The sequence below is a fragment of the Aeromonas sp. 601027 genome (assembly GCF_049174455.1).
GTDB lineage: Bacteria > Pseudomonadota > Gammaproteobacteria > Enterobacterales > Aeromonadaceae > Aeromonas > Aeromonas veronii_A.
Genome location: NZ_JAAKTN010000001.1, coordinates 461374 through 576716, shown reverse-complemented (window position 1 = coordinate 576716; position 115343 = coordinate 461374). Strand labels below are relative to the sequence as shown.

The window sequence follows — 115343 nt, the reverse complement described above, 5'->3', positions numbered from 1 at the left end:
CGGGTAGTTGCCACGGGTCTTGGCTTTAACCCCCTTGCTAGCCTGATCGAACAGCACCTTGCGACCCAGTTTGTTGGTCTCCAGCACCTTGCCCTGCAGATCTCGTTTCAACTGATGGCGCGGTTTGCCCTTCTTGGCCAGCTTGATGGCAGCATCCAGCAAGATTGACGGCGGCACCACATCGTCCACCAGCCCCAATTTCTTGGCTTGTTTGGCCCGCACCTGCTTGCCGGTCAGCATCAGATCCAGCGCCTTGGCCACCCCGATGAGGCGCGGCAGACGCTGGGTACCGCCAGAGCCCGGCAGCAGACCGAGCTGCACTTCCGGCAATCCCAGCACGGTTTTACCGTGCTCGGTCACCACCCGACCATGGCAGGCCAGCGCCAGCTCCAACCCGCCACCGAGGCAGGGGCCATGAATGGCGGCGATCACCGGAATGGTCAGCCCCTCGATCTCGGCAAAGATCTCCTGCCCTTCTCGTGACAGGGTCTCGGCATCCTTGGCACTGGTGCAGGCGGCCAGCATGGTAATGTCAGCGCCGGCGATGAAGGAGTCCTTCTTGCCGGAGGTGATCACCAGCCCGATCAAATCCTTGTTGCGTTTTACCTCGTCCAGTACGGAGCGGATCTCCTCGACAAAGGCGGCTTTCAGGGTATTCATGCTCTCGCCCGGCACATCCATGGTGAGGATGCCGATGCCATCTTTGCGAACATCCAGGGAAAAAGTCTTAGCGCTCATCATTCAACCTCCAACACCATAGCCACGCCCAATCCACCCGCCGCACAGGCGGTGTTGAGCCCCAATCCCCCACCGCGACGACGCAGCTCGTGCAGGGTCTGGGTGATCATCCGCGCACCGGTCGCGGCAAAGGGGTGGCCATAGGCCAGCGAACCGCCGAGGACGTTGAACTTCTCCATGTCCACCTCGCCGATGGCCTGATCGCGGCCCAGCTTGTCACGGGCAAACTCGTGGCTGGCAAACATCTTGAGGTTGGCCAGAGTCTGGGCGGCAAAGGCTTCGTGCATGTCGATCAGAGTCAAATCGCTGAGCGTGATGCCGGCTCTGTCCAGCGCCAGCGGCGTGGCGTAGGAGGGCCCCATCAGCATGTCTTGCCACACATCGATGGCCGAGAAAGCGAAGCTGCGGATATAGCCCAGCGGTTTGAGGCCCAGCTCTTTCGCCCGCCCTTCGCGCATCAGCAGCACGGCGGCAGCGCCATCGGTCAGCGGCGTGGCGTTGGCAGCCGTCACTGTGCCATGAACCCGATCAAACACCGGCTTGAGCTTGGCGTAGCTCGCGAGATCCGAGCTTTCACGGATATTGTTGTCCCGCTCCAGCGGCGACTTGTAGGGCGGTACATGGGCGGTAAACACCTCGCCACTGAGCTTGCCATCGGCCCAAGCCTGCGCGGCCAGAGTGTGGGAGCGATGAGCTAACGCATCTTGCGCCTCGCGGCTGATCTGGTGACTCTTGGCCATCTGCTCGGCGGTCTGTCCCATGGAGAGGCCAGTAGAGTATTCCGCCACGGCAGGCGGCACCGGCAGCAGATCCTTGACCCGCAGCTGACGTAGAATATTGAAGCGCTGCTGCAGATTGCGCGCCTTGTTGAGATCCACCAGGGCACGGGCCAGCTTCTTGCTCACTCCGATAGGGAGCACGGAGGAGGAGTCCGCACCGCCAGCGATGGCGATATCCACAGTGCCCGCCATGATGGATTCGGTGACGTTGGCCACCGCCTGAAAACTGGTGGCGCAGGCGCGGGAGACGCTATAGGCATCGGTATTGACGCTCATGCCGGTGCCAAGCACGATTTCACGGGCAATGTTGGGGGCTTCCGGCATCTGAACCACCTGACCAAACACCAGCTGGTCGATAAGCTTGGGATCGAGATTGGTACGGGCGAGCATCTCGCTCACCACCAGTTTGCCGAGATCGACTGCAGGCACGCCATGAAAGGCGGTGGCCTGCTTGGCAAAGGGGGTACGCAGCCCCGCCACGACGGCAATCCGTTCGCCCTGGCGAGTCGTCAGTTTCAATGGCTGTTTCATCCTGGCTCCTTGGTTTAAAAGGCAGAGGTCTGACCTCATTGCGCCACATCTTAACAATCCAATCACAAGTTTCATACAGCTGATTGAAACTAAATTAAGCACGGCAAGGCCCCTTTGCTCGCCCTTGGGGAGCAACTGGAGTATAAAAAGATCAACTTCCATAAAAACAACGGGTTTATCGCATGGCAGCGGCCGAGTTCAGAGCACTTAGGGACTATCTTGGCAGTCAGATCCTGGGGCAGGAGGAGCTAATAGAAGGGCTCCTGATTGCCCTGTTATGTGAAGGACATGTGTTAATCGAAGGGGCCCCCGGCCTTGCTAAAACCCGCGCCGTCAAGGCGCTCGCTGGCGCCGTCGAAGGGCGCTTTGCCCGTATCCAGTTTACCCCCGACCTGCTTCCTGCCGATCTCACCGGCAGCGAGGTGTTTCACCCGCAGGATGCCAGTTTTGTTTTCCAGCCAGGCCCCCTCTTCAACCATCTGGTGCTGGCAGACGAGATCAACCGGGCGCCAGCCAAGGTACAATCAGCGCTGCTGGAAGCCATGGCCGAACACCAGATCACCGTGGGCAAAAAGAGCTGGCGGCTGCCACCGCTCTTTATGGTCGCCGCCACCCAGAATCCTATCGAGCAGGAGGGAACCTATCCCCTGCCGGAGGCGCAGCTCGACCGCTTTCTGCTCAAGTTGATGGTGGATTACCCGAGCCCCACCATGGAGCTCGCCATCTTGCAGCTCAACGCCAGCGGCGAACAGCTTGGCGCGGCACCAGTGACCCTGAGTCAGACCAGCTTGCAGCGTGCCCGCAGCGAAGTGCTGGCGGTAACCATGCAAAGCCGACTGGAGCACTATCTGGTGGAGCTGGTCTGCGCCACCCGCCCGGGCAGTGGCCTTTGCCCTGCCCTTGAGCCATTGATTGCCGTGGGGGCCAGCCCTCGGGCTACGCTGGGGCTGGCTCGCTCCGCCCGCGCCCGAGCCTGGCTCGCCGGACGTGATTATGTGCTGCCGGAAGATATCCAGCTGCAAGCCTATCCGGTGCTGCGCCACCGCCTTATTCCCAGTTATCAGGCGCTGGCCGACAATCTGGATAATGACATCCTGATCGCCCAACTGCTGGATCAGGTGCCATGTCCCTAGCGTCTGACCTCCATCCCGATATCGCACTATCGCTGCCACGGCTGCTCAATATCCGGCTCTGGGCCAAGGCCAGGAAGCCACCTCACGCAGGCAGAAGCAGCAGCGAACGCGGCAAACCGGGCCGCTCTCCCGGACTCACGTTTCGGGAGCTGCGCGCCTATCAGGCTGGTGACGAGGTACGCCATATCGACTGGCGAGTGACGGCGCGCCTCGGTCGTCCCTATACCCGCCTCTATAGCGAGGAGCTGGATCAGGCGCACTGGCTGCTGCTCGATCTCTCTCCCGCCATGTATTTCGGCTCCACGCTGCAGCTCAAGGCGCGTCTGGGGTGCGAGCTGGCAGCAGCCCTGATCTGGCAAGGGGAGAAGCAGCACAACACCCTGATCTGCCACGGGCTTATCCCAAATCACCAGAGCCAGCGCGGCAGCGTGCTGCCCCTGCTCGAATCCCTCTGCCATCACTATCAGCAAGGGCTGGCCCGCCGGGCGCTTTCTCACTCACTGGCCGACACCTTGTCCGGCGTGAAGCTGCCTCACGGTGCCAAGCTGACGATCATCACCGATCACAGACCCTGCGAGTCGGCGCTCTGTCAGCAATTGCAACTGCTCTCCCGCCGCCACGATATTCACTATTGGCAGATCCGTGACCCCCTCGAGGCAGCCCTTCCCCCTGACGGCCAGCTGCCAGTGGCCATCGATCGGCCAGGGCAGCACTATCAGGGCTGGCTGGATGGGACCCATGCCGGTTTCTCCCAGCGCTACCGGCATACCGCCGAGCAGCAGCTGGCCCACGGCAAGCAGTTGCTGTTGCCATTGGTGCAGCGCCTCTATCTGCTCGATAACAGCCAGACGCTGCAACAGCAGTGGCAGGAGGGGCTATGTCATCAGGGATGATCTCGCCCGCCGAACTCGACAGCGCCAGTCCAGCCACCGACGCCATCACTCCGCCGCTGGCCGCCCTGATGCGAGACATCCACCCGGGGCCGGATCTGATTGAACAGAGTCTTGATCCCAGAGTGCTGGCGCTATTGTGGCTACTGATCACCGGCTTATTGCTGCTACTGATCGTCCTGATTGCCCGGAGAGTGATACGTTACCGCCGCTGGTGCCGCCAGCTGGAGGGGGATCCGGCGCTGCTGGTGGCACGTATACAAGAAGCCCTGCGTCATGAAGCGCTACAACGCTGGCCCGAGGCGCGCCAACTGCAAGGAGAGGCGTGGCTCGCCTTTGTCGATCGCCACGGCGGCAGCGATTTCAGCCAGTTCGCCCCTCACTGGAGCGGTTGGCTCTATGGCAGCCAGAACCCGAGCAGCGAGCAGTGCGAACAGTTGCGGCAAGATTATCGGTGCTGGGGTCAAACCCTCTTCTTGCAGCTCTCCCCCCGCTCGGGGCGCAAAGCTGCGCGGAGGCAGCCATGATCCTGGCCTGGCCCTGGTTTGCGCTGGCGCTGGTGCTGCCCTTGCTGGTGCGCTTCGGCTTGCCGCCCCTGCGTCGCGGCTACCTGGCTCACCCCGGGTTTGCGCTGCTGCGTCCCCACGCCGGATTGCCGCTCTGGCGCGCCATGCTGCTCTGGGGTGCCCTTATCCTCGCCCTCTGCCGCCCCCAGTGGTGGGGAGAACCGGTTATTCAATATGAAGGGAGTCGGGATCTGCTGCTGGCGGTGGATCTGTCAGACAGCATGCGCACCCCTGATATGCTCGATAACGGCGAGCAGCAAGCACGGCTGACGGCGGTGCGCCAGCAGATCAAGGCGCTGATCGCCAAACGGGCCGGAGACAGGGTGGGCCTCATCGTATTTGCCGATCACGCCTACCTGCTCTCTCCCCTCACTCAGGAGATCTCGGCGCTGTTGACCTTGAGCGACGAGCTCGACTTTGATCTGGTCGGCCGAACCACCGCCCTTGGCGAAGCCATCCAGCTGGCACGTCAGCATGGGGATCCTGGTCGCCCCACCGCCCTGCTGCTGGTCACTGATGGCCGCAATACCGCAGGCAATGCCGACCCGCTGCAGGAGGCCAAACTCGCCGCGGCACAGGGAATAAGGATCTACACGCTGGGGGTCGGGGCCGATCCCGATACCTTTATCCAACCCTACGATGAGGCGGGCAGCGGTCAGGCCGATCCCAGCAGCGAACTGGACGAGCCGCTCCTGAAAGAGCTGGCACAGACAGGCCAGGGACGTTACTTTCGGGCACGCACCCAAAGCGATCTCGATACCATCAACTCGACTCTCAATGCCCTTGAACCTGCCCCCATGCCGATTGCCCAGTACCAGCCGGTGATCGAGCTCTACCCCTGGCCGTTGGCACTGCTTTGTGGCTTGCTGCTTCTGCCATCAGGGCACGGCAGACTGAAGTTTCGCATGGTGCGTAACTGGCTGGTACGAGGCATGCGCAGATGGAACTGATCTTGCTCCGCCCCCTGTGGCTGATCGCACTCATCCCCTGGCTCTGGCAAGGGTGGCACCGTCGTCGCCAGCCCCCGCTGCTCGCACCTGCGATGCAGGCTTATCTGCTGCCAGCATCCCGTCCTCAACGTCCCTGGCTCTGGCTGGCAACCCTGCCCGTCATTTTGGCCCTGAGTGGACCGGCACTGCGCGGTGAGCTGCAACAGCAGCCTGCAGCACCGCTAGATATCTGGCTACTGGACTTGTCACGCTCGATGACCGCCACCGATCTCAAACCGGATCGGGCAACCCGGGTCAGATGGCAATTACAGCAGCTGCTGAGCCGCGCTCAGGGCGAGCGCATTGCGCTGATCCTCTACGCAGGTGACGCCTACCTCGCCATGCCGCCCACCCGAGATCATCAAGCCCTTTCGCTGCTACTGCCCGACTTGCGCCCCGATATCATGCCGTTGCAGGGCAGCAACCCGGCACGGGCGGTGGAACTTGCCATGAAGCAGCTGGCCCCTGGAGAACAAGCGCGTCTGCTGCTGGTCACCGACGACCTCACCCGGAATCAGATGACCCAAATCGCCGCCCTGTGGCCCTGCCAGCAACGCCTTCTTTGCCGCGACACCCAGTCGGCACGCCTCGATATTCTGCTTGCCAGCAGCGGTCAACCGGCCCCCATGCCCGCCATTCCGGCCAATGAGTTGGGGTTTGCCGCCCGCATGCCCGCGCAGTTGCCCGCCCCCGATAGTCAGGCCATTGCCGCACTGGCCAATCGCCTCGGCGGTGAGCTGCAGTGGCTTGGCAGCAACACACCCCGCTTTGCTTCCCTCCCCACCACGACCTCGGCCCTCACCCCGGCACCACTGGATCTTGGCCCCTGGCTGCTGCTCCCCTTGTTACCACTGGCCTTGCTGGCCAGAGTCGGCGCCCGGTTGATGATAGCGCTGATGGTGGGAGCTCAGCTGCTTGCGCCGCAAGATCTGCAAGCCGCAGAGAGGGGAGATCTGCAAGCGATGCAGGCTTATCAAGAGGGGGATTTTCAGCGGGCTGCCCATACCTTCAACGATCCAGTCTGGCGCGGCAACGCCTGGTATCGGGCCGGAGCCTACCGGCAAGCCATCGCAGCCTATCAGGAAGCGACGAGCGCCACCGCCCACTACAACCGCGGCAATGCCCTGCTGCAACTGGGGGAGTTTGCGGCCGCCAAAGAGGCCTATCTGGCCGCTCTGGCACTTGAACCCGGCCATGAAGATGCGCTCTATAACCTCTCTCTGTTACAGGGCGCAGCGGCGGCTGCTCCCGATACCAGCAACAGCAAGCAGCCCGAACCATCGGCTGCTCAGCAGGCGACGGCAATGCCCCTGCCTCCCTCGCCACCCGTATTGCTGCTGGAACAGCGGCTGCGCAAAGAGGCGCTGCGCCGGGACCTGATCAAAGTGGAGGAACCCTGGTGACGCGAGCAGGATGGGGACTGTTGCTCGCACTCGCGAGTCCACTTTGCTGGGCCTTGCCCCCTCGGGCAGAGCTGCTACCCGGGGCCGAACCCAGCGATTGGCTGCTGATCATCGAAGCGGATGGTGAGCGCCAGAGCAGCGAGCTGGAGATCACCCCCCTACTGCGCCAGTTTGCAGTGGGCAGAGTGACCATGAGCCGGGTCACCACCCCGGTACAACAACTGACTCGCTGGCAGATCCCGCTGCACCAGAGCGACTCACCCGCTAATACAAAGGTGGTGATTGCCCCGCTCAAGCTCGGAAATGAGTTCACTCCCTCGCTCACCCTGCCATTGAGAGAGGTGAAAACAGCGGCGCTGCCGCAACCCGCAGCCCCCTCGCCCCTCGAGATGCAGGCCAGCCTTGATCATCAGGGCCCGCTCTATCCCGGCCAGCCGGTGATCTACCGGCTGACACTGTGGCTGCCCACCAGTATGCAAAACCCGGCGCTGAGCGAACTCAGCTCTGCTAACTTCACCATCCGTCGCCTCGGTAGCGACGAGTGGATCGCCCCCGCTCAGGCTGGTCTACCCGGCCGGCTCACCCGCAGCTGGCTCGTTCAGGCAAAAGCGCCTGGGCTCTGGCACCTCGACTCGCCCCGCTTGCAGGGGCAGCTCACGCAGCAGGGGGGCAAGCCGCAACGGCTCTCGGCCCGTGCGGCACCGCTAGAGGTGAGGGTCGACAAAGCCCCCGCCACGCCGGTGGCCACCCGGCTGACCCTGAGCCAGCGGCTTGAACCGGCCACCATGGGGGAAGTGGGTGAACCGCTGATCCGGATCCTCACCCTGACCATGGAGAATGGTGACAGCGGCCAGATACAGCTTGCCCCCCTGATGGCCCATCAACTGCCAAGCGGCATACAGGCACATCCCGATGGCGAGCAACAGCAGGAGCGTTACCGAGATGGCAAGCTGCTGTTTGAGCGACAGTGGCGCCAGACTCTGGTCGCGGATCAGAGCGGCGACTATCAGCTCCCCCCCATTGATCTGCCCTGGTTTAATACCCAAAGTGGCCGGATTGAGCAGGCCAGCCTGCCTGCCATCACGCTGACGTTTCAGGCAACGACAAATCGGCAACCTGATCAGCAGACATCGCAGATGGCACTGCGAGAGAGCCTTTGGTGGGTCGTGCTGGCCGTGGCGCTGCGTACGCTATGGCGTCACTGGCCCCGCTGGCGCGCCTTCTATCAACTGCAACGTGCCCTTGCCCGACACCAGCCGGATGCCAGTCGCAAGGCACTGATCCGATGGGCGACCTTGCGCTGGCAGGTCTCCTATTATCAATTAGGCCAGTTGCCCGACGCTGGGCATAATCGGCTCGGCAACGCGCTCGCCGCACTCGAGCGAGCCTGTTTTGCACGGCCCTCTTCTGGCCCGCCCATCGAGTGGCGCGCTCTGGCGCGTACCCTCAGGGCTGATGAAACGGCCGGTATTGCGTACCTGATTTACCTGCTGGCGCACGGGAGTTCCCGCTCACGCCGCCACGCCCCCTGACAAGGATTGCCCTATGGCACTGCTGTTTTTTAGAAAAAAACGTGCTCAGCAGCATATTGGTGGAAATGATCCGGCCACTTCGCCGGTCTCTGATCCCATGGCTGACAAACAAACCAAATTTGAAGCACTGGTTCATGCGCTGCATGGCGATCTCTACCGGTATGCCTACTGGCTGACCCGGGATCCCAACGTAGCGGAAGATCTGGTGCAAGAGACCTTCCTGCGTGCCTGGAAGGCTATCGACACCCTGCAGGATGACAAGGCGGCCAAAGGGTGGCTGATCACCATCCTCAGACGGGAGAACGCCCGCCGCTTTGAACGCAAACAGCTGGAGCTGGTGGATCTCGACGATCACCCTCAGCCCCAGCACGATGCGCTGCACAGCGAACAGGAGATGGAGAACGAGTGGTTGCACCGTCACATCGCCCGGTTACCCGAGGAGTACCAGGAGCCACTGCTGCTGCAAGTCGTGGGAGGATTCAGTGGTGAGGAGATTGCCGAGATGCTCGGCCTCAACAAGAACACCGTCATGACCCGCCTGTTTCGCGCCCGCAACCAGATCAAGGAGGCGATGGAGCAGAAGAACCAAGCAAGAGGACACGGACATGGATGAACTCGAATTTCGCCGCAACGCCATGATCCAGCCCAACGATCAACAACCGGACTTTCTCAGAACCGCTGACGCCAGCCAGGCCAATCGGAACTATCTCGACGAGATGAAGCAGTTCGACAGAACCCTCAAGCGCGCCATGCAGGTAGAGGTCCCAGCCGGACTGGCCGAGCGGATCCTGCTCAGGCAAGCCATGCAGCAAGACAGTGACGCGCCAGATGATTTGCCGCCATCCCGTCCCCTTGGCACGGCGCCAGTCAAGCTCCGGACATCGACATCCTGGCGCCAGATCGCCCTGGCTGCATCGGTCGCCTTCCTGCTGGGAATGAGCACCCGCTGGATCACGCTGCCAGAAACGGCTCCTGCGGCCCTCTCCCTCGCACAGGTGGCGATGGCTCATGTCTATGGCGAAGAACCCTTTATTGAAGGTGTCGATGAGCAGGTCAATCTGCATAACATAAATGCCAAGATGGAGAAGTATGGCGCCACCTTAAGCGGGATGGATGGGCTCAAGGTGACCTATGTCAATCACTGCTCGTTTTATCAGGGACCAGCCTTGCACATGGTGATCCAGGGAAAGATGGGGCCAGTCACTCTCTTTTTAGTGCCCAAACATGTGCCATTAACCCTGCAACAGGACACCTTTGATGATGGCACCCTCAAAGGGGAGATAGTCCAGCTCAAAGGCGCCAATATGGTACTGATTGGCGAGATGAAAGAGCCACTTGCCCCTGTTGCCAACGCCCTGCAGTCACGTCTGCAGTGGGACATTTAACATCGCTGGTTAACAACCTCAGAGCCATCCTCAATAGCAGGCGGCGGTCACGAGACGCTGCCTGTTCCCTCCCTGTTTACTCCCCTTTGTCACTCATTTTCCTCAAGATTTCGAAAAATTGACAAAATTATTTTTGTGACGGAGATCGGCAATCCAGGTCAATATTCCGCCTTTAGACCCTGAAAATGATGAATTAAACAGCAAGTTAAAACAAATGATTAACACATCGATCACTTTTATGTATTCTGCTGTCACTGGTCTGATTTCTTACCTCCTACCAGATCCATAGAATCACGCCAGAATTGATTGGGAAGAAGCTGAAATAAAAACGGATTTTGTCGAGGTTTGCATTGAACGTGCAGCCAATATCGGCAAAAAAATCTGCCTACAAGAGAGAACACCATGACGACAACTATTTTCAAGAAGAGCCTGATTGCCGCCACCATCGCGCTGGCCACCGGTCAAGTCCATGCCGCGGCATTCCAGTTGAACGAGCACTCGGCCTCCGGTCTGGGTCGCGCCTATGCCGGTGAAGCAGCTATTGCCGACAACGCCTCCGTGCTGGCCCGTAACCCGGCTGCCATGACCACCTTCGACAAGATGGCGGTTTCTGTCTCCGGCACCTACATCAAGCCGGATGTCGATGTGAATGGCAGCGTTGCTACGCCTCTGGGTACAGTTCCTGCCAGCGAATCAGGTATTGCTCCGTCAGCATTCGTTCCTGCCGCTTATTTTATTCAGCCGCTGAATGACCAGTGGGCTTGGGGTATCGGCCTCTTCTCAAATTACGGGCTATCTACCGAGTACTCCAAAACCTTCCCGGCTGGTGCCGGTGCCGGTGATACTGAACTGATGACTCTCAATATCAACCCGAACATCGCCTATCGCATCAATGAGCACTTCAGTGTGGGTGCCGGTATCAACGCCGTTTACGGTGCTGCCGAACTCAACCGCTATGCTGGTCTGCTGGGTCCGCTGAACCCACCGAGCCAGGGTGGCCCGCTGGCAACAGATACTCGCTTGGCTCACCTGAAAGGCGATACCTGGGGCTTTGGCTGGAACGTTGGCACTCTGTACGAAGTCAATGAGAACCATCGCTTTGCTCTGACCTACCGTTCACAGGTCGATATGAGCTTTGATGGTGACTTCCAGGGGCTCACTTCAGGGAACCGCACTGTTGACGGCAATCTGAAACTGGATCTCCCTGCTCAGGCCGAGTTTGCCGGTTATCACCGTTTGAATCAGCAATTCGCCGTTCACTACTCTGTCAACTGGACTGACTGGAGTGCCTTCCAGGAGCTGAAAGCAACCAGCGGCCAATGCGCTGGCGGCGTATGTCTGCAAAAGGATGAGAAGTTTAAAGACTCTACTCGTTACTCAATCGGCGGTACCTGGTATATCAACCCGGCTTGGGAAGCGCGTATTGGCTTTGCTTATGACAACAGCCCAATCGAGCCCGAATACCGCAGCCTGAGCATCCCGGATTCTGACCGTGTCTGGTATAGCGCTGGCGCGACCTACCATATCAATACTGATATGAGCATTGACTTTGGTATGGCCTATCTGGACGGTAAAGAGGTTGATGTCAACGAAGGTCTGCGTAACCACTCAGACCCTCTGCGTTGGAAAGGCTCCTCCCACGGCAATGCCTTCCTGGCCTCTGCCCAGTTCAATATGAAGTTCTGATTAGAACGCCACCGAAAAGAGCGCCGACAGGCGCTCTTTTTTTATCCGAAAAAACAGTTTCAGCGCACAGCTGTAGCACACACGTGTTTATTTTTCTTTTTCAATCAAGCTATTAGACTACATCATCCCAGCATTAAATCTTGTTTTCTCCGGATAACCACCATGAGCGTTGCCTTACTGGTCATACCATATAAAATCCTGCCTCCATCCATATGACCTATTGAAACCTCGGGTAACAGCAAGGATTTTCCCATGCATTCCATCATCAAACCGTCCGCCATCGCCCTGCTGGTGATCGCGGGTCAAACCCATGCCGCCGGGTTCCAGCTGGCTGAACAATCCGCCACGGGCCTGGGACGCGCTTTTGCCGGTGAAGCCGCCATTGCGGATAACGCCAGCGTACTCTCCCGCAATGCCGCAGCCATGACCCGTTTCGATCAGATGGCGCTGTCTGGCGGAGCTATCTATGTCAGCCCTGACGTCAATATCGAAGGCCACACACGTTTGCCGACGCAAGCCGGCATCGTCACCTCCGATGCGAGTGCACACGATATCGCGGCCTCGGCCTGGGTGCCCAACGCCTATCTCATCATCCCGCTGAATGAGCAGTGGCGCCTCGGCTTCTCGGCCACCTCTTACTATGGTCTTGGCATCAAGATGCCGGATAACTACAGTGCCGGCCACTTTGGCAATGTTTCCGATATCAAGACCATGGATTTGGGAACCTCTCTTGCCTATCGCATCAATGAGATGTGGTCAATTGGCGCAGGGATCTCTGCTATTCAGGGCGAGGGCGAAGTCGGTGGCACCTTCCCCTCTCGCAATCTGATAGCAAAACATCTGCAAGGGGATGGCTGGGCATGGGGCTGGAATGTCGGCACCTTGCTGGAGTTGTCGGAGCAAACCCGGATTGGGCTCTCATACCGCCACGATGTCAATTTGACACTCTCGGGTGATGCCATTCTTGGCCTGCCCAACGGCAAGGAGCTAAAAGACACAGGTTCTCTGGATCTTCCGCTACCCGCAACGGCAGAGCTTGCTGCATTTCACCAGCTGACCGAAAAACTGGCGATCCATGGCAGCCTGAACTGGACCAACTGGAGCAAATTTGTCCAGCTGGAAGCCGATCTGGATACACTGCCCAACATGCATATCAAGGATGAACACTGGGAAGATAGCTGGCGCTATGCGATCGGGATGACCTATCAACTGACTCCCCAGTGGCAGCTGCGCTCGGGAGTTGCTTACGATGCGAGCCCGGTACCAGCGGATCGCCGTACTATCTCCATTCCTGATGCCGACCGGATCTGGTACAGCCTGGGGATGGGTTATCAGTTCACCCCCAACCTGACCATGGATCTGGGGTTAACCCTGATCGATGGCAAGAAGGTTGATGTTACTGAAAAAATGGAGTTGCAACCGGGCAACCCGCAGAGCACCTCCACCTTCCAGGGCACCTCCGAGGGAGATGCCTGGCTGGCTGGCGCCCAAATGAGTTATCTCTTCTAAGTTCCCTCCCTGCAGAAAAACACTATGCCAATTATTGCCTTACCGAACAGGGTCAAAACTGGCATAGTGTTCTGCAACACCATAAAATCAACCCAGTACCCATACTGGAGCAAGGCATGTATTCCTACGTAGCCAGACAGCCGATCCTCGACAGAGACCTCAATACCCATGCCTATGAGCTGCTCTTTCGCGATAGCCTGAATAATGTCTTCCCGAGCATCTCCTCACAACAAGCCACCTCCCGGTTGGTGGTCGAGCAGTTTCTGCAACAGAATATCGATCAGCTGTTGGGTGGCCGCCCCTGCTTTATCAATTTTCCCCACTCACTGTTACTGGAAGGACTGGCCGAGTGCCTGCCACCCGAAAAGGTGGTGATCGAAATTCTGGAGGATGCCCCTCCGGATGATGCCCTGCTGGAAAAGGTGAAGCAGTTGCACAAACTGGGCTATCAGCTGGCACTCGATGACTTCACCATGTCGCCGGATTGGGAGCGCTTCCTCCCGTTTATCCACATCATCAAGTTTGATCTGCGTGACACGCCCCTGTTGCAGATCAGGGTGTTCATCAAGCGCCATCAGGCGCTGGGACTCACCTATCTGGCAGAAAAAGTTGAGGACAAGGCTGAGTTCGAACGAGTCAAAAAGCTGGGGATCCAGCTGTTTCAGGGCTTTTTCTTCAGCCGCCCCGAGATGGTCAAACAAGCCACTATGGAGCCCGCCCAGGTCGTGGTCATGCAGTTGCTCAATGTGGTCAACGAGACAGAACCCGATATCAACAAGATCGAGCAACTGCTCAGCCAGGATATCTCTCTGTCACTCAAGTTGCTGCGCTATGTCAATCACCTCAAAGGCCATGCCAACCCCATCTCCTCGTTTCGCCAGGCTGCGATATACTTGGGCAATACCCAGCTAAAGCGTTTTGTTTCACTGGTGGCTGCGACCAGTGCAGGCAAGGGGAAAAGTGCCGAGCTCTACCAGATGTCGATGATCCGTGCCCGTTTCTGCGAGTTGCTGGCGCATACCCATGCGCCGACCCTGCAGGCTCAGCAAGCGTTTATCACCGGTCTCTTTTCGCTACTGGATGTGCTTATGGAGCAGCCGATGGACAAGCTGCTGGGGACTATCCCCCTGATCGAGGATATCCGGCTGGCGCTGCTCGAGCGCAAAGGCACTCTCGGTTTCTATCTCGCATTTTGTGAAGACTACGAGAATGCCAACTGGCCCAAAGTCACGGCCCGAACAGCCCGCCTGGGGTTGAATGAAGATAAGGTAAGCCACCTTTATCTCGCGGCAACGACCTGGGTGAACGAGCAACTGCAAGCGATGGATACCGGCGATTAAGGGATCTCTACCGCAATAGCGGTCGCCTCTCCGCCACCGATACAAAGAGACGCAATGCCTCGTCTCCCTCTCCGCAACCTCAATGCCGAGATCAGCGTCACCAGAATACGTGCTCCACTCGCGCCAAGCGGGTGACCCAATGCGCAGGCGCCACCATGAACATTCACCTTGTGATGGGGGATCCCGCACCCGCTCATGGCCAGCATGGTGACCATGGCAAAGGCTTCGTTGACTTCGAACAGGTCAACCTCATCCACTGACCAGTCGAGACGAGCCAGCAGTCTGGATATTGCGCCAACGGGAGCGGAAGTGAACTCGGCCGGCAATGCCGCATGGCTCTGATAACCGACGATCCGCGCCAGTACAGGTACCTGCCAAGCTTGCGCAGTGGCACCATCCATCAATATCAGCGCCGCCGCGCCGTCCGAGATGGAGCTCGAATTGGCCGCCGTAATGGTGCCATCTTTACCAAATGCAGGCTTCAGGGTCGGGATCTTCTCCGGCCTCCCTTTGCCCGGTTGTTCGTCTTCGGCCAGCAACAAGCGATCACCGCGATAGACACTTGCCAGCTCGGATGCAAACGCGCCGTCTTGCTGCGCAGCGCGGGCACGCTGCAACGACGCAAGGGCAAACGCATCCATGGCACTGCGGGTCAAACTGGCATGATCAGCGCTGCGCTGGGCGTGTATTCCCATCAACTGGCCATCATAGGCATCCTGCAATCCGTCGAGGAAAAGGTGATCAAACAGCTGTTGATGGCCCATCCGAAAACCATTGCGGGCATTATCCAGCAGATAGGGGGCCCTGCTCATGCTCTCCATCCCCCCAGCCACCACAACCTTGTTATCGCCCAGACGAAGGGAATCTGCCGCCAGCATCACCGCCTTCATGCCGGAGCCACACACCTTGTTGACCGTGGTAGCAGGCACACTCTCTGGCAATCCCGCTTTTAACATCGCCTGCCTTGCCGGCGCTTGTCCCACACCTGCCGAGAGCACATTGCCCATAAACACTTCATCGATCTGCTCGGGAACAAGCCCGCCCTGTGCCAACGCAGCGGCAATGGCACAGGCCCCCAGCTCCGGGGCCGCCACCTCTGCCAGTGCCCCTTGAAACGCCCCCATTGGCGTACGTTTTGCCGCCACAATTGCAATATCCATTTGCCCGCCTCTTTTAGTTACATGGTCATAACATAGGTTTTCTATGCCATGGGAACAAGAGTTGCAGTGCAGTTTACGTTTAGGTAAGGTGCCAGCAGGATTTAGCTCGCCAAGAAGTTTATATGAACAAAAACAAGGATGAAGCTCGGAGCTACAGCATCAGTGAACTGGCTCGGGAATTTGATATTACGACGCGTAGCATCCGTTTCTATGAGGATCAAGGGTTACTCAATCCCGCCAGAGAAGGGCAGACCCGCATCTACAGCAAGCAGGATCGGGTTCGTCTCAAGTTGACCCTGCGTGGTAAGCGGCTCGGTTTCAGTCTGGCCGAGATCCGGGAGTTGTTTGATCTTTATGATGCCGACAAGAGCAGCCGCACCCAGCTGCAAACCATGCTCGGGCTGGTTACCGAGAAGCGGGAGACGCTGCAGCAGCAGATGGAAGATATCAGGATGGTGCTGCTGGAGCTGGATGCCGCGGAGCGGCGCTGTCAACAGGCATTGCAGCAACTGGGTCGTTAAAGAAGGGGGCCGTGAGATCCCCTTCTCATGCTTCAGATAACAAAAAGCCACTCCTGAGAGTGGCTTTTCTGCTACCTGACGGTTCGTGATTAAACGCGAACGAAGTCCAGGTGAACCAGCTTGTAACGTACCGGGTGACGCTGGATAGCTTTCACTTTCACGTTAACTTCTTCGCCGTTGATAACCAGAGTCAGTACGGACTCATAGAATTCCGGCTTTTCTTGGGCCAGGATGAATTTCTTGTGGTCAACAGTGATGGACTGGGCTTCTTTGCCTGCACCGTAAACGATGGCAGGAACTTGGTCAGCTTGACGCAGGCGGCGGCTCGCACCTTTCCCCAGGTCAGAACGGACTTCAGCTTGGAATACGAAAGACATAGTATGTATCTCTTTTAAAGGAATGTATGGTGCAAACTGCGACCGGTCAGCACCTCGCAAAACGAGCGCGAATACTACCATGGGCCAATAGCGGATACAAGGCTCATCCCGCGCTTTAATGCCCCTGCTCAAGACGAGCAAATTGCTGTTGCCGCTGGGCCGGACTCAACGCATCAAACTGCGCAAGCGTCTCGGCGCGAGGACAGTAGAGCCCCTCCCCGGTTTTGACCCGGATACTGTTACCGAGGCCCGCCCTGTTTTCTGCGGCCAAGGCCAGCAGATAGCTGTAAGTATCTGCCCCCACCCTGCTGGATAGCTGATTGGCGATGCGCCACAGCGTCTCACCCGCCGCGACCCGATGGCACACTGAGCGCCCCTCGCCAACCGCCGGCGCAGAGAGTGTCAGTGTGGTGCTATCAGATGACACGCTGGCCGCCAGCAGACCATCACTGCGACTCCCCCTCTCGCCAACTGCGGCACCAAGCAACGCCAGCAATGGCTCTGCTTCGTAGCGGGGGGCGACCGCCAACTGAACCGGCATGGCACGAGGAACGTTGAACTCGGCGATAAAGGGCGCTATGAGTTGCGATGGCTCAAAAGGTGAAACACTGCCATGCTGCACGGTTGCAGCGACCTGGCCGGGGGCGACCCCGTAAGCCATCTCGTCGATGCGCCGCAGTCTTGCCAGATAGGTTTTGGAGAGCTGCGCCTCCCCCTCGAACAGATCGAAAGGGGGGACCAGCCGAGCGGGAAAGAGGATCTGCCAGCGACCATGCTTCTGCTTTTGGGCCAGCGGCGGAAACTGATTGCCACGCCAGGCCACAAACATCGCTGGTGGCGTGCGCGCCAGCGGGTAATATTCCGGGTTCAACTGCACCCAGGTTTGTTCCGCAATGGGTTGATAACCGCTGATCACCACCTGCGCCACACTCAACCAGACCCCCAGCATCCTTGCCTCCCTGACTTGCGGTTTGAAGGGGCTACCTGACCGGCAACCCCTTCTTATCACGCGCTATCATGCTGTTAAAACAGTTAGATAGCAGCTTAGCACTGAGCGATGGCGTTAAGCACCCGTTTATCGGAGACCGGATAAGGGGTGCCCAGATTCTGGGCGAAGAACGACACCCGCAGCTCCTCGATCATCCAGCGGATATTGGCCACCTCGGTGGGCACCAGCTGGGATTTGGGGATCTTGGCCAGCAGCGCCTTGTACTCCGACTCCACACTGTGCACCTTGAGCATGTAGACCCGATCCCGGTTGGAATCGATGGCCAGCTTCTCCAGACGTCGCTCGATGGCCCGCAGGTAACGCAGCAAGTCAGGCAGCCGCTGCCAGCCGGTCTCGGTGACAAAGCCCTTGTGAATAAGGTTGCCGAGCTGCTGCTGGATATCTGACATGGCAAAGGCGGTGTCGAGCTGCATCTTGCCCTTGAGCCGCTTCTTGATCTCATGGGAGAGCGTCAGCACGGCTTCCACCTGCTTGGCCACCTCCACCACCGCATCGTTGAGCTCGGCGCGAACATACTCCTTGAGCGCCTCGAAACCGGCCTCGTCCCAAGCCAGCCCGCCATGCTGCTCGATCAGCTTGTCGCAGCCACAGGCAATGCAGTCGTCAATCAGCTCCGCCACCTTGCCAAACGGGTTGAAATAGAGCCCGAGCTTGGCCTTGTTGGGCAGCTTCTCCTGCAGATACTTGATGGGCGATGGCACGTTGAGCAGCACCAGCCGGCGCTGACCGGCCCACATCAGCTGCTGTTGCACCACCGGGCTCTCCACCAGCTGGATGGCTACCGAATCCTTCTCGTCTACCAACGCCGGATAGGCTTTCACCTCGAAGCCGCCCCGCTTCTGACTGTACTCTTGCGGCAGCTCGCCAAAGCTCCACAGGGTGAGACCGGATTGTTCGATGTCATCGTCCGCCACTTGCGACAGGGTCTCCTGCACCTTGCCACGCAGCGACTCTTTCAAGGCTTCCAGATCTTTCCCTTCCGCCACCTTCTTGTGCTTGTCGTCCACCACTCGGAAGGTGAGTTTCAGGTGATCGGGTACCGCAGCCCAGTCCCAGGATTCGCGAGGTACGGTGACACCGGTCATGCGGCGAAGCTGACGCTCCATCTCGTCCAGCAGCGGTCCCTGTTCGGGGTTGATGCTGGCAAGCAGCGCATCGGCATAGTTTGGCGCCGGCACGAAGTTCTTGCGCATCGGCTTGGGCATCGACTTGATGAGGGCCACCAACAGCTCATGGCGCAGCCCGGGGATCAGCCACTCGAACCCCTTCACCTCCACCTGATTCAGGAGCGGCAGCGGAATATGCAGGGTCACGCCATCCGCCGCCTCCCCCGGCTCGAACTGATAGGTCAACTTGAGCTTGAGGCGCCCCTGCTGCCAGAAGTTGGGGTAGTCGAGATCGCTGATGTGGGCCGCATCCCCCTTCATCAGCATCTCTTTCTCGAAGTTGAGCAGTTCGGGATCCCGCTTTTGCGCCTCTTTCCACCACTTGTCGAAGTGGCGGGAGGAGATCACCTCCTCCGGCAAACGAGCATCGTAGAAGCGGAACAAGTCCTCGTCATCCACCAGGATGTCGCGCCGACGGGATTTGTGCTCCAGCGCCTCCACCTCGGCCAAGAGCTTGCGGTTATCGCTGAAGAAACGGTGACGGGTCTCGAAATCTCCCTCCACCAGCGCGCGGCGGATAAACAGCTCACGACACAGCGCCGGATCGATGCGGCTGAAGTTGATGGTGCGCTCATTGACCAGAGTCAGACCATAGAGGGTCACCTTCTCCTTGGCCATCACGGCGCCATTTTTCTTCGACCAGTGGGGGTCGCTGTGGTGCAACTTGATGAGATGGCCCGCCAGCGGCTCCACCCACTCGGGCTCAATCTTGGCGTTGATACGGGCGTAGAGGCGCGAGGTTTCCACCAATTCTGCGGCCATCACCCACTTGGGCGGCTTCTTGAACAGACCCGAGGCAGGGAAGAGGTGGAAACGGCCATTGCGAGCACCGAGGAACTCGGGCTTTTCCAAATCCTTGTTGCCGATATGACTCAAAAGGCCGGTCAACAGCGCGCAATGCACCGTCTTGAAATCTGCCGGTTCATGGTTGGCTTTAAAACCAAGCTCTTTCACCGTCTGACGCAGCTGGAAATGGATATCCTGCCATTCGCGCACCCGCAGGTAGGAGAGAAACTCCTTCTGGCACATGCGGCGGAACGGATTGCTGCCAAGGGTATCCTGCTGCTCTTTCAGGTAATTCCACAGATTGACGAAGGCAAGGAAGTCGGAATCCTTGTCCTCAAAGCGTCTGTGCTGCTCGTCGGCGGCCTGCTTCTTCTCCATGGGCCGCTCGCGGGGATCCTGAATGCTGAGGGCCGCGGTGATCACCATCACCTCGCTCAGGCAGCCGGTCTGCGCCGCGCTGATCACCATCTTCGCCAAACGCGGATCAAGGGGGATGCGCGAGAGCTGGCGACCGGTCTCGGTCAGCTGTAACTTGGCTTCGCGCTCGCCGGTGGCGGGCAGCTCGCGCACCGCCTCCAGCTCTTTCAAGAGAGTCAGGCCATCCTTGATATGGCGGGACTCCGGTGGCTCGACGAAGGGGAACGCCTCCATATTGCCAAGGCCGAGCGCCAGCATCTGCAGGATGACCGATGCTAGGTTGGTGCGCAGGATCTCGGGGTCGGTAAAAGCGGGACGGCCGTTGAAATCCTCCTCGGAGTAGAGGCGGATACAGATACCGTCCGCCACCCGGCCGCAACGACCTTTACGCTGGTTGGCACTGGCCTGGGAGACCGGCTCGATGGGCAGGCGCTGCACCTTGGTGCGCCAGGAGTAGCGGCTGATGCGGGCGGTGCCCGGATCGATGACGTAACGAATGCCAGGCACCGTCAGCGAGGTCTCCGCAACGTTGGTGGCGAGCACGATGCGCCGTCCGGCATGTTGCTGGAACACCTTGTTCTGCTCGGCGTTGGAGAGGCGGGCGTAGAGCGGCAGCACCTCGGTATCCCGCAGGTTGAGCTTGCGCAGGGCATCGGCGGTATCGCGGATCTCCCGCTCGCCGTTCATGAAGATAAGGATGTCTCCTAAACCTTCTCTAGCCAGCTCTTCCACCGCATCGAAAATCCCCTGCAGCTCATCGCGCTCTTCCAGCCCTTCACTTTTATCACTGGTGAGCGGGCGGTAGCGCACCTCTACCGGATAGGTGCGGCCAGAGACCTCTATCACCGGCGCCTTGTTGAAATGGCGGGAGAAGCGTTGCGGGTCGATAGTGGCCGAGGTGATGATCACCTTGAGATCCGGGCGCTTGGGCAGCAGTTGCTTGAGATAGCCCAGGATGAAGTCGATATTGAGGCTGCGCTCGTGGGCCTCATCGATGATGATGGTGTCGTACTGGGTGAGCATCCGGTCGTTCTGGATCTCCGCCAGCAGGATACCGTCGGTCATCAGCTTGATATGGGTCTGCTCGCTAACCTGATCGGTAAAGCGCACCTTGTAACCCACGTAGTGACCGAGTTCGGACTCCATCTCCTCGGCAATACGGGCCGCCACAGTGCGGGCCGCCAGACGACGCGGCTGGGTGTGGCCGATGAAGCCCTTCACCCCGCGCCCCAGCGCCAGACAGATCTTGGGGATCTGGGTGGTTTTGCCCGAGCCGGTTTCGCCGGCGATGATCACCACTTGATGCTCTTCAATGGCTTTGGCGATCTCCACCTGCTTCTGACTGACCGGCAAGTTGTCCGGATAGGTGACCTTGGGTACGCCCGCCAAACGGGACTGGTAACGCGCCTGCGCCGCATCCAGATCGGCGGCAATGGTCTCGAGTACCGCAGCCTGTTTGCCCTCGGGCAACTTCTTGGCACCGTGCAGACGGCTGGAGAGACGGCGGACGTCGAGGTTCATGCAGGCAGAGAGACGGCGGCGCAGCGCCTCGATAGAGAGAGACAAGGTACGAATTCCTTAAAAGAGTGCCCGACAAGGGGGCCATATCGATAGCTTGGGGAGATCCTAAAGAGCACAGACAGCAGGTGCAAGCCTTAACATGAGACACTGGAGAGGCAAATTAGCCTCCATACCAGGCTACGGATGGGTGAACGCACCATCTCCCAAAACAATGAAGCAGGCCATTGGCCTGCTTCTGTTGCATGTTGCATCCGGTCAGCCCTTAGCCGTGATTGTGTACAAAACAGGTGGTCAACTGGGCATGGATAGCCTGCATCACATTATGGCGATTGATTACCCCGAGCAGCCTGCCCTCCTCCACCACCGGATAGATCTTGGGTTTCTGTCCCATCATCATCTCCGCCAGGGTGAGGATGCTGGTATCTGGCTCAACCGTCAGTACCTCCTTGCGCATCACATCCTTGACCTGAGCGACCTGCTCACAGTGATAAGCTTCCTTGAGCATCACTGCAATGCAATCCTGCTCGGAGATCCAGCCGATCAAGTGTCCCTGCCCATCCACCACTGGCCCTCCCAACTGATGACTGTTCAAAAATTTCTCGACCGCAGCCTGCACCATCATGTCTGCAGTGAAGGTAATAGGTCTGCTCTGCATATAATCCCTGGCTTTTAGCGATTCCATATCAATTCCCCTATCCATAGTCCAATCAGGCTGGCGTCTTGCGCGTCAGTACCGGCACCACGCACGGCTTGCTCCAAGCATAGCTGGCTCACTGCCGGATGGGTCAGCCTCTCCTCCCCCATCAACCGATTGCATATCTGTTTTCATTGGCCGGCATGGCCGCAGCCATCATCTGTGGCAGATGATCCGCTAACGTCGCCACCACGACAGGATCTACCCGACCCTGAGCCGCCAGTTGTTGCATAAAGGCCAGAGCATCACGAGCAGGCAGCCCACGTCGATAAGGTCTGTCCTGCACCATGGCCTGGAAAATATCGGCTACCCGCAGGATGCGCGCTTCGAGCGCCATGGCGGATGCCGGCAGATGGAACGGATAGCCCTCCCCGTCAGGCTCCTCATGGTGATAGGCCGCCCAGCAGGCTATCTCCTCAAACCCTTCGATATGACGCAGGATCTGGTAGGTTTCGAAACTGTGGGTATTGATGATTGCCCGCTCCTCCGGCGTCAAGCCGGCAGGTTTGTCCAATATTTCATCAGGAACCCTCAACTTGCCGAGATCATGCAACAGCCCTGCAATTTCGAGCATGTCACAATGGACACTACTAACCCCCAGCCGCTCAGCCAGGGCACGCGAAAGACGGCTCACTCCGAGGGAGTGCGTCATAGTGAATGGACTTTTGGCATCAACGATACCCGAGAAGATCCTGGCCAACGCTTTTAGCTCACCATTATCGGTGATGCAGGACTCCCGCTGCCTCAGCATCTCGTGCATGTAATCATTGATGGCTCGCGCCTCCAGTTGCAACCAGAACGCCTCCGAGCGAGAGGCTTGGAGAAAACCATCCAACAGATCGGTGGCAAAGAATTCGTCACGGCAATCCTGCAGGCGAGCACGGATCTCGTGTGTATGCATTAACAATGAGCCATCGCCATAGAATGGGGCAGTCAGCGCATCGCAACGATCCACCAGAAAGATAAGGTTGGCCTGACGAGCAACCTGGGGGTCCACATCGGCCATCTCGCGCAAGAGATGCCAGTGGGTATGATGATAACGGATAGGCAGTGCCAACGGGGCCAGCAAGCGGAAATCCTTGAGCAGCTGATATCCTACCTCGCAGTGACGCTGGGAGGACTCCCAATCGAACTCACTAACCAGATGGTGATGGGTGATGGTCGAGGAGACACCAATATCGTGCAGCACGCCGAGCTCAAACAACAAACAACATTCAGCTGTATCCAGCCCCAATACCCGACCACACTCGGCCGCCATGATCCCGACCCGTTTACCATGGGCCACATCGCCAATTCCTACCAGATCCAGTGACGCAGACAAGGCATAAACGACCTGTCTGAGATCCACCTGAAGCGAGCACGAACCGGCTTCCTGCGCTTTGTTCATGATCCCTGTCCCATGCTGTTTTGTGATGATGCAAGGGTGTCGTTTTACTCCTTGCTACTGATAAATCTAGTCATTAATCCCATGGTTTACCTCATCACGGTTTTGCAAAAAGCAGTGCAAAGAGGCTTATAGAGCCCTTGTATCCCTACTACCGCTCAACCGGGCCTCTTTCACGCGAACAAGACCTGCTGCTCGATGGCATTGCCGGGATACACCCAACCGGCGTAGAAGGATAAAAGCGATCATCGCACAGCATGTGCGAGCAGTCGCGACACCATAAGGTTCCGCACACTGGTGTTAAACAAAGCTCGTTATTGCAGCTAAATGCAGTCGCGCGGTGCTTCGGATGGCTGAAGAGGTTTCAGATATGAAAAACAGGCGAGAGGTTATGCTGTATGGAAATGGTATTCACCTGACAGTTGCCCACAAAAGGGAGTGGTCATACGGCTTCAAACCGGATAACAAAACGGTACCCCTACCGTGTTATCTTGAGTCACCATATGACCACCAACGAGAAAGTAGCACGTCGTAAACTCAGCCTGCTAGAGCTTGCCAAAGAGCTCAATAATGTCAGCAAAGCCTGCAAGCTCATCGGCTACAGCCGTCAGCAGTTCTACGAAATTCGCCGTAATTACCAGACCTATGGCGCCGAGGGATTGCTCGACAAATTGCCCGGCTGTAAAGGGGCTCATCCCAACCGGGTTGCGCCCGAGAGTGAACAGGCCATCCTCGATTACTCCCTCACCAGACCAACTCATGGCCCGCAGCGGGTCGCACAAGAACTGGCTCTGCAAGGCATCAACGTCAGTGCGGGCGGTGTGCGTGGCGTGTGGCAACGGCACGACTTGCTCTCCAAACACGACCGCTTGCTGCGCCTTGAGAAAACGCACCGGGAGCGGACCATTGAGCTCAATGACGAGTAAATTCGCCTGTTCGAGCGTCTCAGCCCAGAGTTTCGAGAACATCAGATTGAGGTCCACTACACCGGAAAACTGGTGGCTGTCGACACCTTCTTCGTCGGCGCGATCCAAGGGGTTGGCAGGTGTATCTGCAAACCGTGCTGGACTGCTACAGCCGCCACGCCTGGGGACGGCTCTACATCAGCAAGCTGCCGGTGACCTCGGTCTATGTGCTCAATGAAACGGTACTGCCGTTTTCCGAGGCCCACGAGGCACGGGTCTATACCATTCTGTCGGATAACGGGCGCGAGTTCTGTGGGCGCCCAGACCATCATCCCTACGAGCTGTTCCTGCAACTGGAGGGGATTGAGCACCGGACAACCAAGGTACGCAGGCCGCAGAGCAACGGCTTTATCGAACGGCTGCATCGCACACTGCTGGATGAACACTTCCGTATCAAGGGGAGGACGACCTGGTATGAGTCGGTAGAGCAGATGCAGACAGACCTGGGTAGCTACCTGGCGCACTACAACACCCAGCGGCCGCATCAGAGCAGGATGATGGAGGGACTGACGCCCTACAGCATGTTCAAGAAGGGTCTGAAATTGATACCGAAGGAAGTGCGCTCTAAAGTAGCGTAAACAAGACACCGGCTTGAGGCCGGTGTCAGGTGATAACTAGATCTGTACACACTTGCGCATGAGGGATACCACCTTTCCCAAACCCATCGACCACCAGCCACTGCGCTGGATAAAGTCACACATCATGGCCTGGATTGACAGCCACAACCGGATCAGTGGCAACGCCTAGCTCCCGCTGGATCACTGTCCACCAGCACTCATAGGCAGCCGCTTGATCCTCAAGCCAGTCATGTTTGTTGTAAACAGCCATCACGCCAGTCAGGGTGTGCCCCAGCATCACTTCGGTGATATGGGGCGACACCCCCAATTCCGATAGCCTGGTCGACAGCGTTCGACGAGCATCATGAATCCGCCAATGGGGGATCCCTAGGCTGCTGCGCAAGCGGCTCACCAACCGATTACATGAGTGGATCTCTAGCGGACCATTCCCCTCCCCCTGACCTGGGAACAGATAGACCGGGTCCACCGACGCCATGGCGGCTCGTTCGAACAATTGCTTGCCCACCGATGTGATGGGGCGGCGGATAGGCCTGCCGGTCTTGCTGATCTCCGCCGGCACGGTCCAGACCATAGACTCGTAATCCAGGTCCTGACGCCTGAGCGTTCTGGCCTCGGAAAGCCTGCCCCCATAGACCAGGCAGAGCAGATGAATCACCTTGTTGCCGGTGCCAGTCCGACTGGCCTCAATGGCCCGCCAGATCTTCGCAACCTCTGGCACCGTCAACACCCGGTGACCGGTCTTAGCGGGAGCGCCAACATCCCTGGCCCGCAGACTCATCTGTTGGGCATGTAGATCGTGCCGCGGCGAGCCTGCCAGTTGAAGCACGCCTTCAATGCCGTGATCACAGCCCGGGTTACCCCTGGTGCCCGCTCACTGATGGTATCGAAATAGCTCAACCACATGTCCATGGTGATCTGGTTGATTGGCCGGTCAGGCAAGCGGTTCTTCACTGACGAGAAGGTATAGCGATAGTATTTCTGGGTGCCTTCTCGGCACTCCCGCATCACGTACTTCTCGAACCACTCATCAAACAAGGCTGCAGGCGTAGGCTCGTCGCCCGAGGCACTGATCCGCGCAACACCGCTTTTGAGCTTATCGGCCTTTATCCGGGCCTCTCGCAAGGTCAGAACCGGGTACCGACCAAGAGAGGTCCGAACCCGCTTCCCGTCGACCACATGCCGAACTTGGAACGCAACTACCCCTTCGGTGAGACCTGGACACTCAACCCATCACCGTCGCTCACTTCGCTCGGGCCAGCATATGGTTTACCATTCACCCCTCGAAGCCAGCTATCTGATAACGCCATTGCTACCCCATTAAAATTTTGTACCACTCTCATGGGGTATTTTGTACCAGATAATGTACCAGCAGGCCATTGAACAACGTCAGGTTTGGGTGAACGATGAAAGTGTCTTCGGAATTTTCACCTCACCAGAACGGCACTAAACCCTGAAAAATCAATCAGAAGCGCGAACACACAAGAACACATGAGCACATCAGCGAAGCAGACCACCCAGCCCACTTACTACTTCCACGACTACGAGACCTTCGGCATCAGCCCCGCCAAGGACAGGCCGTCGCAGTTTGCCGGTATTCGTACCGATGCGGATTTCAACCTCATTGGCGAGCCACTGGTCATCTATTGCAAGCCTCCGGCAGACTACCTGCCGGATCCGGAGGCGTGCCTGATTACCGGTATCACGCCGCAAAAGGCGATGAAGGATGGGCTGTGCGAGGCGGATTTCATTCGCCAGATCCACGAGCAGTTCGCCACGCCGAATACCTGTGTGCTTGGCTACAACAGCATCCGCTTCGATGATGAAGTGACCCGTTATACCCTCTATCGCAACTTCTATGACCCCTATGCCTACAGCTGGCAGAACGGCAACTCCCGCTGGGATATTCTCGACATGCTGCGGGCCTGCTACGCCCTGCGCCCGGAGGGGATCGAGTGGGCGTTTGATGATGAAGGCAAACCGAGTTTCCGGCTGGAGAAGCTGACAGTCGCCAACGGCGTCGCCCATGCCAATGCACACGATGCGCTCTCCGACGTACTGGCCACCATCGAGATGGCCAAGCTGGTGAAAAAGGCCCAACCCAAGCTGTTTGGTTATCTCTTTGACCTTCGCAACAAAAACAAGGTGAAAGCGCTGATTGACGTGGTGACCATGAAGCCACTGGTGCACGTCTCCGGCATGTTCTCTCCTTGGCAAGGTTGTGCAAGCTGGGTCTCGCCACTCGCCTGGCACCCCACCAACCAGAACGCGGTGATCATGGTCGACCTGACCCGCGACCCCACCCCGCTTATAGAGCTCACGAGCGAGGAGATCCGCGAGCGCCTCTATACCAAAAAAGAGGAGCTGGGGGATCTGGCGGGCATTCCGGTGAAACTGGTGCACATCAACAAGTGCCCGGTGCTGGCGCCGGCCGCCACCCTGACGGCGGAGCGCGCCGACGAGCTCGGCATCGATCGGGAGCAGTGCCGCAAGAGCCTGGATCTGCTGCGCGCCCACCCCGAGGTGCGGGAAAAACTGGTGGAAGTATTCAATCAGGAGTTCGCCGGCAGCAATGAGAGCGACCCCGATACCCAGCTCTACGCCGGATTCTTTGGCCATGGCGACAAGTCCACCATGGATCTGGTGCGTACCACCCCCGCGGATCTGCTGGGTGAGCGGGAGTTCGCCTTTACCGACTCCCGGCTGCCGGAGATGCTGTTCCGCTACCGCGCCCGCAACTGGCCGCACACCTTGAGCGAAGCGGAGCAGAAACGCTGGCGCCTGCACTGCAGCGACTACTTCAGCCGCCGTCTGCCGGACTATGTGCCCCGTCTCGAGGCGCTGGCCGAGCAGAACCAGAGTAACGAACGGAACTTTGCGATTCTAAAGAGTCTCTACCACTATCTGGAAGATTTATGAGTTGTGAGTAGTTTCACAATAAATCCTTCCCGCCCGTCCCCTTCTTCAGGTCATAATGACGAAGGGGATTTCCCCAAAAACCAATATCTTGCAACATCCTGAGCGGATGTCTCCCAAGCAAGAGATCTTTTTGGCCGAACGGAAGCCATTTGCTGATGCCTCGTCACCACGCACTGCTCGGATTACTGGCCCTGCTGCCGCTGGCAGCCAACGCCGCATACCGGTTCGATGTGCCGGATTATCTTGCTCGCCTGCCCGAACAGACCTATCGCATCGTAGAACAGAACTTCAACACCCTTTATCAGCAGACTGATTTCACTCCCCTGATCACCAACAGCTACTTCAACGGCTCCCATCTCTACAAGTTTGTCGGGGTACCGCTGGCCATCAGCGCCCAGTCAGGTTTCCAGCTGGAGGTGTTTGGTCAGGTCTATAACCGCGCTTCGCAAGCCTATATGCACCTGAGCGAGGATATGTCCCTTTATCGAGTGATGCGGGTCGATCTGATGGGGAACCCCAATGATCAACTGGCCATCGGTTTTGGTCTGGGGGTGCCCATCACCCCGTTGCTGACCCTCAAGGCGATCGCCTCCGGCAGTGATATCCCGGGCTATGGCTCCGCCAAATACGCTGTCGGTTTTGAGTGGCGTTACTGAAAAACGTGACTGATAACCGCTGATTGAAACAATTCAGGCTCCGTGATGGAGCCTGAATTGTATGTGGTGATGCGGTGATCAGGTGTAGCGGATCACCCGCCCCTCGCCCCCTTGCAGGGTCACGGTTGTGCCGACTGCCTGCCCCTGCCAAAAATCGGTTCCCCCTTCCGGCAGCAGAAACTCCTGTGGTTGCCCCTCCCAGTTGAACAAGCAGAGCAGAGTACCGCCCTCGGGCAGGTTTACTTCGCCGCAGGCAAAGTCCATCGACTCGAAGCGGGCAGAGGGTGCCCGGGCGGCGCAGAGCGCCAGCAACTTGCGCAGTTGTGCCGCTTGCTCCTCATCGAGATCTTGCAGTCGATCACCCGCCAGCATCATGCCGCCACTTGCCACCAGCGCTGCCAGATGGAAACTGTAATCCGCCTTGCTTGCCTGCTGGCTAGGCAGATCACGCAGACAGATGCAGTCGGGGTCGAGGGCCCAGAGCTTGTCATTTTGCCAGGCGCGGCAGAAGGCTTCACGGGCAATCTGGCGATAACGGTGGCCATTGCGCTCTACGTCATCACTCACCCGCATGCCGTGCACCAGCCCAAGGCTGGGCCAGATGGGCGCGTTGCAACCGAGCAGGAAAGCGCCTTCACCAGCACCACGCAGAATGGCAGCCATACCGCGTCGATAGGCTTCAACCCGGGTGGCGGCCGGATCGTGGAAACGGCCACCGTGGATGGCGCCCCAGAAGTTGGCATCGAGTTTGAAGTAGTGGATGCCCCACTGCTCGCGCAGGGTACGAAACACCTGCTCAAGGTGCGCTTGCACCTCGGGGTGTGTACCGTCCAGCACATACCAGGGAGTGCAGCGCCAACCGCCATAGGTGACCCGCTCGGAGGGGAGCGGCAGGCCGTCATCCCCCTTCACAAACCAGTCGGGGTGCTCCTGAAACACCTGTGAACCGGGTTCGGCAATAAAAGGGGCGACCCAGAGAGCGGGCTCGCAGCCAGCCTGTTTGATCTCCGCAGCCAGTGATGCCACCCCCTGCTCGAACTTGGCCGACGGGGTAAGCCAGTCGCCCATTTTGGCCTGATAGCCGTCGTCGATCTGCACATAACGCAGGGCCGGGAAACGCTCGGCACGCACCTGCAGGTTCTCGCGAATATCGGCGGCGCTCACCTCGGCGTAGTAGTGATACCAGGAGCACCAGCCGCTCGGGCGCTCACTTACCTTGCCGATCAGCGAGCCGTGCTCGGCCTCGATCAGCCGTGCCAGCTCAGCCAGCAGATCCTCGCGCTCCGCCCCTTCGAGGCAGATCAGCGCCTCGCTCTGCCAGTGCTCACCGGCTGCAAGTTTTCGCCCTTCGCAGTTCATCAGGATCTGCAAGCGACCATCAGGGTAGAGGCGAAACTCCCCGCCAAAACGGTGACAGCTGGCAAAGGCGAGCAGCAGCCACCCCTTGCCATGCTCCACCAGCAACAGGTTGTGAATGGTGTGATAGTCATTGTCATCAGTGATGCGATAGACGCTGGCATCGGGACAACGGCCGACATGTTGCGGTGATTGCCAGCTACCCATGGTCTGGGCCAGCATCTGGAATCCTTCGCCATAGATGGCGCTCTCCACCGGCAGGCCAAGCTTGCCGTCAAACAGCACCCAGCGCTCAACCGGAGTGGCATCAGCGCCGGTGTTGTCGAGTCGCACCCGACACAGGGGCCCTTCCCACTGACGGGTTTGCAGCAGATGGGGTGGCAACGCATTATCGTTCGCCAGCTGGCGAACGCGGGACAAGAGGGATGTCATCACTACTCCTTGTAGTTCGAAAAGGGTTCTATCAGACAATTTTCAAAAATTGCCAATCAAATCAGCTTCAAATGAACTGATTTCAGTTGTTATTGTTTTAATGCCGCGATCCGCCCTCTCTGGTAAACTGCGATTTTTCTTCCCAGTCGATGAGGTTCACGTGATCGCGCAACGCGCCTTGCTGTACTTTCGTGACTTTATGGTCATCGTCGCCTGCCTGCTGGCAGGCAAATCCGTGGCAGCCATCCTGCCGTTTGCCTTTCCCGGCAGCATCATCGGCATGCTGCTGCTGTTTGTGCTGCTCTCCCTTCAGCTTATAAAGCTGCACTGGGTCGAGCTGGGCGCTGGCCTGCTGCTGCGCCACATGGGCGTTTTGTTCGTTCCGGTCGCGGTCGGACTGGTGGCCTGGCTTGAGCCCTTGCGCCAATCCTTCGGCGTCATCATGCTCTGCATCGTGCTCGGTATCGTGCTGATCCTCGCCACCGTCGGTCGGCTCTACCAGAGGATGAACAAATGATCTTCTGGCTCGCAATTCCCCTGACCCTGGCGCTCTATTTCGCCACCCGCGCCCTCTATCGGCGCCTGCCCTGGCCCATCATCAACCCGGTGCTGGTGCCGACCGGGGTGATCATCGGCCTGCTGCTCTGGTTTGACCTGCCCCTTGAGCAGTACGAGCGCGGAAGCAGCCCCATTACCATGCTGCTGGAGCCCGCCGTGGTGGCGCTGGCGCTGCCGCTCTATCAGCAGGCGCGCCAGATCCAGGCCAAGCTCAAGCCCATCCTAATCTGTACCCTCGCCTCCGTCTTGATCTCGGTGTGCACAACCCTGCTGATCGGTCACTTTATGGGCACAGATCCGGCGCTGCTCGCCTCATTGGCTACCAAATCCATCACCACCCCGCTCGCCATGAGCGTCAGCCAGTCCATCGGCGGCATTCCCGCCATCGCGGCCGCCGTGGTGGTGGTGGTGGGGATTGTCGGTGCCCTGATCGGCTACCCACTGCTCAAACTGCTGAAAGTGACCGATCCGGAAGCGCAAGGGCTCGCCATGGGGGCCTGTGCCCACGCCATCGGCACCGCCACCTCCGCCGAGAAGGGGATCACCCAGGGCGCCTTTGCATCGCTCGCCATGGTGGTATGCGGGATCCTCACCGCAGCCGTTGCGCCCCTCCTTTTTGCCATCTATCACTGGCTCACCTGACCGATGATTAGCCACCCCGACGGCTCTGCAGCGCTGTCGGGGTGCGACCTGCCGCACAATTTGCACAAGACAAACGTTTCCATTACCATCCCCCTCCGTTTGCCCGTCAGGGCGTGAGCCTGCTCACACATTTACCCGAGCTTGCTCCCTACAATGGCCGCCCAATTGGCCTTTGAGGACACACTATGCATCCCCGTTTTGCCAAGCCATTCGATACCCTCTCTGCCCCGCTCAAAGCAGCCGTGCAGCCCATGCTGGATAGTGCCGACTTCAACGCCCGCTTCACGCCGGAGCAAGTCGCCACCCTGAAAGCCGCCACAGGTCTCGATGATCGCGCCCTGCGCCTCGCCCTGTTGCCGCTGGCTGCTGCCTGCTCGGTGGCGCCCATCTCCAAGTTTTATGTCGGTGCCATCGCCTGTGGCCTGAGCGGCACCTGGTACTTCGGTGCCAACATGGAGTTTGCAGGGCAAGGTCTGTTCCACTCGGTCCACGCCGAGCAGTCCGCCATTTCCAACGCCTGGCTGGGTGGCGAGACCGGGATCAGCGAAATCACCGTCAACTACACCCCCTGTGGCCACTGCCGTCAGTTCATGAACGAGCTGAGCACCGCCAAGATCCTGAAAGTCTCTCTGCCCGATGACTTGAGCGCCCTGCAATCCTTCCTGCCCCACTCGTTTGGCCCGGCGGATCTCGACATCACAGATGCGCTGATGAGCCCGCAGGATCACGCAGAGCTTGAGCTTCAAAGCGAAGACCCGCTGTGGCAGGCCGCGCTGGCCGCCGCCCGTCAAAGCTACGCCCCCTACAGTCAGGGCTATGCCGCGGTGGCGCTGCAGTTTGCCGATGGTCGCATCTTCTCTGGCCGCTACGCCGAGAACGCCGCCTTCAACCCCAGCCTGCCGCCGATGCAGATGGCCTGCGCCCATGCGGTGCTTAACGGCGAAGATCTCGCCACCATCCGCCGCGCCGTGCTGCTGGAGAACAAAAACGGCCAGATCAGCCAGCGTGACTCCGCCCAGTCCACCCTCAAGGCGCTGGGCTCCGTCGAGCTGGAGTATCAGGCGGTCTGACCCCGGCTTTGCGTCGATAAACGAAAGCCCCCGCACCTTGGTGCGGGGGCTTTTTTACTGGGCCGTTTAACCGGGAGCGACCGGTGATCTGCACAGTTTGGCGCGGTTGATCACCCAGTCTGACCGGTTGCTGATCAGACAGGTTTCAGCCGCGCGGTGAAGTGGCGCAGCAGCGGCGGCTCGTAGTCAAAGGTGAGCCCGCGAATGTCGCTGGCTCTCGCTTTCACCTCGATCAGGCAGTCGGCCACATAGTCCATGTGATCCCGGGTGTAGACCCGGCGCGGAATGGTGAGACGCAGCAGCTCAAAATCCGCCGCCTCCTGCTTGCCGGTGGCGGGATCGCGCCCCAGCAACAGGGAGCCAATCTCCACCCCGCGCACGCCCCCTTCCAGATAGAGCTCGCAGGCGAGCGCATGGGCGGGGAACTGCTCGGCCGGAATATGGGGCAGCAGCTTTTTGGCATCCACAAACACCGCATGGCCGCCGGTGGGGGTCTGGATGGGGATGCCCGCCTCGGCCAGCCGCTCACCCAGATAAGCCACCTGACTGATGCGATAGGTGAGATACTCCTCATCCATCCCCTCCCTCAGGCCGATGGCGAGCGCCGCCATATCCCGCCCGGCGAGGCCGCCATAGGTGACAAACCCCTCCATCGCCACGCAGCGCACCTGCACGGCGCGAAACAGGTCGAGATCCTCTTTAAAGCAACACAACCCGCCGATATTGACCAACCCGTCCTTTTTGGCCGACATGGTGAAGATGTCCCCCAGCGCAAACATCTGGCTCACTATCTCCTTGATGCTGCACTTTGCATAAGCCGGATCCCGCTCCTTGATAAACCAGGCATTCTCGGCAAAGCGGGCGGCGTCGATCACCACCGGAATCTGGTGACGATGGGCCAGCGCCGAGACCGCCTCCATATTGGCCATGGAGACCGGCTGACCACCGGCGCTGTTGCAGGTCACCGTGATGATGATGCCGGCCACGTTGTCGGCCCCCAGGGTCTCGATGGTGTCGGTCAGGCGGGGAAGATCAAAATCCCCCTTCCAGGCATAAGGGGCCGTGGTGTCGAGGGCTTTCGGGGTGAGCAGGTTGATGGCCCGCGCGCCAGCCAACTCCACGTGGGCCTTGGTGGTGTCGAAGTGGTAGTTGGAGATAAAGACCGGCGCCTTGCCCTTGCAGCGCTTGACCAGCTCGGGGAAGAGGATCTGCTCGGCCCCGCGCCCCTGGTGGGTGGGCATCACATGCTGATAGCCGAAGATATCGCGCACTGCGCGCTCCAGCTCTACGAAGTTGCGGCTGCCCGCATAGGCCTCATCCCCCATCATGATGCTGGCCCACTGACGGTCGGACATGGCGCCGGTGCCGCTGTCGGTCAGCAGGTCGATATAGACATCCTCGGCCAGCAGCAGGAAGGGGTTCCAGCCAGCGGCCTCGAGGGCGGCACGGCGCTCGGCGCCAGTGGTCTGTTTGATGGGCTCGACCATCTTGATACGAAACGGCTCGGGTATACGACGCATATAAGACTCCTCACCGGCGCGGGGCCAGCGTGTTTGAAATCGGGATTGGCAAAGAGGCCGGGGCGATCAGGGTCGTCCGGCTGACAAATTCAAACGGCGGGTGCCGCCAATCAGCGGTGAGGAAAGTCGAAGGTGAGAATGGGATCCCGGGTATACCAGTGGGCGAGCAGGCAAGCGGCCCGGGGCGTAGCTGTCATGATTGGCATCACTCCCCTCCATATCGGTTGTAGACAGTCGGTGGCCAACAAGATCCATTGATGGATGCTGCCAACGGGCAGCCTCGCCACGTTAACGGCTGGTTAATTAGCAAACAAGGGGCGCACCGACGGGCTGTGCGCCCGCTCACAAAGTGGGCATCTGCGCGGCAAACAGGCAGTGAGGTTGATCCGCCCGCCCCCCCTGTTCGTTATTCTCCCTAGCCACACGCCACATACCCCATCAGCCAAGGCCGGAAGCCATCATGCATCGCAAACCCCATCTCCCCGAGAAGATCTGCCCCGTCTGCCAGCGCCCCTTCAGTTGGCGGCGCAAGTGGGCGCGCAATTGGGAGGAGGTTCGCTACTGCAGCGAACGCTGTCGCCACGCTCGTCACAGCAGTCAGCAACCTGAGGGAGATCGAGTCTGATGGAACTTCGCCTTGTTCTCGGCGATCAGCTGAACGCCGGTCACAGCTGGTTTCGCACGCCGGATCCGGCGGTCTGCTATCTGATGGCGGAGCTGCGCCAAGAGACCGATTACTGCCGCCACCATCGTCAGAAGGTGCTGGCCTTCTTTGCCGCCATGCGCGCCTTCGCGGCAGCCCTCACCCAAGCGGGCCACCGCGTCTGTTACCTGACCCTTGATGAGAGTGCCCGCTGGCCCGATTTGCCTAGCTTGCTGGAAGCTCAGCTCGAAGCACATCAGGTCAGCAGCTTTGCCTGGCAGAGCCCGGACGAGTGGCGCCTCGCCAGCCAGTTGAAAAGCTGGGCGGCGGGTATTGCCATCCCTGCCACCGAGGTGGAGAGCGAACATTTTCTCACTCCCCGCGATGGCTGGCAGCGCTACCCCCACAGCCGGATGGAGTTCTTCTACCGCGCCCTGCGCAAGCAATACAGGGTGTTGCTCGATGAGCGCGGCCAACCCCTTGGCGGGCGCTGGAACTTTGATGACGAGAACCGCGCCAAACTGCCGGCGAGCCAACCAATCCCGGCCCCCCTCACCTTTGCCAACAAGGTGAGCGAGATTGACGCCATGCTGACCCGCCACGGGGTCAGCACCATCGGCGAGGCGGATGTCAGCAAGCTGCCGTGGCCCATCACCCGGCGCCAGAGTCGCGATCTGCTGGCCCATTTTCTCACCCACTGCCTGCCTCACTTTGGCCGCTATCAGGATGCCCTGAGCGAGCGGGGCTGGAGCCTGTTTCACAGCCGACTGTCGTTTTCCCTCAACAGCAAGATGCTTCATCCGCTTGAGGTGATCCGCGTCGCCGAGACCCACTGGCAGGCCAATCAGGCCACCATCACGTTGGCGCAGGTGGAAGGTTTTATCCGCCAGATCCTCGGCTGGCGCGAGTTTGTCCGTGCCCTTTACTGGGAGAAGATGCCCGACTACCAGCAGACCAATTTTCTCGTGGCCAACCGGCCGCTGCCCGGTTTCTTCTGGAGCGGCGAAACCAGGATGGCCTGCGTGCGCCACGCCATCAACCAATCCCTTGAGCACGGTTACGCCCACCATATCCAGCGGCTGATGGTGACCGGTAACTTTGCCCTGCTGGCGGGGATCCATCCTGACGAGGTGGATGCCTGGTATCTCGGTATCTATGTGGATGCCATCGAGTGGGTGGAGCTGCCCAACACCCGCGGTATGAGCCAGTTTGCCGACGGTGGCCTGATGGGCAGCAAGCCCTACGCCAGCAGCGGCGCTTATCTCGAGCGAATGGGCCACTACTGCAAGGGGTGCCACTATCAGGTCAAAGCCCGCCACGGCGACGGAAGTTGCCCCTTCAACAGCCTCTATTGGCACTTTCTCTGGCGCAATCGGGACAAACTTGGCGGCAATCCCCGCCTCGCCCTCCCCTATGCCAACTGGGATGGCCAACCGGCAGCGCAGCAGCAGGCCATTCTGGCCACCGCGGAGCAGTACCTGATCAAGCTGGAGCAGTTGTAAGCGGGCCATGTCCCTCACAACATCACAGCGATTTACGCTGGCAATCAGGCTTGTCATCGCACCAAACACCAGCCTGTGGCTGGCAGGCAGACGGAGATCCCAATCCTGCGCAGAGCGGTTGAATATCCTGTGGCGGCTGATTATGGTGGTGGCCACATCAGGAGATCAGTCAAGGAAAGACGATATGGAGATAGTGGTTCTCGGTGGCGGCGTGATTGGAGTAACCAGCGCCTGGTATCTGGCCAAAGCGGGGCACAAGGTGACCCTGCTGGAGCGACAAGGTGGCGTCGCCCTTGAAACCAGCCATGCCAACGCCGGGCAAATATCACCCGGTTATGCGGCCCCCTGGGCGGCTCCCGGCATCCCCCTCAAGGCGGCCAAATGGATGTTGCAAAAGCATGCCCCCTTCACCGTGCGCCCCACTGCTGATCCCTTCCAGCTGCGCTGGATGCTGAAGATGCTCGCCAACTGCACACCGACCGCCTATGCCACCAACAAGGGGCGCATGGTGCGCCTGGCCGAATACAGCCGGGACTGTATGAAGGCACTGCGCGACGAGTTGAGCATCGATTACGAAGGGCGCCAGCTCGGCACCCTGCAGCTGTTTCGCAGCCAATCCCAGCTCGATGCCAGTCAGCGCGATATCGAGGTGCTGGAGGAGTACGGCGTCCCCTACCAATCCCTCGATGCCAGCGGCTGCGAGGCGGCAGAGCCTGCACTGGCGCGGGTACGTGGCAAAATCGTCGGCGGTCTGCGCCTGCCCGGCGACGAGACCGGCGACTGCTTCCGCTTCACCAAGGCCCTGGCCCTTGAAGCCGAGAAGCTCGGGGTCAAGTTCGTCTTCAACTGCGACATCGACGAGATTGAGCAAGCCCGCGGCCGCGCCGTGGCGGTGCGGGCGGGCGAGCAGCGCTATCGCGCCGATGCCATCGTCTGTGCGCTGGGCAGTTATGCCACCGGTTTTCTGCGGCCGCTGCTGCGCCCGCTCGGGCTGGAGCTGCCGGTCTATCCGGTCAAGGGCTACTCCCTCACCCTGCCGATGATCAACGCCGAGGCCGCGCCGCGCAGTACCGTGCTCGACGAGACCTACAAGGTGGCCATCACCCGTTTTGACGAGCGGATCCGGGTCGGCGGCATGGCGGAGCTGTCGGGCTACAACCTCGCCTTGAATCCGAGACGCCACGACACCCTGGCGATGGTGGTCGGCGATCTCTTCCCCGAAGGGGGCGATATCAGCCAAGCCGAGTTCTGGACCGGCCTGCGCCCCATGACGCCGGACGGTACCCCGCTGGTGGGGCCCAGCCCCATTCCCGGTCTCTGGCTCAATACCGGCCACGGCACCCTGGGCTGGACCATGGCGGCCGGTTCGGGTCAGCTTCTGTGCGATCTCATCAGCGGCAGCGAGCCCGCCATCAGCGATGAGGGGCTCACTCTGGCTCGTTACGGCTAAGCACCTAAGCTGTCGGGCTGTTTCACTCGCCAACTACGCCCAGCAGAGGACGTTCTCAACCGCTTTATTGACAGGCCACCGCCAAAAACGGTGGCCTTTTCGTCTGATGTTGACCTTCTCCTTCCCCGTCTACCTGAGCGGTGCTCTGGCTGCCGGTTAATGCAGCAAACGGCACAGAATATTGCGCAATTCGACTTGCGCAAGCCGCCACAATCCGTAATGTGGATAGACGCATTTTTCGCAGCGCATATTTTTTAAATAGCCTGTAAACCGCTTGTAAACAGGCGTCGCCAGACAAGGGGTTACGGGTGTCACCGCGAGTTTCTTTAGCATCAATCCAGGGTAGGACATTATGAAAAAAGTAGGTTTGGTCGGTTGGCGTGGCATGGTGGGATCGGTTCTGATGAGCCGGATGCAGGAAGAGCAGGATTTCGCCCATATTCAACCCACATTCTTCACCACCTCCCAGGCCGGTGAGGCCGCTCCCAACTTCGGTGTCGATGCCGGTACTCTGCAAGACGCCTTCGATATCGAGGCGCTGGTCAAGCAGGATATCATCATCACCGCGCAAGGCGGCGACTACACCAAGGATGTCTATCCGCGCCTGAAAGCCGCTGGCTGGCAGGGTTACTGGATTGACGCCGCCTCCTCCCTGCGGATGGAGAAAGACGCCGTCATCATTCTGGATCCGGTCAACGGCGACGTCATCGAGCAGGCCCTGAACGATGGCATCAAGACCTTCGTTGGCGGCAACTGCACCGTCAGCCTGATGCTGCTGGCCCTCGGCGGCCTGTTCAAGGCCGATCTGGTGGAGTGGGTGAGCGTGGCCACCTATCAGGCTGCCTCCGGTGGCGGTGCCCGTCATATGCGCGAGCTGGTGACACAGATGGGGATGCTGCGCGACGAAGTGGCGGTCGAGCTGGCAGACCCTGCCTCCGCCATCCTCGACATCGAGCGCAAGATCACCGAGAAGACCCGCTCCGGCACCCTGCCGGTGGACAACTTCGGCGTACCGCTGGCCGGTGGCCTTATCCCCTGGATCGACACCAAGCTCGACAACGGCCAGAGCCGTGAAGAGTGGAAGGGTCAGGCCGAGACCAACAAGATTTTGGGTATCGAAAACGCCGTCATTCCGGTGGATGGTTTGTGCGTGCGGATCGGCGCCCTGCGCTGCCACAGCCAGGCGTTCACCATCAAGCTGAAAAAAGATGTGCCGCTGGCGGAGATCGAAGAGCTGCTGGCTGCCCACAACGACTGGGTGAAAGTGATCCCCAACGATCGCGACATCACCGCTCGCGAGCTGACTCCAGCGGCCGTTACCGGCACCCTCAGCATTCCGGTGGGCCGTCTGCGCAAACTCAATATGGGCCCTGAGTATCTGGCCGCCTTTACCGTGGGTGACCAGCTGCTGTGGGGCGCCGCCGAGCCGCTGCGCCGCATGCTGCGTATCCTGCTGGCGCGCTAATCCGCTACAGCAGCAGAGACAACAAGGGCGGGGAGTCACACTCCCCGCCCTTTTTTATTGCCTGTTTTTATGAGCCGTTTAGCGGGTTTGCGGCCTTGCCATTACTTGAGCAGGATACGCTGACAGCCGCTGTAGATCTCGGCCCGCCCGGGGCGGCAAAAACCCACCAGCGTCAGCCCGGTCTGCTCGGCCCGCTCGACCGCAAGCTCAGTGGCGGCCGAAATGGCAAGCAGGATCTCGACCCCGGCGCTGGCGCACTTTTGCACCATCTCGAAGCTGGCGCGGCTGGTTACCAGAATGGCGCCATCCCGCCGACCGCTGCGGCACAGATGGCCCACCAGCTTGTCCAGCGCAATATGGCGCCCCACATCCTCACGGATGGCGAGAATATTGCCCTCACCATCCAGATGCACAGCCGCATGGGTGGCGCCGGTACGCTGACCCAATAGCTGGAGCGGGCGCAGCGCGCTCAGCACCTTGTCGATATGGCCCACCGCTAGGCGCTGGCTGTCGGGCAAGCTTGGCTGGGTGCGGATCACCTGCTCCAAACTCTCGCTGCCGCAGATACCGCAACCGGTGCGGCCCGCCATGGTGCGCCGCTTCTCTTTAAGGCGATGGACGCAGCGGTTGGCCAGGGTGATATGCAGCTCAATCCCCTGACAGCCCTCAATCTGCTCGATGTCGTGGATATCGAGCAGGCTGTCGATGATCCCCTCGGATAGCGAAAACCCGATGGCGAAATCCTCCAGATCGGAGGCCGAACACATCATCACGCTGTGAGCGATGCCGTTGTAGACCAGCGCCACCGGCGTCTCGGAGGGGAGCGCCATTTCGCTGTCGCAGGTCAGTGCATCGGCGCGGTAGTGTACCACCTCGCGGTGGATGGCGCAGCGGGCCAGCTCGTTCTGCGCCTCAAGCTCCAGTGCCTCTCTCATGGTGCGACCCCGTCAATGATCTCGGGATCTCTGGCCGAAATGCCGAGCCGCTTCATTTTCGAAAGCAAGGTGGTGCGCTTCATACCGAGGCGGTTGGCCGCCCCCCGCTCGCCAGCGACGATGCCGTTGCAGTCGCGCAGGGCAGCGATGATCGCCTCGCGCTCATCAATCGGCCCCTCCTCGGCAAAGAGCGGCGTGGCGGGCTCGTCATAAACCAGGGTCTCAATCTTGTGATAACCCTTGAGTGGCATCAGCTCATCGGGCGAGAGGTTGAGCACATGACCGCGGGTCATCACCACGGCGCGCTCGATAACGTTCTCCAGCTCGCGGATATTGCCGTACCAGGGGAGCGACACCAGCATCTTCATGGCATCGGCGGGGATCGAGGTGATGGTGCGACGCATCCGCTTGGCGATCTTCTTGATAAAGAAATTGACCAAGAGCGGAATATCCTCGCGCCGCTCGCGCAGGGGGGGCAGCTCGATGGGAAAGACATTGAGGCGGTAGTAGAGATCGCTTCTGAAACGCTTGTTCTTGACCATGGAGAGCAGATCGCAGTTTGTGGCGGCCACCAGCCGCACATCCACTGCGATGGGGTTGCTGTTGCCGACCCGCTCCAGCTCGTGCTCCTGCAATACCCGCAACAGTTTGGGCTGCAAGTCCAGCGGCATATCCCCCACTTCGTCGAGGAACAGGGTGCCTTTGTGGGCCCGCTCGAAACGGCCGATCCGCTGGGTCAGGGCGCCGGTAAAGGCCCCCTTTTCGTGGCCAAAGAGATCGCTCTCGATAAGGCCGGTGGGAATGGCGGCGCAGTTCACCTTCACCATCTCGTGATCGTGGCGAGCACTCAGGGCGTGAATGGCCTGGGCGATCAGCTCCTTGCCGGTACCGGTCTCGCCGAGGATCAGCACGGTACTGTCGCTCTCGGCCACCAGCCGCACCTTCTCCAGCACACTCTCCATCACCGCGCTCTGGTAGATGATGTGGGGGAACTCCCCCTGCATCTGCGGCTCGTTGATGCGAATGGTCTTCTCTTTGGCGCCGTTGGTGTTGGAGATCTCCTGCTGGGCCTGCACGTTGTTCATGGCAATGGCCGTGCGCGCCGCCACCTGTTCCAGCAAGGAGATATCGATATCGGCAAAGAAGTCGGCGTTGGGATGGGAGAGGATCAACACCCCCAGCAGGTTGCCCCGATAGCGCAGCGGCAAAATGCAGGAGCTGTCGGCATCGGGGGGCAGGATCTGGGAGGTAAAGCGGCAGCGATTACTACAGCCGTGGCCGTGTTCGCGATAGACAAAAAACGGCTCGCTGTGGCCAAGGGCCCCCTGCAGGCACTTCTTTTCAAAACAGGAGTGATCGATGATGCCCGGCTGCTCGCTCTGGTGCTGATTGACCAGATAGCTCTTGAAACTGTCGGAGGTGGCGTTGTACTCCGCCAGACACAAGCTGCTGATGCCGAAATGGTGATGCAGGATGGTAAACAGGCTCTTGGGCAGCTCGGCAATGCGCACCAGTTTGATCACCGCGTTGGTCACATCCACCAGAATTTTGCAGCTGTCGCGCTCAAGACGCAGGGAATTGGCCTGCTCCAGGGTGCGCTCCTTGTCGAGTACGTTCTCCAGCGCAATTGCGATAATGGCCGCCAGCTGGGTCAGCTTGGCGAGTGTCTCCATGGTGAAGCTCTCGAGCTGGGTGTTGATAAACTCGACCCCGCCCAGATGACTGCGGGCGGTGGTAATGGGGAGCTGGCAGTAGGAGCGCAGCCCCCCGTAGACCCCTTCGCGATCCAGCGCCGGGCAGCGATTCTCAAAGCGGGCGGCAGCGAGAATGATGGCCTGTTCCGGGGTCTCTTTGGTAGGACGGGGGGAGAGGTGCAGCTCTGCCTTCGGGCAGACCAGATGCTTTGGGCCGGAATGTCCCATGAAGTAGAAGATGGCCTCCTCGTCCGCACCCATGTTGAGGATCAGGTTGACCCGGGTCACGCCGCCGAAGCTGGCATCTATCTTGTTGAGTTTGTGGATAAAATCATCGAGCGTCACGGCCGACAGGAGGGATTTGGAGAGCAGGAGGAAACCGTCGTCCCAGATGGGAGAGATCTCGTCCAGGGGGATGGCACTCACATTTAGCATTGCGGCCTCACGTTATATCGATTTAGTCACCAGTCAGGCTGTCCATGCCATCGCATCACGACAAGCACCCGTCACCAAAATAAATAGCCGCAGCCCGTAAAAATGGCTGCCAATAAGAAAAGCGGTGACGAAAATTGTCGCATGTTGCAATTCCAGAGTTATTATTAACGAACGACAACAAAAAGTAACATCGTTATCGGGGGATATATTGGAATGGCGACTCATCATAGATGAGCTCAAATTTCATTACAATCCGATTTAATATATCTGATGACCATATTTAACCGGTTATTTCATCAGTTCTTGATCTCAATTAAGGCGCCCGAAAAGTGGGCCGCCGTCAACTGTCAGATCTGCCTCTCCTCTTCGCTGACTGCGGGTTTCGAGATGGCATTTGCTGCCCATCCATCAGCAATTTACGAAGTGATGATCCGGCTGTGGCAGCACTTCAGGCCACCGAAGATAAAGAGGGCCGACAGGCTCTGGAAGGCCATCAGCAACCAGCTGGCGTTGTCGGCAAGCTCGGCGGTGACGCTCTGGTGCGTGAGGTAGATCAGCAGGGTGATCACCCCCAGCAGCAGGCCGTTGATCAAGGTGGTGGAGATAAACCCGATCAGCCAGGCACTGGAAATACTCAAGGCAGAAAATACGCTGCTCATGGCAAGCCGTGCCGCCATAAAACAGCCGAAAAAACCGAAGCCGAGCAGAAATATCATCTCGTCGCGCCAAATATAGCAACCTATTCCCAGCAATATCGCCGCCAGATAGGTGCCAATATAGAAAAGTCCGAATAAGCGACCAATTTCATGTTGCATCATTTACTCCCCTTTTTTTGGGTAATAAAAGGGTGCCCGACTCGATAAATCCGAGTCGGGTTCCCTTATTTGTGCAGAACCTCGTTTTTAGGGCGATCAGCCCTTGGCTGCGCTGCGCAATTTCGCCTTGAGCGCGCTGTATTCAGTCTGGACGTAGACTTCCGCCTCAGGCTGATTGTCGATACGCTCGATCTTCACCGCGCAGTACTTGTACTCCGGCGTGTGGGAGACGGGATCGACGTGCTCGATGGTGAGCTCGTTGCAGGCCCCGATCCACCACTGGTAGGTCATGTAGACCACCCCGGCGTTGACCCGGTCGTTGTAGTTGGCACGGGTGATCACCTTGCCACGGCGCGACGAAATCCAGACCAGCGCCTGATCCTTCACCCCAAGCTTTTTGGCATCGCTCGGGTGGATCTGCACATAGCCAGGCTCATCGGCCAGGGTTTGCAGCGCCGAGCAGTTGCCGGTCATGGAGCGGCAGGAGTAGTGACCCACCTCGCGCACGGTGGAGAGCACCAGCGGGTACTCCGCACAGGGCTGCTCCAGCGGCGGCCGCCACTCGGAGGCGATCAGCTGACCCTTGCCGCTCGGGGTGGTGAACACATTCCCCTCGAACAGAGTGCTGGTGCCCGGGTGATCCTCGGTCGGGCAAGGCCACTGCACGCTCTTGAGATCGGCCATCTTGTCGTAGCTGACCCCGGCGTAGAGTGGGCAGAGCGCACGCATCTCGTCCCAGATCTCTTCGGTGTTGTGGTACTCCATGGGATAACCCATGGCGGTCGCCATCAACGAGAAAATGGCCCAGTCCGGCTTCACGTTCTCAGGGGGCGTCACCGCCTTGTAGAAACGCTGGAAGCCGCGATCTGCCGAGCTGTAGACCCCTTCGTGCTCGCCCCAGCTGGTGGCGGGCAGAATGACGTCGGCCATCTCGGCGGTCTGGGTCATGAAGATATCCTGCACGATCACCAGCTCCATCCCCGCCAGAGTGCGGCGGAACTGACCGAGATCTGCCTCGGTCTGGGCCGGATCTTCACCGAAGATGTAGAAGGCCTTGCACTTGCCCTCCTCCACCTTGTGGCCAAGCTCGGTCAGGCGATAGCCGGGCTTTTGGGAGAGTGACTCCACGCCCCACGCTTTGGCGAACTTGGCGCTGATCTCGGGATCGGCCACAGACTGATAACCCGGGAACTGGTGGGGCAGCATCCCCATGTCACAGGTGCCCTGCACGTTGTTCTGACCGCGAACAGGCCCGCAACCGGTACCGCGGCGACCGAAGTTGCCGGTCAGCAGCGCCAGACCCGCCAGCCCCTTGACCACGTCCACCGCCTGACCGTACTGGGTCACCCCCATGCCCCACAGGATCATGGACGCAGGCGACTCGGCATAGGTGCGAATGGCGGCGCGGATATCGGCGGCTTTGAGGCCAGTGATCCCCTCCACATATTCCGGGGTGTACTTGGCCACCGTTGCCTTGAAGGTCTCGAACCCTTCGGTGTAGTTGGCGACAAAGGCCTTGTTGTAGAGCCCTTCATTGATCAACACGTTGGCGAAGGCGTTAACCAGCGCCATGTTGGAACCGTTTTTGAGCGGCAGCCACTGATCGGCGATACGGGCGGTCTCCACCATACGGGGATCACACACAATCACCTTGGCCCCGTTTGCCTTCGCCTTGAGGATATGGCGGGCCACGATGGGGTGAGAGTCAGCAGCGTTGTAACCAAACACCAGCAGGCACTTGGTCTCTTGAATTTCGGGAATGGCGTTGCTCATGGCGCCGTTACCTACAGTTGTCTCCAGACCGGAGACTGAGGGTGCGTGTCACACCCTCGCGCAGTGGTCGACGTTGTTCGTCCCAATCACCGCACGGGCAAATTTCTGCATCACATAGTTGGCTTCATTGCCGGGGCCACGGGCAGAGCCGGTGGTCATGATGGCGTCCGGGCCATATTTCGCCTTGATGGCAGAGAGACGGCTGCTGGCGAACTCGATCGCCTCATCCCAGGAGACAGCCTCGAATTTGCCACCGCGCTCGCGGCGGATCATCGGGCTCTTGAGACGGGGGGTCAGCAGGTTGGTGTCGTTCAAAAAATCCCAACCGTAATAGCCCTTGAGGCAGAGCTGCCCCTCGTTGGTCCGGCCGTTGGCGCCTTCGGCCCCCACCACCTTGTCGTTTTCAACCAGCAGGTTGATTTTGCAACCGGTGCCGCAATAGGGGCACACGGTAATGACTTTTTTCATGACTCACACTCTTGTTTGTTAACGAAAAACGGCTCGGCAAGCCCGCTCACACCCGCGCCGGCATCGCCAGCAGTGCCTCGGCACTGGCCAGCTGTTTCTGCCGGTTCAGGTTTTCAAGATGCTCCGGCGTGACCAGCCGCAGCGCCTGGGTCGGACACACCTCGACACAGGCCGGGCCCGCCTCGCGGTGACGGCAGAGATCGCACTTGAGCGCCTGCGCCTTGGTCTGCGGACGCTTGAAGAGCGAATCGGCAGCGGGTGCCACCTCTTTGAGCACCACCGCCATGGCGCCGTATGGACAGGCCACCACGCAGGACTTGCAGCCGATGCAGCGCTCCTGCAACACCTTGACGCAACCATCCTCGCTGACGATGGCATTGTTCGGGCAGGCCATGGCGCACGGCTTGTCTTCACACTGGCGGCAGAGCACCGGCGTGGTCACCTTGCTGCCCACGATCACCTTCAGGCGCGGCTGAAAGTAGCTGTCCCTGGAGACCAGATGTCCATCCTCGATGGCAAGATGCAGGCCGCCCTCCCGCTCAAGGGTCCCGCTGCAAGACCCTGACTGGTGTGAAACGGCGCAGGCCACCTCACAAGTACGACACCCAATACAGAGACTGGGATCTGCAATCACGAAGCTGTTCATAGAGAGGGATCCTAAATGGTTCGTTACACCGGGCCGCCCGCCGACAGGCAAAGAGGCGGCCAGCCCCCCACAAAGCATTTATCAGACCAAAACGGGCCAAGGGTGCGATAAAAACTCACAAGCAACTGAAAATAAAGGAGTAATTAGAAAGAATAACGTGCTAATTGCCACCCCTTACGAGGGTGACGACGGGGTGGGAAGTGTGATCGACACGACAAAAGTGACGAGCTCGACACCGGCTGACCAACCCCTGCCCCAGTCGTGTGACGGAACCATTCGAAGGAGTTTGCAGCCAGGATCGGCCGCCCCAAACCGGGCAAGCGGAGGAACGAAATCCCGGGAGAAAAGCCATACCAAGGGCCAAAAATGGGCTGCGCAACACGTAAAAGCCGCTTGGGGCAATGGCAAGTTGTTTGGTTTTGCTATCGAGTTTGCTGGCCATCATCAAGTGAAACCGAACAAAAATGGGCCGCTTATTGACTGATTTGTTGAGCCAGAGCCGGTTTTAGGCCCCTGCCCCTTCAGTTTTCTCTCCCTCCGGTTAATATGTGCCACTTGGCAACCAGATCCGTTGGGGTCGTTTTCATGAAGATAGGAAATAAATAGAACAGATTAAAAAAGAAAAATGAACCTCTAACATCTAGGAAGTAAGTGAGGATAAAATAGACTCCCTAGCCATATAAATAATCTTTGAACCTGACATATTTAAATATGGAGATAATCGGTGAAACTGTATAAGCAGGACGATGGTTTTCTGGAACACATGGTTAAGATATCAACAATCCTAAGTTTAGGCTTTGGTGTCTGGGCATATTTCAGCACTATTCACCCTGTATTTGAGAAAGAAAAAGAGTTACAACAAGCAAAAATTGAAAATCAATCTCTTGTCTCTACAAAAAATGAATTAACCGACCAAATAAAAAACTTAAACGGTAAGATTATCGAGCATCAAAAATCGATTGCTTCGCTGAAAGTTCAAGAATCTAAACTTAGCTTATTGATAAGAGAAAAAGAGAGCGAGTTAAAAACCGTTAACTCTAAGTTAGGTGAAGCAAGAACAATTGCGGTCATAAACAAACTTAATTACTATATGGATAAAATTATAAATGGCTATCTTTTGTCAATAACCACCGGTAAAAGGAACACATTTGACGCTGTTGAGTATGCAGAAAATTTATTAAAAACTCACAAACAGGATGATAGCGACCCATATAATGAAGAGGCATATATTTTCCTAAAACGCTATGTCGCCAGCTACAACGGTAAAAAAGTTTCTGGAGATGATTCAATTGCCTTTGCCGTTACCTTGCCATTCCTGTACAAAAAAGAGCACAATTTATAAATCCTTTAGTAAAAATATATGGTGACTTGTAGATATTGAATGTAAATGATAGAAATCATTATTGATTAGATAGAGATTGTTGATATGAGTGAATACTTATCAATTGGTGCAACCATTATTGCATCTTTGGGTGGTAGTGGGGCAATTATTCTTGGCCTGTCGAATTATTTGGGGAAAATATGGGCCGAACGTCTTATGGCGACAGAAAAGGCCAATCATGAACAAAAATTAGAGCGCCTAAGAGTCCAGCTACAAAAAGAAAACCAGCTTCATTTGGCAGAATTAAATAATGGTTTGGAAATTTATAAACAAACTCACCTTAGAGAACATAGTGATAAGTTGGTTATTTATAGAGCCACTATTGATCTCGTAGCAATAATGCTTGCCAAGGTTGAGATGATTGTATTGCGACATAAAAGAGAATTATCCCCTGAAGAAAAAGAAAGTTTTGAAACAGAAAGACTAAAAATATATGGCTATCTTGCAATGATCGCACCACAAGAAGTCATGGATGCTAATGATGCATTTATAGATCAATTGTTGGCTATCATCTTTGATGGAGAAACAACAAGTTGGGAGGAAATTAGAGCAAAGGCATTATGTTTAACAAATGCAATGAGACGAGATATTGGCATAGATAAATCAGATGTAGCATATAACGGCAATCGATAAAATCTACCAAGTGCCGTAGGGTGTAATAAGCGCGGCGCATTGCACCTCTTGCCTCTTTTAATATTTGGTGCAATTCACTTCGTTCATTGCACCCTACGATTAAATTTTAATGGAGTAATATTTGATGAATATAAAAATCCATAATGAACATCAAGATGACATCTTCAATGTACTTGTTGATAACCTTAGACAATTTAACTTTGATAAAATGGGTGAGGAGCGCTCCCAACCTTTAATTGTTGCCATTCATGATGATAATAACGAAGTTGTCGGTGGCATTGCCGGACGAACTATTTATCATCAACTGTTGATCGAAGTACTTTGGGTACACAATGACAAGAGAGGACAGGGGCTCGGCATTCAATTAATGGAGATTGCTGAACGTGAGGCACAAAAACGCGGATGTATTGCTGCTCAAGTCGACACCCTCTCATTTCAGGCACCCAAATTTTATGAAAAAATGGGATTTAAAATAGTCGGTAAAGTGAGCGGCGTTAAAAATAGTCCTGACCGCTACTTTTTATTGAAGCACTATCATGGAGAGTAATAATTACCGTAGGGTGCAATAAGCGCAGCATTGCACCTCTTGCCTATTTTAATACTTGGTGCAATTCACTTCGTTCATTGCACCCTACATTTTTCCTTCCAAATAAAGACTCTATTGCTACCCGTCGCCATCACCTTTGCCATCCTGCCCGCAATTAATTAGTCACTATTTTATCGTCTGTTTTTCACTCACCTCGGTAAAAAATAGTGGCCAAACCACTTCCCCAGATAAAACAAACGGTTGCCCGCAGAGCGCATGAATATTTCAATCAACGGCCAATTAATAACCTTACTCAAAAGGGCGTTTTGATTATTTATACCTGAGCATGAACCCGCAGAGTGTGTGTCATTATAAGCTTAACGACAGATGAACAGACTGTGTCCCATGAAACGCATCTTTATATCCGATTAGCTCCCTTCCCATCGCAATCCTTTGATTTCCCCCCGATGTTGTATCCACACATACCTGATGTGTTCGGGGCGATCTGCTGTGGCAAACGTGTAAACATCAAACTGACAAGATGAACTCATGAACTGTGATAAACAACAAGCCATGTCCGGCGTCATGCTGGCGGCGATTGGCGTAGTCTATGGCGATATCGGCACCAGCCCGCTCTATACCTTGCGCGAGTGCCTGTCAGGTCAATTCGGGTTCGGCGTCGAGCCGGCCTCCATTCTCGGCTTTCTCTCGCTGATCTTCTGGCTGCTGATCCTGGTGGTGTCGGTCAAGTACCTCTCCTTTGTGATGCGGGCCGACAACGCCGGCGAGGGTGGCATTCTCACCCTGATGTCGCTGGCGACCCGCAACGCCTCCACCCGCTGGACGCCGCTGCTGATCATCCTCGGCCTGATTGGCGGCAGCTTCTTCTATGGTGAGGTGGTGATCACCCCGGCGATGTCGGTGATGTCGGCCATCGAGGGTCTGAGCATTCTCACCCCCGCCCTCGACCCCTATATCGTCACTCTCTCGGTGCTGGTGCTGACCCTGCTGTTTGCCATCCAGAAACATGGCACCGCCATGGTGGGCAAGCTGTTTGCCCCCATCATGCTGATCTGGTTTATGACGCTGGCGGTGCTGGGGCTGCGCGGCATCATCCACAACCCCGAGGTGCTGGGTGCGCTCAACCCCATCTGGGCGGTGCGCTTCTTTATCCAGTACCAGACCACCTCCTTCTTTGCCCTCGGCGCCGTGGTGCTGGCCATCACAGGGGTGGAGGCGCTCTACGCGGATATGGGCCACTTCGGCAAAAATCCCATTCGCCTCGCCTGGTTTATCGTGGTGTTGCCCTCGCTGGTGCTCAACTACTTCGGTCAGGGGGCACTGCTGCTGAGTAACCCCGCCGCCATTGCCAACCCCTTCTTCCTGCTCGCCCCGAAATGGGCGCTGGTACCGCTGCTGCTGCTGGCAACCATGGCGACGGTGATCGCCTCGCAGGCGGTGATCTCCGGGGTCTTTTCGCTGACCCGGCAGGCGGTGCGCCTCGGTTATCTCTCCCCCATTCGCATCGTTCATACCTCCGAGCAGGAGTCCGGCCAGATCTATATTCCGGTCATCAACTGGATGCTCTATATCTCGGTGGTGATCGTCATCATGAGCTTCGAGCACTCCAGCAATCTGGCGGCGGCCTACGGCATCGCGGTGACCGGCACCATGGTGCTCACCTCGATCCTCTCCTGCTCGGTGGCCAAGAACAGCTGGCACTGGAACAAGTATCTGGTGGCCATCCTGTTTGCCGCACTGCTCTGTATCGACGTGCCGCTCTTTGCCGCCAACCTCGCCAAGATCTTCTCCGGCGGCTGGCTGCCGCTCACTCTGGGCGCGGTGATGTTCACCGTGATGACCAGCTGGAAGAGCGAGCGTTTCCAGCTTATTCGCCGCCTGAACGAGCACGGCAACTCCCTTGAGCCGATGATCGCCTCGCTGGAAAAGTCCCCGCCGACCCGGGTGGCGGGCACTGCCGTCTATATGTCGCGGGTGGTCAATGTGATCCCCCATGCGCTGCTGCACAACCTCAAGCACAACAAGGTGCTGCACGAGCGGATCATCCTGCTCACCCTGCGGGTGGAGGATGTGCCCTACGTCCACAATGTGCGCCGGGTCTGCATCGAGCAGCTCTCCCCCACCTTCTGGCGGGTGGTTGCAAGCTATGGCTGGCGCGAGACCCCGAACGTGGAGGAGATCTTCCACCGCTGCAACGCCGAGGGGCTCAGCTGCCGGATGATGGAGACCTCGTTCTTTATGGCCCACGAGTCGCTGATCATGAAAGACCGCCCTTGGTATCTCTATCTGCGCGGCAAGCTCTTTATGCTGCTGCAGCGCAACGCCCTGCGTGCCCCGGATCAGTTCGAGATCCCGCCCAACCGGGTCATCGAGCTGGGTTCGCAGGTGGATATCTGATGGCGTGTTGATGGCCTCTTAAAGGCATAGAAAACCTCAGCAAGTAGAGAGGGAGGCATGGGCCTCCCTCTCTTGTTTCCGTTAACTCAGTTACCGGCCCCCTCATCCCCAACCCTTCTCCCGCGAGGGGAGAAGGGGGCAAACCACATCGCCCCCCACAGACATCCCACCGTAGGGTGCAACAAGCGCAGCGCCGTGCACCGCGAACATATGGCTGACCTCCCCCCTCATCCCCAGCCCTTCTCCCGCGAGGGGAGAAGGGAGCAAAACCACGGCGACCCCCACAGACATCCCACCGTAGGGTGCAACAAGCGCAGCGCCGTGCACCACGAACATATTTTGATAGCGGTGCAATTCACTTCGTTCTTTGCACCCTACTCATGCTGCGTTTTCCAAGGTGACGAACCCTCTTGGGGGCTTCGTCACAAGTGACGAACGTCACAGTTCGACAGCCGTATCAGCGCTTCGCCCCAACCACATCAAGATTTTTATTCATTTAAAAACAGCCACTTAAAACCAATTTCGCTGCAAAAACCAATCTGGCCCGTATCTTGCCAACCTGCCCCTACTTTCTCCGTTCGCGACACGACAAGGTAGGCTATGAACCGCTTCGTTATCGCTGACCCCAAGCTTTGTATCGGCTGTGGCACCTGTATGGCGGCCTGCAGCGAGGTACACAAGGCGCAAGGTTTGCAGCAAGCCCCCCGTTTAACCGTTATGCGACACGAGCAGGCGACCATGCCGGTTCAGTGCCGTCACTGTGACGATGCCCCCTGCATCAAGGTGTGCCCGGTCGAGGCAATTCGCCAGACCGGCGATTGCGTGCAACTCAACGAGTCGCTCTGCATCGGCTGCAATCTCTGCGCTGTGGCCTGCCCCTTTGGCGCCATCCAGAGCGGCGGCAGCCGTCCGGTGGCCGTGGCTACCAGTTACGACACCTATATCCCCTGCTCCATCCGCTCCAGCAACCCCTCCACCTCCGCCGGCCTGCGCTGCTTTGGCGAGGATCTGCTGAGCTGGGAGCCGGGGGTGCGCAGCATCGCGGTCAAGTGCGACCTGTGCGAGTTCCGCACCGACGGTCCGGCCTGTGTCGGTGCCTGCCCCTCCCAGGCACTGAAGCTGGTCAATGACGGCGACACCGAACGCGCCGCCCGTATCCGTCGCCAGCAAGCGGCCGACACCAACCCGCAAGGGGCCTCCGCCTTCTCGGCGCCTGCCACGGCGATCCCTGCCTCCGATTTATCCACCACAGAGGGAGTTCGCTGATGTTGTCCCCCCTTGTTATGGCCACGCTCCTGCTCTTTTTGCTGGGCGCTGCCGCCGGTTTGCTCCTGCAAAAGCTGCCCGCATTGGCCAACCGTCTCAACAGCGGTTTTGCCCTGCTGGGCTCGCTCGCGGGTCTGGTCGCCGCCATCCAGATCTTTGCCCAAGGCGCCCCCGTCGACGGCCAGCTCTGGCTGCTGGGCTCGGTTCATCTCGACATGCTGGCCGCGCTGATGCTGCTGGTGATTAGCACTGTCGGGGTCGCCGTCGCCCTCTACTCCTTTGCCTATATCCGCGAATATCAGGGTAAGGGGGATGTGGCCATCGGCGCACTGATGAACCTCTTCCTCTTTGCCATGGTGGGCATGGTGCTGGCCGACAATGCGCTCGGTTTCTTGCTCTGCTACGAGCTGGTGACCCTCACCACCTATTGGCTGGTCAAAACCAACCCCGAGGCCGCCAAACAGAGCCGTCTCTACTTGGTGATGAACCATATCGGCATGGCGCTGGTGCTGATCGCCTTCTGGCTGCTCTGCCGCGAAAGCGGCTCGCTGGAGTTCGCCGCGCTGCGCGAGCACCATCTGGCGGGCGGATTGGCCTCCCTGGTGTTCCTGCTCAGCTTCTGCGGCTTTGGCCTGCGCGCCGGTTTCGTGCCGCTGCACGGCTGGCTGCCGGTGGCCGAGCCCGTTGCGCCGTCCCATATTTCTGCGCTGATGTCTGGCGTCATGGTAAAACTGGGTCTCTTTGGCATCTTGCGGGTCAGCATCGATTTTCTCGGCGCCAGCCAGCTCTGGTGGGGCTATGTAGTGCTGATCTTCGGCGCCTGCTCGGCAGTGCTCGGGGTGCTGTTTGCGCTGGCCGAGCACGATCTCAAGCGGCTGCTCGCCTACCACACGGTGGAGAACATCGGCATCATCCTGATGGGGATGGGGATCGGCATGATCGGCATCGCCAACCAGCAACCGGCGCTGGTGGTGCTGGGGCTGCTCGGTGCGCTTTATCACCTGCTCAACCACGCCATCTTCAAGAGCCTGCTCTTTATGGGTACCGGCTCTGTGATGTTCCGCCTGCACACCCGCGACATGGACAAGATGGGGGGGCTGGCCAAACTGATGCCCTGGACCGCGCTGGCGTTCCTCATCGGTGCCATGGCCATCTCGGCGCTGCCGCCGCTGAACGGCTTTGTCAGCGAGTGGTTTATCTACCAATCCCTGCTCTCCATGACCAAACTCGGCACCTCTGTCGTCGCCCCGCTCGCGGTAGTGATGCTGGCGGTGACCGGCGCCATGGCGGTGATGTGTTTCGTCAAGGTCTACGGCATCTGCTTCTGCGGCGCACCGCGCAGCGAGAAAGCGAGCCACGCCCGCGAAGTGCCGGGCGCCATGGTGGCAGGCACCCTGCTGCTGGCTGCGGTCTGTCTGGTGCTGGGTCTGGGCGCCCCCTGGATTGCCCCCCATATCGCCAGCTATGGCCAAGCCTTGGTAAGCGACCAAATGAACGTGGCCACCGGCGCCACCCTGCTGCCGCTGGATAGCAGCCAGGCGCTCCTCTCCCCACCCGTTATCGCCATCACCTTGCTGGGGCTGTTCCTCATCCCGCTGCTGGTACTGGCCATCTTCAAGGGGCCCAAGCTAGGTCGTCGTCACGCTGGCACCCCGTGGGCTTGTGGTTACGCCTACGAGGAGCGCATGAGCCTCACCTCCGGCGGTGTCACCCACACCTTGCGCCAACTCTGCGCGCCACTCTATCGCAAGCAGCCGCAGCTCGATCTGGCCAGCGCCCTGCACGGGGTGAGCGATACCAGCGGGACAACCGGCTGGTTGCTGCACGGTGTTGTGCTGGCGCTCTTTATCCTGATGGCTGTAGGAGTCTGATATGCCTGTTCTTGAAATGCCGAGCTGGGGCATGGTTGCCCTCGCCCTGACCCAGGCCATCGCCATGCTGGCGCTGGCGCCGCTCGCCACCGGTTTCAACCGGGTGCTGCGGGCCAAGATGCACTCCCGTCAGGGGCCGGGCCTGCTGCAGGATTACCGGGATATCGCCAAGCTCCTGCGCCGCCAGGAGGTAACCCCCGAGCCTGCCGGCATTATCTTCAACCTGATGCCTGCGCTGCTCATCGCCGCCCTCTTGCTGGTCGCGATGGCGCTGCCAACCCTGACCCACGAGTCCCCCTTCCCCATCGCCGGAGATCTCATCACCGACATCTATCTGTTCGCCATCTTCCGCTTCTTCTTTTCGCTGGCGGGGCTCGACAGCGGCAGCATGTTTGCAGGTATTGGTGCCCGCCGCGAACTGACCCTCGGCATTCTGGTGGAGCCCATTCTGGTGCTCGCCTGCTTCATCATGGCGATGATGGTGGGCAGCTCGGATCTGGGCAATATCAGCAACTATGTGGCGACCCAGCCGCTGGCCGCGCCGATCGCTACCCTCTTGGCGGGCGCCGCCTGCGCCTTCGCGGTGTTTGTCGAGATGGGCAAGCTGCCCTTTGACTGCGCCGAAGCCGAGCAAGAGCTGCAAGAAGGGCCGCTCACCGAGTATTCCGGTGCGGGCCTGGCCCTGCTCAAGCTCTCCATCGGCCTCAAGCAACTGGTGGTGGTGCAGCTCTTTCTGGTGATTTTCCTGCCCTTCGGCAAGGCGGCCAACTGGAGTCTGCCGGCACTCATCGGTGCGGCGCTGATCCTCGCCTGCAAGCTGCTGGTGGCCTTTTTACTGGCTGGCATCATCGAAAACGCCATGGCCCGCACCCAGTTCGTGCGCACCCACAAGCTCACCCGCTACGGCTTGGGGCTGGCCCTGCTGGCGCTGCTCGCCTATCTGGTCGGGATCTGAACCATGCCCGCCAGCACAGCCATTTTTTCGATTTCACCTTTTGTGAATGCTCATTCCCGAACATAAAGTGAGAACTGCATGACCATCGCCATTTCGGATCGCATCGGCTGCGACTACATCCAGCAGGTGCGAGCCCAACTGCCCCACGCCATCATCGACGAGGAGTGGCAAACCGCCGATCAGGCCACCATTACCGTCAAACCCACCAGTCTGGTCGAGACGGCCAGCCTGATCTTCCATCAGCTGGGGGGCTGGCTTCCGCTCTCCTTTGCCAATGACGAGCGCAGCCTAAACGGCCACTTCGCCGTCTACCACGTCTTCTCCATGGAGGGCGACACCAAGTGCTGGATCACCGTCAAGGTGCTGGTGGATGCCGATACCCAGGAGTACCCCTCCATCACCCCGACCATTCCGGCGGCGGTGTGGGGCGAGCGGGAGATCCGCGACATGTATGGCCTGCGCGCCATCGGTCTGCCGGATGAGCGCCGTCTGGTGCTGCCGGACGACTGGCCGGAGGATATCCACCCGCTGCGCAAGGACGCCATGGATTATCGCCAGCGCCCGATGCCCACCACCGACACCGAGACCTACCCCTTCGTCAATGAGCTCGGCTGTGATGCCAACCGCATCGTGCCGGTCGGCCCGCTGCACATCACCTCCGATGAACCGGGGCACTTTCGTCTGTTCGTCGATGGGGAAGACATCATCGATGCCGACTACCGCCTCTTCTATGTCCATCGCGGCATGGAAAAACTGGCGGAAACCCGCATGGGCTACAACGAAGTGGCGTTTCTGACCGACCGGGTCTGCGGCATCTGCGGCTTTACCCACAGCGTCGCCTACACCACCTCGGTGGAGAACGCCATGGGTATTGTGGTACCCGAGCGGGCGAAGATGATCCGCGCCGTGCTGCTGGAGGTGGAGCGCCTGCACAGCCATATCCTCAACATCGGCCTGTCGAGCCACTTCACCGGTTTCGACACCGGCTTTATGCAGTTCTTCCGGGTGCGGGAGAAATCCATGACCCTGGCCGAGCTGCTGACCGGCGCCCGCAAGACCTACGGCCTCAACCTGATTGGCGGGGTACGCCGCGACATCTTCAAGGAAGATCGCATCAAGGGTGCCCAGCTGGTACGGGAGCTGCGTGATGAGCTCAAACCCCTGGTGGCCATGCTGCTGGATACCGCCAACATCTCTTCCCGCCTCATCGGTATCGGCAAGCTCGAGCCGCAAATTGCCCGCGATTTCAGCTGCGTCGGCCCCATGGTGCGGGCGAGCGGCTTCAAGCGTGACGTGCGCCGGGTCCACGACTTTGCCGGCTACCGCGAGCTGCCGATGGAGATCCAGACCAAGGCGGGTTGCGACGTGCAATCCCGGGTGCTGGTGCGCATCCACGAGCTCTACGACTCCCTCGACATGATTGAGTTTGGTCTTGAGCACCTGCCGGAAGGGCCACTTTTGACCGAAGGGTTCACCTACCAGCCGGGCAAGTTTGCGCTGGGCTTTACCGAGGCGCCCCGCGGCGAGAACGTCCACTGGAGCATGACCGGAGATAACCAGAAGCTGTTCCGCTGGCGCTGCCGCGCCGCCACCTACGCCAACTGGCCAGCTCTGCGCTACATGTTGCGCGGCAATACCGTGGCGGATGCACCGCTCATCATCGGCAGTCTGGATCCCTGCTACTCCTGTACCGACCGGGTCACCCTGGTCGACCCCAGGAAGGGCAAATCCACCGTGGTCTCCTACAAGGAGATCGAGCGCTACGGCATCGATCGCAAAAACTCTCCGCTGAAATAAGGGGTCATCATGATCAAGCTGTTCAAGACCATCCTCAAGGCTGGCACCCCGACCGCCAAGTACCCCTTCGCCCCTTACGAGGTGAACCGGGATTTTCGCGGCAAACCCCAATATCAGGCGGATCAGTGCATCGCCTGCGCCGCCTGCACCAAGGCCTGCCCGGCCAATGCGCTGGTGATGGAAGTGGACATGGAGACCGGCGAACGGCGCTGGGAGATCTCCATGGCGCGCTGCATCTTCTGCGGCCGCTGCGAGGAAGTCTGCCCGACCCGCGCCATCGCCCTCTCCCCCGAGTTCGAGCTGGCGGTGACCAACAAGGCGGATCTCTATGAGGAGGCCCGCTTCGCGCTGGCCCCCTGCACCCTGTGCGGCACCTACTTTGCCCCGAGCAAGCTGGTGGCGCTGGTGGAGGACACCCTCAAGCAGGCGGGTACGCCGCTCGCGACCCCGGAGCGGCTGCATCACTGCCCCGACTGCAAACGAAAACAGAGCATGCTGAGCCAGCCTGACTCGGCCCTGATCACACCGATAGCCACACCGATGGCCGCACAAAAGGAGTGGATGTGATGAGCAAGATCAAAGGCATAGAACCGGTTGTCGGCCATGCCCATACCCGCGCCGTGCCGCTGGCACAGGATCCCGAGATCACCAAACTCAAGAAGACCCTGCTCAAGGACATTCGCCGCTCGGCCTATGTCTACCGGGTCGATTGCGGCGGCTGCAACGCCTGCGAGATCGAGATCTTCGCCACCATCACCCCGCTGTTCGATGCCGAGCGTTTCGGCATCAAGGTGGTCGCCTCCCCCCGCCACGCCGACATCCTGCTCTTTACCGGTGCTGTGACCCGGGCGATGCGGGTACCGGCCCTGCGTGCCTACGAGGCGGCGCCCGATCCCAAGATCTGCATCGCCTACGGCGCCTGCGGCTGTGACGGTGGCATCTTCCACGACCTCTACTGCGTATGGGGCGGCACCGACAAGATCGTGCCGGTGGATGTCTATATTCCCGGCTGCCCGCCGACACCGGCGGCAACCATCTACGGCTTTGCGGTGGCGCTCGGCCTGCTTGAGCAAAAACTCAAAGCCACCAGCCACGAGGTGCAACCCGGTGAGCGGGTCGAGCTGCGCTACACCGGCATCCCCAACGAAATCCGGGTGATGATCGAACGCGAGGCGCGCCGCATGGCCGGTTATCGGCAGGGGCGGATCATCGCCGACGAGTTTATGGCCCTGCTCGAAGGGGCGACCCAACAGGATGTGGATCTGCGCATCCACAGCTACCTCGATCAGCACGACGATCCCCGCCTGGCGGAGATAGTCAACAACCTCGCAAACGCCTGCCTCAACCGGGCGGCCGGCAAGGGAGAGGCGGTGCATGGCTGACGAGGTTTTTTTCTACCGCCTCTCGCGCAAGTTCGTCGACGAGCAGTTCGACGTGCCGGAAGAGGCCAGGGAGGTGATGTACTACAGCCTCGCCATCGGCCATCACCTCGGCATTGTCGATTGCCTGCGAGCAGACCTGGTCTGCTCGCTGACCGGTTATCGCGACTGGGTAGCCAAGCTGCCAGAGGGGAGCGAAGCGCGCCGCAAGATGGAGGGGTTTCTCACCTTTGGCGAGATCACCATCTATCGCGAGCACTGCCATATGCTGGCCTGCGCCTTCGACCGACTGCGCAAAGCCGAAGGCGTGCTCGATGAGCAGGAGCTGGGCTGGACCAACACCTTTATGGATCAGCTCACCGCCCTCTTTAACGACCCCCATATGTACCTGATGGTAAGGAGCCGCTGATGGGCTGCAATCTTGTGTTGACCGTGGGCAATGCCATGGTGGGGGACGACGGTGCCGGCCCCTATCTTGCCGACAAACTGCAAGCCGCCCCCCTGCCCGGCTGGATCCATATCGACGGCGGCATCGCGCCGGAAAATGTGGTCTACAAGGTGCGGGAGCTGCAACCGGAGCGGGTGGTGCTGGTGGATGCCGCCGAGATCGGCGAGAAGGCGGGAACCCTGCAGGTGATCCCCCCCGAGACCATCGCCGAGATGTTTATCTTCTCGACCCACAATATGCCGCTCAATTTCCTGATCGACGAGCTCAAGACCTTTGTCCCCGAGGTGATCTTTGTCGGGGTACAACCGGCCATCGTGGCGTTCTCTTTCCCGATGACCGAGATGGTGAGCGAGGCGATGGATTATCTTTATCAGCACCTTGATGCCGCCAAAGATACCGACTTGTTAATAGAGAAACTGGAGCAGTGGAATATTGACAATTCCAAGAGGTGATTATTTATAGAGTTGTTAACGACCGTTATTGACCGACGGTTCCGGCAATGTGATCGAGGCCCGATGTTAAATTAAAAGCATCGGGCTAATTGTGCTGAACTTGATATAAAACAAGGTTCTTTGATTTTTTCAAAAAATCGCTAACTCTCGCTTTTTTATGACAAAAAAAGCGTTGCCAGTCACAGAAATTTGCCACAAAATGGCGACCGTTACGGAAGTTGATGGGGTCTGGTGGCCTCCTCGGTCTTCAAAACCGATGTGAGCCGAGAAGGCTTTGGCAGGTTCGATTCCTGCCTCTTCCGCCAAATTTATCTATTGAACAAATACTCTCTCGCTGAATTTTTCGGCCTGGATGTTATTTCCATTGTTTGTTCAATATGTTTGAAGTAATACCTTAAAAAAAGGTGCTTGCCGCTTGCCAATATAATCCGAACTCAGGTTATCTCGCTGGCCAAAAATTAATTTATCAGCATCGATGCAGCATTAATTTATACCCGCTCATTGATGCCCCCAGTTTGCACTCATCCGCAAATCGCCAGCAGTGCCATAACCCGTCAGCTCGGCCTCTCTATCGGCAAACCGGTGCGCATCCCGAACCCACGCACTGCACTGGTAATCCCATGCCGAACTCGTCTCACGCGCCAGCCATCCCCCACCGCCAGCCCTCATCAGGTCAGGCTGCCGACGATTCACAGCAACAGCCCGGCCAGCAACAAACGCGCCGTTTGCCACAAGTGGAACAGCTGCTGCAGCAACCCTTTCTCGCCGGTTTTATCGAGGCGCTGAGCCGCCCGCTGGTGACCCAGGCGGTGCGCGATACCCTGAGCGAACTGCGCCAGAGTGAGACGTTTCGCCAGCACGGAGTCACCGCTGAACGCCTTGAAGCGCTGATTGCCAAGCGCTGCCAGCAGCAACTGCGCCAGCGTCAGACCCGGGTAATCAACGCCACCGGCACCCTGGTGCATACAAATCTGGGGCGCTCGCCGTTAAGTGCCGATCTGTGGGACGAGGTGCGCGACCTCAACACCGGTTACAACAATCTGGAGCTGGATCTCGCCACCGGCAAGCGCGGCGGGCGCAAGGGGCTGATCGCCCCCCTGCTCCGTTGCCTCACCCAGGCCGAGGATTCGCTGGTGGTCAACAACAACGCCGCCTCCCTCTTCCTGCTGCTGCAAGAGGTGGCCAAGGGGCGCGAGGTGATCGTCTCGCGCGGCGAGCAGATCCAGATTGGCGGCGGTTTTCGCATTCCCGACATTCTGGCGCTCTCCGGCGCCAAACTGGTGGAGGTGGGCACCACCAATATCACCACAGCCCGGGATTACCTCGATGCCATTACCGATCAGACCGCGCTGGTGCTGATGGTGCACAGATCCAATTTCGCCATTCGCGGCTTTACCGAGTCACCCGATATCGGCGAGGTGGCCCGCGCCCTGCCCGAGCACGTGGTGCTGGCGGTGGATCAGGGCTCCGGCTTGACCACCGAAGAGTTTGCGCCGGATGAAACCTCGGTGCGTCAGTACATCAAGGCGGGGGCGGATCTGGTCTGCTACTCAGGCGACAAGCTCTTGGGGGGGCCGCAAGCGGGCATCATCAGTGGCCGCAGCGACCTTATCAAGCGGCTGGAAAAGCACCCCATGATGCGCACCTTCCGCTCAAGCCGCATCATTCACTCCCTGCTCGAACGCCTGCTCATCCACAAGCTCAACAAATCTCCCGTCGGCGAGGGCATAGCCCAGCAAGTTTTAAGCAACCCGGCCGCCATGCAGGCGAGAGCCTCCCAGATGATGGCCGCCCTGCCCGGCTGCTTTGTGCCGGTCCCCGCCCAGCTGGTGGTGGGCGGCGGCACCCTGCCGGACGAGTTCTATCCGGCGCCTGCGCTGGAGTGCACCGACCCGCGTCCGGCCCAGCAGCTGCTCGATGATTTGCGCGAACTGCCGGTGCCGGTCATCGCCACCGTGCGCCAGCAGAAGGTGCTGCTCAATATGGCGACCCTGCTGCCGGCAGAGATGGAACTGCTGATCGCCCAACTCAGGGAGTTGCTGCTGCCCGCCCCGTTCAATGCAACAAATGCGACCGAGGAGCCCTGATCCCATGACTTCCTATCGCGCTGTTATCGGCCTTGCCGGCCACGTGGATCACGGCAAGACCTTGCTGATCAAGGCCCTTACCGGCATCACCACCGCCCGCGCCCACGAGCAGGCCATCGGCATGACTCAGGATCTCGGCTTTGCCCACTTCGACGACGGTCAGGGCAACACCATAGGTGTCATCGACGTGCCCGGCCACGAGCGCTATATCCGCAATATGGTGGCGGGGCTCTGGAGTCTGGATCTGGTGCTGCTGGTCATCGCCGCCGACGAAGGGTGGATGCCGATGACCGGCGATCACCTGCGCCTGCTCAAGGCGATGGGAGTGCCGCGCCTCTTGGTCTGCATAAACAAGTGCGATCTGGTCTCCCCTGACGAGCTTTTGCTATTGGAAGAGAGCCTGCTGGAGCGGGTGATGGACGAGAGCGACATGGTGCCCGACATCGTCAGCGTCAGCGCCAAAACCGGCGCCAATATGGCAGCCCTGCACACTGCCATCGTGGGCCAGCTGGGGGATATGGCCGAGCATCATGCCCCCCGCGAACAGGCCGCCCCGCGCCTCTATGTAGACCGGGTCTTTACCGCCAACGGCACCGGCACAGTGCTCACCGGCACCTTGCAGCAGGGCAACCTCAAGGTGGGGGACAAGCTGCACCTCTACCCCGCCGATCGGGAAGTGCAGGTGCGCTCCCTGCAGGCCTATCACCAGAGCGTCGATGAAATTGGCGCCGTCTGCCGGGTGGCGGTGGGACTTAAAAAAGTGCCCCACAAGGAGGTGGCCCGCGGCCACTGCCTCACCAGCGCCGCTGGCCGGTGCGAGGCGGCCACCCACCTTATCGTACGACTCAATGCCGAGAGCCTGAGCGGCAAGGCACTGCGCACGCAGGAGGTGGAGGTGGCCCTCGGCAGCTGGCATGGCCGAGCCCGTTTCGTGCCCATCAAGGATACCCGGCTGGCGCGGCTGATCTTTACCAGCCCCATCCCCTGCTTCTTCGGCCAGCCGCTCGCCATCATTCGCCACGGCAGCAGCGAACTGCTGCACGGCGCCCGCATCGTCTGGTGCGGCGATATCCATCCCGCCAGACGCAAGGCGCTGCACGCCCTGCTGGGTGAGCTGCCAGATGAGCTCGAGCACTACAACCCCGCAGCCTTGCAGCTGGGCCTCAATGGCTATGTGCTGGCCAGCCGCTTTGACCAGCGGCCCGAGCAGGTTACCCCCCTCGGTGAGTGGCTGCTGGATAGCTGCTGGCTCACCCAGAGCCGCGACCAGCTGCTCGCCACGCTGGCCAGCGAACCGCTGAGCGCCGCCGAGCTGGCGACCCGCTTTGGTATCGCCCTGCCGGTCACTCAGGCCCTGCTCCAGCAGCTCAAGAGCGAGCAGCTCATTCGCCTGCACCATGACAAGTGGCAGCCGGGCAGCGGCGAGTCGGAAGATGATCTGGGAGAAGAGGCACAGCTGGTGCTCAAGGTGGTGCGAGATCAAGGCAAGGAGGGTTACGAGCCCGGTAAACTGGGCCCCGGCGGCGTGGAGCTGGATCCCTTTATCACCCGCAAGCTGCCCGCGGCCCTGCAGCAGGGCTTGCTACAAAAAGGCGCGTTGCAAAAGCAGCTGCGCAATCTGGCGCGACTCAAGTATCTGGTGCAGCTCGATGGCCCCATCTACTACGACGCCGCCCTTTACAACCAGATGGTCGCCGCCGTGCTGGCGGGCCAGCAGGTGGGAGATCTGATCGACATGGCATCCTTCAAGGAGATCACCGGCTTGTCGCGCAAATACGCCATTCCGTTCTGCCTGCGCATGGAGATGGATGGCTGGGTGCGGCGCGAGGAGAACGAGCGCCGGGTGCTGCGTTTGCCAACCACTCAAGATGAGATGGAGCCGGCATGAGCGCTACCATCGCCCCCTCTATCTCTCCGAGTCATGCGGCCAACCGGCTACGCCGCGAATTTCATATGGACGGCATCGTACAGGGGGTCGGCTTTCGCCCCTTCGTCTATGGGCTGGCACTGCGCCACGGCCTAGCCGGTTATGTGTTGAACGATGCCAATGGCGTCACCATCGGCGCCGAAGGATCGCCTGAGCAGCTCGCAGCCTTTGCCCGCGAACTGCGGGAACTGGCGCCGCCCTTAAGCCGTATCGATCATTTCAGCGAACGGGAACTGCCCTTCGCTCATGATCCCGACTACAACGGCGCCTTTCATATCAAAGCCAGCCAGCAGCAAAGCGCCGCCACGGTCGCCATCTCGCCGGATCAGGGGATGTGCGAGGCGTGCGCCAACGATGTGGCCAACCCCAAAGATCGCCACCACCACTACCCCTTTACCAACTGCACCCACTGCGGTCCGCGCTACACCATTATCCGCCGCCTCCCCTACGACCGCCCCCACACCGCCATGGCCGGCTTTGCCATGTGTCCGCGCTGCGCGGCGGCCTATGAAAACCCGCTGGACAGACGCTACCACGCCCAGCCGGTGAGCTGCCCCGAGTGCGGGCCCCATCTGACCTGGCGAAATGGCCGTGGCGATGCCTTGGCCGAGCGCGAGGATGCCCTGCTCGAAGCCGCCCGCGCCCTGCAAGCGGGGGCGCTGATTGCGGTCAAGGGGATGGGGGGTTATCACTTGGTATGTGATGCCCGCAATGAACAGAGTGTGGCCAGATTGCGAACACTCAAGCGGCGCGCGCGCAAGCCGCTGGCGGTGATGATGGGCTCCCTTGCCGAGGCCAAATTGCATGTCACCGGCTGCGATGACGAGTGGAAGCTGCTCGCCTCTCAGGCCAGACCCATTACCTTGCTGCGCAAGCGCAAAAATGATGATCGGCACTCAGAATCTGGACAGTCAGCCGCGCCGCTGGCCGAGGGGATCGCCCCCGGCATCCCCTACCTTGGGGTCATGCTCCCCTACACCCCGCTCCATCAGCTGCTGCTGGATGCCTGCGCCATACCGCTGGTGGCCACCAGTGCCAATGGTCGCGGCAGCCCGATCCTTATCGAGTGCGAGGCGGTGGTCAGGGAACTCGGGCGAGAGATTGACGGCATCCTGGATCACAACCGCCCCATCCTGCACCCGTGCGACGACAGTCTGGTGCAGTGGGCCGGCGGGCGACGCCAGACGTTGCGGCTAGCCCGGGGCTATGCCCCCTGCACTCCCAGCCTGAAAGAGGCGGTCAAGGCGCCGCTGCTGGCGGTCGGGGCGCAGCAGAAGAACCAGCTGGCGCTGGCCTTCGGCCGCCAGCGCATCTACAGCACCTATATCGGCGATCTGCACAGCTTGCCGATGCAGGAGCACTTCGAGCAGACCCTGGCGACCTTTCGCGATCTCTACGATCTCAAGCCGGAGCTGCTGGTATCGGATCGCCACCCGGGCTACCTCAGCCATCAGTGGGCCAAGGACTATTGCCAGGATCAGGGTGCAACCCATCTCGAGGTGCAGCACCATCACGCCCACCTGCTGGGGGTGATGGCCGAGCACGACATCACGGGCCCGGTGCTGGGGGTTGCCTTCGATGGCACCGGCCTTGGCGATGACGGCACTCTCTGGGGTGGCGAGCTGCTGCTGGCCGATGTGAAAGGCTTTACGCGGGTTGCCCACCTCAACCCCTTCAAGCTGATCGGCGGTGAGGCGGCCATCCGCGAGCCGGTGCGCCAGCTGCTGGGGCTGCTGTTTGAATCGCACAGCCCTGAGGAGATCTGCGCCCTCGATATTCCGTTGATCAAGCAACTGCCCCTTAAGCGGATCAGCAACCTGCACCAGCTCTGGCAGCTGGGTCGCAACACCCCCTACACCAGCTCCATCGGCCGGCTGTTCGATGCGGTGGCGGCGCTGTTGGGGGTGATCGATACCCCGGATTACGAGGGCGAAACGGGGCTCCTGCTGGAGGCGGCCGCCTTGCAGCTGGCCCCCGATGAACAGCCCTTCCCCCTCGCCTTTGATCTCAGCCAATCATCAGAGGGGCCACTGCACATAGAGTGGGCAGAGCTCATCAATACCCTTGTCAGCGAGCGGCGCCAAGGCACCTCCACCGCCAGCCTGGCCGCCGGTTTTATCCGCGCCATCAGCGATTTGATCGTTGCCCTGGCCGAGCGTTTCCCCGGCTATCCGGTGGCGCTCGGGGGCGGCGTCTTTCAAAACCGGGTGCTGATGGACCAGCTTGTGCCCGCTCTCGAAGCCGCCGGCCGGCAGGTATTGACCAGCGAAACCCTGCCGCTCAATGACGGTGGCATCGCCGCCGGTCAGCTCTGGTTTGCCATCCACAATCTTGCCACGCACCAGCCTGTCATCACCGGTTGTGCCACCTTGTCGGAGTCCTGAAATCCATGTGTCTATCCATCCCCTCTCAGGTGGTGCAATTGCACCCCGAAGATAACTGCGTCACCGTCGACACCCTGGGGGTGCAGCGACGCGTCAGCTGCATGCTGCTCGAAGAGCCTCTCCAGGTGGGCGACTACGTGCTGCTCCATATCGGCTTTGTGATGAGCAAGATTGACCAGGAGGAAGCGCAGGCAAGCCTCGAGAGCTTCCGCCAGATGGTGGCCCTGATGCCCAACCAGGATATCTTGCCATGCTGACCTTGAATGATCTCTTTCAGGGCTTTCGTCAGCCCGAGGTGATCCGCGCCCTCGCCGCCCAGATCACTGAACTCGCCAAGGATCTGCCCGAACCGCTGCGGGTGATGGAGGTGTGCGGCGGCCATACCCACACCATCATGAAGTACGGCCTGCACCAGCTGTTGCCGGCCAGCATCGAGTTTGTTCACGGCCCCGGCTGCCCGGTCTGCATCATGCCAAAAGAGCGCATCGATCAGGCCATCGAGCTGGCTAGCCAGCCCAGCGTCATTCTGGTCACCCTGGGGGACATGATCCGGGTGCCGGGCTCCAAGGGCACGCTGGCCCAGCAACGGGCCAAGGGGAGCGATATCCGCCCGGTCTATGACCCCCTCGATGCCCTGCGCATCGCCAAAGAGAATCCGGAGAAAACCGTGGTCTTCTTCGCCATCGGTTTCGAGACATCCACCCCCATGACCGCCGCCTTGCTGGCTGCCGCTGAAGAGCAAGGGGTCGAGAACCTGCTGTTTCATATCAACCATGTGCTGGTGCCTCCCGCCATTCATGCGGTGATGGCCGACGGAGTTGCCAAGGTGAACGCCTTTATCGGCCCCTCCCACGTCAGCGTCATTACCGGCGCCGATATCTACCTGCCCATCGTCGATCGCTATCAGGTGCCGGTGGTGGTGAGCGGCTTCGAGCCGGTGGATGTGATGGAGGCGCTCTTGATGATGGTGCGCCAGAAGGTGGAGGGTCGCTACGCCCTGGAGGTGCAGTACAGCCGCGCCGTCACCGCCAGTGGCAATAAAGCCGCCCAGCGGCTGGTCGAGCGCTTTTTCGAGACCCGCGAGCACTTTCGCTGGCGAGGCCTCGGCGATATCAACGCCTCCGCCCTGCGCCTGCGCGATGCTTTTGCCAAGCGCGATGCGGAGCGTCATTTTGCGCTCAATCAGACTCCCATCGATGACCACAAGGCGTGCCAGTGCGCCGATATCCTGCGCGGCCTCGCCAAACCGAACCAGTGCAAAGTCTTTGGCCGGGGCTGCACCCCGACCCAGCCCATGGGCAGCTGCATGGTCAGCTCCGAAGGGGCCTGCAATGCCTACTACCGATATATGGGGATCCAATGAGAGAAATTCAGTCAGGCCACGGTGGTCGGGTGATGGGTGGAGATGAATCAGTCTGTTTCGGCAACCTTGTGGAGATCCAATCACGATGAGAGAAATCCAACTTAGCCACGGTGGCGGCGGCGTCGAGATGAATCAGCTGATCAACCAGCTCTTCTTTCGCCACTTTGGCAACGAGATCCTGCTGCGCGGTGAAGATGCCGCCCTGCTGCCGGTAGAGGGCCCCGTCGCCTTCACCACCGACAGTTTTACCGTCTCGCCGCTGTTCTTCGAGGGGGGCGATATCGGCAAGCTGGCCATCGCCGGCACGGTCAACGATCTCGCCATGATGGGGGCCAAGCCCGAGTATCTGAGCGCAAGCTTTATCATCGAGGAGGGGTTCCCCTACGCCGATCTGGCCCGCATCGTCGAGTCGATGGCCGCCGAGCTTACCAAGAGCGGTGCCCGCATCGTCTGCGGCGACACCAAGGTGGTGCCCAAGGGGGCGGCCGACAAGATCTTTATCAACACCAGCGGGGTCGGCACCTTCCCGCTGCCCGAGCAGAGCCGGGGCATCTCGGTGCGCAACCTCAAGGCCGGTGACGCCATCCTGGTGTCGCGGGATATCGGCAGCCACGGCGCCTGCATCCTGATGGCCCGTGACGCCCTGCAACTGGGATCCGATCTCAAGAGCGACTGCACCACCCTCTGGCCGCTGGTTGAAGCGCTGCTAAAAGCGGGGATTACCCCTCATGCCCTGCGCGATGCCACCCGCGGTGGCCTTGCCGCCGTGCTCAACGAGTGGAGCAGCGCCTCCAGTGTTGCCATTGAGCTGGAGGAGTCCGCCATTCCGGTGTGCGATCCGGTGCGTGGCCTGTGCGAGCTCTACGGTTTCGAGCCCCATGATCTCGCCAACGAGGGAACCATGGTACTGGCCCTGCCTGCCGAACAGGCGCAGGACGCACTGGGCATCTTGCGGCAATTCAACCCAGCAGCCAGCCAGATCGGCGTGGTTCAGGCGAGCGATCGCCACAAGGTGATCCTCAACAACCCCTGGGGTAGCCGCCGTTATCTGGAGCTACCTCAAGGGGAGCTGCTGCCGCGGATCTGTTGATCGGCCATGTCGTTCACCCATATGCCGTTTTCCCAATTAGGGGGAGGAGTCACTGCTCCTCCCCATATCGGTTAAGGAGCCACCATGCACGAAATGTCTCTGGCCATGGCCGCCATCGATCTGGCAGCCGAGCAGGCCACCCAACGGGGCTTTACCAGAGTGACCGCCCTCTGGCTCGAGGTCGGCAGCTTCTCCTGCGTCGACCCGGACACCATTGCCTTCTGTTTCGAGGCGGCCGCCAAGGGCACCGCCGTCGAAGGGGCCCAGCTGCACTTTCAGCACAAGGCGGCAGAGGCCTGGTGTTACGACTGCAACCAGACAGTCACCCTCACCGAGCGCGGGCAGGCCTGTCCCGAGTGTGGCGGATACAAATTACGAGTCGCGCAGGGCGATAGCCTGCGCATCACCGACATCGAGGTAAGTTGATATGTGTAGCGTATGCGGATGCGGCCAGGCGCGGATCGCCGGCCATGATCACGATCATGAGCATCATCACGAACATGAACATCACCATGAACATGGTCATGAGCACGACCATCATCATGCTCATGACGCCCATCACCATCATGACCACGAGCAGAGTGCGCCGCGCACCCTGATCATTCACCACCACTACCACCATCAGGGGGATGTCCATCACCACTACCACGGGATGAGGGCTCCCATAAGCCATGATGGGCATGTTCACCCCCATGAGCACCACCATGATCACCCCCACGACCATCATCATGATCATGCCCACACTCATGACCACGGCCATTCCCACGCGCATCCCCATGATCACAGCCATGACCATGACCATGACCATGACCATGACCATGACCATGACCATGACCATCAGCAGGGTGATCTGCACTACGGCAAAGGGGAAGCGGGGTTGTCGGTGCCCGACATGGGGCAGCGCCAGCTGATCGCCATCGAGATGGATGTGCTGGCCAAGAACAATGCCTTGGCGGCCCATAACCGCGAACACTTCGACGAGGCTGCCCAGCTGGTGCTCAACCTGGTCTCTAGCCCGGGTTCAGGCAAAACCACTTTGCTGTGCGAAACTCTGCGCCAACTGGCCGACAAACGCCCCTGCGCGGTGATCGAAGGGGATCAGCAGACCAGCGCCGATGCGGATCGCATTCGTGCCACCGGTGTCCCTGCCGTGCAGATCAACACCGGCAAGGGCTGCCATCTGGACGCCAAAATGGTTCACGATGCCTGCCACCAGCTGCCCGCCAATCAAGGGGGCATCCTCTTTATCGAGAACGTGGGCAATCTGGTCTGCCCCGCCAGCTTCGATCTCGGCGAGAAGTACAAGGTAGCGATCCTCTCCGTCACCGAGGGGGAAGAGAAGCCGCTGAAATACCCGGACATGTTCGCCGCCGCCCAGCTGATGGTGATCAACAAGATTGATCTGCTGCCCTACGTCAGCTTTGACGTGGCCCGCTGCATCGAGAACGCCAAACGGGTCAACCCCTATATCCAGGTGATCCAGGTCAGCGCCACTACCGGTGAAGGGATGGATGCCTGGCTTAACTGGCTGGCCAGTGCTTGAAATCAACCGGTTAAACGCCGCTGATAACGGTAGATAAAGAGAGGGAGGCTGATGCCTCCCTCTCTTTATCTGCGCACTTTGCCAACGGTTCTCTCTGTACAGAATGGCCAGCGTTTCATACTCGCATCCCCTCACCCTGGCCCTCTCCCCAGGGAGAGGGAACCGGTTTGTGAATGCCGACAGCATGCAGCAACTATACGACTCCCTCAAACGCCTCAAGGGGCACTTCGAGCATAACAACCAGCCATATTTTCAAACCCCGAGATTTTCCAAACCCTAAACCCCGAGCCTGGCGAAATGGCACCTTCTGCTCCCTTCTCCCCTTGCGGGAGAAGGGCTGGGGATGAGGGGGAAGCCAATCCTCAGGCCACGCTTTCGGCCAATACACCCGTCGCAAGAGGCGCCTCACCAAAGCGCAGCACCCGATGGCAGATCTGGCGCAACAGCGCCTGCTGGTGACTGAAGATAACCATACCAAGCCCGCGCTGCTCGCATTCAACCATCAATTCCCGCCAGAGCTGGCGCTGGATTTGCGGATCCAGCTGGGCGGTCACCTCGTCGGCAATCAGCAGACGAGTGCGGGGATCGAGGGCGCGCAACAGCGCGATGCGGGCCAGCTCGCCACCGGATAGCTGACCGGGTTTACGGCCGAGCCACGCAGGTTTGACCATAAAGCGAGCCAGCATGGCGTCATGGGGGCGCCACACATCCCACAGCGCCTGCCCGGTGGTGCGATAGGGATTGAAGGTGAGCTCCGGGTGCTGGGGCACCAGCTGGATGGGGTTATAACCTTTTACCTGTTCAGGTACTGGCTGCCCATCCAGCAGGATCTGCCCACCAGCCCCAACCGGTTGCCAACCCGCCAATACCCGCCCCAGCGTGGTCTTGCCATAACCGCTCGGGGCAGAGATACCGAGTCGCTCGCCCGCTTTCACGGTCAGCGATAATCCCTGCCAGAGGGGGCGTTCCCCCTGGGCGATGGTGAGATTTCGTACTTCCAACATCAGGAGACCTCCGGCACAGAGAAGAGCGCGTTGAACTCCGGCAGCGCCTGCCAGTGGGCTCTGAGCATCTCGCTCCCCTGCCCCTGGCGCAGATGGTGGCAGCTCAAGGTATCGCTCACCTGCCCCTGATGCAGCGCCACAATGCGATCGGCAAAGCGGGCTGCCAGCGCCAGATCGTGGGTCACCCAGAGGATACCGCTGCCCTGATTGGCCAATTCACGCAACTGGCTGAGCAGCTGGCAGGCCAGCCCTTCGTCGAGCCAAGCGGTGATCTCGTCTGCCAGAATGTAGCGGGCACCGCCGAGGGCTGCGGTGCAGGCCAGAATACGCTTGGCCATGCCGCCGGAGAGCTGGCGCGGGAATCTGTCCAAGGTACTCGCGGGCAGCTGGTAGCGCAGCAGCTGCTCGCCGAGCCGCTCACGAGAGCCGCTCTGGCCGCAGAGACGTGCCGCACGGCCCAGCTGGCGCTCCACCGTCAGCAGCGGATTGAGGGCGCTTACCCCCTGCGGCACATAGCAGAGGGTGTGGCCGCGCAAACGGGCCCGGCTGGCGTCGCACAGAGGCGTACCATCGAGGGAGATGCTGCCGCGCATCCGCAGATTGTCCGGCAGTAGAGTCAGAGTGCTTTGCAGCAGCAGGCTCTTGCCCTCGCCGCTCCCCCCCACCAGCGCCACTATCTCCCCCGGCGCCAGTTGCAGGCTGATATCGGTCAGCAATGGCTGCCAGCTGCGCCGTCCCAGCCAAGAGTAGTGGGCCGCCTCGATGGTCACCTGATCAAAACTCAGCATGGTTCACTCCTGTGCCACAGCAGCAGTTGCAGAGCGCGGGTAGCCTGATCAAAGAGCAGCACCAACAGCAGCAACATCAGCCCCGGGAAGAGGGCCAGCCACCAGCCGCCACCGGCCAGATAACGCAGGGCATCGGCCAGCAGCAGGCCCAGCGAGGCCTCGTGGGCCGCCAGACCAAAGCCGAGAAAGCTCAAGGCCGCGCTGTGCAGCACCGCATGGGGAAACATCAGCAAGGTGCCGATAAACCACTGGGGCAACAGCCCCGGCAGCAGGTGGGTGCGCCAGCGACGCAGCGCCCCCATCCCCTGACAGCGGGCCAGCACCACATAGTCGCTGCAGGCGATCCGCCGCGCCTCGGCGCAGAGAATGAGCGCCAGCTTGGGCCAGTGGGTGAGCGCCACCGCCAGGATCACCCCGCGCATGCCGCCCCCCACGGTAAAGCAGATCAAAATCAGCAGCAGCATATGGGGCAGCGCCAGCATGGCGTCGATCACCATTCGCACCGCCGCATCACATCTGGGATGAACGAGCGACACGCTTGCCGCCACCATGGCCAGCAGGCCACTGCAGAGCGCCGTGCTGATGCCAAGCTCCAGACTGGTGAGGGTGCCCTGAAAGGCCCGCAACCAGAGATCCCGCCCCATCTGATCGGTGCCGAACCAGTGGGTCAGCGAGGGGGCTTGCTGGCGCGCCAGCAGATCCATCGGCACATCCTGATGAGAGAGGCTCCAGCCGTAAGTGGCCAGCAGCGCCAATCCGATCAGGGCAAAACCCAGCCGCAGTATCGAGGGAAACGGATTACACAGCATGCTCGCCCTCCCAACCCCGATTGATGCGCGCCAGCAGCAAACTGGCCACCGTGTTGCCAATAAAGACCAGCAGGGTGCAAAAGAGCACGATTCCCATCAGCAGGGGAATATCGCCCCTGAGCCCCGCATCCACGGTGGCCTGGCCGAGCCCCGGGTAGGAGAAGACCTTCTCGGCCAAGAGCGATCCGCCAATCAGTTCGCCAAGGGAGGCAAACTGCAGGCAGAGCGCTGGGGTCAGGGCATGGCGCAGCACATGAAAACGCAGCATGGGCCAGCCGCCATCGCCCTGAGCGCGGGCGTAGCGGATAAAGTCGCTATCCAGCACCTCGGCCACCCGCCCCCGGGTATGCAGGGCAATGTTGCCCACCCCGAGCAGTGCCAGAGTAGTCACCGGCAGCAGCAGATGACGCAGCCGCATGGCCCAGTCCACCTCATCGGCAGCGAGCCCCGGCGTCCAGGCGCAGCAGACTGGTAGTAGTGGCCAGTGCACCGCAAACAGGGCGAGCAGCAACAGGCCGACCCAGAAGGTGGGCAGAGAGGCGAGCAGGTAGGCAAAGCGGCAAATCAGGCGATCGGGCCAGCGGTTGAGATAGCGACCGGCGCAGAGGCCCAGCAAAATCCCGAAAAAGCCGGAGAGCAGCCAGGCACCCGCCAGCAACAGGAAGGAGGCAGCAAAGCGCTGGCCTATGACCTCACCCACAGGCGCGTTGTAGAGCATGGAGTAACCGAGATCCCCCCGCAGCACCTGGGTAAACCAGTGCCAGTAGCGCAGCCAGAGCGGCTGATCCAGCCCCCAACGGGCGGCGATGCGGGCGTATTGCTCTGGCGGCACATGGAGCAGATCGTTGCCGATATAGGCCTTGATGGGGTCGATGGGGGAGTAACTCAGCAGCACAAAGGTGGCGACCGAGACCAGACAAAGCAGCCCTGCCAGACGCAGCAGGGCTTTTAGCAACAGATAACCTGAATGACTCAAGGGCGAACTTAACGGCACGTCCACCGCCAATCCTGCAGGTTGTTGAGGAGTGACCAGCTACCGTGGATTTCCGGCGCCCCCTTGCCAAGATCGATGCAACGGTTGGCGAGATAGGTGTGCTGCACATTGAGCAGCCAGGCCCAGGCGGCATCTCCCTGCACTCCGGCGCCGGTTTTGCCATCCCACTCCACCTGCTGCCAGAACGGCACGGCCGCCTGCCAGTTCGGAGCATCCAGCGCCTGCTTGAGGTGGCCATCCACCACAGGGTTGCTGTAGTAGCCCGGGTTGTAGAACTCCACGCCACCGGAGCCGCTCTGATAGTGGTGATAGAGCTCCATGGGATCCAGACTCCCCCACCCCATTAGCACCGGATTGGCGTGCATCTCCCGCTCCACCTGCTCCCAGCTGCCGGACTTGAGGCTCACCTCAAGACCGATGGGTTTGAGCATGGCCCGCACCGCTTCCGCCAAATCCCGGCGGGTGCTGTCGCCACTGGTGTACCAGAGGGTAAAGGCGGCACTCAGGTCGCCCTTGTGGCGAATACCGTCACTGCCCATCTTCCAACCGGCCTGGTCGAGCAGGGCGTTGGCGTGGGCCGCATCCCCATCCTTGAAGGCGGTGGCTTTGTTTAGCCAAGGCAGGCCTTCTACCGCGCTGTAGGCGGGGATGGCGTGCCCTTCCAGCAGTTGATCGGCCAGCAGCTTGCGGTCGATGGCGTAGTTGATGGCGCGGCGCACCGCCACATCCGAGGTCACATCGTTCCCGATGGGATAGCCCTTAGCATCCTTGCCACCCGCTGGCGGAATGGGGAAGACGATGCCGCGGTTCTCCACGCTCGGCCGCACCCACAGCTTGAGGGAAGCAGGCACGGTTGGCGCAAGCGACGGGGCGATGCGCACCACATCAAGCTGGCTGCTCTGGGCGGCGGCATAGGCGCTCTCTTCGTCGATAAAGACAAACACCAGCCGCTTGAAGTCATTGTTGCCGCCAGCGTAATAGGGGTTCGCCTCTACCACCAGTTGCTGGCCGGGCAGGAAGCTCACCAGCCGGTAGGGGCCGGCACCGACCGGCTTTTGGGCATATGCTTTTGCGTCGTAATCCTTCTTCGACACTATCCCCAAAGATCCCAGCACGTTGACAAAGGTGCTCTGGGGGGCACTCAGGGTGATGGCAACCTCGGTAGGCGAGAGCACCTTGGCCGAGACAAAGTTGCCCATGTCGATCTTGCCGCCGCCCTTGGCGGCGCTGTTGTAGGTAAAGGCCACATCTTCGGCGGTGAGCGGCGCACCGTTGGAGAATTTCAGGTCAGGCTTGAGGGTAATGAGCCATCCTTTGCCATCCTTGCTCGGGGTCACCGCTTGGGTGAGCACATTCTGCCAGCTGAGATCGGCGTTCTGCTTGAGCAGCGGGCTATGCAACAGCAGGTAGCTGCCGTGGCTCCAGCCAAGCAAAGGGTCAAACCCTTCGGTGGGTTCGGCGCCGATGGCGAGCTTGAGCTCGGCAGGCACAGGTTGGGCTGTGGCCAGCGCCGCATGAGAGGCTGTGCCCAGCAGCAGAGTCAACAGGGCGGCAGCACTGGTGCCACAGTAATGGCGAAGGGAATTGCGTGGAACAGTCATGGGGATCCTTCTTGTTTTGTACCACTCACGGATCATCACTCAAAAAAGAGGTGGAATGCGTGTCTGAACATGGGAGTGAGGGGCCAAAATGGCCCCCTATTCTAAACTTGATTTCGCGTGAAACCTAGCGACTATGCCGGTTGACCGCGCCGGGCACCGAATAGCCGTCTGCGACCCAGATCCACGCCGCCAGCCCCTTGCTGCACCGGCAAGGAGAGCAGCATCTTGAGGGTGCTGCTCACCAGTGAGCGCCCCTGCACGGCACCGAGATGGGGATCGAGCGGCGACATCAGGGAGCAGGCCAGCAACTGTCCCGTCTCGGGCAATTCACCCACCATAAAGGTCATGTTGCCGCAGGGGAACTGCAGGGCGAGCCGATCGCTACTGCTGCGCACCGGCCAAAGCTGATCCGGCCCCGGCAGCACCACCACGCTAAGCATCCAGGGGGTGAGCACACAGCCGAGCCACTGATCTTCAAACAGCACGCACTCCGCAACGATTGGCATGGCAGCGTGATAGAAGGGCAACGCCTGCATCTCTTCGCGAGCGATCCGTTCGTACTGGGCTACCAGCAATGGCGCGGGATTACTGGCAAAACCGGCAAACTCCTGCGCCGTCTCCGGTACTACCTCCAGCACTCTCTCAGCCTCGCTTAAATGGGACTGCGCCATAGGCCCTCCCGCGCTTGTTCAGCTTTATCCTGCTCAGAGAGCGCAATGGCGGGCGCACCAACGGCAGCCAACAGGGTCAAGATCCGATCCGTCGCCTCCCCCATGGCAGCCGCCACCACGGGGGTGAGGCCGATGCGGGGTTCGAGGGATTCGGGCTCGACCCCGATCAGGGTGAGCCGCTTGGGGGATTCCCCCGTCATATGCAGCGCCGAGAGCACATCCGCCAGCCCCAGCTGATGGGGGGATATCTTGCGACCAAACAGGGTCGGGATCTCCTCATCCTTCAGAGTCACCACTGTGCCCGGCGGATTACCGCTGCGCACCGCATCCACCAGAATGATGTGATCGCGACTGGCCATCGCTTCGAGCAACTCCATGCCGGCGGTACCGCCGTCGAGCAGCTCGATGCCGGGGGCGAAACGGTATTCGCGCCCCAGCCCCTCAACGATGCGCACGCCGACGGCCTCGTCACTCAAGAGCAGGTTGCCCACGCCCAGGATCAGGGTGTTCATCACAGCACCTTCACCTGAGTCGTTTCACCATTTTGGGTATCCACCACATGCACTGCGCAGGACATGCAGGGGTCGAACGAGTGAACTGTGCGCACCACTTCCAGCGGCTTGGCCGGATCGGCTACCGGGGTGCCCACCAGCGATTGCTCGTAGGGGCCGGGTTCATCGTTGAAGTTGCGCGGGCCCGAGTTCCAGGTCGATGGCACCACCGCCTGATAGTTCTCGATCTTGCCATCCTTGATGACGATCCAGTGGGAGAGCATGCCACGCGGCGCCTCTTCAAAGCCCACCCCGCGAAACTCTTTATCCACCGGGATCTCGGCCTTGATATAGGCGGTAGTGTCCCCCTTGCCGATGTTGTCTACCAGCGCCTTCCATTGATGGGACAGGGTATCTTTGAGCACACAGCAGCGCACCGCGCGACCGATGATGCGGCCCATGGTGGAGTGCAGCTGTTCGGTCTTGATGGCCGAGCCGGTGAGCGCCTTGTAGATGCCGTTCAGCTGCTCGAAATGCGCCACCGTCTCCGGGTGTTTGGCGGCCAGCTTCACCAGCAAGTCGGCAAGCGGCCCCACCTCCACCACCTTGCCGTAGAAGGTGGGGGATTTGACCCAGGAGTATTTGCCATCATCCTGCCAGCCGGTGTAGTTGGGCTCGGTCTTGCCCTCCCACGGCTTGAGAGGCTCGTCATCCTTGTACCAGGCGTGCTTGTTGCTCTCGGCGATGCCGTCCATCAGCCAGCCATCCTGATGGCTCTCGATGGGGCGATATCCCGCCAGATTGCCATTCTCGATGTAGCCTCCCGGCATCAGGAAGCTGCCGCCGTTGGCATCGGTGGGGAGCTCCGGCACGCTCAGGTAGTGTTTGGCACCCTGCCCCAGATTCAGCCACTCGGGGTAGTGGGCGGCGATGATGGCGGCATCCACCTTGTAGACCTGCTCGATGAACTCGCCGAGCCGATCGATAAAGCTCTTCACATAGAGCAACCGCTCCAGGTTGAGCACACTTGGTGCATCCAGGTTAATAGGGTTGGCCACGCCGCCCACCGCCAGGTTCTGGATGTGGGGGGTCTTGCCACCGAGGATGGCGACGATACGGTTGGCATCGCGCTGGCACTCCAGTGCCTGCAGGTAGTGGGCCACGGCGATGAGGTTTACCTCCGGGCTCAGCTTCATCTCCTTGTGACCCCAGTAGCCGTTGGCAAAGATGCCGAGCTGACCGCTCGCCACCAGCGCGCGGATCTTGTCCTGCACCTTGGTCAGTTCATCGGCACTGTTGAGGGACCAGGTTGATACCCCCTTGAGCATGTCCGCCGCTTTCTGCGGATTGGCCTCAAGGGCCGCGGTGATGTCCACCCAGTCCAGCGCGGAGAGCTGGTAGAAGTGGACAATGTGATCGTGGATGTTGTGGGCCGCGATGATGAGGTTGCGGATGTACTGGGCATTGACCGGCACCTTGGCGCCGATGGCGTTCTCCACCGCCCGCACCGAGGCGATGGCGTGGATGGAGGTACATACCCCGCAGATGCGCTGCACGATCATCCAGGCATCGCGCGGGTCGTTTCCCTTGACGATCTCCTCCATCCCGCGCCACATGGTGCCGGACGACCAGGCTTTGGTCACTTTTCCGCCTTCGATTTCGCAGTCGATACGCAGGTGCCCCTCAATGCGGGTGATGGGGTCTATGGTGATACGTTGGCTCATACGTTGGCTTTCCCTCGGGCCTGATAATCTTGGTGAACACGTTCAAGTGATGGCAGTACCGGCAAGAGCCGGATCAACAGCAAATAGGCACACACCTCGATGGCAACAAAGCCCAGCGAGATCAGCACCTCCTCCGCAGAGGGGAAGTAGTGGTAGCCATTGCCGGGGTTGAAGGCGAGCAGGGAGTAATCCAGTCGCCAGAGGGCGGCGCCCAGCAGCATGCTGAGGGCCCCCAGGAACAACATGCGCGAATCCCGGCGGCTCTTGTCCCAGTGGAACACCAGCAGCGGGAAGATCATCAGCGCAATCTCGCTCCAGAACATGATGGAGAAGCGATTGAACTCGGAGAGATACTCCGACTTGTCGTGGGTGACGATCTCGGCAAAGCGCAGCGCCACAAACAGGATCAGGAAGATATCGATCACCTGGGTCAGCTTGTAGAAGAGTGACTTCTCATTGGGGCCACGCCCCGCCAGTCCTGCCTGCACCAAGGAGCCCTCAAATACCACGATGGAGAAGCCCATGATAAATGCGGTCAGCAGCGAAAAGACCGGCAGCAACTCGTAGCTTTGCCAGAGCGGATGGATCTTCTCCCCCGCCACGATCATCAACGAGCCCATGGAGGATTGGTGCATGGTGGGCAGCAAGGCCCCCAGCGCCAGCACGAAGAACATGATCTTGTTGAGGCGAATGAGTGACGCCTTCCAGCCGAACTTCTCCAGCAGCACGGGAGCGAACTCCAGCGCCATCACCCCGATATAGATGGTCATGCAGACCGCCGTCTCGAACAGCACCGAGGAGGTGTTGAAGTGACCGGGCAGGTAGAAGTACGGCAGGTTCCAGTAACGGCCGACGTCGATGGTGATAGAGAGACCGCCCAGCGAGTAGCCGAACAGGCTCGCCAACAGGGCCGGTCGCACCAGCGGGTGATACTCGCCCCGGTTGAAGACGTAAACCGCCCAGGCCAGCGCCCAACCACCGCAGGCGAAACCGGTACCGATCAAGAGGTCAAAGGAGATCCAGAGACCCCAGGGATAACCCCCGTTCAGATCGGTCACCGAGCCCAGCCCGAAGATCAGGCGCTTGAGGATAAGCATGCCGCACAGCACCGCAAAGGGTGCCAGCACCAGCACAGGCCAGCTGACCAGCTTGCCGCCAAGGGGATGTGCCTTGTGGTTACTCATGATCATTGCCCCCCTGTTGTTTCCCTTGATCGACCGACCTCCCCTTGCCCTGATCGTGACCATCGTGATGATCGTGACCGTTCTTGGTGTTGCGGCGAATGAGCACCGAAAGGCCAGTCAGCACCACCATGGGCAGCACCATCCCCTTGTAGAGGGTGTGCTGGATATGCTCGGAGCGGGCACCGGAGGAGAGCTCCGGCAGGTCGGGCATGTCGAGCTTGGTATAGGGCACCCCGGCCAGCACCAGCACCTGGGTGCCGCCCCCCTCCTTCTCGCCATAGACGTAAGGCTGGTAGTTGGGTACTTCGTGCAGGTAGGGGTCGTTGGCAGAGAGGGTCTGGCGAGGATAGGCATATTCGCTGCCCGGAGTCGCCAGCAGACGACGCTTGGCCTCGGCCATCAGCTCCTCGCGGGTGCCGAAAATGACGGCGCCGGTGGGGCACACCTCGACACAGCCGGGCAACTTGCCCTGATCGATCCGCTCAAGCCCCTTCTGGTTGCAGAGCTCGCACTTGTGGATCGCCCCCAGCGGATTGTCGTAGTCATATTTGGGCACATCGAACGGGCAACCCACCATGCAGTAGCGACAGCCGGTGCAGACGCTCGGGTCGTAGTGAACGATGCCGGTCTTGGGGTCTTTTTTAAGAGCCTGCACCGGACAGACAGAGACGCAGTTGGGATCGACGCAGTGCATGCACTGCTTCTTGATGTAGGCGTAGCCATCCGCCAGCTGATCCTTGTGCTCGCCAGTGCCACTCTTCCACACCTGAATGATGTTGTTGGTGTAGGGGGTCAGCTTGTCGTTGTTGGACCAGGTTTGCGCCCCGGCTGGATTGGCCGGGTTGCCGTTGAGGCGCTGACACTCCGCCACACAGGCCTGACAGCCGACGCAGAGGGTAGAGTCGTAGAGCATGCCGAGCGCGCCGGGAATGGGCGGCTTGTTCTCGGCCGCCGCCAATGCGTTGCCGGAGACTGTGGTGCCCGCCGCCAGCGCGCCGACGGAGGCAAATTTGAGGAAGTTGCGTCTGTTCACGGTCACTCCTCCCGTGATGGGGACTGCCCGGCTTCGTGGCGCTTCTGCTGGCGACCGAGTTCACGCACCGTCATCAGACTCACCCCTACCAGCACCCCGAGGGCGCCACCGATAAGGCCGGTTGCGGTGGGCGAGGTATACCCCCCCTCCTGGATCTTCACATCGGGTTTATCCACCCTCGGAGTCGGGTTCTCTACCTTGGCGAGCTGGAAGATCCCCTTGCTGAAACCGACACCCTGCTCGTTGCAGCCATAACAGGGGTGACCGATCCCGACCGGCCAGATGCCGCCGCCCACATCGCAGAACTCCAGGGTCGAGCAGTTGCCATAGGTCTCCGGCCCCTTGCAGCCCAGATGGTAGAGACACCAGCCCTGCCGGTGGCCCTCATCGCCAAACTCCTTGGCAAAACGGCCTGCGTCGAAGTGCGGACGACGCTCGCAGTTCTCGTGGATCAGACGCTCATAGGCAAACAGCGGACGCTTCTTGCTATCCAGCGCCGGCAGCTTGCCGTAGGTGATGTAGTAGGCAACCGTGGTGAGGAAGTTGTGGGGATTGGGTGGGCAACCCGGGATATTGATGATGGGGGTGCCGATATTGCCGAGGGCCTCTTCCAGACTGACGGCACCGGTCGGGTTGCCGCCGCTGGCAGGCACACCGCCCCAGGCAGCGCAGGAGCCGATGGCGATCACCGCAGCCGCGTCGGCGGCAGCACGGCGAATATGGTCGACGATGGGTTCACCGGCCACCATACAGTAGACGCCGCCATCTTTGAGCGGAATGGAGCCATCCACCACCAGCACATACTTGCCTTTATAGCGCTTGATGGCGTTGTGCTTGTTCTCTTCCGCCTGATGACCAAAGGCCGCCGAGAGTACCTCGTGGTACTCCAGCGAAATGGTATTGAGGATCAGGTTTTCGATGGTGGGGTGCGTGGCGCGCAGCAGCGATTCGGTACAACCAGTGCACTCCTGCGCCCCAATCCAGATCACCGGCGGCCGTTCAGGGCTGGTGAGCGCAGTGGCCATCTTGGCGACGGCATGCTGACTTAATCCCAGGGTTGCGGCCATCCCGGCACACAATTTCATAAAATCACGGCGATTAATCCCATGAGCCGATAAAAAATTATCCTCGACCATTCTAGTTATTCCCGTAGTGAGCACTTGTTTGGTAAATGCTTAATAGGAGAAATGCTAAGGACTCACCCACATCACAGTATTGATCTCTATCAACTTCGACCGGCTTCCCCCTATTTACATAGCGAGCCACATCACAAACAGAATTAATTACCCCCAAAGAGATATTTAGCAACTCCGTAAATTTTATGAACTTAATTGGATATTAAATAATTAATCGCCGCATATCCTCTCTTTCACTGTGAGCCAAATTAACATGATTGAAATCTTGGCTATACCGCTCATTTCACAATACTGATGCCCACCAATAAATGATCCATTGAATATATCTTTACTCATCTCATTGCATATTCCATACAGTCATCCACGGAACAACCTCCTGACTTGCCTCCCCATACCAGAACTGTCTCATGGCCAGCTACCACCGGTAGCAAGCACGGCCTGCACGGCACGGTTTACCTGCATGTCGCTTGGTTTCAGTTTGCATTTTACCTGCGCTTCAGTGCGACACGTTCTACTGCAAGCCCACACAGCACAACCCCGCTTGGCCTCCCTGCCCGTTTAACACAGCTTAATGAAAAGATGCCGCCGAGGTATGCATATCAATACGCTCCCCCCACTCTTTATTGTCTTGGATGCTGGTGAGTAAAATATCGCACTCACGGATATGTTTACGCATCATCGTGAATCTGCATTCAAATTAATGGTAAGAGAAAAGGCAAGGTGGAAGGCTGCCTGCAACATAGTGATCATATTTAACTCGTGATGCATTCGCTCATCCGGTTACAGATGTTACCGCCCACCTTCACACTATTTACCTTCACGTCACCCAGCGTAATTAACCAGAGCGTAAATATCCATATCTATCGATATAGATGATAATTGTTCTTGTTCAATGGCAACCCTAAAAAATGAGTTGGGATGACAATGAACATGACAAGCGATAAGGGTGTTAACCATCACCCAAGCAGTGGTGCCAGCAACTGCAGCGCCTTATCGAACTCGAACTCGTTGACCGCCCGGCTCACCTCTTGAAATGCAGCACGCAGCGGCAATGCACTGCCAGCCAGATCAGCCTCAATCTGCTGACAAAGCGCCAACGCCTGGGCATCGCTCTGTGCCAGCAAGGCCCCCAACTGCTGGAGTTGCGCCGCCAGCATCCCGGCATCGATGCCTCGGGAAGCGCCCATCGTCACAGGGGACACTGCCAGCGCGGCTTCCAGCCCAGACAGCAGGGGCTTCAGCTCGGCCATCAGGGATGGCAAGCGGGTTGCGACCCCTGCATCATCCCCCTCTTCACCGGCTTGCTCGAGCAGCGCCGCCTGCTCCGCCACACCGGTCGCCCCTATGGTGCTGGCACTGCCCTTGAGAGTGTGAACCAGACGCCGGGCCGTGACTTTGTCATCCGAGGCCCACGCCGAGTGGAAACTGGCTTCAAACCCCTGCTGCCCGTTACAAAAGCGCTGCAACATATTGCGGTAGAGCACACTGTCGCCCCCCATCACGGCCATGCCCCGCTGCGCGTCAAGGCCGGGCACGCCTTGCCAAGGGGTCGCATCGTCAGTCACCTGCAACTTGCTGGCGGCAGCCAGAGGTCTGGCAGGTGTGATCCAGTGCGAGAGGGTCGCCAGCAACAGCGGCATATTCAAGGGTTTGGCGATATGGTCATTCATGCCTGCCGCCAGCGCCTTCTCTTTATCCCCGACCATGGTGCTGGCTGTCATGGCGATAATGGGGATCCGGGCCAGCGTCGGATCGGCGCGGATCAACCGGGTCGCGGTGTACCCGTCCATCACCGGCATCTGGCAATCCATCAGGATACCGTCAAACCCGCGATCTTGCGCCAGCAGGGCGAGCGCCTGTGCCCCATCGCAAGCACAGACCAGGGAGATCTGCTCCTTGCCCAGCAGGGCCAGCGCCACCTCCCGGTTCATGTCGTTATCATCCACCAACAGCAGACGAGCCCCCGCCAGCCCATGAGCGGGCAGCGCAACCTGATGATAGGGGCTTGCATCCGATAACGCCTCTCGTCCCACGGCATCGCCCCCCTGCGCCTTACACAATGCCTGACACAGTGCCTGCGGGGTAAACGGATGGGCCAGCACATCACACGGCGCCAACCCCAGCGCAACAACATAGCTGGCAAGCGGTGCGGGATCGCCCGAGGTGATCAGCAAGATCGCGGGCGGCGCTGCCAGCGTGCCAACCTCCTGCAGCACCTCTGACAACCAGCTCTCCCCCTCCAGCCAGCCCAGCACAACTCGATCACAGGGTTTGCCCGCCGCGATGCCTTGATGCAGCAGTGCCAGCACTGCGGCGGGCTCGTCCGCGCAGACAAGCTCAACAGGCAGCGCCGCCAGCTGGTGGAGAATGGCCGCTCGCGAAGCAGGACACGACTCCAGCAACAGCAGACGCTGCGGCGCCAGCGGCATGGCCACACGTTGCTCTTTCTCCTTACCCTGATCCGCCAGGGTGGCGAGACAGATACGGAAGTGGAACTCGCTGCCCTGCCCCGGGGCGCTCTCCACCCGGATCTCACCGTCCATCAGTTGCACCAGATTGTTCGTGATGGCCAAACCAAGACCGGTGCCACCATATTTGCGGGTGGTCGAGCTGTCAGCCTGTTCAAAGGAGTGGAAGAGACGCTGGCACTGCTCGGCTGTCATGCCGATACCGCTATCCTGCACACTGCCCTGCAGCCAGATCTTGCCATCTCGCTCGTTACTGCGTGCCAGCCGGACAATCACCTCTCCCTGCTCGGTGAACTTGATGGCATTGCTGGTCAGGTTGAGCAGGATCTGGCCAAGCCGCAGGGGATCGCCGCACAAACGGTCAGGCAGATCAGCGGCCAGATCGAACAGCAGCGCCAGCCCCTTTTCCCGCGCCCGAAACGCCGTAAGATCCGCCAGCCACTCGAACACCTCGTTGAGCTGGAAATCCACCTTCTCCAGTTGCAACTTGCCCGCCTCCATCTTGGAAAAGTCAAGGATGTCGTTGAGGATCCCGAGCAGGTTGTTCGCCGCTCTGTCTATCTTGCTCACATAGTTGTGCTGCTCGGGGGAGAGGTTGGTTTGCAGCACCAGATGGGCCATACCGATGATGGCATTCATTGGCGTGCGGATCTCATGGCTCATGTTGGCCAAAAATTCGCTCTTGGTTCGGGTGGCATCTTCGGCGATCTGCCTAGCTTCTAGCATGGCGGCCTCAGCCTGCTTGCGGTCGCTGAAATCGAAGATGATCCCGTCCAGATAGACGGCCTTACCCTCGGCATCATAGGTGGCGAGTCCGATGGAGTAGACCCAGCGGAGCTGACCCCAGCGATCGAAGATGCGGTACTCGTTGATGTATTGCCGGTGTTCGGCAATGGCCTCGATGGTGTTGCGGTTGCTCAGTTCGAGGTCATCGGGATGGATCAAGTCACCAAAATCGCGGCTGTTATCGACAAAATCGCTGGCGGGATAGCCGGTTAATTTTTCCGCCTCGTCGCTGACGAACAACATGGTCCAGGGATGATGAGGCAAGCAGCGATAGACCATACCCGGTACGTTGCGCACCATGGACTGGATCCGCTGCTCGCTCTCGTGCAGCCGCTGGCGATCTGCCGCTATCCGGTCATGAGCCTCCCGCATGGCCTGCTCGGCGGCACGGATCGGGGTGATGTCGACCAAGCTGCCGACCGCACCGCTTCGCTCGCTCTCGGCAAGCTCGATCCCCGAGAGAAAATAGAGCATGTCCAGAGGACGGCCATCCGGCGAAAACAGGCGCACCTCATGCTGCGTTCTGGCCTGACTGCCCGCCACCCTTTGCAAGGTGTTACCCTCATCCACCGCATCCAGTCCGGCCAGTTGCGGCAACTCCGCCAGCCGCTTGCCTTCGACCGGCCGGGCGCCACCAAATGCGCTGGTAAAGGCGCGATTCACCCCCAGCAGGCGCCCCTGATTGTCGGTATAGAAGAGAGGATGTGGCAGGGTATCGATCAACGCCTGCTGGAAGGCAAACTGCTCGTTGCGCTCGCGAATGCTGCGGCGACGCAACATCCGCCCCTGCCAGAGCAGGGCCGAGCTCAGACATATCAACAGGGCGGTGCCGAACAAGGCCACTCGCCGCCATCCTGACACGGCCTGTTCCACATTGCCCAACAGCAGCAGCGTCCACTGCCCTTTGGCATCGTGCCACTCGATAGGCATGCGGCTCACCAGATAGCTATCTTTCCCTATCCGAACTTCACTGCCATCGAGTGCAGGCAGGATCACCGGTTTGCGATCCGGGGCAAAGTAGTGTCCATATAGGCGAGAGGCAAAGAGCTGCTGTTGCCTGGCGGCAGAGTTCGGTCCCACCACCGCCATTTGCCAATCGCTCTTGTTGCTGGCCATCACCACTCCATCTGGCGAGACCAGCAAACCGATGGTATCGCCCCACCCGGCCAGAAAGGTATCGAGCAGCGCCATCTCGTAACGCGCCACCACCACCCCAGTAATGTCGCTTCCTTGCGCCCGATCGTGAGAGACTGGCGCCGCCACATAGATCATCCGCTTGCCGGTATTGAGGCTAACCCCGGCATCTACTGTTTCCAGCCCCTTGAGCCCTTGCCTGAAGTAGGAGCGAAACGACACATCCTGCCCGACGACATGGCGGCCAAGCGCATCCCAATCACGGACAATCACCCCTGCTTTATTGGTAACAAAGGCATGATTGGCCTTCACCCCCTGCGCCAACACCTGCAGAGCTTCGCTCGGGCTCAGCTCCCCCCGCTCGAGCAGTGACGATTGCTGGATCTCGCGGTTGAGGCGGCCAGCCAGTTGCACCGCCCCCATCCCCTTGCTTGAGAGGGTCAGTTGCTGCAGATTGTCGCCCTCGCGCTGAATGCGGGTATCCAGCGACTGGCGATACTCCTGCCGCTCCAGCTCCAGATAGAAGGCATCGACCAGCGTGGCCAACATCAGGGAGAGCAACAGCACGGCAGTAATGTGCCAGAGACGCGATTTCATGGTTGACAGCATGCTCCATCGTTCTGCCTGACCATCATCAGCACCGCCTCACAGGAGAAGACGTGCAATAAAAGGCACTCACCGAGCAGCGTATTCATCAAATTGTGGCAGCCACTCTTATCATCAACCAGCAGCACCATAGGATGAGCCGCGCTCGGGGCAAGATGTTCCATATCTCGTGATTCTCCCTGCCAAGATGGAGGATAGCGACCCCTGCCAACCTTTCTCACACCATAACGGATCCCCCGACAGGCAGCCATGACAACCCGGTTGAAATGTGCGCACAACCCGACAGGAGCCAGCAACTCACAAGGGATAAATCGGATACAAGAAAAAAGTGGATATGGGGTAATGGCGGTTGTACACCATCAGAAGATGGGTCAGCACCAACGGTATGATGATATCGGATTGCTCTCTTTATCACGTTGGGTGATGAGCCCGCTTGCAGATTTATATTTCCAGCGCAAGGTAGCAGAGGTATCGGTTGACCAGGGTCATGCACCCTATATTATCATGCTCAAAATGAGCTGGCAGGATACAGCGACAGATGGGCACATCAGATAGCCATATGGACATAGCAAAAATAATTTCCGGGCCCACGCTGGTACTGGAAAAAGATAATGTGCACAGCGATGCGCTATGCAATCAGTTACGAGCCATTGGCATAAGCCAGATTACGGTGGTGGAGAGTGTCGAGGCGCTGGAACGTTGCGTGTCTGATGGCCCTGCCGCCATGATCATCTGCAATATCGATCTCGATTCGGCAAACTTGCTCACGCTGCTGAAAAATATTCGCAGTAGGGCACCTCATCACACACTGCCATTTTTGACCCTGACCTCAGGGACAGATCGCCCATTGATCGAACAATTTGTCCAGGCGAAAGTCTCTGACATTATCTTGACCCCGCTCAAGCCCGATACCCTTAAAACCAGGATCACTCGGCTGCTGTTGGCAACCAGCCAATCGCAACCCCCACTCTCGCAATTCGAATTCGGTCGTTTGCACCGTTTTTCCAACAGCGATCTGGTTGCCAGCAATCAGGATAGTCCAACCATTCTGGTGGTTGACGATGTTCCAGATAATTTGATGCTGATCACCTCGGTATTTCGCAAAGAGTTTCATCTCAAGTTGGTCAAAGATGGCGAAAAAGCGATCAGGATCTGCCAATCGGATAATCCACCCGATCTGGTGCTGCTCGATATCATGATGCCCAACCTGAACGGATTCGATGTTGCCAGAATTTTGCGTGAACATCCCCACTCAGAGCACATCCCCATCGTCTTTATGACGGCACTGGATGATATCTATTCCCGTAAACGGGCGATGAAACTGGGGGCCGTCGATTTTATCACCAAGCCGATCGACATCGAGATGCTGCGTTTTCGCATTGCCAATCTGATGCGGCTGGTGCATGCCAGAAGAGATCTGCAAAAAGAGTTCGATCAGATGCTTGAGCTCAATGCGCTCAAAGAGAGCCTCGAGTTCAATATCCGCTATGAAATTCGGGAGCCCCTGCTCAACGCGCTACACCTGCTGGAAGAGCTGGCGGCCGACTCATCGCTCAACATGCTCCAAAAAACCCAGCTATCCATCACCAGAAAATCTGTAGGCGATGCACTGGCATTGACCCGGCTGGCCAGCGAGATTTACCAGATTGAAACCGGCACCTTTGTTTTGAAAGCGGGTAAAGTCCAGCTCTTTAATATTTTCAACCGGCTTTCGGTGCAATTCAAAAATCTCTATGCCGAGAAAAAGCTCGATATCAAGCTGACCAAACCCAAAAATTACCTCTATGATGAGCTATTCATCGCAGGTGACGAATTTCTCTGTTATTCCGCGTTTCAAATATTGACACGGCTCGCTTGTGAGCATGCGGCACCCTCCTCCTGCGTGGAAATTGTCTGTCTGAAATACCCCGAAAGCATTATTTTAAATATTGATAGCTCGACCTTGCTGGATATCAATAATGTCCTCTCTCTGTTCGACAGATTCCCATCCTCTAATAACAACAAAGAAGCACACAGTCACAATGGCTATCATGGCAAAATCATGCTGGAAGCCCATGGCGCCACCGTTACTGTGTCGCTGGATGAAGAAACCAGGCTGCTGAATATCTCGGCGCACTTCCCGCAAAAAGAGGGTTTCAATCCATATCCAGAGTGAAAAGAATCACGATCACAGAACTCTGCGGTAACATCGCCGTGGATCATTTTTGGCTACTGCGATGGGTGAATAAAAAAAGGATTTATCACCCCTTTCCATTTATCGTCATCTGGTGGTTTACGCAACGGGGTCTCTTTAATGCAAGCAGCAAGGGCGAACACCATGAAGCTACCTATTATTCTGTTGGGCTATCTCATTTATACCCCACTCAACAAACCCATCCATTTAAGGAGATAACATGAATCTCATTCGCCGCGTTATCCCCTTGTATGTTCATATTGCCCATCTGTTTCTGGGTTTATTGCTGGTGTTTGCCTTGATCACTCTTGGTCACCAATATCGGCAAACCAAAACCATGCTGATGAAAGAGGCGGAAGACAGATTCACCCTGATTGGCCAAATCACCACTCAGGCTTTAGAAGGGCTGTTCAGCACCTCAGCTTTAAGCGTCAATCTGCTCGCCCAACAGCGCCTGACCGAAGCCAAGACCCTGTCAGAGCGAATGGCCAGCCTTCCCTACATGACAACCCTGCTCAAAGGACAACCTTCTGCCAACGCGGTGTATGCCGGTTACAACAACGGCGATCTATTCTGGCTCATGCGCTGGCCTGCCGACACCGAGGTACAACACCTAACGCCGCCCGCCAATACCCGCTGGATCGTGAAGAGCATCCGGCATCAAGAGGCAACCACTCTTACGGAGACCTTCGCGCTGGCCGACAATCTCACCATCATTGAACGGCAAGAGGAATCAGGACAATTTTTTGATCCAATAGAGCATCCATGGTTTATTCAGGCCAAGCAGAGTGGACAGTTGGTGCAATCCCCTCTCTATATCTCGCACGATACTCAGGAGATGTACCTGAGTTTTGCCGAACCAATGCAAAATGGGGCTGGCGTCATAGGGATGAGCCTGAACCTCCGAGCTATCGAGCGCCTGCTCAAATCCGCCAAGATAACCCCCAATATGCGTCTAGCCATCGTCAATGAGCAGGGCGAGCTAATGACAAGTCATAAAGGTGGGATGCTGATTCATGAACATGGCGCTTATCGACTTGCAAGAGTGACCGAAGCCGACCTGCCTATGATCCAACACTTGATGAATGCCAGTCAGAATCAGAAGGCAGATAGTCTTTCCTTTAAATCAGAGGGCAATGATTGGCAAGGAATGCGTATCACTTTACCGGAAGCCGATGGGTCAAAATTAACCCTCTGGATTGCAGCACCTGTCGATGAGTTGCTGGCCACCGCCTTCACCATTCGCAATCAGACCTTCCTTCTGTCGGGCATCTTCCTGATCTTTGCCCTGTTCGCGGCCATCAAGCTGGCCAGAACCGCCGCCAGGCCCCTTGATGACCTGACTCAAGAAGCAGGAAAAATCGCCCACTTCGACTTCAACGATCCGATCAGAGTCAACTCCTATATTGCTGAAATCATCGATCTCTCCCAGGCCATGGGCGACATGAAATCGACTATCCAGCGCTTTTTACAGCTTTCCACCTCCCTCTCCAGCGAGACCAGTTTCCCCCGCTTGCTGGTGCGGCTGCTCACCGAAATGCAGCAACTGACCGGTGCAACAGGCTGCATGCTCTACCTCTCCGATAGCGGCAACAAGACGCTGGATCTGGCAGGGTTGTGCTGGAATGGCGAGGTGCAGGAGCAAACGCCGATCCACAGTATCGGAACGCTCAATCAGCCAAAACATCCACTGTTCCAGAGCTTGCAAGGAGTAGAACTGGAACCCGTTGCGTTGGTCACCAGCGAATTGCAGATCCTGTTTCCCTACATTGAGGAGAGCGACACGCCGCTGACCTTCTGGCCGATTGCCCTGAAAAACCGTGATGGCCAACTGCTCGGCACCCTGGTGTTTCTGATCGATGAACGGAAGAAGTCCCTGACCCCGCAGCGGATGGCATTTGTCAACGCGCTCTCTTCCACCGCCGCCGTGGCACTCACCACCCAGCGGCTGCTGGAGGAGCAGCGCAATCTGCTGGAGGCCTTTATCCAGCTCATCGCAGGGGCCATCGATGCCAAGAGCCCCTATACCGGTGGCCACTGTCAGCGAGTCCCCGAACTGACCAAGATGCTGGCAGAAGCGGCATGTGAGGCCAAGGAGGGCCCCTTCCAACACTTTTCGCTCGATGAAAAACAGTGGGAAGCAATACATATCGCGGCTTGGCTGCACGACTGCGGCAAAGTCACCACACCGGAGTTTGTGGTCGACAAGGCCACCAAGCTGGAAACCCTGTGCGATCGCATTCACGAGGTCAGGATGCGCTTTGAAGTGCTGAAACGGGATGCCGAGATTGCCTACTGGCAGGCACGTCTCCATGGGGGTGATGAGGCCGCGTTACAGGCCACGCTGCAACAGCAGTGGCAACAGCTGGATGAGGAGTTTGCCTTTATCGCCCGTTGCAACGAAGGGGGCGAATTTATGGCCACAGAGGATATTGCAAGGCTGCAGCAGATCGCGGGCCGCACCTGGCAGCGCACGCTCTCCGATCGGATTGGGATCTCTCAGGATGAACTGGCGCGCAAGCAGCGGGCCGCGGAGTCACCGCTGCCGGTCACCGAACCCTTGTTGGCCGATCGCCCGGATCACCTCTTCACCCGCAGCAACCGCGACCGCCTTGCCCCTGACAACCCTTGGGGATTTCAGGTCAACACCCCTGAATACCTCTATAACCGCGGCGAGCTCTACAACCTCGCCATCCGCCGGGGCACCCTCACAGATGAGGAGCGCTACAAGATCAACGAGCACATGATCCAGACCATCATCATGCTCGAAAAACTCCCCTTCCCCGCCAACCTGAAACAGGTGCCGGAAATCGCAGGGGGACACCATGAGAAGATGGATGGCACTGGTTATCCCAAGCGGCTGAAACGGGACGAGATGAGCATCCCTGCCCGGATGATGGCCATCGCCGATATCTTCGAGGCGCTGACCGCCGGCGATCGCCCCTACAAGAAAGCCAAATCTCTCTCGGAGGCCATCCGCATCATGGGATTCATGCAACAGGATCACCATATCGACCCCGAGCTGTTTGCGCTCTTTCTCCGCTCTGGCGTCTACCTGCGCTATGCCAAGCGTTACATGAGCCCGGAGCTCATTGACGAGGTGGATATCAGCCCCTATCTCGCCAGCCATTGATCGCCGCGAGGCACTCTGGGTTACCTGATGCCTGCAGTCTGGGGATCTGCATGCAGACCCGCTGTCTTGTCACCGGTGGTCACCCCGATGCGTAATAGAGATGGGGAGGATATGCACCGGACAGCCATGCTAATCCTCTCCATGGCGCCTTGTTCTGACTGACCTTACGGACACTTGCCAATAACGGTAATCGAATAAAAAAACGATAAAAATCAAGATAGATAGCCAAATGAAATGACATTATTGACTATAGTTCAATCGAACGTTTGAAAAACGTGACCACTTCTCATGGGCCCAGCGCAATGACCACTGAACGGGAACAGTTGATCCGCTCACTGTTTGATGAGTACATCGAGCTGTATTCATCACGGGATGATCGGCTCACCACGCGGTTTAGCGACAATTTCAGCGGTTTTGCCGGCAGCAGTGATGTTCTGGTTACCGATAGGGATGAGTGGATCCGGATAACCCGCCGCGATTTTGCCCAGATCCCGGGCAGGATCCGCCTGGAAATACTCAATGTGACCCTGCAAGATCTGGCCGCGGATGTGGTGGCGGTCACCGCCTTCTTTCATATCCATCTACCGAAATCAGAACCTATCCTCTCCCGCAGAACCGCCAGACTGGTATTGATTTTTCGACACGAAGCCATGGCGTGGAAAATTGCTCACAGCAGTATCTCCATCCCTTACAGTGCGGCTCGGGAAAGCGAAATTTACCCGATGACCAGTCTGGAGGAGCGCCAACATGAGCTGGAGCTCATTATCGAGCTCAGAACCAGGGAGCTGGCGGAAGCGAACCGGAAACTGGAAGCGCTCAGCAATACCGACGGGCTAACCAATATCGGCAACCGTCGTCTGTTCGACAACTCATTGAACCAGGCCTGGGAGCGCTGTATTCAGACAGAGATGCCGATTGCGCTCATCATGCTCGACATCGATCATTTCAAGCAGTTCAACGACCTCTATGGCCACGTTGCCGGTGACGAGTGCCTTCGATTGCTGGCCCATACCCTGGCGCAATCCGGGCGCCGCTCGGGGGAGTTGGTGGCCCGCTACGGCGGAGAGGAGTTTGTCATCCTGTTGCCACATGTCGAGCGTCAATCCGCCTATGAAATTGCCCAACATATCCAGCGGCTGATTTTTGCACTCGCGCAGCCACACGCACAAAATGCCACCGGTCTGGTGACCGTTAGCATGGGTGTTGCCTGCCTCAGACCATCGAGTCACTGGCAGCCATCTGAACTGGTAAAACTGGCTGATGCTGCGCTCTACACCGCCAAATCATCCGGCCGTAACTGCATCAGAGTGGCGGAGTCACCCAGCCTCCCGCAACCAGTCTGCCCATAAGTCCCTCATACGCCACCATCCTCCCCGTGGGGAACCACTGCGCGCTAACCATGCACGGCAAGGCTCAACGCATCCCATCGCAACATGCCTTCCCACTGATCCAGTGTGCTTTGATAGGTATCTGACGCGTTGTAATGGACCATGGCATGCAGGCGAGCATGATGGCCAAGTCGCTTGACCACGTCGGGCATCGCATTGAGGCTGGCCAGCACCCGCGCCAGATCGCCGGGATCGTTTGGCTGATATTTGCGGCAATTCACGTCATCGGTGAGGTGTCGGTCCCACCAGGCGCCATCGGCCGGGATCACTACACATAATCCTGCCGCCATAGCCTCCAGAATGGAGAGGCCAAACGGTTCCTGATGACTGGTGGAGACAAAAATACCGCATTGAGCTCGGATCTCGTCAAGATTGGCGGGGTTGGCATACCAGTGCGTGTCTGGCAGCTGTGGCTGAGGCTGGCTGCAGGGTTGCAGCGTGCCCTTGGGCTGCAGATAGCACACCATCAGCTCGGGGCGAGCATCAGGGATCATTTGATGGGCGGCCAGCATGGTCTCCAGTCCCTTCCAGCGCAGCAACGAAGCCGCCCACAAAATACGGGGCCCCCCCAGGGTCGCATTGGGCCAATCAATCTCGCTCAAACCGTTGGTAAATGGCTGCCAGTGTGACGGGAACTCGGTCTCGCCAAGCCGGGCCAGCAATGCCGCCAGGGAGCTGCGGGTCGATTCCAGATAAAAGACAAAACTCGCCCGTTGCAAGGCCCTGGCAGAGAGGCCCGAGCATCCCACAGGGCCATGGATCAGCTGAACCACCCGGCACCGCAACCAGCGGGCAGCCCAGTAACAGCAGAGATCCACCCCTGGCCCGGACGCCGCCACCAGGCACTTCACCTGCCCCAGACGCAACACCAGCCAGAGGATGAGCAGGGTCTGCCACCCCTGTTTGAGCAGATAGCCGATGCCGGACTCCCGCCCCTTCAATATGTGGGGCAGCCAAAGAGGATGATGCTGACAACGGGGCCAGGAGTCGGGATCCTGGGTCAGCACATGGCATGTGAGCCCGGGCATCCGCTTGGCCAACTCATCGAGCAGCACTTCGGTCGCAACCTTGGAGCCACCGCGAAACGGGATGGGATCCACGACGATGATCTTTCCAAACACCGGCTCAGTTTGCATGCTCATCTTGCTGCTCCCTTACTCTGGCACCTTGCGGCGGCCAAACCCCATTTGCACTTTTTGCGCCACTTTTGCCATCCCACTCGCCAGCATATTGCGACCTCTGGCAAGGAGTCGTTGCCCCGCCCAGTGAATGAGTGGTCGGAAGGGTGTGGGGGCCGTGGCGTGCCAACGACCAGCCAACGCGGCGTCCCACACCGCCGTGACCCCGTCAACGTAGCGCGCCACCGTGAACAACTGTGCGGCACGCAGCTGAGCGGCCCGCCCCATTTCACATCGGCGTTGAGGATTACTCAATTGCCGCCAGTGATCAGCCATCTCGGCCCAATCCCCCGGGGTTGCCAGCAAGCCGGTCGCCCCCTCCTCCACCACTTCGGGGATGCCGCCCACCCGATAGGCACTGACTGGGAGCCCCAACATGCCCGCTTCCGCCAACGTCAGACCAAACACCTCCTCACGGGCTCCAGAGACCAGCAGATCCACCCCGCCCCGCAAAATAGCGGCACTGTCCGGCCGCTCGCCCAAAAAGTGGACGCGCTCGGCCACCCCGAGTTCGACAGCCAACGCCATCAATGCTTCCCGCTCCGGGCCGCGGCCAATGATCAGCAACTGGGCCTCCTCCCCCGATGCCATCAGGGCAGCCAGCGAGCGGATCAGCAGATCGATCCCCTTACGTTTGATCAATGAGCCGATGGTTGCGATGATCATATCCCCCGGGGGCAAGCCCAGCATGCCGACGACCGGCCAGTGAGCACCGCCATTCAGGCGAGCTGCATCCACCCCGTTAGGTACCCGGATCAACCGATCGGCCGCGCAGCCATCCTGGCGCCAACCGGTCAACACCGGCTCGCTCACCCCGATCAGCACGCTTGCCTGATGAACCCGCAGGCTGAACCTGTCTCTGGGCTGGTAACGGGCATGGAGGTGGCACACCAACGGTACCTGCAACGCCCGACAAACACCCGCCAGCCACTGACAAGGGGCCGCGCTGTTGGCATGTACCAGCCCAATCTGCCGTTCGGTGATGAGCTCTCTGGCTCGCCGGGAGAGGCGCCGATGGGCAGCAAGATCAAAACGGGGCGCCTGCCATCCCATCAGCAGGCTGAACGGCTCGACCATGGTTTCGACCCCGAGGGTGGCCGCCTCTGCCGCCAGAGCCGGGCTATTGCACCAGAGCAACGGCGTAAACCGGCTGCGATCGAGGTGGGCCAGCAGATCCAGCAGGCAGCGTTCGCTGCCGCGGATCCAGTCCTCTCCGTAGTGAACCAGCAAAACAGGGGTTGCGTTCATCCTCTTGCTCCCGTTGGTGGCACTGCCGGCAACCGGGTTGCCTCCTGATGATCCTCAGCGGTGGCCTTCACCTCTGTGGCCGCCTGCTGCACGTACTTGATGACGGCGACGGCCAGCGCCAATTCCAGATAGATGGGCCAGGTAAACCCCTGGGTCAGGAAGGATCCCGAAATCACAAACCCAACCATGCTGGCCATCACACCCTGCATCGCCGTGATCACTGCAGGAGGCATGCCAGCGAGCTGGCAACGCCAGCAACTGCGCAGGGTCACCGCCACCATGCCGATAAACAGCGCCAGCCCGACAAAGCCGGTTTCAGCCAGCACCCCGAACCAGGTGGAGTGCACCGCATGATTGAGTCCATCCCAATGGGGGCTGTAGAAGAAGTAGTTGTAATAGAAATTGGACAAGCCCACCCCCACCAGCGGATGGCCCAACGCCATGCCCCAGGCCGCTTGCCAGGCGTAGATCCGCCCCATGGCCGAGGCATCGACCCCGCTCTCGGCGGCGCCGCCAGATGCCCGATCGCTGATCCCGGCGGCGGCAAACAGCACCACCAGCGCGACCATCCCCAGCGAGATCAACAGGGTTTTCGACTTCACCCGCTGCCAGGCAAACAGGCCACCAACGGCGCAGATACCCAGCAAACCACCCCGGCTCTGGGTGGCGATAATGGCGGCCGCAGTCAGCGCAAAGCCGAGCCCCCCCAGTAAACGCCCTCCCACCCCATTGCCCTGATTGAGCAGCAAGCTCAGCGAAAAGCCGGCAGGAAAGAGCAGCACCAGCGCCAGATCGTTGGGATCCCCCAGCACAGAGCCCAGCTCGCGCCCTATGGTCACCCGGGTACCCTCCACCAGCCCGATCCCGCTCGCCTTGTTGTAGAGGGCCACCAGCGCCACCAGACAGCCCGCCACCACGAAGGTGCGCACCGCCAGCGCAAAATCCCCCGGAGTGCGCACCAGCCAGGCGGTGGCCAGGGTCATCAGATAGATCTTGCTGTAGCTGCCGGTCCAGGTGGCGATCGCCTCGCCCCGGTTGCTGGCAAACAGCACACCGATGGAGACCATCACAAAGAAGGCCGTCAGCCAGCTCAGGGCTGGACTCCAGTAGGGCTTGATCCGACCGGTCAGCAAAATGTGCCAGACCAGCGCACCGATGGCGGCCAGCGAGAAGAGCAGCGGGATCTTGAGGGGATAGAGCTGGGGGAACACCTCATGCAGCCGAAAGAAGGAGAAAGTGACAAACCCCAGCACCATCAAGAAGGGCCAGCGCAGGGCAAACCAGATGGCGGGAATGGCAAGGCCGAGCACCGGCAGCAGCAAGGGATGGGGCAGCCGCCACCAGAGCAGTGCCAGCACCAGACAGATGGCGCTTGCCCAGATGGCTGGCGTTAGACGAGCCATGATCCTGCCCACCATTGGCCGAGCCAGACCATCGCCAGCGCCCCAAGCGAACTGGCCCAGAGGGTCGAGAGGCGATACGGCAGCGGCAGCAACCGCTGGCTCACCAGATAAAAGGCCAGCGCCCGCACCAGATAGACCAGCAGCAGGGTCCAGATCACCCCGGCAACCCCGAAGGGGGGGATGGCGAGCAGAAAGCCTGCGACCCCAAGGGCGCTGCAGCCCAGATTGATCACCATCTGGGCATTGCTCTTCTCGCCGCTAAAGCAGCCGACATTGAGCAAGTCCGAGACATTACGTACCGCCATGCCCAGCACCAGCAGCGGAATATAGGCGATCGCCCCGTGATAGCTCTCCGGGGTCAGCCAGCGAATAAGCAAGGGAGCAGTGAGCCCAACAATCCCCGCGGTGACAAACCCCAGTACCGACCCCATCACGCTGTAGTGGGCATTGAGCCGCAGTCCATCCGGCTCACGCAGCAGCATGAAACGGCGGGGATACCACCAGAGGGCAAAGGGTTGCAGCAACAACCCCACCGCCAGCGCCAGCTTGCCCGCAACGGCGTAGTAGGCAAGCAGCGCCTCCCCCACCACATCGGCCAGCAGCCAGCGATCCAGTCCGCTCAGGGCAAAGCCTGCCAGCCCGCTCACCACCAGGGGTAATCCATAGCGCAGCAGCGGCCGATAGTGCTGCCAGTCAAAGCGGATCCCGCTATCTCGCCACTGCCAGAGGCTCAGCAGCAACGCCAGTGCAACGCAGGTCAGGGTGCCGGAGGCCAGCACCCCGCTCACGCCCCAGCCGAGCCAGAGCCACCAACCGGTCAGCACCGACTGGATCACCGCCTTGCCTGCGGTCGCCACGAAAAAGAGCCGGGCCTGATTGCGCATCCGCAGCCATGCCAGCGGCACGCCGATCACCCCTTCAAACGGCAGGGCGCAGAGCACCCAGCGCACATCCGCAAGGCGGGTTTCCACCGGCAGCCAGGCTTGCACCACAGGTGCCAAGAGCCAGAGCAGCACCAGACTGGCCAGGGCGATCAGCCAGACCAGCCCAAACATGCGGGCCACCACCTGCTGGCGCTCCTGCTCGTCTTTCGCCAATCCGGCAAAGCGGTAGAGGGCATCCACCAGCCCGAAGCCCAAAATAAGGGAACCCAGATTGATGAGGGTCAGCAGCACCTCGAGCTGGCCGTATTCACGAGGCAGCAGCTGATGGGTCAACACCGGCAGCATCAGCAGGGAGATCCCCTTCATCAGGAGCAAGCCGCCGGCGTAATAGAGCATGGCAATCTGGTTCACACCAAGTTTCATAGGGCCTCCCAGCCACCCGAAGCATCCCGCTTCGGGTCAGCTACCGCTAATGCAAAGCCCACGCCACTCACTCCCGCCCAGAGACGATAGCTCCTCTGCGCGGCTTAACCGGCCTGAACAGGCCCAGAATGAGACTGGCATTTGCGTTTTGCACAACGCGGGCTGCAAATTGCACCGACCGGTGCAATCTGACTCTCCTCTTATCCCCATTTGGCCCGATCCCGCTGGGGTCGTCCTGTTGGCCCGATCCCTGCTTTCTGCTTAGCGAGCAACGGACTGCACCAGAGGGAGAGGTCGCCATGAATACCATCAACCTGCACCGGATGAAAAGCTGGGCCAAACGGGGGGAATCGCCACTGGCTCGCCGGGTATGGCGACTGGCCAAAAGTGCCCGCCACTGGTCATTCCCCGTGATCCCTCCCCTGCATCGGCTGCTTTATCGGCTCTATCGGCTGGGCAGCAACGCGCTGGCGACCCTGACCCGCACCCTCTGGTGGACCCCCTTGTTTCAATCTCGCCTCACGGCCCCCGCCCCGCGCCTCTATCTCTATGGCGGCATCCCCTATATCAGCGGTCCGGTCACCATCGAAATTGGTGCCGACTGCCGCCTCAGCGCCGCCATGACCATCAGCGGCCGGGCATCGAGCCAGACACCAAGGCTGGTGATTGGCCGCAATGTCGGGATTGGCTGGCAGACCACCCTGGCGGTGGGCAGCAAGATAGTGCTGGGGGATAACGTCCGGATTGCAGGGCGTGCCTTTCTGGCGGGCTACCCGGGGCACCCGGTCAACGCCCGCGATCGCGCCCGGGGCCTGCCGGATCGCGATGAACAGGTGGGGGCCATTGTGCTGGAGCAGGATGTCTGGCTCGGCACCGGGGTGATGGTGATGGCCGGTGTCACCATAGGCGCCGGCACCATTGTCGCCGCAGGCAGCGTCGTCACTCGGGATCTGCCCGCAGGTGTGCTGGCAGCGGGTGTACCGGCCACAGTACTGCGCCCGTTGCAACCACAGGATCACAGCGACCCCGCACACGCTTCGGAGACCTTTGCATGAAACCACACTCACTGCCGCAACTGGTGGTGCTGGGCGAGGATTGGGGCCAGCACCCCTCCAGCACCCAGCACTTGATCAAGCGTCTGTTGCCTGATTATCAAGTGCTCTGGGTCAACTCCATCGGGATGCGCTGTCCCCGCTTTACCCTGCATGATCTCACCCGCATCGTCCGCAAACTGGGGGCGGTGCTGCGCGGCGCGCGCCATGCTGGCGGCCAGTCGGTTGCGCTAGTCGACGCCAGCAGCCCCCGGGTACTGCCGCCGCTCGCCTTGCCACTGCCGGGCAGTCGTCTGGCGGGCAAAATCAATGGCCACTGGCTGGCGGCGCAGATCCGGCGTCAGTTGCCCGAGCTGGATCGCCCCTTGCTCTGGATCTCCCTGCCCAGCGCCGTCGATCTGATTGGCAAGCTCGAAGAGCGGGCGGTCATCTACTACTGCGGCGATGACTTCTCGGCGCTGGCGGGGGTGGATCATCAAGCCATCGCCCACTGCGAGGCCCGACTGGTGGAAAAAGCGGATCTCATTCTGGCCGCCAGCCCCGCGCTGGCCAGCCGCTTCCCCCCCCATAAAACCCGGCTCCTCAGCCACGGGGTGGATCTCGAGCTGTTTATGCCCCCCAGAGAGCGGCCGGCGGATCTTCCCTCCGGCCGCCCCATTGCCGGATTTTACGGCAGCCTGAGCGACTGGATTGATATCCCCCTGCTGGCAGAGACGGCTGCCGCCCTGCCTCACTGGGATCTGGTGCTGATTGGCCCGGTCCAGACCGATATCTCCCCCCTCAAGGGGCTCCCCAATATCCATCTGCTGGGGCCCCGTCCCCATCACACGCTGGCGGCCTATGCCCAGCACTGGCAGGTGAGTCTGCTGCCCTTTGTCGACAACGCCCAGATCCGTGCCTGCAATCCATTGAAATTGCGCGAGTATCTGGCCGCAGGGCGCCCCATCGTCAGCACCGATTTTCCGGCCCTCGATGGCTATCGGGATCAGATCCAGCTCCCCCACGATGGGGAGAGCCTGGCCCAGGCCATCAACCGGGCCGCCTTTGATCAATCCAATCCAGGATGGTTTCAGGAGAGTGGCTGGGAGGGGCTCACCCGCAGCGAAGGGCGCCACACGCGCCAGCAGCAGGTGGCCCTGCAAAGCTGGGATCACAAGGCTGCCGAGCTGAACAACTGGTTGAAGGGGCTGCCCGGATGAGCAAAGGGCTCTGGCTGGTTATCCTGCTCTGCTGCCATGCAGCAATGGCCGCCACCCGGCTGGAGGGGCAGACCCCGCTGCCCCTGACAAGTAACCAGACACCCCAGCGGCTCGATCTGAGCACCCACAACTGGCCAATAGGCAGCGATGATGAACTGGTGATCGAGGGCCATAACCCCAGCGCCCACCCGCAAACCCTGATCCTGCGTATCGACGATAACGCCTCGGTCAACTACCGCAGCCGGGTCAATCTGGAGCGGATTGTCGCCCCCGGCCCCTTCACCCAGCGCTTTGCCTTGAGCGAGTGGCGCACCAGCCAGCCCAGAGCGCTGGCGTTGGACAAACTCACCAAGCTCTATCTCTTTATGGCCGATAACGCCCCCTCAATGACCATTCACCGCTGGTACTGGGAGCCCGGTCTGACTCTGCCTGAGGGCACCATTGCGCTGGATCTGGGGGCGGCGGCTGCGCCCCGCTTTACCGGCTTTGAGGCCCTGAGCCCGGGGGATCCCCGGCTGATTGGCCACCCCACCCCCATCTTGCGCCCCTCCGGCGATGCCCTTGTTCGCGATGGACTGCGCAATCTGGATGGCGTACGGCTGGAGGTCGCCAAGGGGCGCTACCAGCTCACCCTCTGGCTGGATGACACCGGCGAGTGGGAGTACCTGCCCCACCCCTTCGAGCGCAGCGTGCTGGTCAATGGCGAGCCCATCTGGGCCGAGCAGTGGCAACCGCAGGAGTGGCTAACGCAGCGCTATCTGGCGGGGCAATCTCGCGAGGCGCTGCCAAACCCGGATCCCTGGCAGCTGTTCGGGGCTCGTCAAGGCGGCCCCGTTCATGTCACCCTGAACCACCCCGGCGGCCCGCTCACTATCACACTGGTGGGTCACTCACCGGATGCCAAATACCTGGCGGGGCTGCTGCTTGCCCCCTATCTGGCCCCCACCAGCAAAAAGGCTCTCCCGAGTAGTGGAAAAGATCTCGCCGTATTGGCCGACGCTACCGCAAGCGTGCTGACCAAGCAGCGCCAGCTGTTTTTGGAAAAGTGGACTCTGGCCCCCTATTCCCCAACCCCAGCCCCAGCCCCAGCCCCTGCTTCGCAGCAACTGAGCCTCACGCCGATTACGGATGCCGCCCCAACCCTGCAGATCGCCCCGCTATCTGCGGCCGATGCGTTGCAGCAGGCTGCACAACCCGTGCTGGCCGCCCGTGGCAGCCAGCTGCTGCTGGAGTTTGCCATCCACGCCGCCACCGACGATCCGGCCCCCTTGCTGGTGATCCAGCCCCCCGAGCAGGCAGGATCGCCGCTGGCGCTGACCCCCTATTACGGCAAGTGGCATCTGGTTCGCCCGCAGGCGAGCGGCACCCTGCTGGCCCCCTCGGATCAGGAGCTGGTCGAGGGGATCGCCGGGCTCACCCTGCTGGCAGGGGTACCTCGGCGTCTGGTGCTGCAAATGACCGTCCCACGCGATGCGCCGGCGGGGCGCTATCTGGGCAATATTCAGCTGCTCAGCCATCAACAACTGGTGCAGCTGCCACTGACTATCGAGGTGCTGCCGCTGACCCTGCCCGCGGCCAGCAAGCCGGTCGGCATCTATGTCGAAGCGCCCCCTTATCTGAATTGGCTGAGCCCCAATCCCGAGGCGTTAAAAGAGCAGATCGCCGCGGCCAGTCGCTGCGACCTGCAGCGGCTCGCCAAACTCGGGATCAGCGGCCTCTCGCCCGCCCTGCCACAGGATGAAGCGGGGATGCGGGAGATCATGGGAGAGGCGGTGGGGCTCAGTTTTGTTCCCCCCCTGCTGGCCTATACCCCGCTCAAACGCTGGGGGAACGACCCTGCCAGCCAGCTTGATCAGTGGCAGACGCGGCAACAGGGGCTGACCGCCAGCGGCTTGCCCCCGCTGGCATGGAGCCTGTTTGATGAGCCGGATCTTGCCACTCTGCCCGCCATTACCAGCCTGGCGCGGGAGATGAAACGGCGGGATCCGGCGGTGATCCGCGCGGGCCACTTCAACCACCCGGGTCAGGTTGGTCTGCTGACAGAGGTGGAGATTGCCCTGATCAACGCAGGTTTTGGCGCCGACAAAACCGATGTGGCGCGAGTGCGCCAGCACAAGGTCACCCCCTGGTTTTACAATCTGGGCACCCCGAGAGCCGCCGGGTTCTATCTGTGGCAAAGCGGCGCCGAGGGCTATTTGCAGTGGCATGGTCGCATGCCCACCGCCCTGCCTTATGACCCCACCGACGGGCGGGAGAGCGACTTTATGCTGCTCGGCCCGCAAGCCTGCGAGGCGCATCGCCTCTCCCACGATCTGTTGCTGTTGCAGCAAGCCATCGAAGATCTGCGCTGGCTCGCATGGCTGGAGCAGGAGGCCCGCTATCAGGTGGATGCCGCCCTGCTGCTGGAGCGCCTGCGGGATCAGCTGCCGACCCGCTGGCAGGTGGCAGAGCAACTGCCCTCTGCCGCCTGGATCCAGTGGCGCCGCGAGATTGAACAACTGGCCAAGGGATTGAAAACATTGCAAACTGGTGCCAACTCATCCTCCTGAAGTGACTGCGTATGGCCAACCAGACTCCCCGCTCCACAGCCAAAGACAGCGCCCTGCGCCGCCTGTTGCCCCTGATGCTGCCGCTGCTGATCCTCACCGGTTGCGCCCGTCAGGAGCCGGTCAATGAGACCCTGCCAATCCTCAACCAGTTGCGGGAACAGCAAATGGCCGAACAGCCCCAGCTGCAACTGCAGTACCAGCAAGCAGAGACGCAACTACCGACGGATCAGGAGCAGCAGTTGCATCAGTTTTTGGGACGCAAGGATCCGGCCCGGATTGCGCTGATAAGCGGCCCCGGGCTGCAAACCGACATGCTGGAGAGTGCGCGGATGGCGAGCGTGCGACTGACCGCCCTCACCCGCTTGCTGGGAGCTCGCGCCATTGAACTGGAGCCCCGCTATGACCCAATGCTGGCCCCCAATACCTTGCTGATCCGCATTCTGCCAAACGGTGAATCGGGGTCGGTCACCCCAGCGGCGGCGCAATAAGGCCGAGGCAAGAGGTCGGCAAGGCCACCCGATAGAGGGGATAAGGGGTCAGCCCCCACAATTTGCGCCAACCCTGGGTAAGACGGTACGAGAGCAGCGGCGGGCTCTGGTGCAGCTCGCCTAAAAACATCACCCCCTGACTCATCCCTTCACCCGCCAGCGTCACTGACATCGCCTCGCTATCCGGCGCCACCAGCATGGCCTGCAGCAGACCATCACAGCGGGGATGGGCCAGCTGATAGCTGACATAGGTGCCGCCCAGTACCGGCGTAGCCACCCGCAAGCGCCATCCCAGCTGGACCAGCTCCATCAGCATGGGCTTGGCCCCCTCATTGATCGTCCGGTTCTGATAACGCCAGCCCATGGCGGCAGCACTGCTCAGCGCCACCAGCAACAGCAGCAGATATCCCCTAGATAGACGCATCATGGCGCCCCCTTAGAAACAGGATGGTCATCACCAGCAACATGATGGCCCACTGGTAGAGCTGGGCCAGCGAGCCGGTATGCAGCCAGCCATACCAGCGCAGATCCAGGCTCATCAGCACCAACCGCAGCTGATTGGCCCCGATATAGAGCAGGCAGACCAGCAGCAACATGGGCCACTGCCGGTAGAGGGGGCGCTCCGGCGCCAGCCAGCAGCAGGAGACCAGCCAGGAGAGCACCACCAGATAGAGTTGAGAAAACGAGGAGCACCCCTTGAGCACAATCAGGGCATGGCCCCCCAACCGCTCGATGCGATTGCCATCAAGGCGAGTCTCCCAGCCCAGCAGCTGCAACCACTGGCCTACCCCCCAGGCATCGAGGGCCAGCACAGGGCCAGAGAGCAGGGCAAACACCTGCTGCCCCCACAACACCGCCACGGTAAAGGCGAGCACAATCTGCAACACCGCCCGCTCATCGCCACTCTGATGACGGCGCCATAGCGAGGCCACCAGCAACAGACAGGCCAGCGCCTTGCAACTGGCGCTGGGGATCAGGATCAGCAGGATAAACAGGGCGAGCGCCAGTGGATGCGGGCGCCAGCTCGGCGCAACCCGCGATGCAATTTGCCACCAGATAGCAATCAGCAACACCACCAGCAAGTTGAAGTGGCCCATATTGAGCCACACCATGCCCCACTGATTGGCCAAACCAAGTAGCAGCCAGTTGGGTGCCCACTGCCAGGGACGGATCTCCATCGCAACTCCTGCCGGTTATCAGCGCTTTTGAGTGCTGTCGCAAGTTCCATGCCTGCCCGGCCTCACCCGGATCAAGCCAAGTCAGAGGATGCAACAAAGCTGGCACGCTTTATTCATTCCCCCTGCTGGCACTAGCGCCAGGGAGAAGGAGTGAGCAATGAAACTCAAACCGTTGGTAGGGCTGCTGGGGATGTTGTTGGTAACCTCCCCCGCATACGCCTTGACCGAAGTCGATACCGAACTGCAACTGCTGATGGATGTGTCGGGCAGCGTCAGTTCATCGGAATTCAATTTGCAGTTACAGGGCTATGTGGACGCCTTTTACAGTCAGGATGTACAGAGCGCCATCCTCGACACCAGCGGCGGCAAACTCGGGTCCATCGCCGTACAGATGATCATGTGGAGCAGCAGCAACCAGCAAAGTCTGATGACCGACTGGTTCCACCTCTACGACATGACCTCCATCAACAACTTCGCCGCCACCCTGGATGCCCTGGTGCGTCCCTATGCGGGGATGACGGCCCCCGGTTCGGCCATGGCCTTTGGTGCCCAGCAGTTTGATACCAACAACTTCACCGCTGCCCGCCAGGTGATGGATGTGTCGGGTGACGGCATCCAGAACAACGGGCTGGATACCTCTACCGTGCGGGATCAACTGCTCGCCTCCGGCATCGATACCATCAACGGCATCACCATAGGTCAGGACTATGCCGATGGGGTGCTGCAAGAGTGGTATGTGGAGAACGTGGCGGGCGGTCAGGATGCGTTTGTGATCAATGCCACCACCTTCGCCGACTTTGGCAATGCGCTGGAGCTCAAACTGGCGGCCGAAATTGAGGGGGGCATTATTCCGGAAGGTGCACTGGCCGCCCCCATCGAGGAGATCCCGCTGGCCGCCCAGCTGCTGCTCGGTATGCCGCTACTGCTGGCCTGGCGCTATCAACGCCGTAATCAGGGACGCCTGCAGCCCGCCAACGGGCAACTGGCACCCGCCATCGGCTGATTTATCACCCCGTGTGTCGCGATTAGGGAGCTATGGCTCCCTGATTTTTTGCCGAGGCTAAGGCCTGTCTATCCTAAATGATCAAAACCTGAGTGATCACTATCTGACAACTAAGTTATTGTCGATAAGGTGCCTAAATATCTCCCCCAACACAAGAACCACTTTGGCTACTGTGAATTAGGAACGCTACACGTTGAAATTCCTTTCGAGACATATACTAAGAATTTCCTGTGAGTGCTTTTTTAAGTTTTTCTAACGGCATTGCTGGTACTTCTCTGTGAATCATTGCGTGACAGTTAGGACATAATGGAATTAAATCTTCGATCGGATCGACTGTATGAACCCCATTCTTCAATGCTAAGTCTGATCGATGATGTACATGTATGTATTCTTTACCGATAAATCCATATTTTCTTTCCATGTTAATCCCACAAGCAGCACAGGTATATCCGTAATGCTCGATGCATTTTCGCCTTGCTATTGGGTTACGCTCGATCGCTGTTGATGATACTGAAACTCGTGCACCCTCAACAAGTATCATTTCCCCAGCACTAGTAGATAAATGACAACTTGCTAGTGTCCAACGAATGTTTTGCCCCTTCTGCACATTTGCGCCACATTCTTGCCACAATTTTTCAGCATCGATTTCAGTAAGAATTGCCGAACGTTGATGCATATATCCAAGGATAGGTTCATTCATATTAAAAAAGTAATCCCCTGATATCTCAAACACACAATTACGCCGACTATGAGCATTAACTATAACAAAGTCACCTATCTCCATTTTTCTATAAAGATGCCATAGACTTGGCCCACCTAAATGGGCATTACCTAACTCAGGATATTTCATATTAATTAAATTTGTTATTTCTGCTTGATTGCCTGGGTTAATCTCCGATAGATCTCCAATATCCGACCAACCAATTGCAATACAACCTACATCTTTCATGAGCTCGATTGATTCTAATGCATTTTGGTGATGCGCTATCAGACGCCATATATTCATACACATCCCTCTACACTTATAACCTACAGCCAAGGAGCTAACAATATCAAGAGTTAGCGATTACTCTTAATGTATTTTTGGTGAATCACTCCCCCATAAATACACCACGGCCTGTTTTTTTAAGCTCTTTCAGCCAACTCATTACTGTATCTTTATTGGCTTCGCGAATTGGATATTTTCTGGCCTTGCAAACCTGGCTTGCTCCCGGAGAAAAATATGATGTAGTAACAATCACCCCACTACTTGCATTTTCATCCACAACATCAGCCCATAATGATTTAACAAGAACTTTATCAATTTTAGACTTAGTACGCTTACATTGGACTAAGGTTACAGGAGCGAGACTTTTATTATCGACCTGACCCCAAACCCTAATATCAACGCCCCCATCATTTCTTCCCTCACCAATCTCTACTCTGTAACCAGACCTTTCAAAGTACTCTGCAGTTAGAGCCTCAAATTTTCTCCAATTCATACTAGATAACTTGTCTGGATTCTCTGCCAGATAATTTATATACCTCTGATCCAGAAAACGTCCATACAGTGCGTTGAGAGACTCACTTTCAAACAACTCTTTTAGTTCAATTGGAGATTTCCATTCCATAACTCTTGCACTAAGCCAATCCCAAGGACTAGCTTCCTCACTATCCTTTATCAATTTTACCAATCTTTGGCTAATAGAACATGCCATAACCCCATATTTTTCTTTTATTTTTATAAAAAACTGTTGCTCGTCAAAGTTATCAAATATGGATTTGTGGCCTCTATCGAAGTGGTTTTCACCCAAATGCTGGAGCACTTGTTGAAGTAAAAATTGCTGCTCAGGATTATTGAGAAACTCAAACTTGAGAAGTGTGGGACCATGCCCAACAAATGGTTGTTCTATGCCCCCCAATCGGCACAAGATAATCTGAAAGGAATCTTCAATCTGATCTGTCGGTATACGCACAAGTTTTTCATTATCATTTTTAATAATGTTCAACAAAGGATCACTCTTATCTAAAAGATCGACCATTTCGTCTCTCGAAAGAGCCAATCCAGATTTGTATCCAACGCGGTCACTTAAAAACGAAGTGAACGCTGTATTTGTTGTTACCCATTTACCCATTTTTATTTACCTAGAGAATTGATTAGAAAAACTATAAATATGTAAGCAACCCCTTACATCTAGCCTCACCAAAACAGTGTCTTACCAACATCAATAAATAACTTAAATAACGATTTCAGAGCCAATCAGCTCATAGTTTGTTCATGAGCAAATAAAAGTTGCATTAGCTTTACCACTACCATTAGGTAAGGCTACAGTCAAGAAACTAAAATAGAAAATGCAACATCTATCACCCTTGCCAAGAAATAATAAGATAAGTTGCAGTATGTAATATAAAGCAACACCCATCTGTTATAGGCAAGTAACAATAAATAGTTAGCCATCTGTGAGATATAAAAAAGGCCTTATCACAAGGCCTTTTCAGAAATATCCAGATTCCGGCTGGCAGCCTGCTTTGACGGCAATCACCCCGGCTCTGGTGACAAGGGCAGCACCTGCCCATCCAGCGCCTGATCACTATGGGATGGATAGTCCAGCACCGGCTCGCAGTAGGGAATGCGGCTTAGCACCGGTGCCTTGACCAGGGCGGCCAGTTGATCGGAGCGGCGCAGGCTGGCATCCGCCAGTTCGGCCACCAGCGCCAGACCGCAGCCCAGCCCCAGCCCGCCAACAATGCCCGCCAGCAAAAACAGCCAGAGCGGGTAGTTGCTCGGCTTGCTGGGGGCAAAGGGTTTGTCGATCACCTTGATCCGCTCCCCCTGCTCGAAGTTGCCCAGATCGCCGGTTACCTTGGCCTTCTCATAGCGCAGCAGCAAATCCTGATAGAGAGTGCGCTTGACCGCCAGATCCCGCTCCAGCTCGGCGAGCTGGCGCTCGGTATCGCCCTGGGAGTCGACCACCCTGTCCAGCCCATCCAGCTGACTCTTCAAGCCAGCGGCGTTTTGCTCTGCCTCCGTCAGCTGCGTCTGGGCCAGCTGCCACTCGGGCCCACGGGCCATATCCGGCTGGGATTTGAGCTGCTCGAACTCCTGCTGCAACTGGTCAATCTGATAGCGCAAACTCTGCACCTTGCTGTGCTCGTCGCTGTAGCGGGCTCGCAGCAACACCAGCTCGGTGCGCATCAGTTGCAGCTTCTCATCCAGTTGGCGGGCCAGCTGGCTCTCCTGCCCCAGCGATAGCTGATCGACCCGGGCCTTGGCCTGCTGCAAGGTGATTAGGCTCTCGGCATAACGCTCCTGCAAACCATAGAGACGGGCGACGTTGGTACTCTGCTGCTGGGGCAAGGCACTGGCATGCTCCCGTTTAAAGTCGGCAAGCAGCTGCTCGGCCGCTTGCAGTTCGCTGCGGCGGCTGTCGAGCTGACTTTGCAGGAAACGTTCGGACGATTCCGCCGACTGGCGCCCCTTGCTGAGCAGGTTGAAGAAAAAGCGCCGCGAAATGGCTTCGAGCAAACCGGCGCTGTTGGCCGCCGAATCCGCTTTGACCTTTATCTCGATCACCTCATCGCCAATCAACCGCAGCGAGACGGCACTCGAGAGCCAGTCCATGATGGCATCGCGCTGGGCTGGCGGGGTCTCGTCATTGACCAGACCGCGATCCCGCGCTACCCCATCCAGTACATAACGGCTGCGCAGCAGGGCTTCGAGCACCGCAAAGCGATCCTTGAGACTCTCCTGAGTGATCAGATCCTTGAGGGTCGGGGTCTGGTTGGCATCTTGCGGCACCATAAAGGTGGTGCGGCTCTCATACTCCTTGGGGGTGAGCAGGCCGACCGTCACGCCCACCAGCGGCATCACCAGTAGCGGGATCACCAGCAGATAGCGACGGCGCCAGGCGGCAAAGAGAATGATGTAGAGGTTGTAATAGAACTGGACAGGCATGGCATCACTCCCTGAGAAAAGCCCTCCTCCGCACGATGCAAAGGCAGTGCCACCAGAGGAGCTGATCGCCTCTGTGGGCAGATCGCAAGAGTGGTACAAGATTCGCATTCTCCCGCTATCCGGGGTGTCACCCCTTCCCTTGCCGGAGCGCGAACCATGTTGTCATCAACCCCGTTGCACAGACCCCATCCCTGCAGGAACGCCAGCGCCCAGCCCGTCGTGCAACCTGTTCTGCAACCTGTCGTACAAATCGTGCAGCACCTGCAGCCCGGCGGGCTGGAGACCATGGTGCTCAACCTCACGCAGGCGAGCCCTGCCGAGCAGCCGGTGCATATCATCTCCCTCGAAGGGCACAAAGGGGATGTGCTAAGGGCATGGCCCGCCCTGCATCCCTTCGCAGGCAATATTCACTGTCTGGATAAGCCCGCGGGCTGGTCGCTGGCGACCCTCTGGCGGCTCACCCGATTGCTGCGCCAGCTGAAGCCCGTCGCGGTACATACCCACCATCTGGGGCCCATGCTCTATGGCGGCCTCGCCAGTCGGCTGGCCCGGGTGCCCACCCTGGTACACACAGAGCACGATGCCTGGTATCTCGATGATCCCCATCAGCGCACGCTGGCCCTGTGGGGGCTGCGCGCCTTCAAACCCATTCTGGTGGCCGATGCCACGCCGGTGGCCAACCAGCTGCTGGCCAAGCTGGGCCAGTTGTCGCCAACCGTGATCCCCAACGGCATCGATGAGCTGCGCTTTGCCCCGGGCGCCGCCGCCCTCGCCCGTCAGGAGATGGGACTGCCGCAAGGGGTCAAGTTGATTGGCTGCGCCGCCCGCCTTGAGTCGGTCAAGGGTCACACCTTGCTGCTGGAGGCGATCCGCGCCCTGCCGGAGGAGGTGCATCTTGCGTTGGCAGGGGTCGGCAGTTTGCAAAATGCGTTGCAACAACAGTGTCAGCAGCTGGGGATCGCCCATCGGGTCCATTTTCTGGGGCTGGTCGAAAACATGCCGCGCTTCTATCAGGGGCTGGATCTCTTCTGCCTCCCCTCGCTGGCGGAGGGGATGCCGCTCTGCGTGCTAGAAGCACAGGCGTGCGGGGTACCGGTGGTGATGAGCGACGTGGGGGCGGCCAGAGAGATCGTCTGTCAGGACAGCGGCCATATCCTGTCGGAGCGGGATCCCGACCGCCTTGCCCAGCTTCTGGCACAAGGGTTGCTGCAGTGCCATAGCCTGCGTGCCGTCACCCGTGAGTTTGTGTGCCAGCAAAGCAGCTTGAGCCGGATGGCTCAGGCCTATCAGCAGCTTTACAGCCGCTGATCAAGCGACCCGATGACCAGAGGAGCATCCCATGGAATGGATCATGATCGTGTTCTGGCTGTGCGCTGTACTGGTGGTCTACCACCATGTCGGCTATCCCCTGCTGCTCAAATTCGGTGGTCGGCAGGCGCGCAAGGTAGCCAATCCGCCCCGCCCTCTGGATCGAGGGTTCAAAACAGACGCCACTGATGAGGCACTGCCGACCATCACCCTGCTGATGCCGGTTTATAACGAGGCGGCGACCATCGCGGCCAAGCTGCAAAACCTCGCCAGCCTCGATTACCCCGCCGACAAGCTGTGGGTGCATGTGCATTTCGACGGTTGCAGCGACAACAGTTACCCCATTGCGCTAAGCCAGCTCGGTGATCCCGCCCTGCAGCAGTTGCAGATCAGGCTGTTTGATCACCCCCGCAATCGCGGCAAGGTCGCCGTGCTCAACGAGGCCATGACACGGGTGCACAGCGATCTGGTAGCCCTCACCGATGTCTCGGCCCTGCTGCCCATCGACAGCCTGCTGCTGGCGGTCGCCCATTTTGCCGATCCCAAGGTAGGGGTGGTCGGGGAAGCATACCGGTTCTGGCAACCGGGCTCCCAGGGCGAGGAGAGTTACTGGCACTATCAAAGCCAGATCAAGCTCTGCGAATCGGCCCTTGGCGGCATGCTGGGTGCCCACGGTGCCTTTTATATGATGCGCCGGGAGTGCCTCACCCCGCTGGCCGCCGATACCATCAACGACGATTTCATCCTGCCGATGCAGGCCATCGCCAAGGGGTATCGCGCTGTCTATGACAATCGCTGCGCCGCACTGGAGCTGGAAGTTTCCGATGCCGCGCTGGAGGCGACACGGCGCAAGCGGATCGGGGCTGGCAACACCCAGCAGCTGCTGCGGTTGCTGCCCCTGCTGCACCCCAAGTTCGGCTGGGTTGCCTTCAACTTTGCCAGTGGCAAGGGGCTGCGGGTGTTGATGCCGCTCTGCCTGACCCTGCTTTGGCTCTGCGCCATCCCGCTGGCCACTCAATCCCTGCTGTTTCAACTGCTGCTGGGGCTGCAACTGCTGGGGTATCTGCTGGTCATCTTGATCCAGCTGACCCCTGTGCACCCCTGGCCCAATCTGTTTCGCAAAATCCACTATCTGGTACTCGGACACTGGTACAACGGCATGGGCACCCTGCGCTACTGCCTGCGCGCCCCCATACGTTTCATGTCACAGGAGAAAGCCGTATGACACACCCCATTCCAAGATTGACCCTGGTGGTCAAACGCAGCATGGATCTGCTCGGTGCCACTCTTGGCCTGCTGCTGACGCTGCCACTGTGGCCGCTGATCATGCTGGCCATCCGGCTCGATAGCCCGGGGCCTGTGTTCTTTCGTCAGCTGCGGATCGGGCGCAGCCACGCCACCCATACCGAGCTCTTTTTCATGATCAAGTTTCGCACCATGCGCGCCGACGCCGAGGCGGCCACCGGGCCGGTCTGGTGTGGCAAGGGGGACAGCCGGATCACCCGCAGCGGCGACTTTCTGCGCAAAACCCGGCTCGATGAGCTGCCGCAGTTTATCAATGTGCTCAAAGGGGAGATGTCGCTGATCGGCCCCCGTCCGGAGCGACCCGGGATCGCCAATCGGCTGGAAGATGCGGTGCCGTACTTTATCGAACGCACCTATGAAGTAGCCCCCGGTATTACCGGTCTGGCCCAGGTCAATCAGGGTTACGACGAGTCGCTCGATGATGTGCGCAGCAAGCTGGCGTTCGACCTGGCCTACTCGGTTGCCCTGCTCCACCCCTGGCGCTGGCTGGTGCAGGATGTGCATATCATTGGCAAGACGATCGCCATCATGGTTGGCAAGAAGGGGCGCTAATCCCGCCAAGCTCAGCCACACCTCGAGACCATCAGGCCATTGCCACTGCAATGGCCTTTTTTATGGCGCATCTTTGTGGCACGTCGCGTTGATCATCGAGAAGCCAGCGATCTGATCGCCATCATCTGGCCCCATCCATCCAAAGGCCTGATGCCAGTTTGACCAACAGCAGAAACCCGAGCGTTGCGTGATCACAGAAGCAATCCGTCCCCTGCAACCCCTAACACCGGCACATAAAAAAAACGAGTAGCCAGCGGCCACTCGTTTTGGCAGTTTTCCCTTGGTGATTCAGGCGCCGTAGACGGCCAGAATATCGGTCACTCTGTTGTTGACACTATACCCTCGGGCGATGGTGTTGCGGGCCGCCTGACTCATTTTGCTGCGCACCACCCCATCGCAGCGCAGCCAGTAGTTGACCAGCTCCGCCATATCCCGCACATGGCCGGGCTCCACCAGCCAGCCATTGGATTTGTGGTCGATCAGATTGACCAGCCCCCCCACCGCAAAGGTACAAACCGGTATGCCGTGAGCCATCGCCTCCAGGGCCACCAGCGGCAACCCTTCAAAGCGGGAGGTGATGCAGAGCAGGTCGATGTTGTGCCACTCATTGGCCATGTTCTGGAAACCATGAAGCTGGACGCGATCACCATACTGCTGCAACAAGGCACTTTTCATGGGGCCATCCCCGTAGAGATGAAACGCCCCGTCTGGGCAGAAGGCGGCGAGCTGACAGAACGCCTCCGGCCCCTTTTCCGGCGAGAGGCGTCCGACAAAGGCAATCCGGTTGCCAGTTACCGCAGCAGGCGTCGCAGGCATGGGGACAAAGTTGCTGATCACCGTGCTCGGCACAGGCAATTTGCGAGCGATAGGCTCGCTCACTGCAATACACTTCGCAAAACGCGCTGTGGTGCGATCCAGCCAGCTGTAAAACTTCAGCAAACCCTCCCCGTCATCCCCGCTGTGAAAGGTCGAAACTACCGATTTACCGGTGAACCAGGCTGTCAACCGCCCCAGCACCCCGGCCTTGTAGCCGTGGGTGTGGATCAGCACAGAAGCAGGCTGGCGGGCCAGACGGCGCATAAAATCGCGGCTGTTTTGGCACACCTCATAGGGCAAGCCCTGTTGTTTGAGCAGGGTCGTAAAGGGGGTCATGCCGTGGTTGCTCACCAGCACTATGGTGGGGCGAAATCCCCTGGCCAGCAGATCGTTGGCCAAGTGGATAATGTGAACTTCTATTCCACCGACCTGACGCGCATCGATGGCCAGCCAGATCTGCTGCATGGGTAACATAGGCACCTCCTCCCGTGGCTCCATGCCACCTGAAATGAGGCGTTGCATAGAGCGGGCCAGTCAGGCATGGATCAGGCGCCGGGACAGGCGACCAGCAGGAGGGTCATGTCATCGAGGGCGGCATCATTGATCCGCTCATCAAACCAGCGGGCAATGCGATGAGCCAGTTGCTCAAGACCGGGCCCCGAGGTCAGGCAGATCTCCTTGAGCTGCGCCTCCCAGCGCTGGCGCTCTGCGGCATCACGGCTATCGAGCAGGCCGTCGGTCCAGAACAGCAGGATCTCGCCGGGCTTGAGCTGACGCTCATTGGTCACGAAGTGGGGATCCGGGCGCAAACCGGGCAAGGGGCCGGTCACGCCGACCTGTCGGATAGTACCGGGCCCGACCAGCCAGGGCGCAGGGTGGCCCGCGCTGGCCCACTGCACCCGCCCCTCGTTGCCGAGCTCAATACAGAGGGTGGTGAGCAGGGTCGCCCCCAATAATGGATCACTGTGAACCGCATTGGACAAGATGGTCAGCAAACGGGCGGGGGCGCGCTCCAGATCGTGTGCCGTCAGCAAACCGCGCAGATAACCGGCATAGGCATGGGCAAAGAACTTGGCTTCTGCATCGTGGCCCATCACATCCCCGAGCCACAGCACCCGATCCTTGACCAGCAGAAAGTCCCCGCCCCCCACTGTGGCCGCACGGGTTTGCAACGCCAGCTGGTATCCCCCTATGGAGGTGGCGGGCAATAACGGGCGCAGCGCCGAGGTCATGCGCTGATCCAGCTGCTCGCCCCATTGCGACTTGAGCTGCTGCGAGCGTTGCAGCACCCGCGAAACCGCCAGCAACAGGTCCTGCTTGGTGATGGGTTTGACCAGAAAGTCATCGATCCCCAGTGCCCCCGCCCGACTCTGGGTCCACTGATCCTGATGACCGGTCAGGAAGATAAAGGGCACCCCCTTCATATTGGGATCCTTCATCAACTGCTGGCGCAGGCCAAAGCCATCGATCCCCTCCATCTCGATATCGGAGAGCACCAGCGCGGGGGGGTGCTTTCCAAGCGCCAGCAGGGCGGCATGGGAGTCGGCATAACTTTCAACCCGGTAGTGCTCATGGAGATAGGCGGTGAGCAGGGCACGCATCACCTTGTCATCGTCGATCACCGCGAGCACCGGCAGCTGGTTGACCGGGCCCTGCTGGCAAAGAGTCACGCGATTGCGCTCACCGTCGCGAGAGAAGTGCACCTCGGCAAACAGCTGGTGCACCAGCGCCAGTCCGTATCCCCCCTCCTGCAACTCATCGGGTAACGGCGCACTGGCAAGACCGGGTTGCGGACCGCCATCATCCTCCAGTATCAGACTCAAACCCGTTTCATCCTCTTTCAGCGTGAGCCAGAGCCTGGTCGCGGGAGGAGCTGTGTGCTTGACACTATTGGTGGCCAGCTCACTGAAACAGAGCAGCCAGTTGGCTTGATCCTTTGGGGAGACCTGAAACAGGGAGAGTCCCTGCGCCAGCCGGTTGCGCAGTTCGCGCACCGACTGCAGGGTTGCCGGAGCAGATCGCAACCAGTCATCCATATCGGGCCTCCATCAGCGGGCGATCAGATCCGGAAATTGAGCAAGGCACTGCGCCGGCACCAGCGCTTGAGCCATTCGGTCACCCGGTTACTGGGCAGCCGGTTGAGTT

At 59.3% G+C, this 115343-nt stretch carries 93 protein-coding genes, 1 tRNA gene and 3 pseudogenes (2 of these 97 only partly in view); 55 read left to right on the top strand and 42 right to left on the bottom strand.

The features are described from left to right. Nucleotides 1-738 carry the start of a fatty acid oxidation complex subunit alpha FadJ gene (gene fadJ / locus G5193_RS02465; RefSeq protein ID WP_421204988.1) on the bottom strand. 1410 nt of this gene lie to the left of the window's left edge, so 738 of the gene's 2148 nt are visible here — the first part of the coding sequence; its start codon is at nucleotides 736-738; its stop codon lies off the left edge, out of view. Then, the gene (gene fadI, locus G5193_RS02460) at nucleotides 738-2048 is read right to left on the bottom strand and encodes an acetyl-CoA C-acyltransferase FadI (RefSeq protein ID WP_227342818.1); all 1311 of its coding nucleotides are present in this window, start codon (nucleotides 2046-2048) and stop codon (nucleotides 738-740) included. The genes fadJ and fadI overlap by 1 nt, the downstream gene beginning before the upstream one ends. Nucleotides 2049-2230: 182 nt before the next feature. Here fadI and G5193_RS02455 point away from each other — a divergent pair, with 182 nt between their 5' ends. The 11 genes from G5193_RS02455 to G5193_RS02405 all read left to right on the top strand — a co-directional run bounded on the left by G5193_RS02455 (nucleotide 2231) and on the right by G5193_RS02405 (nucleotide 14481). After that, nucleotides 2231-3181, top strand: coding sequence for an AAA family ATPase (locus G5193_RS02455; RefSeq protein ID WP_064341237.1), 951 nt, complete (start codon nucleotides 2231-2233; stop codon nucleotides 3179-3181). After that, nucleotides 3172-4074, top strand: coding sequence for a DUF58 domain-containing protein (locus G5193_RS02450; RefSeq protein ID WP_421204874.1), 903 nt, complete (start codon nucleotides 3172-3174; stop codon nucleotides 4072-4074). The genes G5193_RS02455 and G5193_RS02450 overlap by 10 nt, the downstream gene beginning before the upstream one ends. Continuing rightward, nucleotides 4059-4598, top strand: a complete 540-nt coding sequence (locus G5193_RS02445; RefSeq protein ID WP_421204873.1) for a DUF4381 domain-containing protein — start codon at nucleotides 4059-4061, stop codon at nucleotides 4596-4598. The genes G5193_RS02450 and G5193_RS02445 overlap by 16 nt, the downstream gene beginning before the upstream one ends. Then, complete coding sequence (locus G5193_RS02440) at nucleotides 4595-5587, top strand: VWA domain-containing protein (protein WP_421204872.1); 993 nt, start codon at nucleotides 4595-4597, stop codon at nucleotides 5585-5587. Before G5193_RS02445 ends, G5193_RS02440 begins: the two co-directional genes overlap by 4 nt. Next, entirely contained in the window at nucleotides 5578-7029 is a 1452-nt protein-coding gene (locus tag G5193_RS02435) for a VWA domain-containing protein (protein WP_421204871.1), read from the top strand. Before G5193_RS02440 ends, G5193_RS02435 begins: the two co-directional genes overlap by 10 nt. A gap of 20 nt (nucleotides 7030-7049) precedes the next feature. Continuing rightward, a complete protein-coding gene (locus G5193_RS02430; RefSeq protein WP_421204870.1) occupies nucleotides 7050-8561 on the top strand; it encodes a hypothetical protein in 1512 nt (503 codons plus the stop codon). A gap of 13 nt (nucleotides 8562-8574) precedes the next feature. Continuing rightward, nucleotides 8575-9174, top strand: a complete 600-nt coding sequence (locus G5193_RS02425) for a sigma-70 family RNA polymerase sigma factor (protein ID WP_005333245.1) — start codon at nucleotides 8575-8577, stop codon at nucleotides 9172-9174. Beyond that, the gene (locus G5193_RS02420; protein WP_421204869.1) at nucleotides 9167-9946 is read left to right on the top strand and encodes a DUF3379 domain-containing protein; all 780 of its coding nucleotides are present in this window, start codon (nucleotides 9167-9169) and stop codon (nucleotides 9944-9946) included. Before G5193_RS02425 ends, G5193_RS02420 begins: the two co-directional genes overlap by 8 nt. A 402-nt stretch (nucleotides 9947-10348) precedes the next feature. Beyond that, nucleotides 10349-11632 (top strand): outer membrane protein transport protein, encoded by a 1284-nt coding sequence (locus G5193_RS02415; protein ID WP_227342806.1) that lies wholly within the window; start codon nucleotides 10349-10351, stop codon nucleotides 11630-11632. A 252-nt stretch (nucleotides 11633-11884) separates the two neighbouring features. Continuing rightward, a complete protein-coding gene (locus G5193_RS02410) occupies nucleotides 11885-13141 on the top strand; it encodes an OmpP1/FadL family transporter (RefSeq protein WP_227342804.1) in 1257 nt (418 codons plus the stop codon). Between the two features lie 116 nt (nucleotides 13142-13257). Continuing rightward, entirely contained in the window at nucleotides 13258-14481 is a 1224-nt protein-coding gene (locus G5193_RS02405) for an EAL and HDOD domain-containing protein (RefSeq protein ID WP_421204868.1), read from the top strand. Here the strand turns inward: G5193_RS02405 and G5193_RS02400 are convergent. Beyond that, a complete protein-coding gene (locus G5193_RS02400) occupies nucleotides 14478-15641 on the bottom strand; it encodes a thiolase family protein (protein ID WP_421204867.1) in 1164 nt (387 codons plus the stop codon). The two genes, G5193_RS02405 and G5193_RS02400, sit on opposite strands and share 4 nt — an antisense overlap. Nucleotides 15642-15763: 122 nt before the next feature. Between G5193_RS02400 and G5193_RS02395 the strand changes: the two genes are divergently transcribed. Then, nucleotides 15764-16162 (top strand): MerR family transcriptional regulator, encoded by a 399-nt coding sequence (locus G5193_RS02395; protein ID WP_216953528.1) that lies wholly within the window; start codon nucleotides 15764-15766, stop codon nucleotides 16160-16162. An 89-nt stretch (nucleotides 16163-16251) separates the two neighbouring features. On the opposite strand, the gene rplY is transcribed toward G5193_RS02395, so the two are convergent. The 5 genes from rplY to G5193_RS02370 form a co-directional block, all read right to left on the bottom strand. Then, complete coding sequence (gene rplY, locus G5193_RS02390) at nucleotides 16252-16539, bottom strand: 50S ribosomal protein L25 (RefSeq protein WP_005345280.1); 288 nt, start codon at nucleotides 16537-16539, stop codon at nucleotides 16252-16254. A gap of 115 nt (nucleotides 16540-16654) precedes the next feature. Beyond that, nucleotides 16655-17488 (bottom strand): hypothetical protein, encoded by an 834-nt coding sequence (locus tag G5193_RS02385; RefSeq protein ID WP_421204866.1) that lies wholly within the window; start codon nucleotides 17486-17488, stop codon nucleotides 16655-16657. Nucleotides 17489-17583: 95 nt separating this feature from the next. Beyond that, nucleotides 17584-21483 carry an ATP-dependent RNA helicase HrpA gene (hrpA, locus tag G5193_RS02380; RefSeq protein WP_421204865.1) on the bottom strand — a complete coding sequence of 1300 codons (3900 nt, stop codon included), beginning with the start codon at nucleotides 21481-21483 and terminating at the stop codon, nucleotides 17584-17586. Nucleotides 21484-21700: 217 nt separating this feature from the next. Beyond that, nucleotides 21701-22120 carry a CBS domain-containing protein gene (locus G5193_RS02375; RefSeq protein ID WP_227342797.1) on the bottom strand — a complete coding sequence of 140 codons (420 nt, stop codon included), beginning with the start codon at nucleotides 22118-22120 and terminating at the stop codon, nucleotides 21701-21703. Nucleotides 22121-22241: 121 nt separating this feature from the next. Continuing rightward, nucleotides 22242-23519: an HD domain-containing phosphohydrolase gene (locus tag G5193_RS02370; protein WP_421204864.1), complete on the bottom strand. Its 1278-nt coding sequence runs from the start codon at nucleotides 23517-23519 to the stop codon at nucleotides 22242-22244. A gap of 220 nt (nucleotides 23520-23739) precedes the next feature. Here G5193_RS02370 and G5193_RS02365 point away from each other — a divergent pair. Beyond that, nucleotides 23740-23884: pseudogene (locus tag G5193_RS02365) on the top strand (IS5/IS1182 family transposase); the annotation flags it as partial. 135 nt (nucleotides 23885-24019) lie between these two features. Then, a pseudogene (locus G5193_RS02360) lies at nucleotides 24020-25059 on the top strand (IS481 family transposase). Between the two features lie 115 nt (nucleotides 25060-25174). Here the strand turns inward: G5193_RS02360 and G5193_RS02355 are convergent. After that, nucleotides 25175-25777: a site-specific integrase gene (locus tag G5193_RS02355; RefSeq protein WP_421204863.1), complete on the bottom strand. Its 603-nt coding sequence runs from the start codon at nucleotides 25775-25777 to the stop codon at nucleotides 25175-25177. A 56-nt stretch (nucleotides 25778-25833) separates the two neighbouring features. Next, nucleotides 25834-26253 (bottom strand): annotated as a pseudogene (locus tag G5193_RS02350) (hypothetical protein); the annotation flags it as partial. A 294-nt stretch (nucleotides 26254-26547) separates the two neighbouring features. Between G5193_RS02350 and sbcB the strand changes: the two are divergent. Both sbcB and G5193_RS02340 read left to right on the top strand, forming a co-directional pair. Continuing rightward, a complete protein-coding gene (sbcB, locus tag G5193_RS02345; RefSeq protein ID WP_421204862.1) occupies nucleotides 26548-27975 on the top strand; it encodes an exodeoxyribonuclease I in 1428 nt (475 codons plus the stop codon). A gap of 155 nt (nucleotides 27976-28130) precedes the next feature. Then, a complete protein-coding gene (locus tag G5193_RS02340) occupies nucleotides 28131-28631 on the top strand; it encodes a hypothetical protein (RefSeq protein WP_005360277.1) in 501 nt (166 codons plus the stop codon). 78 nt (nucleotides 28632-28709) lie between these two features. On the opposite strand, the gene G5193_RS02335 is transcribed toward G5193_RS02340, so the two are convergent. Further along, nucleotides 28710-30419, bottom strand: a complete 1710-nt coding sequence (locus G5193_RS02335; protein ID WP_421204861.1) for an alpha-galactosidase — start codon at nucleotides 30417-30419, stop codon at nucleotides 28710-28712. Nucleotides 30420-30579: 160 nt separating this feature from the next. On the opposite strand from G5193_RS02335, the gene G5193_RS02330 reads away from it, so the two are divergent. The 3 genes from G5193_RS02330 (at nucleotide 30580) to cdd (ending at nucleotide 32689) form a co-directional block, all read left to right on the top strand. Then, nucleotides 30580-30936, top strand: a complete 357-nt coding sequence (locus tag G5193_RS02330) for a CidA/LrgA family protein (protein ID WP_005333279.1) — start codon at nucleotides 30580-30582, stop codon at nucleotides 30934-30936. Then, entirely contained in the window at nucleotides 30933-31619 is a 687-nt protein-coding gene (locus G5193_RS02325) for an LrgB family protein (protein ID WP_216962535.1), read from the top strand. The genes G5193_RS02330 and G5193_RS02325 overlap by 4 nt, the downstream gene beginning before the upstream one ends. A 185-nt stretch (nucleotides 31620-31804) precedes the next feature. Beyond that, a complete protein-coding gene (cdd, locus tag G5193_RS02320) occupies nucleotides 31805-32689 on the top strand; it encodes a cytidine deaminase (protein ID WP_005333283.1) in 885 nt (294 codons plus the stop codon). A gap of 134 nt (nucleotides 32690-32823) precedes the next feature. On the opposite strand, the gene G5193_RS02315 is transcribed toward cdd, so the two are convergent. After that, nucleotides 32824-34209 carry a tryptophanase gene (locus G5193_RS02315; protein WP_421204860.1) on the bottom strand — a complete coding sequence of 462 codons (1386 nt, stop codon included), beginning with the start codon at nucleotides 34207-34209 and terminating at the stop codon, nucleotides 32824-32826. Nucleotides 34210-34669: 460 nt separating this feature from the next. Between G5193_RS02315 and G5193_RS02310 the strand changes: the two genes are divergently transcribed. The 4 genes from G5193_RS02310 to asd all read left to right on the top strand — a co-directional run bounded on the left by G5193_RS02310 (nucleotide 34670) and on the right by asd (nucleotide 39269). Continuing rightward, the gene (locus tag G5193_RS02310; RefSeq protein WP_421204859.1) at nucleotides 34670-34834 is read left to right on the top strand and encodes a DUF2256 domain-containing protein; all 165 of its coding nucleotides are present in this window, start codon (nucleotides 34670-34672) and stop codon (nucleotides 34832-34834) included. Then, nucleotides 34834-36354 carry a cryptochrome/photolyase family protein gene (locus G5193_RS02305; RefSeq protein ID WP_421204858.1) on the top strand — a complete coding sequence of 507 codons (1521 nt, stop codon included), beginning with the start codon at nucleotides 34834-34836 and terminating at the stop codon, nucleotides 36352-36354. Before G5193_RS02310 ends, G5193_RS02305 begins: the two co-directional genes overlap by 1 nt. A 142-nt stretch (nucleotides 36355-36496) precedes the next feature. After that, nucleotides 36497-37804: a D-amino acid dehydrogenase gene (locus G5193_RS02300; RefSeq protein WP_421204987.1), complete on the top strand. Its 1308-nt coding sequence runs from the start codon at nucleotides 36497-36499 to the stop codon at nucleotides 37802-37804. A gap of 352 nt (nucleotides 37805-38156) precedes the next feature. Next, nucleotides 38157-39269, top strand: coding sequence for an aspartate-semialdehyde dehydrogenase (gene asd, locus G5193_RS02295; RefSeq protein ID WP_421204857.1), 1113 nt, complete (start codon nucleotides 38157-38159; stop codon nucleotides 39267-39269). A 101-nt stretch (nucleotides 39270-39370) separates the two neighbouring features. On the opposite strand, the gene fdhD is transcribed toward asd, so the two are convergent. The 5 genes from fdhD to G5193_RS02270 all read right to left on the bottom strand — a co-directional run bounded on the left by fdhD (nucleotide 39371) and on the right by G5193_RS02270 (nucleotide 46035). Continuing rightward, nucleotides 39371-40204, bottom strand: coding sequence for a formate dehydrogenase accessory sulfurtransferase FdhD (fdhD, locus tag G5193_RS02290; protein ID WP_421204856.1), 834 nt, complete (start codon nucleotides 40202-40204; stop codon nucleotides 39371-39373). Then, nucleotides 40201-42333, bottom strand: coding sequence for a sigma 54-interacting transcriptional regulator (locus tag G5193_RS02285; protein ID WP_421204855.1), 2133 nt, complete (start codon nucleotides 42331-42333; stop codon nucleotides 40201-40203). Before G5193_RS02285 ends, fdhD begins: the two co-directional genes overlap by 4 nt. A gap of 416 nt (nucleotides 42334-42749) precedes the next feature. Beyond that, a complete protein-coding gene (locus G5193_RS02280) occupies nucleotides 42750-43148 on the bottom strand; it encodes a hypothetical protein (protein WP_064337654.1) in 399 nt (132 codons plus the stop codon). A 96-nt stretch (nucleotides 43149-43244) separates the two neighbouring features. After that, complete coding sequence (gene fdhF / locus G5193_RS02275) at nucleotides 43245-45389, bottom strand: formate dehydrogenase subunit alpha (RefSeq protein ID WP_167565718.1); 2145 nt, start codon at nucleotides 45387-45389, stop codon at nucleotides 43245-43247. 46 nt (nucleotides 45390-45435) lie between these two features. Beyond that, nucleotides 45436-46035, bottom strand: a complete 600-nt coding sequence (locus G5193_RS02270; protein WP_047435276.1) for a 4Fe-4S dicluster domain-containing protein — start codon at nucleotides 46033-46035, stop codon at nucleotides 45436-45438. 724 nt (nucleotides 46036-46759) lie between these two features. Between G5193_RS02270 and G5193_RS02265 the strand changes: the two genes are divergently transcribed. The 20 genes from G5193_RS02265 to hypA all read left to right on the top strand — a co-directional run bounded on the left by G5193_RS02265 (nucleotide 46760) and on the right by hypA (nucleotide 68438). Continuing rightward, nucleotides 46760-47377: a hypothetical protein gene (locus tag G5193_RS02265; protein WP_208736299.1), complete on the top strand. Its 618-nt coding sequence runs from the start codon at nucleotides 46760-46762 to the stop codon at nucleotides 47375-47377. An 84-nt stretch (nucleotides 47378-47461) separates the two neighbouring features. Then, nucleotides 47462-48049 (top strand): hypothetical protein, encoded by a 588-nt coding sequence (locus tag G5193_RS02260; RefSeq protein WP_208736298.1) that lies wholly within the window; start codon nucleotides 47462-47464, stop codon nucleotides 48047-48049. A 124-nt stretch (nucleotides 48050-48173) separates the two neighbouring features. After that, entirely contained in the window at nucleotides 48174-48596 is a 423-nt protein-coding gene (locus tag G5193_RS02255; RefSeq protein WP_421204854.1) for a GNAT family N-acetyltransferase, read from the top strand. A gap of 528 nt (nucleotides 48597-49124) precedes the next feature. Further along, a complete protein-coding gene (gene kup / locus G5193_RS02250) occupies nucleotides 49125-50993 on the top strand; it encodes a low affinity potassium transporter Kup (protein WP_024944982.1) in 1869 nt (622 codons plus the stop codon). A gap of 600 nt (nucleotides 50994-51593) precedes the next feature. Beyond that, nucleotides 51594-52259, top strand: a complete 666-nt coding sequence (locus G5193_RS02245; protein WP_005360206.1) for a 4Fe-4S dicluster domain-containing protein — start codon at nucleotides 51594-51596, stop codon at nucleotides 52257-52259. Next, nucleotides 52259-54130: a hydrogenase 4 subunit B gene (gene hyfB, locus G5193_RS02240; protein WP_421204853.1), complete on the top strand. Its 1872-nt coding sequence runs from the start codon at nucleotides 52259-52261 to the stop codon at nucleotides 54128-54130. Before G5193_RS02245 ends, hyfB begins: the two co-directional genes overlap by 1 nt. A 1-nt stretch (nucleotide 54131) precedes the next feature. Beyond that, entirely contained in the window at nucleotides 54132-55085 is a 954-nt protein-coding gene (locus G5193_RS02235) for a respiratory chain complex I subunit 1 family protein (protein WP_421204852.1), read from the top strand. A 78-nt stretch (nucleotides 55086-55163) separates the two neighbouring features. After that, nucleotides 55164-56882: an NADH-quinone oxidoreductase subunit C gene (locus tag G5193_RS02230; protein WP_421204851.1), complete on the top strand. Its 1719-nt coding sequence runs from the start codon at nucleotides 55164-55166 to the stop codon at nucleotides 56880-56882. Between the two features lie 9 nt (nucleotides 56883-56891). Further along, nucleotides 56892-57449: a formate hydrogenlyase complex iron-sulfur subunit gene (locus tag G5193_RS02225; RefSeq protein WP_421204850.1), complete on the top strand. Its 558-nt coding sequence runs from the start codon at nucleotides 56892-56894 to the stop codon at nucleotides 57447-57449. Beyond that, nucleotides 57449-58264: an NADH-quinone oxidoreductase subunit B family protein gene (locus tag G5193_RS02220; protein WP_421204849.1), complete on the top strand. Its 816-nt coding sequence runs from the start codon at nucleotides 57449-57451 to the stop codon at nucleotides 58262-58264. The genes G5193_RS02225 and G5193_RS02220 overlap by 1 nt, the downstream gene beginning before the upstream one ends. Beyond that, on the top strand, nucleotides 58257-58670 hold the full coding sequence (locus G5193_RS02215; protein ID WP_054544741.1) for a formate hydrogenlyase maturation HycH family protein: 414 nt from the start codon (nucleotides 58257-58259) through the stop codon (nucleotides 58668-58670). Before G5193_RS02220 ends, G5193_RS02215 begins: the two co-directional genes overlap by 8 nt. Further along, on the top strand, nucleotides 58670-59161 hold the full coding sequence (hycI, locus tag G5193_RS02210) for a hydrogenase maturation peptidase HycI (RefSeq protein ID WP_421204848.1): 492 nt from the start codon (nucleotides 58670-58672) through the stop codon (nucleotides 59159-59161). Before G5193_RS02215 ends, hycI begins: the two co-directional genes overlap by 1 nt. 213 nt (nucleotides 59162-59374) lie before the next feature. After that, a tRNA-Sec gene (locus G5193_RS02205) sits at nucleotides 59375-59466 on the top strand. Between the two features lie 315 nt (nucleotides 59467-59781). Next, nucleotides 59782-61248 carry an L-seryl-tRNA(Sec) selenium transferase gene (selA, locus tag G5193_RS02200; protein WP_421204847.1) on the top strand — a complete coding sequence of 489 codons (1467 nt, stop codon included), beginning with the start codon at nucleotides 59782-59784 and terminating at the stop codon, nucleotides 61246-61248. Nucleotides 61249-61252: 4 nt separating this feature from the next. Next, nucleotides 61253-63136 (top strand): selenocysteine-specific translation elongation factor, encoded by a 1884-nt coding sequence (selB, locus tag G5193_RS02195; RefSeq protein WP_226031829.1) that lies wholly within the window; start codon nucleotides 61253-61255, stop codon nucleotides 63134-63136. After that, a complete protein-coding gene (hypF, locus tag G5193_RS02190) occupies nucleotides 63133-65559 on the top strand; it encodes a carbamoyltransferase HypF (protein WP_421204846.1) in 2427 nt (808 codons plus the stop codon). The genes selB and hypF overlap by 4 nt, the downstream gene beginning before the upstream one ends. A gap of 5 nt (nucleotides 65560-65564) precedes the next feature. Continuing rightward, entirely contained in the window at nucleotides 65565-65816 is a 252-nt protein-coding gene (locus tag G5193_RS02185; protein WP_016350988.1) for a HypC/HybG/HupF family hydrogenase formation chaperone, read from the top strand. Further along, a complete protein-coding gene (hypD, locus tag G5193_RS02180) occupies nucleotides 65810-66922 on the top strand; it encodes a hydrogenase formation protein HypD (RefSeq protein ID WP_408823394.1) in 1113 nt (370 codons plus the stop codon). The genes G5193_RS02185 and hypD overlap by 7 nt, the downstream gene beginning before the upstream one ends. Before the next feature lie 85 nt (nucleotides 66923-67007). Further along, entirely contained in the window at nucleotides 67008-68012 is a 1005-nt protein-coding gene (gene hypE, locus G5193_RS02175) for a hydrogenase expression/formation protein HypE (RefSeq protein WP_421204845.1), read from the top strand. 84 nt (nucleotides 68013-68096) lie between these two features. Then, the gene (gene hypA / locus G5193_RS02170; RefSeq protein ID WP_204379721.1) at nucleotides 68097-68438 is read left to right on the top strand and encodes a hydrogenase maturation nickel metallochaperone HypA; all 342 of its coding nucleotides are present in this window, start codon (nucleotides 68097-68099) and stop codon (nucleotides 68436-68438) included. Here hypA and G5193_RS02165 read toward each other — a convergent pair. Beyond that, on the bottom strand, nucleotides 68416-68790 hold the full coding sequence (locus tag G5193_RS02165; protein ID WP_421204844.1) for a hypothetical protein: 375 nt from the start codon (nucleotides 68788-68790) through the stop codon (nucleotides 68416-68418). The two genes, hypA and G5193_RS02165, sit on opposite strands and share 23 nt — an antisense overlap. On the opposite strand from G5193_RS02165, the gene hypB reads away from it, so the two are divergent. Continuing rightward, the gene (hypB, locus tag G5193_RS02160) at nucleotides 68677-69555 is read left to right on the top strand and encodes a hydrogenase nickel incorporation protein HypB (protein ID WP_421204986.1); all 879 of its coding nucleotides are present in this window, start codon (nucleotides 68677-68679) and stop codon (nucleotides 69553-69555) included. The genes G5193_RS02165 and hypB overlap by 114 nt on opposite strands. A gap of 362 nt (nucleotides 69556-69917) precedes the next feature. Here the strand turns inward: hypB and G5193_RS02155 are convergent, their stop codons facing one another. From G5193_RS02155 to G5193_RS02100, 12 genes are all read right to left on the bottom strand, one after another. Then, nucleotides 69918-70559, bottom strand: a complete 642-nt coding sequence (locus tag G5193_RS02155; RefSeq protein WP_421204843.1) for an ATP-binding cassette domain-containing protein — start codon at nucleotides 70557-70559, stop codon at nucleotides 69918-69920. Next, nucleotides 70559-71347, bottom strand: a complete 789-nt coding sequence (locus G5193_RS02150; protein WP_421204842.1) for an ATP-binding cassette domain-containing protein — start codon at nucleotides 71345-71347, stop codon at nucleotides 70559-70561. The genes G5193_RS02155 and G5193_RS02150 overlap by 1 nt, the downstream gene beginning before the upstream one ends. Beyond that, nucleotides 71341-72156 (bottom strand): ABC transporter permease, encoded by an 816-nt coding sequence (locus G5193_RS02145; RefSeq protein WP_421204841.1) that lies wholly within the window; start codon nucleotides 72154-72156, stop codon nucleotides 71341-71343. The genes G5193_RS02150 and G5193_RS02145 overlap by 7 nt, the downstream gene beginning before the upstream one ends. Next, complete coding sequence (locus G5193_RS02140; protein WP_421204840.1) at nucleotides 72146-73156, bottom strand: ABC transporter permease; 1011 nt, start codon at nucleotides 73154-73156, stop codon at nucleotides 72146-72148. The genes G5193_RS02145 and G5193_RS02140 overlap by 11 nt, the downstream gene beginning before the upstream one ends. After that, nucleotides 73141-74751: an ABC transporter substrate-binding protein gene (locus tag G5193_RS02135; RefSeq protein WP_421204839.1), complete on the bottom strand. Its 1611-nt coding sequence runs from the start codon at nucleotides 74749-74751 to the stop codon at nucleotides 73141-73143. Before G5193_RS02135 ends, G5193_RS02140 begins: the two co-directional genes overlap by 16 nt. A gap of 131 nt (nucleotides 74752-74882) precedes the next feature. Next, the gene (gene hybE, locus G5193_RS02130) at nucleotides 74883-75422 is read right to left on the bottom strand and encodes a hydrogenase-2 assembly chaperone (RefSeq protein ID WP_421204838.1); all 540 of its coding nucleotides are present in this window, start codon (nucleotides 75420-75422) and stop codon (nucleotides 74883-74885) included. Next, a complete protein-coding gene (locus tag G5193_RS02125) occupies nucleotides 75404-75934 on the bottom strand; it encodes a HyaD/HybD family hydrogenase maturation endopeptidase (RefSeq protein WP_257698927.1) in 531 nt (176 codons plus the stop codon). Before G5193_RS02125 ends, hybE begins: the two co-directional genes overlap by 19 nt. After that, nucleotides 75934-77637 carry a hydrogenase 2 large subunit gene (hybC, locus tag G5193_RS02120; protein ID WP_421204837.1) on the bottom strand — a complete coding sequence of 568 codons (1704 nt, stop codon included), beginning with the start codon at nucleotides 77635-77637 and terminating at the stop codon, nucleotides 75934-75936. The genes G5193_RS02125 and hybC overlap by 1 nt, the downstream gene beginning before the upstream one ends. Beyond that, nucleotides 77634-78821, bottom strand: coding sequence for a Ni/Fe-hydrogenase cytochrome b subunit (hybB, locus tag G5193_RS02115; RefSeq protein WP_421204836.1), 1188 nt, complete (start codon nucleotides 78819-78821; stop codon nucleotides 77634-77636). The genes hybC and hybB overlap by 4 nt, the downstream gene beginning before the upstream one ends. After that, a complete protein-coding gene (gene hybA, locus G5193_RS02110) occupies nucleotides 78814-79854 on the bottom strand; it encodes a hydrogenase 2 operon protein HybA (RefSeq protein ID WP_421204835.1) in 1041 nt (346 codons plus the stop codon). The genes hybB and hybA overlap by 8 nt, the downstream gene beginning before the upstream one ends. 2 nt (nucleotides 79855-79856) lie before the next feature. After that, nucleotides 79857-80990 (bottom strand): hydrogenase 2 small subunit, encoded by a 1134-nt coding sequence (hybO, locus tag G5193_RS02105; protein WP_005333367.1) that lies wholly within the window; start codon nucleotides 80988-80990, stop codon nucleotides 79857-79859. Between the two features lie 956 nt (nucleotides 80991-81946). Further along, nucleotides 81947-85975: an ATP-binding protein gene (locus tag G5193_RS02100; RefSeq protein WP_421204834.1), complete on the bottom strand. Its 4029-nt coding sequence runs from the start codon at nucleotides 85973-85975 to the stop codon at nucleotides 81947-81949. Nucleotides 85976-86522: 547 nt separating this feature from the next. Between G5193_RS02100 and G5193_RS02095 the strand changes: the two genes are divergently transcribed. The 3 genes from G5193_RS02095 (at nucleotide 86523) to G5193_RS02085 (ending at nucleotide 92639) form a co-directional block, all read left to right on the top strand. After that, a complete protein-coding gene (locus G5193_RS02095) occupies nucleotides 86523-88139 on the top strand; it encodes a response regulator (protein WP_421204833.1) in 1617 nt (538 codons plus the stop codon). Nucleotides 88140-88377: 238 nt separating this feature from the next. Beyond that, nucleotides 88378-91290 carry an HD domain-containing phosphohydrolase gene (locus G5193_RS02090; protein WP_421204832.1) on the top strand — a complete coding sequence of 971 codons (2913 nt, stop codon included), beginning with the start codon at nucleotides 88378-88380 and terminating at the stop codon, nucleotides 91288-91290. A gap of 275 nt (nucleotides 91291-91565) precedes the next feature. Then, complete coding sequence (locus G5193_RS02085) at nucleotides 91566-92639, top strand: diguanylate cyclase domain-containing protein (protein WP_421204985.1); 1074 nt, start codon at nucleotides 91566-91568, stop codon at nucleotides 92637-92639. A gap of 44 nt (nucleotides 92640-92683) precedes the next feature. On the opposite strand, the gene G5193_RS02080 is transcribed toward G5193_RS02085, so the two are convergent. Genes G5193_RS02080 through G5193_RS02065 form a run of 4 tightly spaced genes read right to left on the bottom strand, consistent with a single transcriptional unit; the run spans nucleotide 92684 to nucleotide 97814 of the window. Continuing rightward, nucleotides 92684-93820, bottom strand: a complete 1137-nt coding sequence (locus tag G5193_RS02080) for a glycosyltransferase family 4 protein (protein WP_421204831.1) — start codon at nucleotides 93818-93820, stop codon at nucleotides 92684-92686. Nucleotides 93821-93832: 12 nt separating this feature from the next. Continuing rightward, complete coding sequence (locus tag G5193_RS02075; protein ID WP_421204830.1) at nucleotides 93833-95104, bottom strand: glycosyltransferase family 4 protein; 1272 nt, start codon at nucleotides 95102-95104, stop codon at nucleotides 93833-93835. Beyond that, a complete protein-coding gene (locus tag G5193_RS02070; protein ID WP_227340664.1) occupies nucleotides 95101-96507 on the bottom strand; it encodes an O-antigen ligase family protein in 1407 nt (468 codons plus the stop codon). Before G5193_RS02070 ends, G5193_RS02075 begins: the two co-directional genes overlap by 4 nt. Then, complete coding sequence (locus tag G5193_RS02065; protein WP_043819779.1) at nucleotides 96495-97814, bottom strand: lipopolysaccharide biosynthesis protein; 1320 nt, start codon at nucleotides 97812-97814, stop codon at nucleotides 96495-96497. The genes G5193_RS02070 and G5193_RS02065 overlap by 13 nt, the downstream gene beginning before the upstream one ends. Nucleotides 97815-98113: 299 nt before the next feature. Between G5193_RS02065 and G5193_RS02060 the strand changes: the two genes are divergently transcribed. From G5193_RS02060 to G5193_RS02045, 4 genes are read left to right on the top strand one after another with little or no spacing between them, the layout of a single operon-like run. Further along, on the top strand, nucleotides 98114-98869 hold the full coding sequence (locus tag G5193_RS02060) for an acyltransferase (protein ID WP_421204829.1): 756 nt from the start codon (nucleotides 98114-98116) through the stop codon (nucleotides 98867-98869). After that, nucleotides 98866-100065, top strand: coding sequence for a glycosyltransferase (locus G5193_RS02055; protein ID WP_421204828.1), 1200 nt, complete (start codon nucleotides 98866-98868; stop codon nucleotides 100063-100065). Before G5193_RS02060 ends, G5193_RS02055 begins: the two co-directional genes overlap by 4 nt. Beyond that, complete coding sequence (locus G5193_RS02050; protein WP_421204827.1) at nucleotides 100062-102614, top strand: hypothetical protein; 2553 nt, start codon at nucleotides 100062-100064, stop codon at nucleotides 102612-102614. The genes G5193_RS02055 and G5193_RS02050 overlap by 4 nt, the downstream gene beginning before the upstream one ends. 11 nt (nucleotides 102615-102625) lie before the next feature. Then, nucleotides 102626-103102, top strand: a complete 477-nt coding sequence (locus G5193_RS02045; RefSeq protein WP_421204826.1) for a hypothetical protein — start codon at nucleotides 102626-102628, stop codon at nucleotides 103100-103102. On the opposite strand, the gene G5193_RS02040 is transcribed toward G5193_RS02045, so the two are convergent. Both G5193_RS02040 and G5193_RS02035 read right to left on the bottom strand, forming a co-directional pair. Further along, nucleotides 103080-103529: a hypothetical protein gene (locus tag G5193_RS02040; RefSeq protein ID WP_421204825.1), complete on the bottom strand. Its 450-nt coding sequence runs from the start codon at nucleotides 103527-103529 to the stop codon at nucleotides 103080-103082. The two genes, G5193_RS02045 and G5193_RS02040, sit on opposite strands and share 23 nt — an antisense overlap. Beyond that, on the bottom strand, nucleotides 103513-104280 hold the full coding sequence (locus G5193_RS02035; RefSeq protein ID WP_270658766.1) for a hypothetical protein: 768 nt from the start codon (nucleotides 104278-104280) through the stop codon (nucleotides 103513-103515). The genes G5193_RS02040 and G5193_RS02035 overlap by 17 nt, the downstream gene beginning before the upstream one ends. A gap of 157 nt (nucleotides 104281-104437) precedes the next feature. Between G5193_RS02035 and G5193_RS02030 the strand changes: the two genes are divergently transcribed. Continuing rightward, complete coding sequence (locus G5193_RS02030; RefSeq protein ID WP_421204824.1) at nucleotides 104438-105283, top strand: DUF1194 domain-containing protein; 846 nt, start codon at nucleotides 104438-104440, stop codon at nucleotides 105281-105283. Nucleotides 105284-105500: 217 nt separating this feature from the next. Here G5193_RS02030 and G5193_RS02025 read toward each other — a convergent pair whose 3' ends face one another. The 3 genes from G5193_RS02025 to G5193_RS02015 form a co-directional block, all read right to left on the bottom strand. After that, nucleotides 105501-106289, bottom strand: coding sequence for an HNH endonuclease (locus G5193_RS02025; RefSeq protein ID WP_421204823.1), 789 nt, complete (start codon nucleotides 106287-106289; stop codon nucleotides 105501-105503). Between the two features lie 85 nt (nucleotides 106290-106374). Continuing rightward, nucleotides 106375-107397, bottom strand: a complete 1023-nt coding sequence (locus G5193_RS02020) for a restriction endonuclease (protein WP_421204822.1) — start codon at nucleotides 107395-107397, stop codon at nucleotides 106375-106377. 404 nt (nucleotides 107398-107801) lie between these two features. Continuing rightward, the gene (locus G5193_RS02015) at nucleotides 107802-109217 is read right to left on the bottom strand and encodes a GumC family protein (RefSeq protein WP_421204821.1); all 1416 of its coding nucleotides are present in this window, start codon (nucleotides 109215-109217) and stop codon (nucleotides 107802-107804) included. Nucleotides 109218-109373: 156 nt separating this feature from the next. Between G5193_RS02015 and G5193_RS02010 the strand changes: the two genes are divergently transcribed. The 3 genes from G5193_RS02010 to G5193_RS02000 are packed head-to-tail and all read left to right on the top strand — an operon-like array spanning nucleotide 109374 to nucleotide 112382. Continuing rightward, complete coding sequence (locus tag G5193_RS02010; protein ID WP_421204820.1) at nucleotides 109374-110525, top strand: glycosyltransferase; 1152 nt, start codon at nucleotides 109374-109376, stop codon at nucleotides 110523-110525. Between the two features lie 31 nt (nucleotides 110526-110556). Further along, nucleotides 110557-111750, top strand: coding sequence for a glycosyltransferase family 2 protein (locus G5193_RS02005; RefSeq protein WP_005360133.1), 1194 nt, complete (start codon nucleotides 110557-110559; stop codon nucleotides 111748-111750). Further along, nucleotides 111747-112382 (top strand): sugar transferase, encoded by a 636-nt coding sequence (locus G5193_RS02000; RefSeq protein ID WP_005333398.1) that lies wholly within the window; start codon nucleotides 111747-111749, stop codon nucleotides 112380-112382. Before G5193_RS02005 ends, G5193_RS02000 begins: the two co-directional genes overlap by 4 nt. A 288-nt stretch (nucleotides 112383-112670) precedes the next feature. Here the strand turns inward: G5193_RS02000 and G5193_RS01995 are convergent, their stop codons facing one another. The 3 genes from G5193_RS01995 to G5193_RS01985 all read right to left on the bottom strand — a co-directional run. After that, nucleotides 112671-113672 (bottom strand): glycosyltransferase family 4 protein, encoded by a 1002-nt coding sequence (locus G5193_RS01995; protein ID WP_421204819.1) that lies wholly within the window; start codon nucleotides 113670-113672, stop codon nucleotides 112671-112673. 71 nt (nucleotides 113673-113743) lie between these two features. Then, entirely contained in the window at nucleotides 113744-115234 is a 1491-nt protein-coding gene (locus G5193_RS01990) for a SpoIIE family protein phosphatase (protein WP_421204818.1), read from the bottom strand. Between the two features lie 23 nt (nucleotides 115235-115257). After that, nucleotides 115258-115343: the 3' end of a tyrosine-protein kinase family protein gene (locus G5193_RS01985; protein ID WP_005360129.1), read on the bottom strand. It continues 583 nt past the right edge of the window; the window shows 86 of its 669 coding nt (coding positions 584-669); the start codon falls outside the window, past its right edge; the stop codon is at nucleotides 115258-115260.

What these genes read in the sequence shown, in the direction of transcription:
- G5193_RS02405 (WP_421204868.1), top strand. Translation starts at nt 13,258, where the DNA reads ATGTATTCCTACGTAGCCAGACAGCCGATCCTCGACAGAGACCTCAAT.
- G5193_RS02325 (WP_216962535.1), top strand. Translation starts at nt 30,933, where the DNA reads ATGATCTTCTGGCTCGCAATTCCCCTGACCCTGGCGCTCTATTTCGCC.
- hypD (WP_408823394.1), top strand. Translation starts at nt 65,810, where the DNA reads ATGCTGACCTTGAATGATCTCTTTCAGGGCTTTCGTCAGCCCGAGGTG.
- G5193_RS02285 (WP_421204855.1), bottom strand. Translation starts at nt 42,333, where the DNA reads ATGCTAAATGTGAGTGCCATCCCCCTGGACGAGATCTCTCCCATCTGG.
- G5193_RS01995 (WP_421204819.1), bottom strand. Translation starts at nt 113,672, where the DNA reads ATGTTACCCATGCAGCAGATCTGGCTGGCCATCGATGCGCGTCAGGTC.
- G5193_RS02260 (WP_208736298.1), top strand. Translation starts at nt 47,462, where the DNA reads ATGAGTGAATACTTATCAATTGGTGCAACCATTATTGCATCTTTGGGT.
- G5193_RS02235 (WP_421204852.1), top strand. Translation starts at nt 54,132, where the DNA reads ATGCCTGTTCTTGAAATGCCGAGCTGGGGCATGGTTGCCCTCGCCCTG.
- G5193_RS02060 (WP_421204829.1), top strand. Translation starts at nt 98,114, where the DNA reads ATGAATACCATCAACCTGCACCGGATGAAAAGCTGGGCCAAACGGGGG.
- G5193_RS02445 (WP_421204873.1), top strand. Translation starts at nt 4,059, where the DNA reads ATGTCATCAGGGATGATCTCGCCCGCCGAACTCGACAGCGCCAGTCCA.
- G5193_RS02310 (WP_421204859.1), top strand. Translation starts at nt 34,670, where the DNA reads ATGCATCGCAAACCCCATCTCCCCGAGAAGATCTGCCCCGTCTGCCAG.
- G5193_RS02230 (WP_421204851.1), top strand. Translation starts at nt 55,164, where the DNA reads ATGACCATCGCCATTTCGGATCGCATCGGCTGCGACTACATCCAGCAG.
- G5193_RS02070 (WP_227340664.1), bottom strand. Translation starts at nt 96,507, where the DNA reads ATGGCTCGTCTAACGCCAGCCATCTGGGCAAGCGCCATCTGTCTGGTG.
- G5193_RS02215 (WP_054544741.1), top strand. Translation starts at nt 58,257, where the DNA reads ATGGCTGACGAGGTTTTTTTCTACCGCCTCTCGCGCAAGTTCGTCGAC.
- G5193_RS02080 (WP_421204831.1), bottom strand. Translation starts at nt 93,820, where the DNA reads ATGAGCATGCAAACTGAGCCGGTGTTTGGAAAGATCATCGTCGTGGAT.
- G5193_RS02395 (WP_216953528.1), top strand. Translation starts at nt 15,764, where the DNA reads ATGAACAAAAACAAGGATGAAGCTCGGAGCTACAGCATCAGTGAACTG.
- G5193_RS02305 (WP_421204858.1), top strand. Translation starts at nt 34,834, where the DNA reads ATGGAACTTCGCCTTGTTCTCGGCGATCAGCTGAACGCCGGTCACAGC.
- G5193_RS02435 (WP_421204871.1), top strand. Translation starts at nt 5,578, where the DNA reads ATGGAACTGATCTTGCTCCGCCCCCTGTGGCTGATCGCACTCATCCCC.
- hypF (WP_421204846.1), top strand. Translation starts at nt 63,133, where the DNA reads ATGAGCGCTACCATCGCCCCCTCTATCTCTCCGAGTCATGCGGCCAAC.
- G5193_RS02150 (WP_421204842.1), bottom strand. Translation starts at nt 71,347, where the DNA reads ATGCTGAGTTTTGATCAGGTGACCATCGAGGCGGCCCACTACTCTTGG.
- fadI (WP_227342818.1), bottom strand. Translation starts at nt 2,048, where the DNA reads ATGAAACAGCCATTGAAACTGACGACTCGCCAGGGCGAACGGATTGCC.
- rplY (WP_005345280.1), bottom strand. Translation starts at nt 16,539, where the DNA reads ATGTCTTTCGTATTCCAAGCTGAAGTCCGTTCTGACCTGGGGAAAGGT.
- G5193_RS02335 (WP_421204861.1), bottom strand. Translation starts at nt 30,419, where the DNA reads ATGACATCCCTCTTGTCCCGCGTTCGCCAGCTGGCGAACGATAATGCG.
- G5193_RS02340 (WP_005360277.1), top strand. Translation starts at nt 28,131, where the DNA reads ATGCCTCGTCACCACGCACTGCTCGGATTACTGGCCCTGCTGCCGCTG.
- hypE (WP_421204845.1), top strand. Translation starts at nt 67,008, where the DNA reads ATGAGAGAAATCCAACTTAGCCACGGTGGCGGCGGCGTCGAGATGAAT.
- G5193_RS02025 (WP_421204823.1), bottom strand. Translation starts at nt 106,289, where the DNA reads ATGAATATATGGCGTCTGATAGCGCATCACCAAAATGCATTAGAATCA.
- G5193_RS02145 (WP_421204841.1), bottom strand. Translation starts at nt 72,156, where the DNA reads ATGCTGTGTAATCCGTTTCCCTCGATACTGCGGCTGGGTTTTGCCCTG.
- G5193_RS02165 (WP_421204844.1), bottom strand. Translation starts at nt 68,790, where the DNA reads ATGGGGATGCGCGTGGGAATGGCCGTGGTCATGAGTGTGGGCATGATC.
- G5193_RS02010 (WP_421204820.1), top strand. Translation starts at nt 109,374, where the DNA reads ATGTTGTCATCAACCCCGTTGCACAGACCCCATCCCTGCAGGAACGCC.
- G5193_RS02000 (WP_005333398.1), top strand. Translation starts at nt 111,747, where the DNA reads ATGACACACCCCATTCCAAGATTGACCCTGGTGGTCAAACGCAGCATG.
- G5193_RS02065 (WP_043819779.1), bottom strand. Translation starts at nt 97,814, where the DNA reads ATGAAACTTGGTGTGAACCAGATTGCCATGCTCTATTACGCCGGCGGC.
- G5193_RS02255 (WP_421204854.1), top strand. Translation starts at nt 48,174, where the DNA reads ATGAATATAAAAATCCATAATGAACATCAAGATGACATCTTCAATGTA.
- G5193_RS02045 (WP_421204826.1), top strand. Translation starts at nt 102,626, where the DNA reads ATGGCCAACCAGACTCCCCGCTCCACAGCCAAAGACAGCGCCCTGCGC.
- G5193_RS02035 (WP_270658766.1), bottom strand. Translation starts at nt 104,280, where the DNA reads ATGGAGATCCGTCCCTGGCAGTGGGCACCCAACTGGCTGCTACTTGGT.
- G5193_RS02270 (WP_047435276.1), bottom strand. Translation starts at nt 46,035, where the DNA reads ATGAACAGCTTCGTGATTGCAGATCCCAGTCTCTGTATTGGGTGTCGT.
- G5193_RS02400 (WP_421204867.1), bottom strand. Translation starts at nt 15,641, where the DNA reads ATGGATATTGCAATTGTGGCGGCAAAACGTACGCCAATGGGGGCGTTT.
- G5193_RS02245 (WP_005360206.1), top strand. Translation starts at nt 51,594, where the DNA reads ATGAACCGCTTCGTTATCGCTGACCCCAAGCTTTGTATCGGCTGTGGC.
- kup (WP_024944982.1), top strand. Translation starts at nt 49,125, where the DNA reads ATGAACTGTGATAAACAACAAGCCATGTCCGGCGTCATGCTGGCGGCG.
- G5193_RS02135 (WP_421204839.1), bottom strand. Translation starts at nt 74,751, where the DNA reads ATGACTGTTCCACGCAATTCCCTTCGCCATTACTGTGGCACCAGTGCT.
- G5193_RS02055 (WP_421204828.1), top strand. Translation starts at nt 98,866, where the DNA reads ATGAAACCACACTCACTGCCGCAACTGGTGGTGCTGGGCGAGGATTGG.
- G5193_RS01990 (WP_421204818.1), bottom strand. Translation starts at nt 115,234, where the DNA reads ATGGATGACTGGTTGCGATCTGCTCCGGCAACCCTGCAGTCGGTGCGC.
- G5193_RS02015 (WP_421204821.1), bottom strand. Translation starts at nt 109,217, where the DNA reads ATGCCTGTCCAGTTCTATTACAACCTCTACATCATTCTCTTTGCCGCC.
- fdhD (WP_421204856.1), bottom strand. Translation starts at nt 40,204, where the DNA reads ATGAGAGAGGCACTGGAGCTTGAGGCGCAGAACGAGCTGGCCCGCTGC.
- hybB (WP_421204836.1), bottom strand. Translation starts at nt 78,821, where the DNA reads ATGAGTAACCACAAGGCACATCCCCTTGGCGGCAAGCTGGTCAGCTGG.
- G5193_RS02225 (WP_421204850.1), top strand. Translation starts at nt 56,892, where the DNA reads ATGATCAAGCTGTTCAAGACCATCCTCAAGGCTGGCACCCCGACCGCC.
- G5193_RS02375 (WP_227342797.1), bottom strand. Translation starts at nt 22,120, where the DNA reads ATGGAATCGCTAAAAGCCAGGGATTATATGCAGAGCAGACCTATTACC.
- G5193_RS02155 (WP_421204843.1), bottom strand. Translation starts at nt 70,559, where the DNA reads ATGTTGGAAGTACGAAATCTCACCATCGCCCAGGGGGAACGCCCCCTC.
- G5193_RS02125 (WP_257698927.1), bottom strand. Translation starts at nt 75,934, where the DNA reads ATGAACACCCTGATCCTGGGCGTGGGCAACCTGCTCTTGAGTGACGAG.
- G5193_RS02440 (WP_421204872.1), top strand. Translation starts at nt 4,595, where the DNA reads ATGATCCTGGCCTGGCCCTGGTTTGCGCTGGCGCTGGTGCTGCCCTTG.
- selA (WP_421204847.1), top strand. Translation starts at nt 59,782, where the DNA reads ATGCCGAACTCGTCTCACGCGCCAGCCATCCCCCACCGCCAGCCCTCA.
- selB (WP_226031829.1), top strand. Translation starts at nt 61,253, where the DNA reads ATGACTTCCTATCGCGCTGTTATCGGCCTTGCCGGCCACGTGGATCAC.
- hybE (WP_421204838.1), bottom strand. Translation starts at nt 75,422, where the DNA reads ATGGCGCAGTCCCATTTAAGCGAGGCTGAGAGAGTGCTGGAGGTAGTA.
- asd (WP_421204857.1), top strand. Translation starts at nt 38,157, where the DNA reads ATGAAAAAAGTAGGTTTGGTCGGTTGGCGTGGCATGGTGGGATCGGTT.
- G5193_RS02280 (WP_064337654.1), bottom strand. Translation starts at nt 43,148, where the DNA reads ATGCAACATGAAATTGGTCGCTTATTCGGACTTTTCTATATTGGCACC.
- G5193_RS02415 (WP_227342806.1), top strand. Translation starts at nt 10,349, where the DNA reads ATGACGACAACTATTTTCAAGAAGAGCCTGATTGCCGCCACCATCGCG.
- sbcB (WP_421204862.1), top strand. Translation starts at nt 26,548, where the DNA reads ATGAGCACATCAGCGAAGCAGACCACCCAGCCCACTTACTACTTCCAC.
- hybC (WP_421204837.1), bottom strand. Translation starts at nt 77,637, where the DNA reads ATGAGCCAACGTATCACCATAGACCCCATCACCCGCATTGAGGGGCAC.
- G5193_RS02005 (WP_005360133.1), top strand. Translation starts at nt 110,557, where the DNA reads ATGGAATGGATCATGATCGTGTTCTGGCTGTGCGCTGTACTGGTGGTC.
- G5193_RS02420 (WP_421204869.1), top strand. Translation starts at nt 9,167, where the DNA reads ATGGATGAACTCGAATTTCGCCGCAACGCCATGATCCAGCCCAACGAT.
- G5193_RS02315 (WP_421204860.1), bottom strand. Translation starts at nt 34,209, where the DNA reads ATGCGTCGTATACCCGAGCCGTTTCGTATCAAGATGGTCGAGCCCATC.
- cdd (WP_005333283.1), top strand. Translation starts at nt 31,805, where the DNA reads ATGCATCCCCGTTTTGCCAAGCCATTCGATACCCTCTCTGCCCCGCTC.
- G5193_RS02450 (WP_421204874.1), top strand. Translation starts at nt 3,172, where the DNA reads ATGTCCCTAGCGTCTGACCTCCATCCCGATATCGCACTATCGCTGCCA.
- G5193_RS02220 (WP_421204849.1), top strand. Translation starts at nt 57,449, where the DNA reads ATGAGCAAGATCAAAGGCATAGAACCGGTTGTCGGCCATGCCCATACC.
- G5193_RS02185 (WP_016350988.1), top strand. Translation starts at nt 65,565, where the DNA reads ATGTGTCTATCCATCCCCTCTCAGGTGGTGCAATTGCACCCCGAAGAT.
- G5193_RS02425 (WP_005333245.1), top strand. Translation starts at nt 8,575, where the DNA reads ATGGCACTGCTGTTTTTTAGAAAAAAACGTGCTCAGCAGCATATTGGT.
- hybO (WP_005333367.1), bottom strand. Translation starts at nt 80,990, where the DNA reads ATGGTCGAGGATAATTTTTTATCGGCTCATGGGATTAATCGCCGTGAT.
- hypA (WP_204379721.1), top strand. Translation starts at nt 68,097, where the DNA reads ATGCACGAAATGTCTCTGGCCATGGCCGCCATCGATCTGGCAGCCGAG.
- G5193_RS02370 (WP_421204864.1), bottom strand. Translation starts at nt 23,519, where the DNA reads ATGAACAAAGCGCAGGAAGCCGGTTCGTGCTCGCTTCAGGTGGATCTC.
- G5193_RS02100 (WP_421204834.1), bottom strand. Translation starts at nt 85,975, where the DNA reads ATGAAATCGCGTCTCTGGCACATTACTGCCGTGCTGTTGCTCTCCCTG.
- G5193_RS02090 (WP_421204832.1), top strand. Translation starts at nt 88,378, where the DNA reads ATGAATCTCATTCGCCGCGTTATCCCCTTGTATGTTCATATTGCCCAT.
- G5193_RS02455 (WP_064341237.1), top strand. Translation starts at nt 2,231, where the DNA reads ATGGCAGCGGCCGAGTTCAGAGCACTTAGGGACTATCTTGGCAGTCAG.
- hyfB (WP_421204853.1), top strand. Translation starts at nt 52,259, where the DNA reads ATGTTGTCCCCCCTTGTTATGGCCACGCTCCTGCTCTTTTTGCTGGGC.
- G5193_RS02075 (WP_421204830.1), bottom strand. Translation starts at nt 95,104, where the DNA reads ATGAACGCAACCCCTGTTTTGCTGGTTCACTACGGAGAGGACTGGATC.
- G5193_RS02300 (WP_421204987.1), top strand. Translation starts at nt 36,497, where the DNA reads ATGGTGGTGGCCACATCAGGAGATCAGTCAAGGAAAGACGATATGGAG.
- G5193_RS02020 (WP_421204822.1), bottom strand. Translation starts at nt 107,397, where the DNA reads ATGGGTAAATGGGTAACAACAAATACAGCGTTCACTTCGTTTTTAAGT.
- hycI (WP_421204848.1), top strand. Translation starts at nt 58,670, where the DNA reads ATGGGCTGCAATCTTGTGTTGACCGTGGGCAATGCCATGGTGGGGGAC.
- G5193_RS02095 (WP_421204833.1), top strand. Translation starts at nt 86,523, where the DNA reads ATGGGCACATCAGATAGCCATATGGACATAGCAAAAATAATTTCCGGG.
- G5193_RS02040 (WP_421204825.1), bottom strand. Translation starts at nt 103,529, where the DNA reads ATGATGCGTCTATCTAGGGGATATCTGCTGCTGTTGCTGGTGGCGCTG.
- G5193_RS02030 (WP_421204824.1), top strand. Translation starts at nt 104,438, where the DNA reads ATGAAACTCAAACCGTTGGTAGGGCTGCTGGGGATGTTGTTGGTAACC.
- G5193_RS02410 (WP_227342804.1), top strand. Translation starts at nt 11,885, where the DNA reads ATGCATTCCATCATCAAACCGTCCGCCATCGCCCTGCTGGTGATCGCG.
- G5193_RS02385 (WP_421204866.1), bottom strand. Translation starts at nt 17,488, where the DNA reads ATGCTGGGGGTCTGGTTGAGTGTGGCGCAGGTGGTGATCAGCGGTTAT.
- G5193_RS02050 (WP_421204827.1), top strand. Translation starts at nt 100,062, where the DNA reads ATGAGCAAAGGGCTCTGGCTGGTTATCCTGCTCTGCTGCCATGCAGCA.